Origin of the sequence: Chryseobacterium sp. Bi04 (genome assembly GCF_918698085.1) — a bacterium.
Classification (GTDB): domain Bacteria; phylum Bacteroidota; class Bacteroidia; order Flavobacteriales; family Weeksellaceae; genus Chryseobacterium.
Genome location: NZ_CAKKLP010000006.1, coordinates 57672 through 173014, shown reverse-complemented (window position 1 = coordinate 173014; position 115343 = coordinate 57672). Strand labels below are relative to the sequence as shown.

The window sequence follows — 115343 nt, the reverse complement described above, 5'->3', positions numbered from 1 at the left end:
GTCAACTATGCCATACTGGAAAAAGGAAAACAGACGATCACAGCTTCCATTTTACCGGTGGCGGGGCAAACCGAAATTGATAAACAGGCTGAACTGAAATTCAATATCAAGCTTTTTGATGTCACCAATAATTTTGTATTTGATAAACAGTTTGGTGACTATCAGTCAAAGCCTGTAGAAGATAAAAAATTACCTGTGATCAGGTATGAAAGCTCCTTTGATGCCGACGTTCCTTATAAGCTTACTGCCTGGCAGGACGGAATGAACCTTAAAGATGTTAAAGACTGCCGGGAAAAACTGGATATGGCCTATCATAAAATCATCAGGCTGATTGAGAATGCCAAATATGATGAGTATAAGAAGCTCATTCTGAGAAGAGAAGGGAACATGGCCCAGTCGATGTATCTATCTCCCCGGGAATCTGAAGGAAGATTCAAAGAATTACTTAATGAGTTCATGGGCGGTATGAAAGTTCAGCCAATACCTGATGATGCTGTTATGATGCTGTATGCAGACAGTAGAGCCGCCGTTTTAAAAAGGCCCAATGGCGATGCGGCATTATATTTAATAGATTCTAAAACACAGGAAGAACTGATGCTTGATATTACCTTCTATATACCGCAGGGAAAAAACGAATTTGAGATCATATAATCTTGCAAATAAAATGTACTTTTGAAGGCCGACCCTATTCCTGATGAATATTGCCGGCCTTTCAATATCCATATCATCTATGAAGAACGACAAGAAAACGTCATACACGGGATACATTGTTCTGGGAATAATAGGATTTTGTTTTCTCTATTTTATTCTGTGGACTATCTTTAAAGAGAAAATGCCACTGCATAAATATCTGTATGAAATATCCAGTAATTATGATGCGTATGCAGAAAAGGCACTGTTTATTTTTCCATTAGTATTTTTTGTTTTCATTTTTATTACCTTAATGAAGCCTACTTCTGCTAAACGTTTTTTACGGTTGCAGGCATCACTTCCAACCTCAAAAATAAAATCCTTAGCTAAAGGACTCGTGGAAGTGGAAGGAACATTGGTGATGAAGAATCCGCTGCTTTCTCCGGTGGATAATGAAGCCTGTATCGGATATTATTATACCATTGAAGATATTGATAAAGATTCTGACGGTAAAGAATCTTACAGAACAATACATAGAGAAACCCAGTGTAATCCTTTCCAGATAAAAGATGAAACAGGAATCATTGAGGTAGAACCCGAAGGAATAGAGCTGATCCTTCTCGGAGAAACAAATGTGAGCAGCAACAATAGCAAAAGGTACAAAGAAACCCTTCTGAAAGACGGTCAAAAAATGCTGCTGGTGGGCTATGCTGATGTTAAAAACGGACTGCCATTCATCAGAAAAGACGATCGTTATAAAGTGCTGGGAATTACCTCTGCATCAGGAATTACCGTATGGAATAAATATCAGCCATTGTTGAGGTCATTCCTGTTTACCTGCTCTGTTATCCTTTTAATAATCATATTTATATTTACACAATAATGAACCAAACTGTTGCAATTATATTACTGATCCTGCTGGGCGTTGCCGTTATAAGCTTCTTAATCAATTTGTATAATAAGCTGGTGATGCTTAAATTCAATGTAGAAAAAGCCTACGGAAATATTGATGTGGTTTTGAAACAAAGGGCAGATGAAATTCCTAACCTGGTGAACGTAGCCAAACATTTTATGAGCTATGAAGAAAAGCTGCTTGCACGTCTTACAGAATTGAGAACCTTTTATAACAGTACAACAGATGCTGATAAAAAAACCGAACTGGCCAATGAGACTTCAAAGGCTTTATCTTCATTCTTTGCCGTTTCTGAAAACTACCCGGAGCTTGCTTCCAACAACAACTTCCTGGAACTGCAGAAAAGAATTTCTGAACTTGAAAACAAAATAGCAGACAGAAGAGAATTTTTTAACGACAGCATTAACCTCTACAATATAGGAATTCATGAATTTCCCAATGTAATACTGGCAAAAATGCTGGGCTATAAAGACAAGACTTTACTGGAAGTAACAAACGCCGAAAAACAATATGACGGAATTCAGTTTTAATACCTTTTTCGGACTCGAAAGACATATGGCAGAATATCCTGAAGTCGCGATATTTGGAGCCCTGTTTTTACCTTTGTTTTTATTTATCCCTGTTGCTGTAATAGGCTGGATATTCAGAAAGCTGAAATTCAACATGTATAGTATTCATGTATTGCTGTATACGCTGATGTTTACCTTTGTAATAGGAGCGCTTACCATATTTATACTCTTCTTTATCACGGATAGAAACGGGGTGAAATTAGCGTATTGCTGGCTCACTGTATTGATAGGGATGTTCTTTTTCAGTATGATCAATGCCAATACCATTACCAAAATGTTTACGGATTGGTCAAAGATTATTAAAGAGAAGGATGGAAGGGAAGGGAATGAGTTAAGAGTTAAGAGTTAAGAGTTAAGAGTGTCTTTCACAGCTGCTCTGTCAGATCAGCTTACTGGTTTCTCTTAGTTTTCTTAAGTTTAAGCACCTAAAAATGAACCTTTGCGTTATAATAATTCGGTATTAAAGAACAAATTACTCCTTGTATTGGCAAATGCGAAAGGTATAAAATAAAAGGCTGGTCTCTGAAAATAGAAACCAGCCTTACTTATTATTATCAATTTAAGATTATTTTACCAAAAACTGCATCGTTGTATTATCCAGTTTTAAAATATAAATTCCCTGACCAAGATTTTGGGTCTTAATAGAATTTCCATTTTTAAAAGGCTGATTAACCGTTTGCATCACTTTCCCCTGTACATTATAAATCTCAGCTTTTTTGATATGCTGTACATCTCCGCTTACAAAGATTTCCTGATTAGTGACCGGGTTTGGAGAAATTTTAAAATTTTGAGCTTTTGTTTCCAAAGCAGCAGCTTGAGCTTGTCTGGCAGTTTCTCCAGAATAGCATGTCCATTGAAGATCGTCAATAGCAATTCTGTTACTTGCAGAACCGTTAACCAGACTTACCGTTACATTACCGGAAACATCAATATTATTAATCGTCGTAGTGGTTGCCGTTGCGCTATAAGGAACAGTTCCTACAGTAGTTCCGTTTACTTTTACATCAAGATTTCCATTACTTCCGGAAAACTTCAGTTGAGTAGTTACCGTTAAAGAGCCAATACCATTGCCTGAGCTGCCTGATGTTAAAGAACCGCTTCTTATGGTAATAGCTTTATTGTTGATCGTTTGGTCTGTTCTGGCATCAGTAGCGGTCCAGGAAATTCCGCTGTTGCTCCATGTTCTTGTAGTATAAGAGGCACTGGTGGCAGGGATGGTTTCAAAAGTTTCGTTTACACACCCTGTAGATGGATTTGTAGATCCGGCGTTGGTAGTTCCTGAAACAGTAGAGCTGTTTGCAGAAGAATTTCCGGCGGCATCCTTAGCTACCACATAGAAAGTATAGGTAGTGGAAGGGTTGAGACCTGAAATCGTAGCTGTAGTAGAATTTACTGTAGTATTCAGGCTTCCGTTCATATAAACAGCATAAGAAGAAACCCCTACGTTATCAGTAGAAGCATTCCATCCAAGAGAAATACTGTTAGCTGTTTTTCCGCTAACAGCTAAACCTGTAGCCGTTGTGGGAGCCTGGGTATCATTGCTTGGCTGCTGAGATCCCCAGATAAGATTTACATAGCTGGGATTATCAATAAATGGGTTTCTATTCCCCTGAAAAGTATAGGATGCATTATTTCTATTGATTTCAGCCTGAGAAACAGGATCCTGGTTGTTCCAGGCTAGAAGTACGTTAAGTTCCCATGTCTGTAAGCCCGGAAAAGCAGAACTTCCCAGCATATTCCCAGAAGAAAAAGAAGAAAGTTTACTTTGATAACGGGTTACGAAATAAAAGATCATACGGGCTACATCACCTTTAAACTCATCAATCGGTTCGAAAACAGTTCCTGAATATCCCGAAGAAGCAGAATTTCCAAGCTTTGATCCGTTTTTAGATGTAAAAGTAGCGCTTCCCACCTGTCCGAAAGGATAATTGCTTCTCATACCATTTACTTTTCCGTCAGTGGCTCTGATGAAATGAATATCAGAAACCATAGGTGAAGACTGGTTAAATAAACTCTGAGGAACAATATGTTCTCTGTTATAGCAATTTCCTTCCGTAGAATAAGTACCACACTGATTGGTACCCGGTGTATAGTTATAAGGATCAGCTCCTACAGGTTTTTCTGAATAAATATCAAGGATAGACCCGTCATTTTCATAATTCTTATCAATATCGGTGGTTTTATAACCGGTCCACAATCCGCTGTAGCCTTTATCCTGATGACCGTTGGTAATAATGGTGCTTAATGCCGTTTTCAAAGCAGCACCGCTCAGTCCGTTGGCAGAATTGTAATATCCTGCAGGAGCCTGAGCATTTACAAGTCCCGCAAAAACAGAAAATAAAATGATTTTTTTCATACTAATATTATTTCAAGCAAGAATACTACATTTTTATGAATAAAAAATTACATAATTATTAATTTTCAATAGTCAATATTGTGCTTTGCATAATAAGTAACGCGTCATCATTGTTCACTAAAAATAGGAGAAGGTGTCTATGAAATTTTCAGCTAATCTGTATGTAAAAACACAATAAGTAATAGAAGTATATCCTTATATCATATCACCATAAAAAATGCCGGCACAAAATGTACCGGCATCTATAATAATTGCTTTAATTTATTTTCTTTGTGGCGGATAGTTTTTCATAATCTCAGCCAGAATTTCCGGAATTTGTCTCTGTTTGGATTTTGGTGAATCCACAGAAATTCCACTTCCGATACCCTGCCAAACCAACTTATTTGTTTTTGAATCGATAAGGTCTACGATTAAGGCACCTTCATTATAATTGCTGGTCCATGTTCTGCTCATTCCGACACCCCATCCGAATGGGCCGCCCCAGCCCCACATTCCGTAAGGTGAAGAAGAATTAATATCAGTAACTTTCTTATGGTTAGCTTTTACGTTGACAATCAGATCAGGATTTTCTCCGGACTGAAGTCCTTTGCTTTGAAGCTGTCTTGATAATTCATTCAAAACCCTGTCTTTATCAATATCATTCAATTTCAAATCATCAATTCTTATTTTATAGGTTTTATAAGAATTGAAATTGGCTGTTTCAGCGTAGTCTGAACGTACCTGAAAAGGACTACATGAAGTAAGACCTAATGTAGCAGAAGCCAACAAGATAAAAATATATTTTTTCATTTTATTTATTTTTTTTATCGTTTTTAATGAATGTATCTGTCTTTTTATCGTATCCGTAAGGACAGTGTCTGCAGCCGCTTTTACAACAGTGTCCTCTTTTCAGATGAAACTTTTCCGTAAAAACCTTGTATCCCTGTTCATTATAATAAAAGTCCTCACCTTCTTTGATGTCAAAATGGGCCATAAGTTAAACGTTAGTCAAAAACTTTTTATATTTGTTGTTATGATAATTGTATGCCAAAAGCCATTAAAAAAACTAAAAATTAACGGCATTGCTCTCTTTCCCTTTATCTTCATTAGGAAACCCGAAGATAAGGAAAATAAAGTACTTATCAATCACGAAAAGATCCATTTAAGACAGCAGCTGGAGATGCTTATTATTTTCTTCTATATATTCTATGTGATCGAATATTATTACTGGTTTTTCAAACTAAAAGATGGCTATCTGGCCTATAAAAGAATTTCATTTGAAAGAGAAGCCTATGCAAGAGAAAAAGATTTGAATTATCTTAAAACAAGAAAACTGTGGGGTTTCTGGAAATATATAAGATCATAAAGTTCTATTTCTTATCCTTCCATTCATTATCAAAATCCTGCTGGGTTTTCTGGGGTTGAAAATATTTATCGTGATTTCTCTTGATATCATAGAGAATTGCTTTTCCGATTAAAATATCCAAATCTGGGATAATCCATTCCGGAGAACCTTTTTTTTCCTGACCGTTTGTAAATATTTTAGTGGCTTTACCCTCTTTCATTTCCACTTTCATCACTAAGCATGGAGACAGGTAACCGGAACATGAATGCCCTGTGTATACTTCTTTGGCAACAGTTCCATCGTTGAAAGTGATTTTCAGCTCAAGCTGATTTCTGGGCTGTGTAGATTGCACACCATAACGGGTTGAGCTTTCAATAGAACTGATCGTTTGTAAATATTCAATGGTATTTTGCCTGCTTTCCGGAATATATCCGGGATACGTTATACTTCGCGTATGATCTTCCACTTCCTGTTCGATCTGAGCATTAAACATACTGATTATTTTGTCGTTAGGCTTATCGGGGATATCCAGCTCTGATCGGGAAAACAGCTGATTTCCAAAAAAAATGTAAAACATTCCTGCCATAAAGATGATGACAACAAGTGCAGATATTATGGTGATCAATATTTTTTTCATATCCGGCTTTTTAGTTTTATCGTAACCAAGTTAGAAATTATTATTTAAAAACAGAGTTTTAAAGTAATGGTCTTTAAACTGCAGGAACCCACTTACAAATAAACATTTCATCGATTGGCTTAGCTAAAACCGATCATTAAAATATTCTTGATAATTGTTCGTAAAATATGGCTGCGATCCCTACGGGATGATAAAGATTGTGAATAGATACCATTTACATGGTCATATTTGAGCCATTATTCAAAAAATAGATTTGATAAAGTGTGTCATTTCATACGACTTACTAAATTACAATATAATCTGATTCTACCAGAGCTTATTCCATTCAATAGAAGTGGACTTTAGTCCACTTACAAATAAACATTTCATCGATTGGCTTAGCTTAAACCGATCATTAAAATATTCTTGATAATTGTTCGTAAAATATGGCTGAGATCCCTACGGGATGACAAAGATCGTGAATAGATGCCATTTACATGGTCATATTTGAGCCATTATTTCAAAAAACAGATTCCATAGAGCTGTCATTTTGTAAGACTTACTAAATTACAATATAATCTGATTCTACCAGAGCTTATTCCATATCAATAGGAGTGGACTTTAGTCCACTTACAAATAAGTATTCATTGATTGGCTTTAGCCGAAACCTAATTATTGAAATACATCTTTCAACGAAAATACCCATCAAAATTTGCACAACTGCTGAAATCTCAATGGAAATAAATCTTTTGTTATTTTTGTAATCAATAAACCTTGAGTAGTTCAAAAATAAACATGGTATTACAACTTCCCACAGAACCTGTTCCCATTCAGGAAATTTCCATTGATAAAAAGGTGAGACTTTTTATAAAAAGAGAAGATCTTATCCATCCTCAAATTTCAGGAAATAAATACTGGAAACTTTTCTATAATATCAATAAATATCTGGAAAAAAAACCTGAAAATCCTTATGTTATTACTTTTGGAGGAGCGTTCTCGAATCATATTTCTGCGGTTTCTGCAGCAGGGAACATGGCAGGTATTCCAACATTGGGAATTATAAGAGGGGAAGAACTGCAGAATAAATGGCGGGATAATCCTACTTTGGTTTTTGCCAAAAGAAATGGGATGAACCTGAAATTTGTCACCCGTGAAGAGTACAGACATAAAGAAAAATTTACCGAATTTCTGCAACAGGAGTTCCCTGATGCATTGATCGTTCCGGAAGGAGGAACCAATGAAGAGGCTGTGGAAGGGATAAAAATGATGCTCAATGAGCAAACAAAAGATTTTGACTATCTTTGCACCGCAGTTGGAACAGGAGGAACCATTGCTGGAATCTCGAAATTTTGTGAAGACAATCAGAAAGTTATAGGGTTTAAGGTGGTTGACGATACTTCGCTGGAGAAAAAAATAGCAGAATTAACTTCGAAACATAATTTTAATCTAATAGATTCAGATTTTGGAGGTTATGGTAAAATAAATGACGAAAACATTCGTTTTATCAATGATTTTAAAGAGAAATATAATATTCCTTTGGAACCTATTTATACAGGAAAGATGATGCAGAAGGTTTTTGAGCTGATTGAAGAAAACTATTTTCCTGAAAACACCAGTATATTATGCTTTCATACAGGAGGATTACAGGGAATTGAGGGAGCAAATCTACTGTTAGAAAAACAGAATAGAAATTTAATTATATAAAGTAACATTGAAAAACATGAAAAGACTTTTCGTACTAATAAGCCTTTTAGTTTTATCAAAATTTTCTGCCCAAAATTGGGCAACTGAAGATCAGTATATCCAAAAATTTGCTAAATATGCGGTAGAGGAAATGGAAAAATATAAAATTCCTGCTTCTATTACCCTTGCTCAGGGACTATTGGAAACCGGAGGAGGACAAAGCAGACTGGCACTGGAAGGTAAAAACCACTTCGGAATAAAATGTAAGGAAGACTGGACAGGTAAGACAATGAAACATACGGATGATGCACCTAATGAATGCTTCCGTGTGTATGAAGATCCAAGACAGTCTTATGAAGACCATTCCATATTTTTATCTACAAGGAAATACTACGCCAATCTTTTTAATCTGGATATGAAGGATTACAGAGCCTGGGCTTATGGTCTGAAAAAAGCAGGATACGCCACCAATCCACGTTATGCTTCCATCCTGATCACTAAAATTGAAAAATACAGATTATACGAATACGACAATACCAGTTCTAATGAGGTATTGTATGCCGTTCTTAAAATGTATCCGGACCTTAAGGATGACAGATCTTTCATGGCGCAGCTTGAACCTTCAAAAATGGGTAAAAAAGCTAAAGATCCGGTTACTGTGGAAGTTCCTTACAAGCAAACCTCTTATGCACAGCAGCAGAAAAGAGTGGAGAGAATCAAAACAAAAGCAGAGATCCTTAATGCTATTCTGATCAAAAGCCATCCAAATGATGGTTTGAAATATATTGTTATTCCTGAAGATACCAACGTACAGTTTATTGCCAATAAATTTAAAGTGAGCGAAAGCAGACTGATGAAATGGAATGAATTGGAGAACGATGTATTAAAGAAAAATGATATTGTTTTCCTTGAGTCTAAAAACTCTTCTGGAAATACGGCAACTTACAAGGCGGCATCAGGGGAAGATATGCATGATATCGCCCAGAAATTCGGAATCAAATTACATAAATTATATGCTAAAAACAGGATGGATGAAGGACAGCAGCCATCTGCAGGACAGTTAATTTATTTAATAGATAAAAAACCAAGAAATTAATCTTTGTTGATAGCTTCTCATTAACCGTTCATTATGAGCTGTTACTGAATTCTTGTCAACCCGTAACTAATATATGAAGTATCAAAGAAGTTCGGCTTTATTTGATGAAGCCTACAAATACATTCCGGGAGGAGTAAACTCTCCGGTTCGCGCATTCAAATCAGTGGGAGGGGTTCCTGTTTTCATGAAATCAGCAAAAGGTGCTTACCTTACCGATGCAGATGATAATACGTATATCGATTACATCAACTCATGGGGGCCTGCCATCTTGGGACATACCCATCCTAAAGTTTTGGAAGAACTGAAAATTCAGGCTGAGAAAGGTTTTTCTTTCGGTGCTCCTACAGAACTGGAAACAGAAATTGCAAAATTTATCATTGAAAATGTACCTAATATCGACCAGATCAGAATGGTTTCTTCAGGAACTGAGGCATGTATGAGTGCCATCAGACTGGCGAGAGGGTATACAGGAAGAGATAAAATTGTAAAATTTGAAGGTTGCTACCACGGACATTCAGATTCATTCCTGATTAAAGCAGGAAGTGGAGCTGCTACATTCGGAAATCCCAATTCTCCGGGAGTAACAGCAGGAACAGCTAAAGATACTTTATTAGCCCGTTACAACGATTTTGAACAGGTGGAAGATCTGTTCCGCCATAATCAGGGTGAAATTGCAGCAGTAATCATCGAACCTGTTGCCGGAAATATGGGTTGTGTCTTACCTGAAAATAATTTCCTTCAAAATTTAAGAAGAATCTGTGACGAGAATGGTGCTTTACTTATTTTTGATGAAGTAATGACCGGTTTCAGATTGTCTTTTGGTGGAGCTCAGGAGCTTTTCAATGTGAAAGCCGACCTGGTAACCTATGGAAAGGTAATCGGTGGAGGTCTGCCGGTAGGTGCTTTTGCCGGAAAAAATGAAATTATGGATCATTTGGCTCCAAAAGGAGGCGTATATCAGGCTGGAACATTAAGTGGAAATCCATTGGCTATGAGAGCAGGATTAAAAACTCTTCAGCTTATTAAAAATGATTCGGAATTCTTCAACAGACTGAATAAGACAACAGAAACTTTAGATTTTGAAATCGGAAAAATTTTAAATGAAAAAGGAATTGCCCATAAGATCAATAGAAAAGGGTCTATGATGTCTGTATTCTTCCATATCAACAGGGTTTCAAATTTTGATGAAGCTCAGGAAGCCAATCATTCGTTATTTAATAACTTCTTCCATCAGATGCTGCAAAATGGAGTGTATCTTCCACCAAGCGGATATGAAACGTATTTCATCAGCGATGCGATCAAGGATAAAGAAATTGATATGACGCTGGAAGCAGTAAGAAAATTTGAATATTCTAATAAATAATAGTGAAACCGGATTTTAGATCCGGTTTTTTTATGCAGAATGATTTGAATTAGGAAGTTTGCAGATCACTAAAAAACTCTACGCAATCAAAGTTATGCACAATCTTTTGTCACTCCGTAGGAGTCTCAACAGAGTAAGCAGCATAATTTAGATTCCTGCGGAATGACAAGGATGCTGGTAAACTTATGTATAAATCGTAAGTAATTTTTACATCTAAAAATAAGCACATAGTTTGTCACTCCGTAGGAGTCTCAGTAATCAAAGTGAATCAGCCGTTTAGATTCCTGCGGAATGACAAGGATGCTGGTAAACTTATGTATAAAACGTAAGTAATTTTTACGTCTAAAAATAAGCACATAGTTTGTCACTCCGTAGGAGTCTCAGTAATCAAAGTGAGTCAGCCGTTTAGATTCCTGCGGAATGACAAGGATGCTGGTAAACTTATGTATAAATCGTAAGTAATTTTTACATCTAAAAATAAGCACATAGTTTGTCACTCCGTAGGAGTCTCAGTAATCAAAGTGAGTCAGCCGTTTAGATTCCTGCGGAATGAAAAGGATGCTGGTAAACTTTTGTATAAGTCGTAAGTAATTTTTACGTCTAAAAATAACCATATAGTTTGTCACTCCGTAGGAGTCTCAGCAATCAAAGTGAATCAGCCGTTTAGATTCCTGAATGACAATTGTTGTGGGGTATCTTCTTTATTCTAGTGTAGAAAAGATAAAGGGGATGTTAATAAGGAATCAAAACAAAGCATAAATCATACAAGTTTTGTAATAAACCATACACTTTGGTCAGCAGACTTCTTTTTAATTTTGTCATAAATAGATTGGAAAGGATGACTTCAGACAATAATATATCCCGTAAGGATTTTATCAGAAATTCTGCATGGGCAATGGCCGGATTAACCTTAATACCTAATATCATGGCAGCATCACCGTTTTTTGATGAAAAGAATATATGGACTAAAGGGAAGTTAAGCCTTAAAAATGTCCGTTTAGAAACCGGTTTTGAATATCAGGAGGGGGAAGTTGCATCCACCAAAACAGATCTGTTTTATATAGAAGTTGAGCATGGAAAGATCACAAAGATCATCCCAAACCAGCCTAATGCTAAAGCAGTAGATGCAAAAGGATTGTTAATGCTCCCTGCGTTTAAAGACATGCATATTCATTTGGATAAAACATTGTATGGAGATCAATGGCAGGCTGTAAGAAAAAGAACCGGCGGAATCAAAGGAATGATTGAGCTGGAACAGAAAATACTTCCTGAGATGCTGAAAAATTCAACATTTAAAGCTGAAAAACTGATTGAGCTGCTTCAGTCAAAAGGAACTTCATATGCCAGAAGCCATGTAAATATTGAACCTACTTCGAAACTCCAATCATTAAAAAACCTTCAAAAGGCTTTAGAGAATAAAAAGAAAGGCTTTGGAGCCGAGCTGGTTGCTTTTCCGCAGCATGGTGTATTCTATACCGATTCAGCTCCTTATCTGAAAGAGGCTGCGAAGATGGATATTGATTTTATTGGGGGCGTAGACCCATTCAATATTGACGGAAATATTGAAAAAGTAATGGATTTTACCGTTCAGTTGGCATTGGATCATCAAAAAGGAATAGATATTCATCTGCATGAAACCGGAGATTCCGGATTGAAAACTGTAGAGTATCTTATTAAAAAATTGAATGAAAATCCTTCTTTAAAAGGGAAAACCTATTTAAGTCACTGTTTCATACTGGCCAAACTGGAGAGTACAAAGCAGGAAGAAATAGCTGAGAAATTAGCAGATGCCCAAATCGGAATTGTTTCCACGATTCCTTTTGGAAGAATGATTATGCCTATCCCAACATTATACAAACATAATGTAACGGTATTGACAGGTAATGACAGTATTGTAGACCACTGGAATACTTTCGGAACAGGGAGTGTGCTGGAGAAAGCCAACCTGATGGCCCAGCTATATGGTTATTCTACAGAATTTTTATTGTCAAGAAGTTTAAAGCTGGCGACAGGAAATATTCTTCCATTAGATGATAAAGGAGGTCAGCAGTGGCCTAAAACAGGTGATAAAGCAGATTTTGTATTGCTGAATGCAAGCTGTTCTGCAGAAGCCGTATCAAGGATTTCAACTGTTGAGTCATTGGTGCATCAGGGAAATGTAGTCTTTTAAGTTTTCGACCTAAAATAAACGATTATGAAAGTTTTAGTATTTCTTTTAACATTCGGAAGTATGAGTGCCTGCGGAGAGAAACCGGTTGCTTTCTCAAAAGAAGATACGAGACCTCAGGAAAATATTATAGAAAAGGTGAAAAACAATGATCTCACGGCCGTAAAATCTGCTTTAGAGAATGGTACAGATGTTAATACTCAGGATGAAAGAGGACGTTCTTTATTAATGATAGCAACAATAGAAAAGAACATAGAAATGGCAAAACTGCTTATTTCTTATAAAGCTGATGTGAACCTTCAGGATAACCAGAAAGACAGTCCGTTTTTATACGCAGGAGCAAGCGGGCAGACAGAATTGGTTACGCTGTTTTTGGACAACGGAGCCCGTTTTGATTTGTATAACCGATATAACGGTACCGCATTAATTCCGGCATGTGAACGGGGATATGTAGAAACTGTAAAAGTTTTAGTAAAGGCAAAGGGTTTTCCGATCAATCATGTGAACCGCTTAGGATGGACGGCATTAATGGAAGCCGTGATCCTTGGAAATGGTACCCGGAAATATCAGGAAATCGTGCAGATTTTAAAAGATAATGGCGCAGATATCAACATTCCTGACCATTCAGGGAAGACTCCTTTGGAACATGCAGAATCACTAGGTTTTAAAGAAATAGCTGAGATCTTAACATCATAGCACATACCGTAGGAGTAGGCGTAGAAGTGCAAAGAGTTAAGCTGTATTGAGTTTTATCATTTTGTCTTTGCGTTACTTAATGTCCTGTAATTGATAAATTTAGATATATTTTAGTTTGTGTTTGAACCACAAAGGATTCAGTATTTGTTTCTTTTGTGGTTATTTTAATTTTTCTCTCATAATTTTTATTAATTTTAGGAGAAATTCAGGTAGTGTGGGTTATCATACGGATCATTTTCCCATTTTAGGAATTCAGGAGTTTAGTGAGAATCAGCTTAAGGGCTGCAATCTGCTGTTTAACGAACTTTACGGGGCACGTTCTATTGATGATCCCCATAAACACGATTTTTTTATCATTAATCTTTTTGAAAAGGGAGTTGGTTCTCATACGATTGATTTCGTAGAATATCAGGTGAAAGATTTCCAGATCCATCTTGTTTTTCCGGATCAGGTGCATCAATGGGTGATTGAAAAAGAAACAATAGGATATCAGCTGATGATCAGCAGGGATTGGTTTGAGAGTTTCCTGCCTTCATTAAGATTTTCTGCTTCCTATTACCAGAACCATCCGGTGATCAATCTTTCCCAGGATATTTTTACAACTTTCAGATATGAATTTCAGGCAATCCAGAAAGAACTGAATGGAGAAAAGGTTTTTTGGGAACTGATCCAGAAGAGAAGTGAGCTGATAGGCCTGTTGGTAAGTAAGTCTGTGGAAGGAGCTTTCAAAGATTTTGAAGTTTATCATTCAAATCCTATCATTTCAAAATTCTTACCTCTGATCGATGAACATTTTAAAACCGAAAGATCTGTTTCTTTCTATGCAGATAAACTTAGTATTTCTGCCAATTATCTGAATATTGTCTGCAAAAAAAATCTCAATGCTTCAGCATCATCCCTTATTCAGGACAGAATTTTATTAGAAGCAAAACGTCTTCTGAAAGTTTCTGAAATGTCTGTAAAAGACATTGTCTATGATCTTGGCTTCTATGATCATGCCAGCTTTTCAAAATTCTTTAAGGCACAAACCGGAATGACGCCTTCTCAGTTCAAAGAATAATTTGTACAACATTTGACATAATTGATACACTGGTTTCGAGGAAGAGCTGATGTAATTTTGTATGGTTAAAATTTTACATCATGCAATTTCCATATCAATTAACTGCAAAAGGAAAATACTCACTGAAAAATGTCCGCCTGGAAACAGGTTTTGAATACGAAAATGAAGAGGTAACAGGTACAAAAACAGATCTTTTCAGTATTGACATTGAAGATGGGAAAATAAAAGCCGTAAGAATTAATGATCCGGCTTCTAATGCTATAGATGCTAAAGGATATCTGATGCTTCCGGCTTTCAGAGATATGCACATCCATTTGGATAAAACATTATACGGACTTCCATGGAAGGCACTTTCTCCGAAAAGAAGAACCGTAAAAGATATGATTGCGTATGAACAGGAAATTATTCCTGAATTACTAAAAACTTCTGTAGAAAGAGCCGAACAGCTGATCAGCTTACAGCAACGCTACGGAACTCATTTTGCAAGAGCCCATTTTAATATTGATCCTACCTCGGGATTACAGTCACTTGAACATCTGGAGCAGGCACTTGAAAATAAAAAAGACTCTTTCAGGGCTGAACTGGTTGCTTTCCCGCAACATGGAGTATACTACACGGAAACGCTTCCTTTAATGAAAGAAGCAGCTCAGCTGAAAAGTGTAGGTTTTATCGGGGGGCTTGATCCTTTAAGCATTGATGGAAGTATTGAAAAAGTAATGGATTTTACCGTTCAGCTGGCTTTAGATCATCATAAAGGAATTGATATTCACCTCCATGAAGTAGGAGAGTCGGGGATGAAAACCATCAATTACCTGATTGATAAAGCTATTGAAAACCCGGAACTCCAGGGGAAAACATTTGTGAGTCATGCTTTTGCTTTAGCCCATCTTTCTCCAAAAGAAACACAACAGATTGCTGAAAGGCTGGCTGAAGGTAAAGTGGGGATAGCCTCTTCTGTACCGTTCAAAGGAACTGTAATGCCCATACCAACCTTAAAGAAACATGGAGTGGATGTATTGATAGGAAACGATAATGTACAGGATTACTGGAGTACCTTCGGATCAGGAAATATGCTGCAGAAAGCAAATTTAATCGCCGAATTATATGGATATGCAACAGAGCTGGCCTTATCAAGAGCACTGCAGTTTGCTACCCAGGGTATTCTTCCACTGGATGAAAAAGGAAATCAGCAGTGGCCTAAAACAGGAGATAAAGCAGCTGTTGTTTTTACCGGTGCATCATGCTCTGCAGAAGCTGTTTCCAGAATGACCACAATAGAAGCCCTGATGAATGACGGAAATCTGTTTTGGAGAAATTAAAAAGAATATATATTTTTTATATACTTGTTTTTTGTAAATCAGCCATCGGATTTTCCGGTGGCTGATTGTTTATAGCTGAGGGCTTATTACTTTTGTATTCAACACAAAATGACAGTACTAAAAAAGCCTTCAGAAGATTCTGAAGGCTTTTTTAATAATTTGATATGATAGTAACTGTTAATAGATATACTATAAGTTATAGTTTGTCCAGCCTGCATACCAAGTGTCGCTAGCGTCTTTTACAGCTCCTCTGTACGTTACAGGAGTGAACCAAGATGCTAATTTAGTATGGGTGAATACCCCTCCTGTTAATAATGGTGACCCGGCAGCAGGAGAGAAGTTTGGTGTTGTTCCTGCAGGAGCCCATGCATTGGTAAGTTTTACGTCAGCTGTATAAGTAAGGCTGGTATTTCCTTTAGCATTGAAGAAAGTAGTAAGATCAGTGATAGAATATCCTGTTGGAGAAGAAGTGGAAGCTCCGTATTTTAAAGGAGTTACACTTCCTGCCAGAATATTATTCTCGAAAGCAAGACTTCCGCTGGTGATATTTTTATCTGTAGGAGTTCCTTTGGTAGCATCAACGAATAAACCAACCGGAAAACCTGTGAAAACAGAGTTAAATACTGAAATAGAAGAGTTTCTTCTGATCTGTAAACCATTTTGAAACAATGAGTTGATTGAACCTACATTGGTACTTGTGCTTGAAGAGTTGATTGGCCCGATAATCGTCATATTTGAGAATGTAGCGGAGCTCTGAGGAGTTAAAGCAGAACCGTTGGCATCATTATCAGATTCAAATCCGTTAGAACCTGAAACGTCAGCTACCTGAGCATCTCTTACTGCAATACCGAACTGTATTTTTCCTGAAAAACCGTTATCAGTATCAAAGTCATCATCAAGACCTTTATAAGAAATAAGGTGAGAGCAGTTTACTGTTCCTCCGAACCACTCAAAACTGTCGTCATTAGCATAAGCCACTTCTACATAATCTACAGTAGTTCCGTTACCTACCCCTCCGAATGTAATTCCGTTTACCTCTTTGTCTGGTAAGAATGCATATCCTGCATATTCAATTCTTACGTATTTTAAGATACCACTGTTGTCAGCAGCATTATTTCCTCCGTAAAGACCAAGACCTTCCGTGTTGTTGATACCCCCTTCAATTTCTCCAACTCCTTGTTGGTTGTTGAAAGAAGCATTGGTAGGAGCACTTCCTAAAATGACAATACCTGCCCAGTCTCCTCTTTTCGGACTTGGTTTTTCAGAAGTGAAGATAATAGGGTTGGCGGCAGTTCCTTCTGCCATAATTTTACTTCCTCTAGTGATAATCAAGGCTCCATTTTTATCAGCTTCACCTACAATTCTTGTTCCCGGCTCAATGGTTAAAGTTGCTCCGTTTGTTACATATACTAATCCTCTTAACTTATAAATTTTATTAGCTTTAAGCGTAACATTGGATGTGATCTTTCCTGAGAGAATAAGGTTGTCAGTGTTTCCATTTCCGGAACCATCCTGAATGATGGTTTGCCCGTCTTCTTCTATATTTCTACATGCAGTAGTTGTAGCAAGAGCGCCAAGCATTAAAGAATATAAAACGAATTTTTTCATGTTATAAAGAATTAAGTTATTTATTAAATATTGAATGTGTTAAAAATTGTATCCCAGTGTTAAACTGATATTGGTTCCTGTTACCCTTTCTATAGCAAGAGCATCAGAGTTGTCATATTTCTTATTTCCGTTCAGGTCATGGTAAAATTTCGCACGACGGTTAAGTATATCTGAAACATTTAATTTGATTTCTCCTTTATTTTGCCAGATCTTTTTAGCAATCTGGAAATCTAAAAGAGGTCTTGGAGCTTCCCAGATTGGTGGGATCTGATCATTACCTACATAAAGAATTCTTCTTCCGATCATATTGAAAAGTACCGTAGAAGACCATCCTGTTTTTTCAGCATCATACTGAAGGCTTAAATTGATGGTGTAAGGAGATTGTCCCTGCATTGGTCTGTCAATATTTGTAGCTTCATCCGTTACTTTGTTTTTAATGTAAGCAAAGTTTCCACCCAATGTGAAGTTTTTAAGAGCGCTTGCAAAATCAAGTTTTTTTCTGAATTCCAGCTCCACTCCATACGCATCTGCTTTATCTACATTAAGGTAGTTGAAAGTGTTACTGGTTCCTACCCCGGATTGATTGAAGTACAATTCGATTGGGTTTTTGAAGTTTTTATAGAAACCGGCTACGGAAAGGATTTCTCCGTTTCTTGGGTAATATTCCCAACGAAGGTCCACATTGGTGATTTTTGTTCTTTCAATAAATTTGTTACCAATAACAGTAGCTCCTAAATCGAAATCGTAATACGCTAAAGGAGAAACCTCTCTGAATTCAGGTCTTACCACAGTTTGAGAACCTGCAAGACGTACATTCATTTTAGGATTTACCTTGAATGTTAAATTAACAGCTGGTAAAAAGTCTGTTACACGAGTATTAACAAAACGGTCATCACTTCTTTTTGTACTTCCTACCAATTGGTCAAAGTTTTCAACTCTTAATCCCCAAACAGCTCTTAACCATGGTGCAAAGTTGTTGTCAAATTGTAAATATCCTGCATTAAGGATCGTATTGGCAATATACCTGTACTGGTTTCCGGAAATTTCATCAAATGTAAATTTACCGTCTGTTCCGAAATTCTCAGGATTGAAGATACTTTCAAAAGGCTGGGAAAGTAATCCCTGGTTATATTTTTCAAGCTTTACAGAGAATGGTCTTGAGTTGTAGATCCTGTCTTTTACCTGGAATAAATACCCCCCTTTAATAGTCTGCTTTTGTCCGAACATCGTAAAAGTCTTGGTAAGGTCTCCCCCTGCATTATACAGGTAATCGCTCAATGTAGAATAGAAAACACTTCCCGACTTTTGAGAAAGACCATTAGAAATTAAAGCTAAATAAGGACTTCCGTCAAGATTTGTATACTGATTGTATTGTAAACGCTGCAATAGAGGAATATACTGATCAAGGATTCCGAAACTTCCGTACCAGTTCAGGGTAAAACCGCCTAAAGCATCTATCTTATGAGTTCCGTTAAGGGTTGAATTATAGAATGTAGTTTGCTTAAATCCAGTCTCTCTCGCGATAATGTTCGTTCCGTTGATAGGATCAAACTCAAAATCCTTTCCTGTTCTGAAAGACATATGATTCACCGTGTTGTTAGTGATAATATTTTTCAGGGAAATTTTGTTGTTGCTGTTAAGTTTTAAAGTAAGGTTTAGTAACCCTCCTAAAATAACATCATTGCTGTATTTTTCTGTGTAGTAATCGAAGTTGGTATCAGCAAGCTGGTCATTAATGGTGAAGAAACGGTTTTTAGATTCTGTTCTTCTCTTATTGTTGCTGTAGTTAAGAACAGCAATTACCCCTAAATCTTTTCCGAAAATTTTGGTATTAAAACCTCCGTCAAGCTGTAAGCTTATATTTTCAGGATAACCAACGCTGTTGTATCCAAAGTTTTTTGTGAACCCCTTACCAATATCCGTTTTCTGAGCTTCACTCAGAATACTGAAAGCATTCTTGGCTGGCATATTGGTAGGAATCTTTCTGTATCCGTCATCAATACCCAGGAAATCCCATTTCCCTCCTTTCTGCATAAGAAATTCCTTATTCATCGTAATAGAATTTCCTCCTACACCTACCTGTACATTGAAGAAGTTTTTATTGGGAATATCTTTAGTATTTACCTGAATCAATCCTCCGGCCCATTCACCACTGTATTCAGGAATAAAAGTCTTATTGATCACCAGGGTTTCAATAACGCTGGCAGGAAAAAGGTCAAAAGAAAAAGTTTTTCGGTCAGGCTCAGTACTGGAAAGCTGAATTCCATTTAACATAGCCTGGTTGTAACGGTCAGATAAACCTCTTACAACAATATATTTTCCGTCAAATAAACTCACACCCGATACTCTTTTCAGAACCTCACCTGTATTTCTGTCCGGACTTCTTTTAATAGCTTCAACACCTATAACCTGCGAAACCACACCTGCATTCTTCTGCAAACCGATCGTAGAAGCTATCGTTTCTTTTCTTGCATTGGATCTGATAACAACTCCTTCAATCTCTTTTTCCTTAGCGGATGGCTTTTCCAACACAATATCAAGGTGTGTATTGGTGTCATTTTTTACAATAACTTCACTGATCTCTTTTTTGTTATATCCATTAGAACTTACCGTGATAATGTAGTTGGTTCCAGGAGAAAGATTAATAGAGTAGTATCCCGCAATATCGGTTACGACCTCCTGGTCATTTACCTTTACTTTTACCCCCTCAATAGGTGTGTTGTCTTTCTCATCCAGTACCCTACCTTCTAAGATCTGACTTTGTGCAAATGCGTAGCCGGCAGAAAACAAAGCAAGTAGCATAATGCTCTTGTGGAGTTGTTTTTTCATTTTACTTCTTTTTCAGGGGCAAAATAAGGGCTAAGTTTTCACTAAACGTTTAGGAGAATTTTAATTAATTGTGAAGTTTGTATTAATAAAATTGAGTTAACATACACTATGAATGTTTGTTTTTTATATTTATATTTTTTTGTTTTATTTCAATTATTCTTTTGTATATTTGTTTAATATATATTTATTTATCCATTTTGTTAATGATTTTCTAATTTGATTTGGGGTGTTTGTTTTTTAATAATTAGTTAACATTGCCTGGATAGATAAAATCAATGAAAATAATTAATTTTGTGGGAATTCTTAAACTAGAAGATGAGTAAAAAAATTCTTTTAATAGACGATGAACTGGACATTTTAGAGATTCTGTCTTACAACCTGGAAAAAGAAGGTTATAATATCTATACTGCTACTAACGGTAATGAAGGTATAGAAAAAGCAAAGGAAATTATTCCGGACCTTATTTTGCTGGACGTAATGATGCCTGAGAAAGATGGCATCGAAACCTGTCAGGAACTTCGTAAAGTGAAAGAACTACAAAAAACGCTTATCGTTTTCCTTTCAGCAAGAAGCGAAGAGTTTTCACAGTTGGCCGGGTTTCAGGCAGGAGCTAATGATTATATCGTAAAACTAATCAAACCGAAAATCCTTATTTCTAAAGTAAATGCACTGTTACAGCTGACTTCTCAGGTTTCAGATAATGCCAAACTTATCGAAATAGGAGACCTTATTATTGATAAAGATAACTTCAGGGTTTCCAAAAGCGGACAGCAGTTTTTGCTTCCTAAAAAAGAATTTGATCTGCTTTATCTGCTTGCCTCCAATACCGAGAAAGTTTTCAAAAGAGAAGAAATTCTGGAAAAAGTTTGGGGCAATGATGTAATTGTAGGAGAAAGAACCATTGATGTTCATATCCGGAGATTAAGAGAGAAACTGGGAATCAACACCATTCAGACATTAAAAGGAATAGGGTATAAACTGATCGTTTAATCACTTAAAAATCCTACCTTTACGTTCAAACCTAAAACTTTGTAAAATTGAAATTTTACAGACTTACCTTCGTTGCCTCCTGTCTGCTGACACTGGTAATGCTTTTCTTAGTAGTTGTTTTCGACTCACTAAAGGATATTTATTATGAAACCCCTTTATTCAAAGCGGGGGTTTTTGTCTGTGTTGTTATGATCTTTATTATCAACTATGTTGTATTAGAGCTTCTTTTCAGCTATTATGGAAGAAAACAGGTAAGAGGGCTTTCTCAGCTTCTTCCACAGGAAATTGTTCATGACCATGATGAAAATATTACCATTAAAGAATTAGGGGAACGTTTTTCGGACCTTAATCAGCGAAAGGTAACAGAAATTGACATGATGAAGGAAATGGAGAGTTACCGTAAAGAATACATCGGAAATGTTTCCCATGAGCTTAAAACCCCGCTGTTTTCTATTCAGGGCTATGTAGAAACCCTGAGAGATGGTGGCGTGGAAGATCTCATTATCCGCGATAAATACCTTGAAAGAATCGATAAATCTGTTGAAAGACTGATCGCTATTGTTACAGATCTTGATATGATCAACAGACTCGAGGCTGGTGAAATTAATCTTACCGTTTCAAAATTCGATGTTAACCTTCTGATCAAAGAAATTTTTGACCTCCTCGATCTTGAGGCTGAAAAAAGAAATACTACCCTACAAATCCAGACCCTCCATCCGCAAATTTTTGTGGATGCCGATAAACAAAAGATTTCACAGGTTTTTATTAATCTTATTTCGAATGCTATTCATTATGCAAACAGGCAGGAAGCAAAAGTAATTGTAAAAACAAGCGTCTTAAAAAATAAAGTGCTGATAGAAGTTATAGATAACGGAATGGGAATTAAATCTGAAATTCTTCCAAGAATATTTGAACGTTTCTACCGTGTAGAAACCAGCAGAAGCAGAAGAGAAGGCGGATCCGGATTAGGATTAGCCATCGTAAAACACATCCTTGAAGCTCATAACGAAAACATTACCGTAGAAAGTGTATACCTTGAAGGCACAAAGTTCAGTTTCATGCTGGAAAAAAGTAAATAACTTTGGCAAAATGTAAGAAAAAAAAATATTTTAAAAAATCTTGAAATATTTTTTTGTCACCTCTCATTTATTATATATTTGCACCAGAGATTTATCATAATTATAAAGGCAAAAAAGTAATTTAAGAAACTGATATGGTTTACAAAATCCGCGTAATATTAGATGCGAAAGAGGATATTTTCCGAGATGTTGAAGTTAAGGGAAAACAAACGTTATGGAACTTACATTTAGGTATTAAAAGTGCATTCAGTCTGCAGGGAGATGAGCTTTCTACTTTTAATCTGTTGGAAAATGACGGAACAATAGTAAAAAGTGTCCCATTAGAAGATATGAGTGACGATGGTGACGGTGAGATTATGTCAGACGTATACATTGATGAAGCTTTTGAAAATGTAGGTGACAAAGCTCAGTTCCAGTACGGACTTCTTGATCTGTGGGAATTTTTCTGCGAACTTATAGAAGTTATCGAAGAAACAAAAGGTGTTAATTATCCAATTACAGTATATAGATTTGGAAATGTTCCATTGAAGGCACCAAGTAAAAGCGGAAACACAGGATCCAAAAAGAAATCAGCAACCCCTTTAATGGATGATGATTTTGGATTTGAAGATGATTTCGGAACAGGGGGTAATTTTTCAGATGAAGATGACAGCTTTGATGATGAGGAAGAAGAGGACTACAATGATGACGCTTTCGATGATGAAGATGACGATGACAACGAAAGATAGGAGATAAACAATACAATATAGGCCCTGGATTTGATCCGGGGCTTTTTGATGGAAGAGAAGTGAAAAAATACGTAATATGCCACGTTTGAAATGTTAAGACTTATTCACATTCATTTGGCGCAAAACTGACCCATGAGTTCAATTGTCAATTTTTCCAATAACTTTTTCATGGTTTTGCCTCCTGTTCCTTTTACTTTGCAAAATCATTACTTTTGTTAAAAATAGATTAATGAAAAAATTAATTTTATTAACCTTAATTGGTCTGGGAATTGTTTCCTGTACCTCTCAGAAAAATACCCGGAAAATGACAGAGCTGCCAAAAAATTGGAAATATAACACCAATATCTACGAAGTAAACGTAAGACAATATACCAAAGAGGGAACTTTCAAAGCGTTTGCCAAAGAGATGCCCCGCCTGAAAGCAATGGGTATAAAAACACTTTGGATGATGCCTGTTACCCCAATTGCCCAGCAGAATAAGAAAGGAAGTTTGGGAAGCCCTTATGCCGCCGCCGACTATACTTCAGTGAATCCGGAATTCGGAACACTTGAGGATTTTAAAGATATGGTAAATGAAGCCCACAGGTTAGGGTTCAAGGTAATCATAGACTGGGTGGCTAACCATACGGGCTGGGACCATGTATGGACCAAAACGCACCCTGAATTCTATTTAAAAGACCCTGACGGAGAATTTCATAGGGCCTCCGGAATGGATGATATTATCGAACTGGATTACAAAAATCAGGAAATGCGCCAGGAGATGATTGAAGCCATGAAATTTTGGGTAAGAGAAACAAATATTGACGGGTTCAGATGTGATCTTGCTTCGTGGGTAGAAGTAGATTTTTGGGAACAGGCCCGCCCGGAAGTTGAAAAACTAAAGCCTCTTTTTTGGCTGGGAGAATTTGATGAACTGGAAAGCCCCGAATATGGGAAAGTTTTTGATGCCAGCTATTCATGGAAATGGATGCATAAGTCAGCCGATTATTATAAGAAAAATGAACCACTTCAGGAACTGAAAGATTTATTGATTCAATATTCCAATATAGGAGACCAGTCTATGAGGGCCTGGTTTACGACCAATCATGATGAAAATTCATGGAATGGAACGGAGTATGAAAAATATGGTGTCATTACAAAACCTATGGCTGTATTTTCAGCCACATGGAATGGTATACCCTTATTATACTCAGGTCAGGAACTTCCCAATATGAAAAGGCTTGAGTTTTTTGAAAAAGATGCTATCAAATGGACCAATACTTACCAGGCTGCAGATTTTTATAAAACATTATTGGATTTAAAATCTTCCAATCCTGCTTTAAGAGGAGGAGATGCGAATGTGACCACTTATTTTCTGAATACAACAGCAAATGATAAGATTCTTGCGTATATAAGAAAAAATGGAAAAGATGAGGTGCTGGTAGTACTGAATATGTCAAAAGAACCTGTAGATTTTACCGTTGAAGACGATCATTTATCGGGAATCTTCAAAAACGTTTTTGATAAGACAAAAAGAGATTTCAGTAACGGCAAAGATTTCATTTTCAAAGTTTCAGATTATGCTGTTTTTGAAAAATAAATACTGAAGCCATTACAATTCTGGCTGAGATTGTGAAACCTTGAACATTAGTTTTCAAAGATACCGAGTCCCCTTCCGCTGGAGGTGTCAAAATCTTTGATTTTAGACGGGATGGCTTACTCATCCATCATAAAAATAACCTGAATTACAATAATGAACAAACAGGAAATAATAAATACAATCAATACAAAAATTGCAGGAAAAATCCGGAATTTTGAAACCTTGATTGCTGAAACCCGGGCTTCCAATAATGATACAAAAAGCTCAATGGGTGATAAATATGAAACCGGACGTGAAATGCTTCAGCAGGAAATCAATAACCTTCAGAGACAGCTTAACGAAACCTTAAATCAACAGGCTGTTCTGCAGAAAATAACTTCCGATCCCTCTGAAAAAGTTCAGAACGGAGCTTTGGTAAAAACCGACAAAGGGCTTTTTTATATTGCAGCTTCGATAGGGGAAATTACCGTTGAAAATCAGAAAGTAATGACGGTTTCAGCAGAATCACCATTGGTAAAAGCCATGTTTGGCAAGAAAATGGGTGATGTATTTGCAATCAATACAATGAATCAGGTCATTGAAAATATCTGGTAAACAACTTATGAAATTAAAATATTTATTTTTCTTTACTTTTTTATGGAGCAGTATGGCTCTGGAAGCCCAAATCCGTGCTAACATCTCAGGAAAAACCTATGATCTGGAATCTGTAAACCTTAAAGTGGACGGTTTTATTATTACAATTGATGCTCAGGGAGAGATTACTGATTTTCATAATTCTGATTTGAATGGAGAACTTACCTATTATGATGATCAATATTTTGACCAGTACAAATATGGCAAGCTTAAAAGCATGGGTGATGTCAAAATAGACTACTGGGATGATTTAAATGAAGACAGTGCCCGGTATGGTAAACTGAAAAACATTGGAAATATTGATGTAGACTACTGGGACGACTCCATTTTTAATAAAGAAAAATGGGGCAAAATAAAGAAAATAGGAAACTTTACCATCGACTACTGGCCCAATGATGTCATTGATAACAGCAGAATGGGAAAATTGAAATCGGTAGGAGATATCTCTGTTGATTATGGAATAAAAGATATTATTGACGAAAGTAAATACCGGAAACTTATAAAATTTGGGCCGGTAAGCCTGGAATACTGGAATGACAAATTCATTGAAAAAAATAAATACGGTCAGCTGAAATCAATGAAAGGAAACAGCGATGATGTCAGTGTTTTTATTCTGTAGTTAATTAAAATAATTAATTTACAGAGATCAGATATACAGTTCTTTAATAGAAAGCAAGTATCTGTCTTATAAAAAGCATTCATAAAAAGGGATGTTTTTTTTGATCATTTTTAGTAAATTTGAACCATAAAATTCCTTTTAAAATGCAAAACTACCTAGATCTTTTACAACATATTTTAGATAACGGAACAGATAAAACCGATCGAACAGGTACCGGAACAAGAAGCGTATTCGGGTATCAGCTAAGATATGACCTGTCGAAAGGTTTTCCTTTGGTAACCACTAAAAAGGTGCATTTGAAATCAATAATTTACGAATTACTCTGGTTTTTGAAAGGAGATACGAATGTGAAGTACCTTAATGATAACGGAGTGAGCATCTGGGACGAGTGGGCCGATGAAAATGGTGACCTTGGGCCGGTGTATGGTGCACAATGGAGAAGCTGGAACGGCGCCGACGGAAAAATTGTAGACCAGATCACAGAAGTAATTGATCAGATTAAAAAAAATCCGGACTCCAGAAGACTGATTGTCTCCGCATGGAATGTTGCGGAAATCCCTAATATGGCATTGGCGCCTTGCCATGCTTTATTCCAGTTTTATGTAGCGGATGGAAAATTATCCCTGCAACTTTACCAGAGAAGCGCTGATGTATTTCTTGGAGTGCCGTTCAATATTGCCAGCTATGCTCTTTTATTAATGATGGTAGCGCAGGTTTGTGATTTGGAAGTAGGAGATTATGTGCACAGTTTCGGTGATGTTCACATTTATAACAATCATTTCGAACAGGTAAACAGACAGCTTTCAAGAGAAACAAGATCTCTTCCTACCATGAGGCTAAACCCGGAAATCAAAGATATTTTCGATTTTAATTTTGAAGATTTTACGCTTGAAAATTATGATCCGCATCCGGGAATCAAAGCTCCTGTAGCGGTATAATGCTATTCTCCCGTGTTTTTGTCATTGCCTTTACGTTTGTTATTATCTTCAGCTGTACTCAGAAAGAGAATAAAGAAGTGATAGCTGATATTCTTGTCGAAGACCTGAACTTTTCTAAAGAGGCAGTCTTTGATTCTGTACAGGTACCTCATCATTTGAGAAAGATCGTAAGGTATATTTCAACTTTAAACACCTATGAAACAGAAGCCTTAGCAAAAGGGGGTACTGAAAACCTTAATTTTGAAAATGCCAAAAAGCTATATGATCAGGCTTCAGAAGAAGAGCTGCTAAATCTTACCGACAATAAAAATAATGCAGTTGCTATGTATGCAGCCGTAGGACTTTTAGAAATAAACCCTCAGTATGTTACAGCAGTTTTTCAAAAATTCCTCAATAGGAAAGGGAAGGTTCATACCCAGAACGGATGTATCATCGACTATGAATACCTTGCCGAACCTTTATATCAAAAATATTTCAATACGCTGAAACCTGAAGAGGTAAGATCAGATATTAAGATGCAAAAACTGGACAGTATGCTTTTGTTTGCTGAGAATGCTTCTGAGCTCATTCTTACGACAGCATTCAGGAATAGGACCTATTCAGATCATCTGAAAAAGCAGATTGAGAAACTGGCATTTCAGGAACATAGAGGCTCGGCGGTTCTTTATCTCAGTAATTGGCATAAGAAAGAATACGCTCAGCAGCTACAGCGGGAGTATCTTCATTTTCTTACAAATGATACTATTCATGAAATTCAGAGCAGGAATTATCTGTATCACCTGATGTCATTTAATAATCCCGATAATAAAAAAGCAATTCTTGAGTACATAAAAAAAGATAGTGCTTCAATAGATGACAGTGGAATCAGACTTCAGCTGGAAAATAACGGGATCTATCCTACAGCGTATTAACTATCTTCTGTTCTATCTTTAAAGAGGTACTCAATTCACTTTTTTAGAATCCTTCATTTCATTCTTAGATTTTCTTCAAATGCAATAATAAATCCAGGTATCATTGTAACAAATTCCTGTTCCCATGAACTTATCATGCGGTGTCCGTAGGCTGCCCCAAAAGAAATTTGTAATTTTAAAGGAAATTATCTCTCATGAAATATTTAAAAGTAGATCTTGAAAAAACTGCTGATATAGAAGTACTTAAAAATGCATTACTTCAATTGAAAGGAGTGGCTTCCGTAGATATCATCGATGATGAAAATCCGGAGAGTGAGCTGAAAAAAGCTTTTGCCAAAACAAAAGAACAGTTGAAAACAGGTGACTACGAAACGCTTGTTAATGATATTTTTGATATAATAATAAAAAAATAATTCTAAAAATAATAATAAAATAGAAGAATGAAAAAGGCCATTTTATCCATTGCAATACTTGGGATTTTATTTTCCGCTAATGTATCGGCACAAACTGAGGCTTCAGGAAGAGAAAAGGTGTACAGAGCCACTCATACTAAAGTAACAGAGCTTAAACATACTAAGCTGAAAGTAAACTTTGATTATCAGAAAGAACAGATGAACGGGGAAGAATGGCTTACTGCTTCACCCTATTTTTATCCTACCAATGAATTGTCTCTGGATGCTAAAGGAATGTTGATTCATGAAGTTGCCCTTGAGGCTAATGGCAAGAAATCTCCTTTGAAATACGAATACAAAGACGAAACACTAAAGGTTACGCTGGACAAAATGTATCAGAAGAACCAGGATTATACCATTTATATCAAATATACAGCCCGTCCGAATGAAGTAAAACAAAAAGGAAGCATGGCTATTAATGATGCAAAAGGACTTTACTTCATTAATGCACAGGGAACAGAACCTGATATGCCTACACAGATCTGGACACAGGGAGAAACCGAATCATCTTCTGCATGGTTCCCAACAATAGATAAACCGAATCAAAAGACTACCCAGGAAATCTATATGACGGTTCCGGATAAATATGTAACCCTTTCAAATGGTATTCTAAAAGATTCTCAGAAAGAATCCAACAACCTGAGAACAGATCACTGGGTAATGGATAAAAGACATTCTACCTACCTTTTCTTTATGGGAGTAGGAGAATATGCTGTTGTAAAAGACAAATGGAAAAATATTCCGGTTGATTATTATATCGAGAAAGAATATGAGCCTTACGTAAAGCAGATCTACGGAAATACTCCAGAGATGATCGAGTTTTTCTCCAAAAAGATGAACTATGATTATCCATGGGCAAAATATGCACAGATTTCCGGAAGAAAATATGTAAGTGGGGCTATGGAGAATACTACGGCAACCCTTCACGGAAGTGATATCCTTCAAAAACCGGGGCAGCTGATTGATGAAAATAAATGGGAAGATACTATTGCCCACGAATTATTCCATCATTGGTTTGGTGACCTTGTAACTGCAGAAAGCTGGAGTAACCTTACCGTGAATGAATCCTTCGCCAATTATTCCGAATATCTCTGGAATGAATACAAGTATGGAAAAGATCAGGCAGATTATCACCAGATGAAGGATGTAAATATGTACATTCATAACCCTGCGGACTTTAAGAAAAACCTGGTAAGATTTAATTATGAATCCCGTGAAGATGTTTTTGACCTGGTAACCTACCAGAAAGGAGGTGGAATCCTTCATATGCTAAGAAATTATCTTGGGGATGATGCTTTTTTTGCCGGTATGAATGATTACCTGAAAACCAATGAATATCAGAATGCTGAGGCCCATCAACTGAGGCTTTCTTTTGAAAAGGTTTCAGGGAAAGACCTGAACTGGTTCTTTAACCAATGGTACTTTGGAAGCGGAAACCCAAAATTGAATTATTCATTTACTTTTGAACCTGTAAAAAAACAGATTGCTGTAACAGTTAATCAAACTCAGGATCAATTATTCGAGTTTCCTTTGGCTATTGATGTGTATGATAATGGTAAACCCAAAAGATACAATGTTTGGGTTAATGCTGAAAACAGGAATACATTTAATTTTGACGTATCCAAAACACCGGATCTTGTCAATATCAATGCAGACGGAATACTGGTAGCTGATATCACGGATACCAAAACACCGGAGCAGAACCTGCTGCAGTTTACCAATTCTAAAGAATTCAAAAGCAGATATACAGCGTTAGCCGGAATTAAAGATCAGACAGGAAAAAGTCCTGCAGCTATAAAATTATTGGCTGCTGCATTAAAAGATCCATTTTTTAGAATAAGAATTAAAGCGTTGGAATTAATGGATCTTACCAATTCCGATCAGATGAAAGCCCTGGGAGCAGAAGTTGAAAAAATCGCTTCAAATGATCCTAAAACATTGGCTCAGGCTGCGGCTATTGGTGCGTTGGCTAAAACAAAAGATAAAAAATACCTGCCGATATTTGAAAAAGGGGTGAATGCAGTTTCCAATGCAGTTAAAGGAAACTCTTTAAGTGCTGTTCTTACCATTGATCCGTCACGGGCCAATGCTTTAGCTGATAAAATTGAGCTGGATGGTGCTTCAGATGAGTTGCTGGCCCTTTTGCTTCCGGTTATTGTGAAGAATAAGATAAGCTCTCAAATGGAACATATCGCTCCACTTGCTGCATTTTATCCGTTTGTAAAATTCCAGAATCCGGAGTTGGGTAAAACAGCAGAAGAAGGATATAACTGGATCATGGGCTCTGACAACCTAAAAGCAGTGGAAAACATTACAAAAATGTTGGATTATGCAAAGAGCGATATGGGAAATAACCCACAGGCTAAGATGATGATTGTTCAAATGCTGAAAGACGGACTAAGCAAAAAAATGGAATTGCTGAAACAAAATCCGCAAAAATCCGCAAGTATCAATAAACAGATCGACGCTCTGAATAAAGCTATTGAAAATTTTAGATAGACTCAGTAGATCTGATTGAAAAAGCAGCATTACATTTTTGTGATGCTGCTTTTTTATAATTGATCGTCAGAAATAAAAAGTTAAATTATAAATAATTAGTAAAAAGTCATGATATATTGACAGGTTATTCAGGTTACATTTTCTAAATTCGTATAAAAATTAGAATAAAATGACTTTTGGAATTGAAGCGGCGAGCTACTATATACCCGGTTTATATTTAGAAATTAAGGATTTAGCTGAAAAAAGAGGGATTGAACCTGCAAAGCTGGAAAAAGGATTGGGACTTCATAAAATGGGGCTTCCCGATGTTCACGAAGATGCAGCAACATTTGCGGCAGAAGCATTATTCAAACTTATTAATGATTATACCATTGATCCCAGAGAGATCTCAAGAGTTTACTTGGGTACGGAAAGTGCTCTGGATGCAGCAAAGCCTACTGCGTCATATGCAGTACAGATGGTAGAAAAAGTGCTGGAGGAGAAATTCGGAACAAGAGCCTTCAAAAATTGTGATATTGTAGATATGACCTTTGCATGTGTGGGAGGGGTAGACGCCCTGCATAATGCCCTTGATTTTGTAAGGGTGAATCCCAATAAAAAAGCAGTGGTTATTGCCAGCGATTATGCGAAATATGAATTGGCTTCTTCAGGAGAATATACCCAGGGAGGGGGAGCCGTTGCTTTACTGATTTCTTCAAAGCCAGATCTGCTTGAAATAGAGAATCACTGGGGAGTAGCATCAGAAAGTGTTTTTGACTTTTTCAAACCGAGAAGACAGTATAAAAAAGAAGACTTACATAATGCACCTGAAATGTTCCCGGATACTATTGAAATATTCACGGATGAACCTGTTTTTGACGGTCAGTATTCCAATCAGTGCTATCAGGACAGAATAAGAGAAGCTTATCAGCATTATAAAGAAGTTGCAGGACAGGAAAAGCCTTATGAAAACTGGAAATATATTATTTTTCATCTTCCTTATGCTTTTCATGGTAAAAGGGTATTTACAGAAATCTATAGTCTTGAAAACGGACTTCCTTATACCAATCCTGAGGAGCAAAAAGCAGTGGCAAAATCTGAAAATTATCTGAATTTAATCAGTGATAAAATAGAGAAAACACAGCGGGCTTCTTCCGAGATCGGGAATATGTATACCGCTTCTGTTTTCATGGCGTTCCTTTCTGCTTTACAGACTTCCTTTGATGAAAATGAAGAATTGTCAGGAACAGAGATCGGTTTCTTTGGCTATGGAAGCGGGTCAAAATCAAAAGTTTTTGCAGGTAAAGTTTCTGAAAACTGGAAAAAAGTGGTGGAAAAATGGAACGTATTTGAAAACCTGAACAACAGAGCTCCTATTGATTTTGAAACCTATGAGAAACTGCATAGAAAACAATTACATCAATCTATACGCTCTGATTATAAGGGATTTGGACTTATCTCAATCGAATCAGAGAATCCTGTTCTTATGGGAGCAAGATATTATATGTATCAGAAATAAGATTATTTTCTTAAAATTATATAAAGCATTTCAATTATTTGGAATGCTTTGCTTTTTTATAAGTTTTTGGCAATTCTTTTTATTTATTTTGTGCAGTTTTGTTGATTTTAATAAGAATATGTAATAATTGTTTTTTGGATTTTTTATGTTGAAACCTGTATTTATATTAATTTTTTTTACTGTTTTTTATAATTAAGTGTAAGCTGGCAATATATTTAATGGTTGTTAAAATTCTGTTAATGTACTCTTGTACTGAATTTTTTTTATCATTTTTTATAATTCACTATTTTTTTTAATGCTATCATTTATTTATAGTGAAATAAATATATAATAACACATTGTTTTTCAGTGTTTTATAAGTTGATACTGTTAATGTTTATTGGGATATTTGTTTTCTGAAAAATATTAAAATGTGTTAAATATGAATGTTAAACTAAGCGTATTGAGTGCAGGAGTTTTGTTCTTCTTGGGACAAACGGCTTTTGCGCAGACAACGAAAAAAGATACAGCGAATACTAAAGCAATTGAAGAAGTTGTTCTTGTTGGGGTACAAAAGAAGAAAAGAGAAGAAATTACCCAGGCTGTTTCGGTAGTGGGAGGTGATGAGCTTACAAGAATGTCCGCCTCAAGTACCGGTATTACAAACATGCTTCAGGGTAAGATGTCTGGTTTGCAGGTATCTACCAACTCTGGCAAGCCGGGTGAACAAGGGTCCATCAGAATTAGAGGAGCTGTCAATGTTTCTACTACAATAGGAGCTTCAGATCCATTGTTTGTTGTAGATGGTGTTTATATGACTCAACGTCAGTTCAACTCCATTCCGGCATCAGATATTGAAAGTGTTACGGAATTAAAAGATGCGGCTTCAACTGCTGTATATGGAGCTAGAGCTGCTAACGGAGTTGTCGTAATTACGACAAAAAGAGGAAAATCAGGAAAACCAGCAATCACTTATGATACAAGATTTGGTTATGCCTATAAGCCGAAAGACAAGAACTTCACAATGATGAATACTGCCCAGAAGATTCAGTTTGAGAACGAGATGTCAGGATTAGGAGTGAATCCAAATTCAGTTTACACACCAACAAAAGCTGCGGTATTAATGGCGCAGGATCATGACTGGTCTAAGGATATCTTAAGAAATTCAACAATACAGTATCATAATCTATCGGTAAGAGGAGGGAGTGATAAGAATTCATATTACGCCTCTTTAGGATATGATTCAGATTCTGGTATCTTACAGGAATTAGATGGATTTAAAAGGTATAGTGGCCGATTTAATTTCGATCAGCAGGTTAGTGATAAAATGAAATTAGCTTTTGATTTTGGCATCACTAATGTTAGAACACAGGATCAGAGATTTTCTTATAATGCATTAAGCCCATTTTATTCAATTTATACATTGAATCCATATGAGACTGTCTATAATGCAGACGGTTCTTTTAATCCTACAACCAACTCTATTAACCCAATTGATCTTAGGAGAAATGAGGTGACTACAGACTGGAGAACGAGACTTTCAGGACAAATATCCGGTACTTATGAATTCTTTAAAGGGCTTACATTTAAATCTACCTTCGGAAATATCTATGATCTTAGAAAAAATAAATATGTAGTAAGAAAAGGTTCTGATATTGCTGTAACGTATGGCACTCCTGATGGAACTATCAGAGATACAAGATCCGATTTCTGGAGTTATGTATTTAATAACAGATTCGATTTTACGAGGTCATTTGGGCAGCATAAACTTTCTGCTGTTGCAATGTTTGAGTTTACAAAGGACGACTTCGGAAGTTTATCAGGAACAAAAAGAGTGATGTTAGGGCCTGATATTACTGATGTGGGTTCCGCGTCTACTCCTTTTGCTGTTACCGGTAATACAACTTCGACAAGATATGTAAGTTTATTAGGAATTATTGACTACAATTATGCTGGTAGATACCTATTATCAGGATCCATCAGAAGAGATGGGAACTCAAGACTAGGTGAAGGTAAAAAATATGGTAACTTCTGGTCTGCTTCAGCAGCATGGAACTTAGCAAAAGAATCTTTCTTTGATGTACCTTTTATCAATGATGTTAAATTCAGATATAGTATTGGTACAACAGGTAATGTAGCTGCTCTCTTAGACTATCAAAATCTTATTGCTGTCGTATCAGGTGATTATGGTACAGATCCTACAGCGGGTCCATCTAATTTTGTGGGAAATAAAGATCTTAAGTGGGAGAAAAAAGAATCTCAGAACTTAGGGGTAGATGTGGTGATGTGGAACAACAGAATCAAATTAACTGCCGAAGTATTTAAAGATAACAGAAAAGATTTCTTGTATGCAATTGCTAATACTCCGTTTGAAGGAGGAGGATATTTGTTCTCGAGTGTAACCAACGCTGGAAATATTGAAATTAAAGGGTTGGAATCCGAATTAAATGTTGATATCATCAGAAGTAAAGATATTGACTGGTCTGTGAGAGGGAATATCTCTATGCTTAAATATAATGTAAAAAGTTTATATGGAAATAATACTCAGCTTAGTTTAGATGGTACTACATTTATGCGTGTTGGTGATGAGCCTACCGTATTCAAAATGGTTAAAAGTGCTGGTGTAGATCCTACCAATGGAGATGCGCTGTATTATAAAGCAGATGGTTCGGTTACCAATGTATACAATTCAGGTGATGCGCAATTTTTGCCAGGTAAATCTACTTTACCAAGTGCGTATGGTGGTTTTGGAACGACATTCAGATACAAAGGATTTGATTTAAATGCAGATTTCTCTTTCCAGACCGGAGGGTATAGTTATAATGTTATGGCACAGAATCTTGTTGACTTCTCTGCTTATAGTCAAAACTTGAGTACGGATGCATTTAATTACTGGAAGAATCCGGGAGATACCAATGTAATAGCTAAACCTAATGTTAATGGTATTCAATCTACAGATGCATTTTTACAGAAAACAGATTTTGTAAGATTGAGATCAGTGGAAATAGGATATACTTTTGATAAGAAATTCTTAGGTGAGTCCCTTCCTGTAAATAGTATCAGAGTATATGGTTCCGGACAGAACTTAGCTCTTTGGACTAACTATACAGGAGATCCTGAAGTTGCTTTAGCTTCTGAAACTCAAACCAATCCGGGGGGAGCATTTATTCCGGGATCTATCAGTTTATATAATTATCCAAATACAAGAACATTCCTAATGGGAGTACAAGTTAACTTCTAATTCAATTTTATCATGAAAAAAAATATAGTAAGAGTAGTATTATTTGCATCGTTGGCTTTTACCGTTGCATCTTGTACAGATGATTTGACAGTATTGCCAAATGATAGATTGGTTTTAGATAATTATTATCAATCTGAAAGTGACTTTAGAAAAGGTGTAGATTATGCTTATGATGGTTTTAAGATTTCTGGGTATTATCAGCAGGATTATACACAATTAATTGTTCCTGATGTTATTTCAGATAATTTAATTCAGAATCCTCTGGGAAGAAGATCAAACAACGATGCATACAATTTCAATTTTGCAGGAGATGTTAATGCGGTTGTTGCTGCATATGGAGCAGGGTACGCTGTGGCGGCAAGAGCCAATGCAGTACTTGATAAGATTGGTAATTTAGCGCCGGGTGCATTCAGAAGTAATATTGAAGCAGAAGCAAGAGGTATTCGTGCTATAGCTCACTTTGATATTGTAAGAAGATATTGTAAAATACCTACACAATCTGCTGATGCAGGTACTTCATTAGGTATTGCTTATGTAGAAAAGTTTGACCCATTTCAGTTAGTTACAAGAAACCTGAATGTAAACCAGGTATATGACAGAATTATTGATGACTTGCTTTTTGCAGAGCAAAATATTACTCAGAATGACAATGTAGGTAAGCTTAAAAAACCTGCTATCCAAGGGATGTTATCAAGAGTATATTTATACAAAGGTGATTATGATAATGCCATTCTTTGGGGACAGAAAGCTTTAGCTTTGAGTCCAAATGTAGGAACTATCGGTACATTTAAAAATATCTGGAATGACACATCAAGTGATGGAGTATTGTTTAAAATACTTAACTCAAGTATTGAGAATATCAAAACAGGTTCCGCTTATAATCAGACTTTAGGAGGAGGTCAGATTAAATCAGAATATGTAGTAGACTTCGATTTCTATACTAAATTTGGTACTACGGACATTAGAAAAAGTTCTTATATTACAACTTCTCCTTTTACAGATAAAACTTATAATAATATTATTAAATACAAGCAGGCTACTAATAAGCCAATTGAAGCGGTAGATGTAAAGTATTTAAGAACTGCTGAAGTTCTTTTAAATGTTGCAGAAGCAATGTTTAAGAAAGGAGATGAAGCAGGAGCTCTGGGATTATTAAATACTTTAAGAGCGCAGAGATATACTGAATTTGTACCTGGTACAGAAGCTGGGCAAACTCTTTGGAATGCAATTATGCTGGAAAGAAGATTGGAATTAGCATTTGAAACAGACAGATTCTTTACATTGAAGAGACTTGGTCTTCCAATTCAAAGGTCTAACTTTGGTCCGGAATCAACTGGTGCAGGGAATCCAGCACCTGTGTTGAGTCTTCCTGTTTCCAGCCATAAGTGGCAGTGGCCAATTCCTCAAGATGCAATCAATAATAATCCACAGATTCAACAGAATTTTGGGTATTAAATAAATTTTAATTTGAAGAGGTTGCTTTATGGCAGCCTCTTTTATTTTTCAGATAGATAGTTTTAATCAAAGGAAAATAATTGATACCAAATCCTATCTCGAAAATGTAATCTTATTCTGATAATTCTTGGGAGTAATGCCTTCGAGTTGTTTGAATACTCTTGTAAAGTAATTGGTGTCTGAAAATCCTGTCTGATAGGCGGTTTCTTTAATGCTGTTCTGATCTGCCAGTAATTCTTTGGCCCTGTTGATTCTCTCTTGCAAAATAAATTCATTGGGAGAAGTTCCCAGTTCGTCTTTGAACATTCTAAAGAAATTGGATTTGCTTACATAAGCCAATCTTGCAATACTGTCAATAGAAAGCTTCTGGTGGAGGTTTTTCTTAATATAATCTACCACGAAGCCTATCCTTGATTTATTTTTTACCATGTTTTTTTCCACCATGCTTCTTGCCTGGGTTTGCATAAGCCTGATCAGCAGTTCTTTCAGGGCAAAATCAGCCATGATGTCTTTTTGAGAATTATCATCCATAGCAATTCTCATAATATTATTGGTTGCTGAGGCCAGGGCCTGATTATTAAAAAGGAAATACTCATCCAGCTGAATGTTCCATTGTGAGGTTTCATCCACTTTGGGGAGACTATAGTTCAGGTAATTGAGAGAGTCCTCTATAAATTCGGGATTTAAGCTTAAAGAAATACATTGGGTAGGCGTTTCATCAGCTTCAGGAAAATCAATGACCATAGTTTCTCCCGGAGCAACCAGGATGCTTTCACCGGGGAAATAATCAAAATAGTTGGTCTTATTATCCAGTTTCATATGTTTTTTGCCTCTCAGCATTGCTGTAAATGCTATATTATCGAAGTGAAGTTTTACATCAAAAGCCGCTTTATGCGTTTCGTAGATACTGAATTCACAATTGTTTAGATTGAATTTTGTCTGGTTTTCAACAATGTTCAATAGCTTATTTTCCTTGATTAACTCAGGAGTGTCTAATAAATATTTATTATTGTTATTCATTTCTAAACATTTTAAAGGCGCAGGTAACTCAAATATAGAGAATTTGCCTGTACGTTGCTGTTAATAAAATGATAAAATTGAACATCTGCACTATTCTGCACTTTTTTTATACGATTGTGCTATATGTTTTTATGGTTGTACATGTAATTTGGCATTACAGAAAAATGTAAAATATACTAATATGAGCACTATTACAGAAACAAGATCAGCGACTCTTTTACAGCGTCCTGAATTTAAAAACAGATATGATAATTATATTGACGGAAAATTTACACCCCCTGTTAACGGGCAGTATTTTGATGTAGTTTCTCCTGTAGATGGTAAAAATTTCACTCAGGTGGCCCATTCCTCTAAAGAAGATCTGGAACTGGCAGTGAATGCTGCAGATAAGGCATTTCAGTCCTGGAAAAACACCTCATCTACAGAGAGAAGTGTCATCTTGAATAAGATTGCAGACAGAATAGAGCAAAACCTGGAATACCTTGCTATTGTAGAGACTATTGATAATGGAAAAGCAGTAAGGGAAACGTTGGCAGCAGATTTACCCCTGGCAATAGATCACTTCAGATATTTTGCTTCTGTGATCCGTGCAGAAGAAGGCTCTCATAACGAATTGGATAAAGATACCGTATCCCTTATCGTACATGAACCTCTTGGTGTTATTGCCCAGATTATTCCATGGAATTTTCCTATACTGATGGCGGTATGGAAGCTGGCTCCGGCATTGGCTGCCGGAAACTGCGTGGTTTTAAAACCTGCAGAAAGCACCCCGGTTTCTATTATGGTCATGATGGAGCTTATCGGTGATCTTTTGCCTGCAGGAGTAATCAATATTGTGAATGGATTCGGAGCAGAATTGGGAAGAGCTTTAGTAACCAATCCTAAGGTTTCTAAGGCAGCCTTTACAGGTTCTACGGCTACAGGACGTCTGGTGATGCAGTACGCTACAGAGAACATTATTCCTGTCACGTTGGAGCTGGGAGGAAAATCACCGAATGTTTTCTTCAGTTCAGTAATGGATGCAGATGATGCATTTTTGGATAAAGCTATTGAAGGAGCTGTTCTTTTTGCCCTTAACCAGGGAGAAATCTGTACATGCCCTTCAAGACTGCTGGTTCAGGAAGGTATTGCAGATGCTTTCATCGAAAAGGTGATCGAGAGGGTAAAAGCAATCAAAGTGGGAAATCCATTGGATAAAACCGTGATGATGGGGGCTCAGGCTTCGCAGATTCAAAAAGATAAAATACTTTCCTATATACAGCTAGGAAAAGAGGAGGGAGCAGAAGTACTGGTAGGAGGTCAAGTCAATGATTTGGGAGAAGATCTTGAAAACGGATTTTATATTCAGCCAACCATTTTCAAAGGAAACAACAGGATGAGAATATTTCAGGAAGAGATTTTTGGCCCGGTACTGGCGTTTACAACGTTCAAGGATGAAGAGGAAGCAGTGAAAATTGCTAATGATACCATTTACGGCCTTGGAGCCGGAGTTTGGACCAGAGATGCACACCAGCTGTACAATATTCCACGTCAGATTGAAGCAGGAAGAGTTTGGGTAAACCAATACCACTCCTATCCGGCAGGAGCACCTTTTGGAGGATATAAGCAGTCGGGAATAGGAAGAGAGAACCATAAAATGATGCTTGATCACTATCGTCAGACTAAAAACATGCTTATTTCTTATAACAAAAATAAGTTAGGCTTCTTTTAATATTTAAATTTAGGACGTGCCCGATTGCCTTGGCTTTTCCAGGGCAAAACGGTCGGGCTATTCAGGGCTTCACTTCGTTTCGGTGCTTCATTACATTCCGCACCGGCTCGTACCTCGCCGCCCTTACTATCCCTCACGCGGAGAAATAGGGTGTGTACCGGACTAGCAGTCTATTTATTCAGAAAATATAATAACCTCAAAGAAAACAATTCAAAACATAAAATATGATCCCAAAAACAATGAAAGCCGCCGTAGTTCAAGGCTACGGACAGCCACTGAAAATTGAAGAAGTGCCCGTAAGAGAACCCGGCAGATATGAAGTTCTGGTAAAGGTGATAGCCTGTGGAGTCTGTCATACAGATTTACATGCTGTAGATGGTGATTGGCCGGCAAAGCCTAAGATGCCGCTTATTCCGGGACATGAAGGAGTAGGAATTGTAGTAGCCTGCGGACCGGAAGCCTTTGTAAAAGAAGGAGATGCGGTAGGAGTTCCCTGGCTGTATAGTGCCTGTGGCTGCTGCGATTATTGTATAACGGGATGGGAAACACTTTGTGAAGCCCAGAAAAACGGAGGATACAGTGTAGATGGAGGCTTTGCAGAATATGTAATTGCAGATTCCAGGTATGTAGGACATTTAAAATCCAATGTTAACTTTCTGGAAATAGCGCCAATTTTATGTGCAGGAGTAACAGTTTATAAAGGATTAAAAGAAACAGAAACAAAACCCGGAGAATGGGTAGCCATCTCAGGAATCGGAGGATTGGGACATGTAGCGGTTCAGTATGCTAAAGCAATGGGAATGCACGTTGCCGCAATAGATGTAGCAGATGATAAACTCAACCTGGCAAAAAAATTAGGGGCAGATCTGGTAGTCAATGCCAAGAATACAGACCCTGGAGAATATTTGCATAAAGAAGTTGGCGGGATGCACGGTACATTGATTACAGCAGTATCTCCAATTGCCTTCAAACAGGGAATAGATGTTTTACGGAGAAAAGGGACTATTGCGCTTAACGGACTTCCTCCCGGATCTTTTGAACTTCCGATTTTTGAAACTGTTTTAAAGAGAATAACCGTGAGAGGCTCTATCGTGGGAACCAGAAAGGATATGCAGGAGGCACTGGATTTTGCCAATGAGGGACTTGTAAAAGCTACAGTAACCCCCGCAAAGCTCGAAGATATTAATGATGTTTTTGATAAAATGAAGAAAGGGCAGATTGATGGCAGAATCGTATTAGACATTGCCGGCTCAAATTAAAACATGATGAGTATTTTATGTCCGGCAGACTAATCTGCCGGACTTTTTTCAATATAAAAATAAAAAAATGGAAGGAAAAATAGCAAGACTTTCAGCAACGGAAAAGGCACTTGACGTCATTCGGGAGCTTGAAAATAAGTATGGTGCCCTGATGTTTTATCAGGCTGGAGGATGCTGTGAAGGAACGCAGCCCCAATGTTTTGAGAAAGGAGGGTTTTTCCCCAGAATGAACGATGCTATGATTGGAACCATCAATGGATATGAATTCTGGATAGACCGGGATTTATTCGAATATTGGAAATATTCGCACTTTACCCTCGATGTGGCAGAGGGCTTTGGACCGGGAGGTTTCTCTCTCGAAACACCTTTGGGGAAAACATTTAAAGTTCAGTACAGGCTTTTTACTCCCGAAGAATATGAAAACCTGGAGCCGGTAAAACGCAGTGAATAGAATCCTGACAGATATAGATTCATACAGGATATAATGCTCTCAGTGCACTACAGAAGAATATTCTTGACTTATAGAGCTCAGCTCTCTTTCAAAATCGTGTTTTCCTTTTATGATCTCTCTTTTTAATACGAAATATTGAGTTCCCGTCATGAGTGAAGAAACTGCAATAAAAGGAAGGTGCTGACCTCCATTTTTTACATTGACAGCAACTGCAGCTATGAAGAAACATAACAAAAGTATAAAGGTGAAAATCTGAAAAGGGGAAGGAATATATGTTAAAGAAACAGTGGTTATAGTATTCTGATCATACAGGCTTCCTTTAATCACCGGATAATTCAGGTTGATATCAAATAAATGTCTTCTCCTCTTAATAGTAAAGTTTTTTTCATTAACTATTCCCCGGTATTCAAATCTTGTGGGAATTGCTGAATCTGAAATCAGGGATATAAAAGTAGTATTGGTTGTATAAGTAATTTTCCTTAGTCCTTTATTAAGTTCAGCTATATTGACGTTAATTTCAATGTTTTTACTGGTGTATAAACCGATACTTTGAAAAAATGAATTCATGGAAAATAAAGCTTAAGCGGTTATTATAGAAGTTTTTATGTGGAAATTGATCGAAGGTCATTCTACAATCAGGTCTTCACAAACCGGTTTACAAACATTGCTGCAACTATATCACCTACAGCGTTCAGAACAGTGGCTAACGGGTCTACCAATGTTCCGATAATCATCACAGCAGGAATGGCTTCCTGGGGTAATTTATACACCGAAATCATCAGCATTTCACCGATATATCCACCATTGGGAATACCTCCGGCTACAATACTTACAAAAACAGTAATTCCCAGTGCCAGCAACAGATTCGCCGGATCAAAAAAATCTTTTCCAATAATTAAAAAAGCAACATAGATTTTTATAATGGAAGACATGGAAGATCCGTTTTTATGGAGTGTTGTCCCAATAGGAATAACCAGGTTGGCAATAGAGTTAGGTATTCCAATTTTAGAGGCTGCCTGTAAGTTGGCAGGCATGGTAGCAAAACTGCTGCAGGTACTTATGGCAGTAAGGCTGGGATAAATGGCGTTGGTCCAGAAATTTCTAACTCCTTTTTGCCCATTGGCCATAAAAGCATACAGTGAAAAAAAGACAAAGAAATAAATAATTCCGGCAATATAGTACAAGCCTAAAGGCTTAGCATAAAATCCAAAGAGCTGAGGCCCTAAAGTGGCTACCTGAAACGCAAAATAAGCTCCAAGACCGATAGGAGCCAGGTTCATGATCAATAGAAGAAGCTCTTTCATGACTTCATATCCTGAAGCAATAAAAACTCTGAAAGGCGCTCCCTTTTCTCCTGCTTTCCGGGCAGCAAAACCCGTCATAAAAGCAAATATAAGAAGGGCCAGCATATTCTGCCTTGAAAAAAGAGCTGTAAATTCCCCTACGGTAAAAAATCCAACAATCCTATCACCCCATGTATCATTATTAGCGGCCTCTGTAATAGCTTCAGAGCTTCCCGAAACCCCGGAAACAGGGAAGAGATAGACTGCACAGATGGTAAAAACGGCAGCCGTCAGGATGAAGAATAAAAAGGTAAGAGCCATAATAAGAATAATCTTTCCAAATTTTGACTGCTGCTCCAAAGAAGCAATAGAATTGGAAACGGCAAAGAATACCAGAGGTACTACACTTACAAAAAGAAGGTTAAGGAAAATATCTCCCAAAGGTTTTATATACCCTACAATACCGGGAGCAGCTATTCCTATAATGCTTCCAACACTAATTCCTAAGAGTAATAATATAATTCCTGAGTAGTTTTTCAATACTTCTTTCATATGGGCTTTTTATCAAAGATAGCTTTATTTTTAACATTTTGTTATATAACTTTCAGAGGTAAATTTCATAAATTTGAGTAAACATCATTTCTATGGCTTATATAGATTACTATAAAATTTTAGGCGTAGATAAAAACGCAACACAGGATGATATCAAGAAAGCTTATCGAAAGCTGGCCAGAAAACTACATCCTGATCTTAATCCCGACGATAAAGAGGCCGAAAAAAAATTCAAAGAACTGAATGAAGCCAATGAAGTGCTCAGTAATGCTGAAAACCGTGCTAAGTATGATAAATACGGAGAGCATTGGAAACATGGTGAAGAATACGAAAAAGCCCAGCAACAGCAAAAGCAATATCAACAGCAGCAGAATTATAGCAGAGGATATTCCGGAGCCGATTTTGGTGAAGAGGAAGATTTTTCAGATTTCTTCCAAAGTATGTTTGGCGGAGCTGGCGGCTTTAGCAAAAGCTCACGGGGAAGTGCCTCCGGAAAATTTAAAGGAAAGGATATTCAGGCAGAGCTGAATCTGAATTTAAGAGATGCTGCTACCACTCATCCGCAAACTTTTGAAATCAATGGTAAAAAAGTAAGAATTACTATTCCTGCAGGGGTTTACGACGGACAGCAGATTAAGTTGAAAGGACATGGAAATCCCGGTTTTAACGGTGGCCCTCACGGAGATCTTTATATTACATTTAATATCCCTGCTGATCCGGATTTTGAAAGAATAGGAGATGATCTGAAAACTAAGGTCGTTATCGATATGTATACTGCTGTTTTGGGTGGAGGCATACAAGTAAATACCCTGGATAGCAGCGTCAATCTTAAAGTAAAACCGGAAACTCAAAACGGAATGACGGTAAGACTTAAAGGAAAAGGTTTTCCTGTTTACAAAAAAGAAGGGCAGTATGGTGATCTTTTTGTAACCTATGAAGTGAGATTGCCGGTAAACCTTACAGAAAAGCAGAAAGAACTTTTTGAACAACTAAAAAATTCCTAGGCTATGAGTGAAAGAATATCACGGGAGGAACTCGTAAAAATCTATAATATAGAAATCACTTTTTTTGATGATCTTGTAGAATATGGTTTGTTAAACATTCATATTGAAAATGATATCCATTATCTGATGTATGAAGACCTGCCGGAACTTGAAAAATTTTCCAACTGGCATTATGATCTTGAAATCAATCTTCCCGGTCTGGAAGTGATCCATAATATGCTGAAGAAACTGAATGCCTTAAAAAACAGAAACCGGGAACTGATGAACAAACTTAATGCTATAAGTGATCAATATGAAGATATTTAGCTAGCTTTACAGCTTTATAAAGCAAACTATATATTTATATTATGAGTGAAGAAAAGGTGATCGTACTAAGGCCTGACAGAAAGACGTTTGAAGACATTTATTTTAGCGGAAACCAGGGAAATTTACTTTTCTCACCTACTACCAGAAGTAAGACCATCACAACAATTGTAGCTGCTGCTATTCTATTTATTGCATTTCTTTTGAAAGACAGCTTGAGTAAGGATAGCCGGGGAGTCTTATATTTTTTAAGTTTTATATTTCTCCTTTGTACGGTTTTTCTGTCTGTAAGCATTAATAAAGTGTCCAGATGGAAGAAACAGGTGAATCATTATCTGGGAGTACTTGAAAAATGTAAGCTTTACGAAATAAGATTTGATTCTCTTTTTTTTACGGTAAATATAGATGGAGAGAAAGAAACCAGCGAATGGAAAGACTTTGAATATTTTGATGCTAATAATGAATTTATTGCTCTGGAAGGTAAGTACAGTTATATGTTTCCAAAGAAGTCAATGACTGAAAGGGAGTATAATCTACTCAAAAAAATACTTAAAGAAAATATTAATAAAGAATAAAAAATCAGAGCAATTGCTCTGATTTTTGTTTTATCGTGAAGTGATCGTTTATTAATCAAGCCAGCCCATTTCCTTCATCCATTCGTCATTGTAAATTTTTCCTACATATCTTGAACCGTGGTCATGAAGTAAAACAACAATGATATCATCTTTCGTGAACTGATCTTTCATCTGAATCAGGGAGGCAATAGCACTTCCTGCAGAATATCCACAGAAAATACCTTCTTCTTTAGCCAGCTTTCTAGCATAGATGGCCCCGTCTTTATCGGTTACTTTTTCAAAATGATCAATGACAGACATATCATAGTTCTCAGGAATGATATCTTCTCCAATTCCTTCTGTAATATAAGTATAGGCATGGTCATAATGAAGCTCTCCGGTTTCATGGAATTCTTTCAGGATAGAACCATACGTGTCTACTCCGATTATTTTAATGTCCTGGTTTTTTTCTTTGAAGAATGTTCCACATCCTGTAATCGTACCTCCTGTTCCTGCACCCGCTACAAAGTGAGTCAGCTTTCCTTCTGTCTGCTCCCAGATTTCAGGCGCTGTAGACTCATAATGAGCTGTTCTGTTAGATAAATTGTCATATTGGTTCACATACCATCCGTTCTCCGTTTCTTTAGCCAGTCTTTTGGAAACTGAATAATAAGAACGCGGGTCAGTAGGCTTTACATCAGTAGGACATACAATAACCTCAGCACCTACAGCACGAAGAATGTCACATTTTTCTTTGGATTGTTTGGAATTCGTTACGAAGATACATTTGTACCCTTTGATGATCGCTGCAAGCGCTAATCCCATTCCTGTATTTCCTGAAGTTCCCTCAATGATGGTTCCTCCAGGTTTTAATCTGCCGTCTTTTTCAGCATCTTCTATCATTTTAAGAGCCATTCTGTCCTTTACTGAATTTCCGGGATTGAAAGTCTCTACTTTTGCTAAAACTAATGCCGGAAAGTCTTCTCCTAATACATTGTTAAGTTTTACCAGCGGTGTATTACCTATAGTTTCAAGAATATTTTTTGCGTATTTCATAAATGTTTTATATGCGGGACAAAGATAAGGCTTTTAAAATTATTTTTATTGTGGATAACATGTGGATAACGTGTTGGCAACATCGATATTCACATCCAAAAATGGTATCAGCTGCTTATTGCTCCTTCCCGTTACTAATTATATTTAATTGCTTTTACCGGTGAAATTTTACTGATCAGATAACTTGGGATAATCAAAGCAAGCCCTGAGATGATTAGAATCCCCACTGAAATAGAAATAATAGCAATAGGGTTAAGATCTACCGGAACGGTGCTTACGTAATAATTTTCAGGATTAAGTTTAATAATTCCGAAGAATTTCTGAATCAGAATAAGACCTAATCCAATGGCATTTCCATATAAAAGCCCGGGAATCATAATAATAAGTGTATAGTTGATAAAAGTGGCCCGGATCTGAGAATTGCTGGCTCCTAATGTTTTAAGAAGACCTATGGAATTGGTTCTTTCGATGATAAGGATCAGAAGAACCATAATAATATTAATAACCACTACAATGAGCATAATAATGATGATTAAAGCAATATTCGTATCGAAAATGCTTATCCAGTCATTGATTTGCGGAAACTTTTCTGTCGCTTTTTCTGCGTAATTTTTATATCCTATCAGTTTCTCAATATCGGGAAAATCTTTATCTATATCGTTGACATTTTTAAGGAAAATATCCAGTCCTCCGGCTTCATCGGGCTTCATATCCAGAATTCTTCTTACATGATTGATCCCTCCAAGAACGAATTGATCATCAATCATCTTAATATCGGTTCTATAAATTCCAAGTACACGGAACTTACGATAAATTGGCTTTTGATCTGCCTTTAAAAAAACAGTGACAATACTATCGTTGAGCTTTAGGTGAAGATCGTTAGCCACTTTCTGTGAAATGGCTACATCGTTGTTGAAGCCTACTTCTGTGACGTTGGGAGTAGTACCGGCAATTAAGAATTTCTTAAACCTGAGACTGTCAAAATCTTTTCCAACTCCCTTAAATGTAATGCCTGCAAAGCTATGCTCATTCCGCATAATACCGGTAACTGTGGCATATTTCTGGATACTTTCCACATCTGGAAGTTCTTTGATCTTAGGAATATTGAGCCCCTGGTTATCAAGTACTGAAGTATTATAGGAAGAATTGGAACGTGTAGACCTTACGGTAATATGTCCGCTGAAATCTGCCAGTCTTTCTTTAATAGCTTTTTTAGAACCAAAGCCTGTGGCCACGGTAATTAAGGAAACAATGATTCCCAAAGCTACAGAAAGTCTGCCAATGAAGATGATAACTCTTGAAAGGTTATTTTTGTTATCTTTGGAAAATGCTATTTTTCTAGAGAAATATAAAGGAAATTTCAAGCTTATGAATTTAGATTTCAAAATTAAAAATTTACTTCTTATTTGCCTAATTTTTTTAGGAGTATTCAACCAATATTATTCTCAGGCTCAAGTTCAACCGGATTTTAAAACCGGAGCCGATCAGCCTGAATTGTATTTACCCCTGTTAAAAAACAAAACGATTGGCATTGTGACCAATCAAACCGGGCTGATGAGTGATAAGAATCATCTGGTAGATTTTTTAGTAAAAAATAAGATTAACATTAAAGCTATTTTTGCTCCGGAACATGGGTTCAGGGGAGATGCTGATGCCGGTGCGAAAGTGAAAAATGGAGTAGATGTAAAAACAGGATTGCCCATTGTTTCATTATATGGCAATAATAAAAAACCAAAACCTGAACAGTTAAAAGGTATTGACATTGTTCTTTTTGATATCCAGGATGTAGGTGTAAGGTTTTATACCTATATCTCTACATTAACTTATTTAATGGAAGCCGGTGCTGAAAATAATGTTGAAATCATGGTTCTGGATCGCCCGAATCCACATGACGGTTATACTGACGGCCCTGTTTTAAGAAAAAAATGGGCAAGCTTTGTAGGCATGCATGAAGTTCCTGTAGTATATGGGCTGACAATTGGAGAATATGGAAAAATGGTAAACGGAGAAAAGTGGCTGAAAAATGGTGTTCAGGCTAAATATACCCTTATTCCAATGAAAAATTACCATAAAAAACAACGGTATCCAATTTTAGATAAACCTTCTCCCAACTTACCGAATGATAAAGCCATTAATCTTTATCCTAGCTTATGCTTTTTTGAAGGAACTCAGGTTTCTGTAGGAAGAGGAACAGATATCCCTTTCCAGGTTTATGGTTCTCCGTGGACAGAAAAACTGCCATATGAGTTTACTCCCAAACCAAGCTATGGGGCTAAAGATCCTTTTCTGAACGGAAAGCTCTGCCATGGTGAAAACCTTTCGAAATACCCAAAAGATTTAAGAGAACTTAACCTTGAATGGGTTATAAAAGCATATCAGAATTATAAAAACCCCCAGCTGGATTTCTTCCTGAAAAATCTATGGTTTGATACATTATCCGGAACCGATGAATTCAGAAAGCAGATCATTGCCGGCAAAACAATTCCGGAAATTAAAGCTTCGTGGAAAAAAGACCTGGCCGATTTTGAAAAGATCAGAACCAGGTATGTGGTGTACGAAAATTAATTGGGGGGCTAGAAAGGAGGTTTGAAGCTGGAAGTCGGAAGTTATGAAAGCCATAAAAATGGCTTTTATTTTTTTTAAGACCAGTTGGTAGTAATATGACTGAAAATAACTTCCAGCCTCGTGCTTCTAACTTCCAGCTTTTAACTAATCAAAATGCTGAGGTGGGTTTTTGTCATTTTTACCTTTGTTTAAGATAAATAAACCCACAGTTAACCCAACAACTCCTGCAAAAGCAGTGAGCAAAGCTCTTTGTAATTTATCAGGAAGATCATTCCCAAGGTAGTTCATTAAAAAAAGGATCACAAAAGTGATCACTGAAATGATAATATGATTTCTTCCGAATGGTTTCATTGTATTATTTAAATTTGTAAGAGATCATGACCCCTCCTCTGTATGGGATAAATTCGCCACTTTTATTAAGACCGCTTGCCTGGTCATATCTTTTTCCTGTTGTTTTATCATACCCTTTATAAAAACTCTGGGATGTTCCAACAGTACCATAGATGTCAAGATTCCAACGGTCAGATAACTGAAACTGATAGCCGGCAGTTAGCCCCAGCATAATAGAAAATCCTTTTTGGTAAAGATTGGAGTTGATATAAGTGTCACCATTTTCCCTGACAATAACCCTATCATTCCAATAGTTCCATTTTTGAACATTATAGGCTGCAAAAGCAAGATTCGCTCCCAGATACCAGTGTTTAAAAGCCTCTTTGAAATAATACCTGCCTTCTACAGAAGCAGAATAATATTGAAGCTTATGTCCGGCAAAAGATTTCCATGGGGAAATAAAAACATCTCCCTGAATGGTATATTTAGGGCTTATCTGCTTTTCTACACCGGCGTTGATGATTCCTATGGGTAGAAAAAGAGCGTTCCCCTTTATGTATAAACTTTTATCCTGTCCTTGTTCCTGTTCCTGAGCGTTTAGAGTACCTATTGCTAGGAAAGCTAAAGCGCCTGTCAATAATTTATAATTCATCGGTGTGTTATTGTATTTGATTTAATAGCTCTTCGGCCAGTTTTGAATCTTTATGGGTTTGAGTGGCTATATTTTTAGACATTTCTGCATAATTCTTTGCCATTTCTTTATTGCCTGTCAGAAAATACAGCTTGGCGAGAATATAAGTGTTTTCAGAGGTTTCACTTCTCATTACAGACTTTTCTGCCCATTCTGTGGCCTTCTTTAATGAGGCTGGTGTTTTGATATGATCACTGAATACCCATGCAGCCCTTAATAGTTCATTGGGTTCAAAAGCATCAGCATTTTTATAATAGTCTAACGCAGCTTTCTCAAATTCCGGAAAATTAGCGTTCTGCTCGTAATAGCTAAGTTTGGTCTGATTAAGCTTTGTGATGGCTGCCTCTTTGCCTACCAAAGGCTCGGCTGCTTTCATAAAGGTATCGTCATTGATTCTTTTGTTTTTATCATCAATGGACTGTTCTACTATTTTGGATAATTTCAGCTGAGCATCAAATTCTTTATAGGTATCTTCAGGTAAAAACTTAATAATTTCAGCTTTTCTTGAAGTGAAAACAGTATAATTACGGTCTTCTGTTGACTTTACGAAATAGAGCAGGAGGCCGATTTCTTCTTTTGAAAGCTCTTCAGTCTTTTTTTTATTTTCAAAATATCTTTCCGAAGCTTTTTTAGCGAAATCAAAATTACTGCTGGAGTTCAGTTTCATGACATTGATCAGAAATTCGGGATCTTTTTCACCATTGGCAAAACGTTCTTTCAAAGAACCTTTTTTATTGCCCGGAGAATTGATGTCCTGAGCCATAGTCACAAACATACCTGCCTCCATATATCCGGAGTTTTGAGAAACAAGTTCTCCTTCACCATTTAAAAAAAGATAGGTAGGATAAGACCGTACTCCATATTTAGCTGCAATTTCACGTCCTTCACCTTTTTCCATATCGAATCTTGCATTAATGAAGCTGGTATTGAAATAATCTCCAACGGATTTTTGAGTGAAAACATTTTTTTCCATCATCTTACATGGGCCACACCAGGAAGCATAGGCATCTAGAAAAACCAATTTCTTTTCCTTTTTTGCCTTTGCGATAATATCCTTGAATGGTAATTCCTGGAACTGGATAGACTCTTGAGCTGAGATAATGATAGAACAAAAAATAGATATCCCGGAGATGATCTTCTTCATTTTCAAATTAGATTTGTAGGCGAAGATAATTAATTTTCAAAACATAAAGAGCTGATTCCACTTCCTGATAGAGTATATTAACTAATTTTAAGATTTATGACTGCTTTGGTTAACAGATCATATGAAAATAACAACCGGAATTTAAACTTACAGATTTTGAAAGCTAACTTTAATGTCACTAGGATGATTCATTATTATTTTGTTTATCATTTTTATGCTCCTTACCCCAGATTTCCAATTCATTCAGTATGGGAATTAATCTTTTACCAATCTCGGATAATTCATATTCTACTCTCGGAGGAACTTCTGCATAAATATTTTTGATAATCAAATTTTCATGTTCCATTTTTTTCAGCTGAAGGGTAAGCATTCTTTCGGAAATATTGGGAATATTGTTCTTTAATTCATAGAACCTCAGCTTTCCTTGTCTAAGATGATAACAAATAGAGAGGATCCAGCGCCCGCTGATCAGATTAACGGCATATATTTCTGAACAGCTGTGTTCCAGTGTTTTTTTATTTTCATTATTGGTGGATGATTCTTTAATACTCATACTTACATTTTTGTTCGTTTCATACAATCTAATACATACTTGGACAGCATATTACATGTAAGTTAAATTTACAAATAAAAAACAGCAAATATCTTCTTTGCAGATTTCATTTGTATTAAAAATATAACAGCATGGACTTTAACAGAATTGATGAAGATTTAAGAATAAGTATAGAGAATACTCCCTATTCATTAGAAATTGATGAAGATGTATTTTTAAATAATCCTGAGCTAATCCAGAAGGAAAGAAAAGAATTTATAAAAGCGCATCCTTTTAAGCATTCCGATTATATCCTTATAAAAGATATTTTTATAGAAAGTTCAGTGGATAGATATGAAATCAGGTTACATATTTATCAGCCTGAAAAATATAACATGGATAAAACGCTCTTATATTTTCATGGAGGAGGATATGTTTTCGGTTTACCCGAACAGGTGGACAATCAGATGTTCGAAATTGCAGATAAGCTCAATGCAACTATTGTGTCGGTAGATTACCGATTATCTCCTCAGTATCGGTTTCCAGTTCCAATTCTGGATGGTTTTGATGCTTTACAATGGGTGATTAGTGAAGGGGAAGCTCAGTTGGGAATTAATCCTGCTCATATCACGGTTTTAGGAGCCAGCGCTGGAGGTCACCTGGCAGCAGCAGTTACCCAGATGGCTGTAGATCATCATATTGAAAATATAAAGCATCAGTTTTTATTGTATCCGGTAATTCATAACCGGTTAGACACTTCTTCAATGGAAGAGTTTACAGATGCTCTTTTATGGAACAGGATATATGCTCAAACGGCATGGCTTCATTTTTTGGGGGAAGAGAATGTAAATAAACGTATCAGATATGCAGATTTAACTCATTACGATAATTTTACTAAGCTGCCTCCAACAACCATTGTTGCCTGTGAACTGGATCCTTTAAGGGATGAAGATATAGAATTTGCACAGTTGCTGTATAAGGCTGGTGTCAAGACTGAACTATGGGTTATTCCAGGTGCCTTACATGTTTTTGATCTGTTTGATTCTCCCATGAACAATCAATATAAAAAGTTTATGATGGGCAGGCTTTTTTGTAAAACAAATAAAAGGAAAAAATAATATTCAAAAACGTCTTCATGAAGATGGTTTTGAATATTATGAGATGATTTTTCTACGTATTCTGATTATATATATAATTCACTTTTTGGTCCTGAAATCTTTGTTATAATTTTGCAAACGAATAATTTACCTGTAGGAGGAAACAAGAATTTAGAATACATTGAATATTAACTTTAAACGTGCACTGTCTCAGAAATCTGTTTTTATAGCTGCTTTATCTGTTTCTTTAATTGCAGTTGTAGCACTCGCTATTTTGAGCTTTTTAATTACCCGTGACAGCCAGAAAAATACCGAAGATTTCGCAAGGAAAACTTTTGTCCGTAAATATGAATCCGTTGAAAAGGAATTTAGAAATATTGAGGATTATCAATATCTGCTTCGTGCCCTGATCCAAAAAGACGGGTTGAAAAACTATAAAGATTATTCTTCCGTTTTAAATGACCTGAACAAAAAACGCAATCTTTTAGCTTACAGCTGGTATTACTATTATAATGACGTCTCCGGAAAAACCGAGAGTAATACCCCATTGTCTGATGTTTTCAAAAAAACAGGAAACATAGAAAAGTCTGTCACTTTAAAAAATAATGCAGCCGGGCATTTCAAAGACCTTCTAATTACCCGTAAAGACAGCTTGTATTGGGTGAGCTATGATTCTTTGCTGTTGCCGGATAAAAATAAACTGTATTATGGTTCTGCTGTAAGTCTGGATGACCTTCATCAATATTTTATCAATGTAGATAAAAGCTCTAATACCTACGCCTATGTTTTTACCAAAGAAGGTATTTGTATTACCCATCCTGAAAAGAAATACCTTGGTAAAAATATTTTTGATTTTACAGATATTAAGTCTAAAGATACATTGAGCAGTGAAACAAAATCAGGATATACCGAAGGCATTGCAATCTCTGAGTATCTGGGAGTTGAAGTCACCCGGTTTATAAAACCCTTAAAAACGGATAATTTTGAAGGATATACCGTGGTTAACCACGTCAATTTTATTATCGATGAAAATGTATACAAAGTAAAAACGTATACCACCTATATTTTTCTGGCAGCATTATTTCTTATTGTAACGGTCTTTATATTGTTTCAGAGATCTGCTCATATTGCCTATAGGGAAAAAGAAAAAATACAGTCTGAAAAGAACTTATTGTTGGTAGAGAACGAAAAGATGCACAAAGCAGAAGTCATCAACCAGCTTCAGCAGCTTAAAAATAATATCAATCCGCATTTTCTGTTCAATTCTCTGAATTCCCTATATATGCTGATCGGGATTAATAAAGACAATGCGCAAAAGTTTACCATGAATCTTTCAAAGATCTACCGCTATCTTATTGTACCTCCCAAGGAAAATATTGTTTCCGTTGCCCAGGAGATTAATTTTATACAGCAGTATATGGAACTTTTGAAAAGCAGGTTTGATGAAGAGCTGAAGTTTAAATTAGTGATTAATAATCAGGAGAGTTTGGAAAATAAGATTCCTTATCTGTCTCTTCAAATCGTAACGGAAAATGCGATAAAACATAATATAGCAACCATAGATCAGCCTCTGGAAATTATCATTACCATTGAAAAAGAAGGGATCATTGTAAAAAATACCTGGCAGCTCAAAACAGAACCCGTTCAGGGAGAGAAATTCGGAATTGATTATTTGAATCAAGTTTATGGATATTTTAAACATAATTTTGTTAATATTTCTGTAGATGGTGAATATTTCATATGTTTTTTGCCATTAATGAAGTGAAAATAAAAATCCATTCACTCCCGAAATATCCCCTCTCACTCCCTAACACTATATATATGATTCTCTTTACCTATAGCTTTGCCCGCTGAAACTAAGATATTTACTATTTGGAATGAATCGGACTATTTTAATGAAGAATTACAGGCTGGCACTGTATTTAGGACTTGCTGTGGCTTCGCCGGCAGTGCTGGCACAGAAAAAAGATTCTGTAAAAACGACTAAAGAAAAAACTGAAAAAGCTGACGTTTCTTCGAAGAAAACAAAAAAAATTGAAGACCTGATCAAAAAAGGAACTTATAAAAAAGGACTTTTTAATACGATCCAGGTAAAAACGGATGTTTATTTTGAAATTCCTGACAGCCTGATGGGGCGTCAGTTTTTGGTGGTTAATAAACTGTCTCAGGTACCTATGCAGGTAAATGAAGCTGGTTTAAACAAAGGAATGAACTATGAAAATAAAATCATTTCATTTCACCGCGATACCGTAGCTAAAAAAGTTTGGGTCAGAACTTCAGAGGCGAAAGTTTCTTCCCCTAAAAATGATGCTATTACAAAATCTGTAAAAGATAATTTCTCAGAATCTATTATTGAAGTTTTTGATATTGAAGCTCAAAATTCAGATTCTACGGCGGTAGCCATTAAGGTAAACAAAGTTTTTGATGGAAATCAGAAAAGCTTTAATGATGTTTTGGCTAATGTAGGATTGGGGGGATCAGTGAAATCAAGCCTTTCTTACATTGAAGGCGTGAAGACATTTCCTCAGAACCTTGTGGTGAAATCCCAGTTGTCAACATCCGTGAATGAAGGAGGTGTTGATTTGCCGGTAACACTTGGTGTAACCACTAATCTTGTACTGCTTTCTAAAACTCCTATGAAACCGAGAGTTTCTGATCCAAGAGTGGGGTTTTTTACAGAAAAACACTGGGCATTTAATGATGGCCAACAGAAAATGGATGAGAAATTCTTTATTACCAAATGGAATTTGGAACCTAAAGATGAAGATAAAGAAAGGTATTTGAAAGGAGAATTGGTAGAACCTAAAAAACCGATTGTATATTATATTGATCCATCCACCCCAAAGCAGTGGCGTGAGAAAATTATTGCAGGAGTTCATGACTGGCAAGTGGCTTTTGAGCAGGCTGGTTTCAAAAATGCGGTCATTGCAAAGATGCCGGATGAGAAAGATGAGGATTTTGATATTGATGATGTAAGATATTCGGTGATTACCTATGCGGCTTCCCCTAAATCTAATGCTATGGGGCCTTCGGTAGTGGATCCTAGAAGTGGTGAGATTATAGAGGCGGATATCATCTGGTGGCATAATGTAATGACTTCGCTTCAGGAATGGATGAGAATTCAGATAGGGCCTATAGATCCTAAAGCCAGAGGAAATAAATTCAGTGATGAATATATGGGAGAAGCTATCCGGTTCGTTTCGTCCCATGAAGTAGGACATACTTTCGGATTGAAACATAATATGGGATCTTCCTTCGCCTTTCCTGTAGAATCACTCCGTTCCAAAGAGTTTACCGATAAGATGGGCGGTACAGCACCTTCTATCATGGATTATGCCCGTTACAATTATGTAGCTCAGCCGCAAGATGGTGTTACTGCTATTACTCCAAAAATTGGAATTTACGATAAATATGCTATCGAATGGGGCTACCGTTGGTATCCTGAAGAATTTTCTGAGAAAAAAGCATTGAGAAATTTAATAGAGAAACATGAGGACGACCCTCTGTATTTTTATGGAGAACAGCAAAGTTATCTGGAAACTATAGATCCGCGTTCACAATCTGAAGATTTGGGTGATGATGCTATGAAGGCCAGTGAATACGGGATGAAAAACCTGAAAATTGTTGTAGATAATCTTTTAAAATGGAGCTATGCAGATGGTAAAGATTATACGGATGCAGGGAAATTGTATTTAGGGGCTATTGGGCAATGGGATCTGTATACCGGTCATGTCATGGCGAATGTAGGAGGAATTTATCTGAACCATACGAATTTCGGAAATAAGAAAAAAGCTTACGAAGCAGTACCTGCAGAAACCCAGAGAAGAGCTGTTGATTATCTTGTTAAGAATGCCATCAACCTTCCGGAATGGTTATTTTTCAATCCGATCTCAGAGAAAACATATCCTGTTAAAAATTCTCCAATGGGACCGTTTGAACAGACTCCTTATACGCTGGCAAGAGGAATGCAGTATGCAAATATTTATTCCCTGTTGATGGATGACAGACTGTTGAGATTATTGGAAAATGAGCTAAAACATGAGGTTTCGGGGTCAAAAGGGGAAATATATACTGTTGAGAATTTATTTGATCAGATAAGAACTGCTATTTTCAATAAAAGAGGAAGTCTGACGATCCTTGAAAAGATGACGCAGAAGAACTATGTGGACGCTTTAATTGTTTCTGTGAATAAATTATTTGAAAAGACTGCGGTAAAGGCACTGAAGGTAGACAATACCCTGAAAATGCCAATGATCTGTACTTTCCATGAAGATGATAAGGAGCTTAGAAACATTAATTATTCCTCAATGAAAAGAGTATCTGAAGTAACTACCTATAAAAGGGCAGAACTGCACAAGGTGCTGGATTTACTGAACAGAACCAGATATAAAGGAGATGATGCTTCAAGAGCTCATTACACAGACTTAATTATTCGAATTGAAGAGGCTTTAAATAAATAATCGGCTATGAAAAAAACTCTAATACTTTTACCTCTTTTAGCAGCTAATATCGCGTTAGCGCAACAAAAGAAAACCATCACCGGAAAGATAGAAGATGGAAACACATCTCAAATAATTAGCGGTGCATCTATAAAAATAGAAACACAATCTGTTTCTACAAAAACCGAGCTGGAAGGAGTTATTGAAAGTGTATCTGTAGGTACAGTAACCGATAAGGACGGAAAATTCATATTAGAAATCCCGGCAGACACTAAGTCTGTATCCGTAAGTTATCCTGGCTATGAATCCAGGATTATTCAGATCAATGAAGGACAGACTCATTATACAATAAGATTGGTCCCTGAGCTTTCTGACAAGAATAAAATACAGGAAGTCATCATTACAGGATATCAGAAAATTGAAAAACGCAAACAGACCTCAGCGGTTTCAACGGTTAAGATGGATAATATTAACCAGGCTGGTGTGGCAAGTATAGATCAGATGTTATCAGGACAAATTGCCGGAGTAGCTGTTACTCCGGAAACAGGAGCTCCGGGAAGTCCGGCAAAGATCAGAATCCGTGGAACAGCTTCACTTTCTGGTCCGCAGGATCCGCTATGGGTGATTGATGGTCTTCCATTGGAAGGAAATGATGTGCCTAACTTCACCGATAAGGATAATATCGATCAGCTCCAGAACTTCTCTATTGCAGGGTTGAACCCGAATGATATTGAAGATATTACCATTTTAAAAGATGCTGCGGCTACTGCTATTTATGGAGCAAGAGCAGCTAACGGGGTAATTTCCATTACTACGAAAAAAGGAAAAAAAGGAACCATGAGAGTGAATTTTTCAGCGGATACCTTTATTACATCCCGTCCGGACTTTGGTAAACTTAATCTTTTAAATGCCTCTGAGAAAGTTGACCTTGAACTGATGCTTGCTCAGCGTGCCGACCTAACATATCGTGCTGATAAAGGAGAGGTAATGAGGATTTTAACCAAAAACGGGCAGCTTGATGCTTTCAGAAATGGTGGTTTAGATGCGTTGAATGCACTGACGATTCAGCAGATTAACGGCTTAAGGAACAGCAATACCGATTGGGGAAAATTACTATATAGAAATGCGATCAACAGACAGTATGGAGTAAGTATTTCCGGAGGTAGTGACCGTTCAGATTATTATTTTTCCCTGGGATATTATGACGAGCAGGGAACAACTATTGGTACAGGCTTTAAACGTTATAACCTGACGTTAAAAAACAACTATAAATTAAGTGACAAATTAAATGCAGGAATCTCTATTTTCGGTACACAGAGTGAGCGTGAATCATTCATTACAGATGCTGATGCCAATATCAGCCCTGTCAACTATTCAAGAAATGCCAATCCTTATCTGACACCTTACAACGCAGATGGAAGCTACAGGTATGACAGGGATATCGATGGTTTTGATGACAGGTATATTCCTTTCAACTTCCTTGAAGAAAGAGAAAATACAAGTTACAACCTAAAAAACCATTCCCTAAAAGCGATATTGGATTTAGAGTATAAAGTAACCAAAAGCCTGAAATTTACTTCGCAGTTGGGAATTCAGTACGATACCAATGAAACGGAAAAATATGCGGCTCAGAATACTTACTTTACCAGAAAGATGAAAGAAGGAACCCGTTATTATAAAGATGGGGCATACCGTTATTTCTTGCCCGACGGAGCAGTAAAGCAAAACTGGGATAATGACTTTTTCCAATACAACTGGAAACTGCAGGGATCTTACAGCACGAAAATTAATTCCGTACATGAAATTGACTTGATGGCCGGAACGGAACTTCGTAAAACAGAAGATAATACAACCATTACAAGAGCATTTGGTTATGATCCTACCACAAGAAGAGCAACGGCAATTGTATTTCCAAGCTCCAGTTTCGCGGCAGAGAGAAAGTACGAAACCTATCGTGAAATGCCACCTGTAGAGAATGCTTATGCTTCAATGTTTGCTACAGCTTCATATACCTATGACCAGAAATATACTTTCTTTGGAAGTGTAAGATACGACGGTACCAACTTATTCGGGGTTAATAAAAAGTATAAATACCTTCCGATATGGGCTGTTTCAGGTTCATGGTTGGTATCAAAGGAGAACTTCATGAAGAATGTTAATGCTATCTCTAACTTTAGACTGAGAGCTTCCTATGGTCTGCAAGGAAATATTGACCGTAACACATCACCATTCTTTATTGGAGAATACAGTGATGCAACAATTCTTCCCGGATCAAAAGAAAATATCATAAATGTAATCAGTCCTCCGAATGATAAGCTTCGTTGGGAAAAAACAACCAATGTTAACTTCGGGCTTGATTTGGGCTTGTTCAAAAACCGTATCAACCTTACTGCTGATGTTTACAGCAGAAAAGGAACAGATATGATCAGTATGAAAGAAACACCGCTGGAAACCGGGTTCGAATATACGATGATGAACTGGGGAAGTCTGACGAATAAAGGTTTTGAATTGGCGCTATCTACCAGAAATATCGACAAAGAAAATTTCAAATGGAGTACCACGATTAACTTTGCCCACAACAAGAGCAGGGTACTGAGTGAGCAGCCTCGTGATAACGCTTTGCTTCCTTCAAGAGAAGGTCTTCCGGTGAATGCCGTTTTTGCTTTGAAAACAGCAGGAATGGATGAACAAGGAAACCCAATGTTCTGGAAAGGCAATGAAAAAATATCAGCTGCAGACTTCTTTAAATTATACGATGTCTATGCGGATTTCCTTCCGGGTCAGCTTGTAGATACCAAACTTTCCAATGCAGAATTAAGAAGTATGTTTACTTATATCGGAGACAGGGATCCGAAATTTACAGGAGGTATTATCAACACATTTAAAGTACATAATTTTGATCTTACTGTTTCTGCAACATTTAACCTGAAACAGACCGTAATGAGAACGCCTTCTTACCGTGGATCTGAGTTTGACAGAGGTAGAAATTATACCAGAGATATCTATGAAGTAGGAGGTTCACTTCCGGGAATTACAAGCCCTGATATGGAGGCTAATCCGAATGGATGGATGGCAAATAAATGGTTTACCGGTAACCGTTCCAATGCGTACAGCTTATTGGATGTATGGGCAAAAGAAATCAGCTATATAAGAATCAGCAGCATCCGTTTGGGATATACACTTCCTAAAGAGTTTACAGCTCCTATGGGAATCAGTGCATTGAGGCTGAGTGTTGAAGGGCGTAATTTATTTGTATTCAGTAACGGATATAAGGGATATTTTGATCCGGAAACCTATGGGAATATTTATGCACAGCCTATTACAAAGTCAGTTACAGTAGGATTTAATGTTTCTTTTTAAAACTTGAAAAAAATGAGAAAAATAACAACATTTATAGCACTGGCGGTAATCAGTTTTACCAGTATCGGGTGTGATAGATTTTTAGATATTCAGCCGGAAGGAAAAGTAATTCCAACCACAGTTGATGATTACAGGAAAGTACTTACGTCAGCCTATTCAAAATACCCTTCTCACAGAGCTCTTACAGCACTCCGCACCGATGAGGTGAATATTGATGAGAATACCAGCGATTTCATCTCTTACCGTGAGATTGCTATGTGGAAGGACTCCAATACAGATCAGGCAACTACTGAGTTTCCATGGGTGAGTTTTTATTCCGTGGTATTTTACCTGAATCAGATCATCAATGAAGGAAGCAAGACTGTGGCGGAGTCTCCTGAAAAACAGCAGATTTTAGCTGAAGCCTATGCATTGCGTGCCTATACCTATTTCGATATGGTTAATTTGTATGCTAAACCTTACAACAGTGCCACTGCTTCTACAGACAGAGGAATTCCTATCACCCTTGATATTGATCTTGAACAAGTATTGAAACCTTCTACTGTACAGGAAGTTTACAGTCAGGTTCATGCAGATATGGCAAAAGCTGAAGGCCTTATGGTAGAGCAGAAGCAGGCTACAGGCATCAATTACAGATTTTCTAAGGCTGCATTACTGGCACTTGAGGCAAGAACAGCTCTTTATGAAGGAGAATGGAATAAGGCTCTAAGTTATTCAGAGCAGGCATTGGCTATTAAAGGTGATATTAGCAATCTGAATACGGTAAATACGGCACCTAACCATTATGCTTCGCCGGAATCTATTCTGGCTCTGGATAACGCATTCAACAGCTCTGTGCAGAATTTATCCTTTGCATCTGCAGAACTTCTTTCAAAATATAACAGTACTACAGATAAAAGATTCGGACTATATTTTGAAAAGAGCGGAAATAAATATAAAGTGATCAAAGGAGGAAGCTCTGATTTCAGAGTATCTTTCAGAACATCCGAACTGTATTTTATAAAATCTGAAGCTTTGGTAAAGCTGAATAAACCTGATGAAGCCAAGCAGGAACTTCTTAAGGTTTTAAAAAACAGATACACCCCGGATGGATATGTTTCTGTTCAGAATCAGGTAGCACCAATGAACACTGCGGAATTCATGAATTTTATTCTGGATGAAAGATTCAGAGAATTTGCAGCAGAAGGACAGCGTTGGTTCGATTTAAGAAGAGCAAATCAGAAAAAAATAACCCATACAGTAAATGGGCAGGAATATATTCTTCAGCAGAATGATGTGAGATATACCATAGAATATCCGATGAGTGCGAAGAAAAATAATCCTAATTTATAATACATTCATATTAACACCCCTGAAACCGCCAGAGCTTAACCGTTCTAGCGGTTTTTTTGTACTTTTGTACCGTTATGAAAATTGCCATTATAGAAGATGAATTGCTGGCTGTTAATTATCTGAAAGACCTTTTGGATAAGCAGACTATAGTTCCTGTCACTGAGATAGTTATTCTTCGTTCCAAAAAACAGGCAATAGATTTCTTCGAACATAATGCTGCAGATCTTGTTTTTATGGATATTCATCTTGGTGACGGAATGAGCCTGGAAATCTTTGAACAGGTGGAGCTTTTTACCCCGATTATCTTCATAACGGCATTTGATGAGTATGCGATAAGAGTATTCAGACATTTCACCATTGATTATCTTTTAAAGCCTTTTGAAGAAGATGACCTACACAAAGCATTACAGAAATTTATCTCCATCAGGAATAATTTTGACCCGGAATCTACTTTAAAATCCATTTCTACCTTACATCAGGGAGGCTCCGAAATGATGAAACGTTTTATGGTAAGAGAAGGGAATAAGCTTAAATCCATAGATGAGCATCATACGGCCTATTTTTTTGCGTCGGGGAAATATCTTTTTTTAACGACAAAGGACCATCAAACCTATATTTACGATGATACTATTAAAGATATTATTCAAAAATTAAATCCCAATGTTTTCTTTAAAGTAAACCGTAAATTTATCATCAATAAAGAAGCAGTCACTGAAATTATCAAACATTCAAGCCAGAAAGTAGAGCTTAAGCTTTCCCCCGAACCTGAAGTGAATACTGAGGTTTTTATCAGCAAAATGCAGATCGCTGAATGCCTGAGCTGGCTGAACAGCTGACCTGCCTTATAAAGTATCTTCATCCATCCTAGATCCTTTCCATGATAAGGTGTCTTATTTTTTTGTATTTTCATCCTTCAATTAATTATTAACTATTGAATTATGAAAATATATCTATTAGCTACTCTATTATGTTCTTCTTTAGTACTCTCTCAAAAGATACAGCTGAAGAAAGACAAAATTCTGGTCAATGAAAAAGAAGCCGGAATTCTGAAGTCTCCTTACCGGGATCACTTTGAGTTTTATACCTTAGCTAATGAAAAAGTTTTTGATGCCGATCTCAAAGGGGTTACCCTGGCAAAGGACCAGTTTCTGTATTACCTGGATATGAAATCGGCAGACGGAAAGACCACCCAGATTCCGTATGAAGTATTAATCACCTCTTTTAAACCGGATAGAATTGTTGCCCATCAATTGGCTGTAAAATACCATCTCTTCGGTGAGAACGGTTTTGATAAAAATGAAGTGGAGAAATTCTTTGCTACACCGAGAGAAAATTTGGCGGATAAATACCTTACAGCAAAAACCAACAGCATTGCAGAAGATAATGAAAGAAAGAGCAGGCTTGACAATATCAGAAGTCTTTATAACCCAAGATTGGGATCAAAAGGTGAAATACTGATTAATAACGGAAATTATCCCGCTAAAATAATAGGCTATGCAAAAGGGTACAACTGTGCTGGATTTAATACTGCAGGCCCATGCCTGGAGGTAAGCGATCTGGATGGGATTAAGGTAGCTTCTATGTACCAGACACAGGGCATCAAAACATATACAGTAAGAACCTTTGATCATAATGAGTTTACTTTTACTGCCACAAGACCTTACGCTCAGTCGGATTATGCTTTTGTCAATGAGTTTATAGCCAATCTTTTTATCCAGGGCTATACACTGGAACATCAGGCGTATTATAAAAACCAGGAGCTTCAGCATGCAAAAGTGACAGATGCCGTCAACCGCAGTATCAATTTATATGATGTTCCGGGATACCTGGTGGAAAAATCAGGGAAGAAAACAGAAGGAGCGATCACCATCTGGTTTGAAATGCTGGATACCGAAAGAACCGGTCAAAAGCTTCCTGAAGGTGGTGCTGATCTCTTTGGGCAGCGGGTTACTTTAAAGAAACAACTGCCGGGAATGAGGAGTATGGCGACCAAAATCTATGATGCAGACTCCGGTGTACATTTTTGTGTGGCTGCCAATGGAAATGAAGAATGCTATTACGGACTGGATGTAAAAGGGGAGTTTATGAAGAAAATGCAGAACTACGGAAGCCTGCATGGTAATAATTCCTATTTCTACAGGCTGATAGCGAAGGAGAATAAAATCATGCTGCTTCAGGATCCTGTTGAAAGGCAGAAATATGTAATCAAAACAGACCTTCAGCCCAAAGGGCAGATGCTTGATAACAGATCAAACGATAAACTTTCAGAAAAGCTGGCTGATTATCTTAAAGATTGTAAAACAGTTTCTGATCAGTTGAAAAAAGAAAGCTTTGATCTTAAAAACGAACAAAACCTGATGCAGATTATTTCTGACTACAGTAAATGTAAGAAGTAACTGCATACCGATACCAAACAATTAAATCCGGCAATAGAATGAGAGCTCTATTGCCGGATTATTATTTATAGGGAAAACCATAAGATTTTAATTTTCTTTCAGAAAAAATTTAATGCGTCAAGTTTTGACGTTGAGGGGCTATACTTTTGTTTCAGAAATAAACAACAAGCTATAATGATGATACCACTTTTTATGAAAATGATTCACATGTCCGAAAATCAAAGATCATAACAAAATTTTCACATTTTTTTACCACAAAATATAACACGTCAGGTTTTGGCGTCAGCCTGAAATAGCTTTGCTTAAGAATCAAACACCAAATCACAAAATAATAATCATCCATGGATAAACCAAGTGAAAACAGAATAAGAAATCTCCATCCATTGGTAAGGAAAGAAGTCACAGAAATTGTAAAAGAATGTGATGAAGCCCTTACCGGGAGAGCAAGAGTGAGGATTACCCAGGGGTTAAGATCCTTTAAAGACCAAGATGCATTATATGCGCAGGGAAGAACAAAAGCCGGAAAAAAAGTCACCAATGCCAAAGCCGGACAAAGTATTCACAATTACGGATTAGCGGTAGATATCTGCCTGATTATCGACGGAAAAGTAGCAAGCTGGGACACTGCGAAAGACTGGGATAACGATGGCGTAGCCGACTGGTACGAATGTGTAAAGATCTTTGCAAAACACGGCTGGAGCTGGGGCGGAAACTGGAAAACCTTTAAAGACCTGCCACATTTTGAACGAAGCTCCATCTGGAAAGGCGGGCGAAAGATCAAAGCATCCTGGAGAAACTTACAAAATTTACCAAAAGATAAAGACGGATATGTAATTTTCACCCAATAATCCCGGGATTATTTTACAGTGAAAATCAATATTACAATCAACCGGAATGATTGTACGGGAAGAGGTTTGTCTTTACCGGAAAAAAATAAACCTCTTCTTATTGAACAGTAGAAAAAATCTGAAAAAAATCTGAATAATAGAACTATTGAAGCAGCTAAGATACATGAAGAAAAATCATATTGCCTTTTTAAGGAAACACTCCTTAAAAAGTAACCAGGCTTAGTATTCTTAAAGCCTAATTGACCCTAATGGTTCAGAATGCTTTTCAGTTTTTATGAGGCTGATCATTACCACCGTCTTATCTTTTATTAACACCAAAAATCACAAAAATGCCACAAAATATTCCATCGGGAAGCTTATCAACAGCTCCCGACAGCAAAGGGCTTAACGTACGGCCAGATCTGTTGCCGGAGTCTTTCTTCTTCCTGGAGAAAGGAAAGATTTTCTCGCAAGACCCGGCCGGAAAATTTGGAGCTAATGGGACTGTATTCAGGACCACCTCCAAAGTAAGCGTTACCGGCAAAGTATATACAATTTGTCAGGGACAGGTATTTTTACAACCTTGTGGAACAGATGCCACTAAAGTAAATGCGATCCTGAAGCCTTTTAATCAGCCGATTAAGGGACTTGCGATCAAATATATCGTGTACAGAGGCCTGAACAGATCAGATTTCTTTGGCTCTAACTTCGTTATTAATGACGGAACAGGAGTAACAGGCTTTGTAGACGTCATCAGAAAAGAATTTAAAGACCTGTATGCTATGCTGGGAATTACCCAGCCTGCGTTTACTGCTCAGCATATCGGGTATCCATCAGGAACTTCCCAGTCAGCAGATGACCTTATTGATGATTATTTCCTTAAGATTTCTAAAGTTCAAACTACCGGAACTACCACCACTGAAGTAGAGCCCAAAAAAGCTTTTGAACTGCCCATGATCCCAAGAGGAACCCATCTTGGAACTGCCACAGGAAGCATAGGAATTGATATCGTATTGAACGAAGGAGATTATACCGTAGCCAATGACCCCAATCCTTTTAAACTGAATCTGGCTTTTGCTCGAAGTGCTGACCATGTTTTAGATCAGGCAGCAGGTGCTACAGTTTTTAAAAAGAAACTCATCAGGGAAACAGCCACTCAGTTCCTTGATATTGCAGCCTTTTATGGTTTGCATACCCAGGGAAAAGGAAAGATTCATATGAGTGACAACTCTGTCCTGCAAACGGTAGAACAGATTGCCAGTCAGATTTCAGGCTTTAAAACAGCTGAGACTACCTATCTGTACATCCAGGGAAGCAGACAGAGATCCTATAATTTCTATGGAAATCAGAACCTGGAAGGAAGTGCCAACAATATTAAAATCGGACCAACAGCTGGCAACCTTTCCTTAGAGCAGTTTGAAGCAGGCTGGCCAGTAAAAGAGCTGGTTGCACAGCCATCATTGGTACTGCAGCTTACAACTGATAATAATGATGCCGCTGCCATGTACGTAAAACAAGGTGTTTTACACGCAGATACTCCCAATGAGGATTATTTTATCAGAGGTAAAAACTTATTGCAGGAAGAGGGAAATGGAGTCGATACCAATTTCACGAAGCCCATTACTTTCAGTTTAAATAAAACAAGTGCCAATAAAACAGTTGCTTCATTTGTACAGTTGATTTATGAAGGGAAAACAGTGAAAGTCACTTCTGAAACCCCTGGTCCAAATCCGGGAGATCCTGCTGTAAGCACAAGTTACGATTTGAAAGACATTGATGACATCTTTGGATTGATTAATGTGACTCCGAAAATTCAGTCTAAAGACGGAAATGAGCTTGCTTATGTTATTGATCAGAATTTATTGTTGATTGATTTTGAAAATAAAGCAGGAGGAAAAGACATTGCAACGGTGACCACCAAGAAAGTAGAGGATCTCATTATGAAAAATGATACGGAAAGTGTGAAAAGAGTTACTTATGAGACGTTGTTGAATAATATCCGCCAGAATGTAGGTGGCTTTTTTGAAAGTAGATCTGCTTATCAAGATAATAGTAATGGAGGAACAATTAATTATAGTGATAAAAGGAATAATTTCTATCAACCGGAAACCCCTTATTATTTGAAATCACGAGTATTTATGGATTTAGAAGGGCAGACTATAACAGGATTATCAATTGATTCTGAAAAGGGATATTTACCAAGTAAAAAAATATTAGGAATAACTAAAATAGAGAATGATTCATGTTTTAACATTATTAACAGTCAGAATCTTAATAATCCTAAATTTTATTTTACAAACCTCAGAGAAGATGAAAACAGTTATTATAACTCTCAGGAAGGGCTAAAATATAAAAAATATTTTCTACTTATCATAGGTGAGACCAATCTTGGAGAACTTAAAATAGTGTCTCCAGCAGAAAAAATATTTATAACAACTATAGATAATATGGTCTTTACTTCTGATGAATATGCAAAATGGACTCCAAAATCATTTAATACACAAAAATTAATACCTAGTACATATTTATAATGAAAGCATCAATTTTATATGGAAGTTATGATATATTGGGGAATGCCCTTGTTGTCAGAATAAATAATTTAGAGAGCACGGTTTATACTCTAGGAGGTTATTTAGTAGGTTTTACAAAAAATAATATTGATTATTATCATTTTCTTAAAGCGGATTTTAAAGCAGATGATAATAATAAAGCAAGTGCCGGATATTATTCTTTGCAAGATTGGTTGAAGTACTGGGCTGATGAGTTGGAACTAAATAAAATAAGGAAATTTGAAGATAAAACCAGTTTTGAATATGTTCAAGAAGGAGATACAATTATCGTTGAAAAGCAAAAGATTGATAGCTCCATGGCTAATTATAATATTACTGAGACTTATTCATATACCTGGAATTCTAAAGAACGTTTAATCCCTTTTACGAATGAGATTTATATTCCTAAGAATACTATTCCTTCAACTCAAATATATACATCAGAATCTCTTGCTACAAATTTTTTTAATAATTCAAAATCCCTTATTAATTTAGTCACAGGTGCTGAAAACAAGAAAAAGGTAACACAGTTTTTAGTTTATTCAGCGTTTTGTCTTAATCATATTAGTAAATCAATTTTACCATTGTTTTCGGATGCCACTTACCAATCTTATATTAATGAACAAAGAAATTATTGGACAAACCCTTTTGTAAATGCATCAAATCAAAGTGAGGTAGAAATTATTAATTTGGTTGATAGTTTTTATCAAGAAGTTGTCAATTTTTATGCAGTAGGTTTTAGATGTAAAGTTAAAATTGAAAAGGCGCAAGGAAATAAAAAGTTTTTTTACTTAACATTGTTCATGGGGGTTAAGGCTCTTACAACCTTAACTTCACCTTTAAAGATACAGGTATTGCTTTCCGCAAAAGAAGAGCTAGAAGTTTTCTTTGAACAGGAAGCTGTAGAAAATTTAATTGTTCGAATCACAAAATCATTTGATATAAATACTGTTGATCGGATTGACGCTTTTTTTGAAGGTTTATTAAGTTCAAATAATCAATCAGTAGATAGTGGGAAAACAAAAACACTCTATCAGTATATTTATGATAAGATGAGTACAAGCTTACTATTCACAAAAGGAGTGATTACTCTTTCTAATTGGGTAATGTCGACAAATTTCACTCCTACTGATACTAAAGGACAATTTGTACAGACCATATATTTATTATGGCAGTTTAGTAAATATTGTCCATATAATGAAGATGGCAGTATCAAACCAAATGTATTAGGTTTTAATAGAGTTGCGACAGAGGTGGTGACATTTGATAATAATATTCAGGGAATTTTTAAATACACACACAACTGTGCATACACTGCAAAAATAGATGTTGAAAATTCTAATAGCGAAAGGACTTTTTATAAATATTCAATATTGAATGAAAATTCTGCTCCTATTGTTATGCCTTATACCTCTGAAAAATATGTCAATGTTTTTTTTGATAATTTTAAGTTTGAATTCCAGAAAGATAAAATATTAGCAAAAGAATTATTAATAACATACGGAAAACAAGTCACATCAATGATTGGAACTTCATCAGGTCCTATTGGAACTGAGGTTCTATATGGTAAGTATGATATACTTCAACCAGTTACACTTTTAAATTCTGATGTAGATTCGGCAGTACCTGTATATTCTACTCAGGGACAAATCTTTGATGTAAGTGGTAAGAAAATTAATTCTTTTATTCCGCTTTTTGTTTTACTTTATATTGCAGAAACTAATGAGAGAAATAATTCTGAAACATTGATTGGCTATGCCTTAGATGTTCCTTTAACTATAACTGGAGTTGGTGGTCTAACAAAACTAAGACACTTACGATGGGCAGCAGCAGGTGCAGATACCATTGGATTAGTGAGCTTACAGGGATTAAGTTTAGTAATTGATGGACTTACCTTTACATCACAAGTACTTACCTATATTAGCCTTATTGTTGGAGACTGTAATAATCAAGATGAATTCTGTAAAACATTTAAGATTTTTTCAGATAGGCTTAATATTGTGTGTTTATCACTTAATGGAGGTAGAATGGCAGGAATTGGTATGACAAGCCTTACAAGGCAGGCATCAAGAGTAATTTCGAAGGTTGCTGCAGGAGCTACAGACGAAACGATTATCAGGGCAAATTTACGAGCCAAACTGATTTTAATGAACGCTACTGCTACTGCAGAAACAGTTGATAAAACAGTTGATAATATTTATAATTTATATGTAAGAAGTAATAATCTGTATACGAATCCTCTAGGGCCTGCATTATCTCTTACTTTTGTTACATATAAATTTGCTAAACTGATATTTGATAAAATTGTAAATGTTCTGATAAAACAACAAAACAATTTATATAATATATCTGATACTATTCCTGTAGGAGGGGTTGTGAAATATCCACCTAGATTTTCAATATATAAATATGAAGAATTAGCAACTGGCGGATGGAAGAAACTATCGCAAACAGTTCATACAGAGGCAGAAATTTGTGAAATAATTCGTATAGGAAAACAGTATGGATTTAGTGATGAATTAACCACCCATTTTTTATTAAAAAGTTTAAGGGTTCAGAAAAATAAGACCTGGGTGCAAGTTACTGGATTTATGGAGAGATATGAGAATTTTAGAACAACCAGAAATTTTGTACCTTATTCATTTACTTCTGCAATTCATCTTGAAAGTTTTAATAATCATCTTCGTAGTATATTAACAAAATATGGGCTAGAAAAATATCTAGATGAATATCAAATATCAGGTTCCTCATTATATCAGAATCAAGTTCCAGATTTAGATTTGTGTTCTTATATTAAAAAGTCTAAGTTTTGGGATGCCTATGCAGAAAGTGCAGAGTTATTTTATAAAAATATGGGTAGAGCCAATGGTCCTAATGCCTTGAAAAAACAAGATATACTGTATGCATATTTTAAAAAGTATGTTGAAGCAAGAAAAGAATTTGCAAAAACAAACCCAAATATAACTCCAAGACAAATTGTTGAAAATTTAGAAAATCTAGATCAACTGTCAGCAAAGGGTATTATAAGAATTGAAAATGGTAAAATAATTTCTTTAGCTGATGAGTTATATGATATGAAATTCTTATCTGAAGACATAAAACCTAAACTATATAAACCAGACAAAGTTGATAATTGGGGTGGAATAGATTTTAATATATTTATAAATGCAAATAATGGAAGAAGATTAAATCCGGATTTAACAATTAAAATAAATTGATTATGAGTATAGAATATAAGAATGATAATTTCAAAATTATAACAGAACAACAATTTAAGCAGAATTTTTCTGGATATAAAGATAATATTGTTAACAATATTATTAAAACCAGAGAGAGATATTTAGATGGTAATATTTTTGCCTTGCATTATTACAAAAATATAAATGAAATTGATAGTCAAATTGTAGAGCAACATAAAAACCTTCCTAATTTAGAAGTGCTAAGTATTCGAGAAAGAGAAGCATATGGTGAATTTTGGATTGATAAAATAAAATATTTTGATTTAGAAGCAAATCAATTTTCGCAATTAATAGTTAGAGAGTTATATAATAATAATGGACAAATTATTGCTTGGGAATGTACAGATCCTTCTTTGCCATCAAGTAATGAACACCATTATGAACTGACAAAATCATACTATAAAACAACTGATGGATTTTATGGAGAATATTTTGATTCTCATTATAAATCAGGTGTTTTTTCAGATATTGAATATTTTTCTAATGGTATAAATACTGATGACCAAGATGTTGAAAGAGGAATTTATGGTGTTTATGCCGAACAATTGATGATTAGAATGAATATCCCACAGAAGATGAGAGCTTGGTATGTAAATAATCAATTCTTACCAGAACTATAATTATTTAGGAAAAACAGTTTCGTCATACTATAAACTACTTTATGCCAATATTTAATTGACATAAAGTATTACGGAGCCTATCCTTCTTATTTTATAGGGATAAAAAATAAATAATTATAGTGTTCTGATAAGTTGGCAGATCGTCAATACACATGAAACATTACACCACCACGGGAATTAAGTAAACCCTACTTAATAAGGCTTTTGTTTGCCTAAACGGAAGCCTTCCACTCACCCAAACACAAAATTATTTTTATGTCAAATCAAACACCGGTAACACACAGGTATTACCCGAGGTTATCCTCTGTGATTACAAAAGACGACATCCCGGATATTCTGGGATTCATAAAAGATGGGGTGACCAACCTCCTCGACAAAATCTACTATAAAGATTTACAGTATAGTAAAGGGCCGAAAGGAGATTCGGCTTTTTACAGCTTATCTATCGTTTCGAAAAGAATCGATATCGAAATTCCCGGAACAGGAATCGCTTTGGTTCTGAATCCGGATCTTGAAAACAATGATTCCAAAATTTCTGCATTTCCTATCACGGTTGAATACCAATGGAAGATCCTGGCGTATTTACGCTATTTCAGCTTAGGAAACTTTTCCTTTGAACCTCAACAGATCTTCGAGGTAGCGCTTAGAGTGCTCAACGTAACGGAAGAACAGGCGATTGCCCATTTCGTCAATACCTTTGTAAGTCCTACGGATCAGAATATTACTCCCCTGATGCAGTTTGTGAAGGATATTAATGCTTCGCAGAATTTGGGGCTTACATTACCATCGGATGCTACGACGGTTACAGAAGTCGTACAGGATATTTTTAATAAATCGGCCGGAAAATATGCCTCATTAGTTGGTTTTGCAACGTATCTTTTAACCAATGACCTTCAGGAAACAGGAAATAAAGTAAAAATATTCTTTAAATCCCTGCTTCCGCAAGATATTGATGAGTTCATTAAAGAAGTAGTGCTTCCGAAATTTAAAGCAACACTGATGTTGTCTGCAGCAATTGAATTTCCAAGAAATATTTTAACACCCGTTTATCCACGTGGTCATGCCAATGAATTAGATCCTATTCCGGAAAATACCCCCGGATATGCGAACAAAGTAACCTTGAAATTCGGGGAAGCTGTATTTTATGCGGATACGGAAAGAGGTTTCGGATATAATATGGATCTGGCATTGAGTACCAGTACGCCTGCACAGATTGGAAATACAGGTTTTGCCATCGATATTCACAACCTGAAAATCGACCTTAGTAAAAAGGAAAATATTGCAGAAGCAGATGCTGACGGAAGACCGAAAGAATTCATGGGAGTTTACATGGAGTATACGGAAATTTTTCTTCCTAAAAAATGGTTTGAAAAACAGCAGACCGGACAGACCATCGGGATCTCTGCCAACCATTTACTGATTGGAACAGGAGGATTATCCGGAAATATTGCCATCCGTCCTACGTACAGTACAAAGACTGTAGGAAATACCACTGAAGTAGTTGATTATTTCGGAGATTTCTTCTCTTTGGATTATAATGGTCTATCCGTAAAATCCATGGATGGAACCTCAACCCAGCAGATTAGTGGTAAGCCTCAGTTGCTTGCTTATATTAATGGACTAAGTTCTCCTTCAGAGCTGAAATTTATGTATCCTCTCAAATTGACGACTATCACCGGAGAATACAGAACTTTTAATAAAGAAGAGGAATATTATCAGTTTATCAGCACCCTGAAAATCCAGGATCTTGCTGATATTAAAAAACAGACATTATGGTTTAAATTAGGGAAAGATCCCGAAAAAGCATGGGAATTAGGATTCAGTAACTTTGATATTGACTTCCATCAGGGACAGGTAGTACATTCCTCCTTGAAGGCCGCCTTAAAGATCAAAAAGTTTAAAGGTTATGATGGAGAGTCTGACTTAATCATTGCAGTAGACGGAGAATGGGAAAGTAAAGAAAACTTTAAGCTTTCTGCAGCATTCCTTCCAAGTGGCCTGAAAATGAACCTGTTTAAGCTGCTTATCTTTAATCTGCAAAGAATAGAAATTGGTAAGAAAGATGATAACTTCTATATTGAAGCGGATACTAAGATTACTTTCCCTCAAGGTTCATTTGGAGAAAAGCTGTTAGGAGAAGAAGGAATTGATCTGCCGGCTATCCGTTATTACGCCAATGGTAAATTTGAAATTGCCGGCGGAAGTTCTATTATTCCAATCAATATCCATCTGAATTTAGGACCGGTACGTATGGCCGTTACAGCCATCCATATGGGGACCATACAGCGAATGTATAAGGACAAAATGCGTACCTATAATTATATTGGATTTGATGGAGGTATCAATATCAACCCATTAGGCCTTGATGTAAGAGGAAATGGTGTTAAATATTATTATACTGCCGATAATGATGAAATGGTTGAAAAATACGGAGGAACAGAAGAATCATATAAAGATTCTTATTTCCATATTTCAACCCTTGAAGTAGACCTTGTAATTCCGGGATCGGCAAGTGCAAGTGCTGCAGTAGCTATTATCAAGGGGGCGCTTACCATTCCTGAGCCGGGTGTTTCTACAGAATACAGAGGAAAGGTTTCTCTTCAGCTGCCGAAAATGAATATTTCCGGTTCTGCAGAAATGGCTTTCGACCCCAAATATCCGGGATTCCTGGTAGACGCAAGCGTTGAACTTCCGTTTGTCATTCCATTAGGTTCATTTGGTATTTTCGGATTCAGAGGATTAATAGGATACCGATATATTGCCCATAAGGAGGCGATTGGAATGACAGAAAATGATACCTGGTACGATTATTATGTACATCCGCAGCGAGGAATCAACACGGATAAATTTATCGGACCACAGCATACTCAGCAATATACTGCTCCATTCTCCTTTGGTGCAGGGGCTTCCCTGGCTACCTTAGACGGACGTCTTGCCTCGCTACGTGCAATGGTATTGCTTTCAGTACCAAGTATGTTCGCTATTGATGCCGGATTAACGATCATCAGTGAACGTCTCGGTCTTACCGAAGATGACCCTAAAGTTCCGCCATTCTATGCATTCGTTATCGTAGGGGACAATTCACTGGAAATTGGAGCAGGAGGTAACTTCCAGCTTAACAAAAATAACGGATCATTTATTGATATTAAGGCCGAAGTTCAGATGGGCTTCTTCTTTAAGAATCAAAGACCATGGTATGTCAATTTCGGAACAAGGGATAAACCGATCAGAGCCAGCCTGTTTAAAGATTCAGTGAATATCAAGGCAGAATCTTATCTGATGATTGCAGCCAAAGGAATTGAAGCCGGCGCAAGGGTAGATTTTAACCTGAACCTGATCATTGTAAAAGTTTTTGCGGCTATTGAAGTAGGAGCTCATATCAGTTTCGAAAGACCTCAGGTAGGAGGATATATTTATGTGGAAGGTGGAGCAGAGATCAACCTTTACATTATAAGTGTTGCCCTATTTATTTCGATCTATTTCAGAGTAGAACTTATACTTCCATTCCTGATCCTGGCCGAACTTAAATTCGAACTCAAGATCAAGCTGGCGATCTTTAAAATTAAACTTAAAGTTCATTTAAGCATCAAATGGGAGAAAGATAAAAATGTAGATACCAGCGCAGTACCCCCTCTTACTTACAAATCAGATAATCCGGAAATTGATTATCCGAAAGAAGAGCGATTGAAAAATGCTGTGAAAGGGGTTCATATGTTGACCAACGAGACATTTGACCTTCCTGTCGTTCAGATTTTCAATGCACCGGAACCATCCATTAAAGATGATGATAAGCTGCCAACAATCCCATTGGATACCTATATTGATATTAAAATTGAAAAAGGGCTTATTCCAACGCCGGTTGCAGGTGAGAAAATTGGAGGCCACACCAGCGGAGCAACTGAATTTACAGATCTTATTCCCCCTCAGAAAACCCAGCCGGGAGGGCATGTACTGCGCCAGGTGAAACACCAGTATTCCATTGAAGATGTAGAGATTAAGATTCTAAATACACAAGGGAATGGATGGAATAAATATAATCCTTACAGAGCAGTGCTTACTGATGCTGAAGCAAACAGCATCGCTAATATTGATAAATTCAAATTAGGATTCTGGCAGAAAACCAATGATAAGTATGACACGATCAGAATTTTGGCGTCTACACCATTCTCATTCTTAGATTCTGCACAACCGGGATGGTTTATTCCTGAACAGTACGGAATTACGGCTTCTTCATTATTCTGTACACAAACTGAAGATGTATGGCATGAGTCTAATGTATTGGATAAAACAGTAGGAACGGTGTATTACCAGCCGGCAGGATCGCCGTATAACTTCATTAATGGAGCTTATTATAATCTCTTAGGAACCGTATCAGACGCTACGGATTATATGATGGTTTCTAATGCTTCCAATCCTCATAATCATCCGAAGTCATTGAAGATCACCAATGGAAATACAATGGTTGTTCTTCTTCCGGAAGCCTCTGCTAAAGTAAAATTACTACTTTCTACAATGGCAAGTACGGTTACGATCAGGTATTATAAAGACGTATTCTCTAATGCCATTTACCAGAACTATGCTATAATTGATGAGGTAACGAAGACAAAAGCAGAATTAGGAGCAGAGCTGATGTACGATGCAGTTAATTTCGGGGGACAGTATGTAAGCAAGATTGAAATTATTCCATACAACGCCAATCAGCAGGAAATTGATGATATCAATGCACAAATAGATCTTATTTGGGCTAATGCCACAGCAAATACTACAGGTGAAGTATCCACAGTAGTTCTTTCTCCAACGCAACAGGCTGAATATGATGAGCTTATTGAGATACTGAAAGAATTGAAAGCCGGAGGATGTACCACTGGTCAATGCAATGAGCTTGACTTTGATGTGATGCATGTAGAAGATGGCTATAATGGTGCTTTCGGGAATGGACTTGTGAATTTTAGCATGTCCAATATATCAAATGGCTGGGCAGATTATGATACCCAGTATAGAACGATAACATCAGGAAATACTCCACCATTTGTTGACTTCAATACCCATTCTGTGATCTTCCTGTATTTACCGGATAGCCCTGTTGCTCAATTTATCAAACATAATAGTGTTGTCTCAAAAATTACAGACAAGGCCGATGGCATTGATGTCTGCTATTCAAGTGAGTATCCGAAAGAAAAAATCAATAAAGCGGTCATTATCAAGGTTAATAAGACCACTCAGAAGCCTCTTAATCTGAAGTTTACTCCTGATTGCGGATGTGATGAAAAACCGGAGCCTTGTACAAAAGATGTGAAACTTTGTGATTTCCTTACCGGGCTTATGTATAATCTTAACCAATGTATTGTTTATTATGGGGTTGATGATGTTACTCAATTGAGATATAACCTGAAGTGTTTTCAAATATATATGGAAGCCATCTACAGCTTTGATAAAGAGTTCCCACAATATAACCTGGTTCAGGGTATTGGATATGTAAGAGAACTTTTAAAGAAACTGGCCGACTATCTGAATACTGAAGGATCCACAATATTCGGAGCACTGCAGTTAACAAAAGAAATTAATGATGTCATCTTTAAACTTGGAAATTGCGGATGTAATGATGATAGTGATGGAAATGGAAATGCAGTTACCCAGTGCTATACTTTATTCCACAGAGTAAACTGGATGACCGTTACAGACTACGAATATCAGCAGACGATACCATCACAAGATGCTGTAACAGGTGACATGCAGCTGATGCAGGAAGCGATGAGTAAAGTGATACAGCCGGTTTGGAGACCCAACAGTGTTTACTATATCAATCTCAAACTGAAAGATAATGTGAATGGAGATACACCACACATCATTGATTATTATTTTGCCTTTAAAACGGCCGGGCCTATCGGGCACTTTGAAAAGAAAAATGAGAAATATATCGAATACCTTAAAGATGACAATGGAAATCTGACCGATAAGAAGAAAAATATAGATGAATATCCGATTACCTCTCTGAAGTCATATATCGATATGAAGAAATCATATCCGAATGCAGACGGAGATCTTTTAATGTCAAAACCATTATTCTATGGTAATGAGCAGTGTAAAATAGAATTCTTCTTTACCAAGCCTTATATCTATCATATGCTTAAGACATGGGAAGCTCATAATGTAATGGATGTTAAAAAGATCACAGGAAGTATTAATATTGCGATTAAAGATCCTGTAACTAATGTTAGTATTCCATATCCTTTACCTCAGGACTGGGTGTCTCAGGAAACAATACCGGTAACTCAGGAAAGCTGGGCTGAAGATGATCCAAATTTACCATTGGGAATTCAGCAGATGCTTAATTATGTGAATCATGTTAACCAAGGGAATACGGGCATGGCCTGTAGCATTGATCTTGGAGACCCTGTGGTGCCAAAATCATATAAATACTCGGTTGAGCTCACGAATCTGAATCCGGAAAAACTATATACCGCTATTGTATACAATGCCTTTGACGATGACGGAGATGGACATTATAAACCACAGATTACACCGGTTCCGGGAAAACCTGATAAAGTATATGAAGAAAACCAAAAGATCCATGAGTTTGTATTCAGAACTTCAAGATATAAAGACTTTAAAGAACAGGTAGAAAGCTACAAGCTGAAAGAATACGATGATAAAAATGTGGTGATAGCACAAAAAGAGGCGATATACGAAGTGAAAGCTGATCTTAAACAACAGCAGCTTAATGACCTCTATATTTTGGCTTCAGAAGGTATTGAAAATCCTTATTTAAAGGGACTTGCCAATACCTATTCAGAAGTATTTGACCGTGCATTTGAAGGTGTGATGGGATTAAAACCATTAAATCCACCTACCCATACAGAATTTGTTAAGATCATCAACACCAATAATGATGTGGCCGCCTTGCTGATTAGAAACCCGGAACCGTTCAATGATCCGAAAATTCCATTGGGTGATATGGCAGACTGCTTTAAGGTTCTTAATGCTGTAGGTGAACATAATAAAGATTTCCAAATCATATATGCTAAAGACTATTCTCAGATTTTAGTTATGCATAAGAGCAATAAGATCAAAGATTCAAAATTAAAACTGGAATTCACTTATAAATCTTGGGACGGATCAGCATATACTAAAAGATCTACAGTAACAATCAACGAATTACAACTAAACAACTAATTAAATCTAAAATGAGTTTTTTTAAATATCATAATTATTTCAATTCCAGTGCCGATTCAGGAATCAGTTCTTCTACAAAGAACCAGGGAAATGTAATGCAGGTGGGAGCAATGGAAACATCAGGATTGATTACAGTTCTGGACGAAAGCGGTAACCTGAAATGGAATAAAGTGTATCAATCTTCACAGGGAGGAAGCACCAAATTTATCAAGGTAATGCCATTCTCAAACGGTGAGTTTGCAGTTCTGGGAATGCAATCTTATAAAACTCCTTTTGTAATGAGAATCAGAGCAAACGGAGAAGTGGTATGGTGTAGAAGTTTTCCATCCATTGAAACCGATGAAAGACGTATTTATGCTGAAATATTTGTCGATTCAATGGTTTATATTACTTTTCATAATATAAACACAAAGACCAGCGGAACTCTTCTATTAAGTTGGGATGGAAAAGTAGAGTCAAGAACAGATATTATTAATAACGGAACTCCAGGGGCAACCCTGGAAGTTACCGGAATCAGTACCTACAGTGAAATAGTTTACATAAGCGCCAACGAAACCCTTAATGGAGTAAAACGTGGAGTATCTTTATATGGGCAGGTAAGTGCACCAGTACTTAGTGCTGACTATTTATCAGTAGATGGAACTCCTATTGTTTTGAATGGAGTGTATTGCCGCCCGGTTCAGCATGGGTACCAACTGTATCTGTCAGGTAAATTAAACACTATTCCTGTTTTGTTAGGAGAAGAATCAATTGCAAGGTTGTATAACGGATGGGACCGTCAGCTGGTGACATTTACCTATGGAAAAGACTTTTTCTATGGCCAAACAGGAGCAGGTCATAATTTTTGTTTTTCTCTCTATGATGACATTCCTCAATGGACCAGAGAAGCGAAAGGTAAAGAGTTTGTTATTGATCAGATTGTTGGGAGCGAAGTAACGGTTAGAGGACTGAATGATGCCTATTTTACCGGGCTTGTAGGACCTTCAATTAATACCTGTAACAATATTCCGGTTAATAATGTCCAAGTATCAGAGACATATTTTGAGATGGACCAAGCTCCTTACAATTATTCCAGAGTAAATGTGACGGAAGCGGATCTCAATTTTAATATTACAGATAAACCTTATACAAACACAAATGCGTGTGGTACAGATGGTGGCGATGGAACGACGATACCTTTTAATGAATTTTCAGGATTGCAAACCCCCAATTTATATCTTCAGGCTGCCGGATCCAAAGGAGACGACAGTACAAAAGGTATTCACCTGCGATGGGGATTCGGAGGTAAATTAGGAGAAAATCACCTTCCTAAAGGGAAACTGTCATCTACTAAAAACAATTTCAACAAACCTGATGATTTTGTAAAAGTATACAGAACCCTTTATACAAAAGAAATTTTCACCTTAGACTTTAAACAGGCTCCTCAGCTTATTGATGAAAGTAAGAAGATGTGGATGTATAAGTTTAATAATGACAATAGAATTTTTTATGTCTATTTCAAAAATAAAACAAAATACACACAGGTAAGACAGTCTGTCAATCCGATGGTTGATCCGCTTAAATTCATGCAGCTATATGGTAATGAGATTGTGGAAATTCTTTGTAAGACAGATATCTTCTTTGCAGCAGAACTGGATGTGATTGATCAGCAGTCAGATTCACTTGTGGAATTTGAAGCCCTTTCCCTTGCAGAACCCAATAACTTATCCCAACAGCAACTTGCTTACAGAACATACTGCTACGGTAATGAAGTTTCAGAAACATATTTTAATGCTGAGAACGGAAAAACATTACGTTTTAGAGCAGATAAATGTATTGTCGCCAGAGTTAAATTTGAATTCTACTCAGACTTTATTATCAGCAGAAACCAGGCAAATGCATGGAAGCTGATGGGAGAGTTTGCTCTTACCGATGAGAGAGACTTGGCTTTGGAGAGATTAGATCCTTTACCTAAGGATAATCCTGTTCATGGAGCTTGGTTAAGATACAATGATGAAGCCTATGTCAATGTTGAAAACTATCATAAAAAATGGGAACATCCATCTATTGGACCTTTAGACAGAGATATTCAGACGGTAGTCAAAAGATATGTAGAGCTGAGTAATGATCAGCCGAATCCAAAAGGGAACGAAACGATTTCAATTAATCTTTCGCCTACCGGTTCACAACAGGTGGTTGATATTAACACGAACCTTCCTCAGGAAGGGGATATGCAGGTTTCCAATCTGGATATTTTAAATATTGCAGCGCTGGATTATCACGTGGCAAGAATGCTGGGATTAGGGTATCTTGATATCAAAGATGAGGTTTTCGGAAACGAATATATTTATATCACAGAATATTATACCAATAACAATCTGGATATCAATTCGGATGATAAGACGTACCAGTTACTTTCAATGTCTCTTCCTGTTTCTACTGAAATTGAAAGACTTTCATTGCCGGTAAAGCTGATGAAGCTGAATAAAGGAATGGACTCCAACAATCCGCAGTCAGCTGGTCTATACGATGCAGAGGGATATTCTCATAATGGAAAATACCGCTATATCAGTGTTTATAATCTGCAGATTCCTGAGCTTGAAATCAATCCTTCATTTTTTGGATCATCTCAGAAATTCGATGCGTCCTCATTTACATTTCCTGTGTATGCAGGTCTGGAGTACCGTGTTGTAGAACCTGGAGAAGCAGATGATTATACCTGGGTCAAACCGGAATTGTGCCACGATACCAAATACCTGAATGTAGATGGTTCTGCAAATGCTGCTGATTCTTGGGAAACATTACCTCTTCAGATTCCGGATACTTATGCACCGTTGTATATGCATAAGCAGGATAAGAGCGGAACGTATTTTTATAAAGGATATGGGATCAACTGGTTCTCAAGAGCTCAGACCGGAGGGGATGAACTCTCAATTGATACAAAGATTAAACCTAACAACAGATTATTACCTCCTACAGCAACAAATGCTTTTCTTATCCAGAAAGAATATCCTGTAACACTTACTTCTCAGGAAGAACAGGATCGTAGAAAGGCAATCACAGATCCGGATAAAACATTGGTAAGATTAGGCTTTGATCATCATATTTATCAGGACGAAATTATATATCCTATTTCATTTGACTCTACGTTGCCAGATGACTACTATCTGGGTCCCGATACTATTTTTCCGGATGATAAAGAAGTAATGGCAGATGAAGTGGAAATCTTCTACAGAAATTATACCATGAAGGAGATTTCAGCAAAGGTTGTAAACATAGACCATCATCCTGTTAATCAGCTTTTAGCTGTTATTAAGACAGCGGATTATACTCTCCCAAGCTCAGGAGGAACTATTCTTCCGGGATCTGGAACCCCTGCTCAGCCTTCAATTCCAACCCATATTCTAAAATCGGAAATTCCGGCAGGAACTACCATTAATGATTTTATCGGAGGAATTTTCTTATTGGATTCCGAAAGTTATATCATTAACGGAATCGAAGTGGAGCCTTCAGGATTGAAATTTACAGTATTCAAAAAAACACCAAGTGCAGCTATTATTTCAGGTGCCACACCGGTAATTGACCAAAGCAGTCTGGTGCTTCCAACATTCAGTCCCGGGACTGAAGGATTATTCAGTGCTACTGAAAATATGCAGAATACACCAACATGGGGACCAAAAAATCCTAATTCGCTGAAAGTGAAAATTGGCACCAATGATTGGGGAATTCATAGAGAGATTATTCATACACAGCAATCGGATGGATCTGTTCAGAGATTCCTTGAAAAAAGCAGGGGATTCTGGAAAACAGCAACAGTGGAAAGACATTTTGAAAAAATTGAAAAATACCAGAATAGTAAGGGGGAAATTATCAAATTTCCATCTCCTTATCCTATGGTCCATCAGGGAGTTTATAAAATCACATTCCCAGGATTCAAGCTGGCTCAGCATTCTCAGTATTCACCTGGTTTGGATTCTGTAGAGTGGGTAAACGGAATTGTAAGATTATTTACAAATGAGCATTACAATAATAATCAGCCTATTGAATCCAGATCTATTTTTAAAGTTGTGCTTACAGAAAATATAGGAACCAATAATGATTTGGTAGTATATGTTTATGATGAAAACTTCAGAATAGAGGAAGATGCTAATAAGCAGCCAAAATTCATATATGATAATGTCACTTCGATAAAACCTTCTGAGCCGGTAATGGGAGCTAATCTTAAGGTAAATTACTATCCTTCTTACAGAGTATATCTGTATAAAAACGCAGCTAATAATCTCATTGAAGAAGCTGTGTTACCACCAGAAGGTGTTGATGTAAGATATTCAATCTTTGGATTTAAGAGTGTGGATAATGACAATGTGGATATGCAGGGTGCGAAGTACAAATCTAAGTTCAGTGTTCCTGCTGTGATGTTTGCCAACAGAATTGTTGAACCTAAACCGCCAAAACAGCCAAAAGGTTCTAAATATGCAACAAGACCGGATAAATTTGGAAAGGCTACCTATAGTTTTATTACCGAATATGACCATAAACCATATTCTGTACAGTTTTTCAGAGCTAATAATGCAGTATTACTTGCCTCATTATATGAGTCCGGAACAATTATATCCATCAAAAAAATGCTGGATAGTCTGGGAGGAAATGACGAAGTCTTTTTCAATAACAGATGGATGAATTTTGTGGATTTTGAAATGCTTACCGGTGGAGTAAAGGATGGATATGAAAACTTCTCAGATAGTATGGATGATGCATTACCGATGCCTGATAATATACTTTTCTTTGCTGCTATCAATGCGTTTATTAAAGAACATAATAAGCATTATAGTTTAAATCCTAGTAACCCACTGTATTCCCACCCGATTGATGATACGGCAATAGGAACCATATCAATTAATGAGCCTATTATTAAAGAGCTTCCAGGTGTTTCTTCAGTATTGTATTTAGGACATTTTATTAAAGAAGCGATCATCAACTGCTTTCTGCCACTTACGGAGGTGCCGATTATCTATCAGCAGATTCAGAATTTTGATTTCAATAGTCTCACAGGTCACAGGCCTAAAAATAAAAAACAGAATATCAGGGATGCTTCAGGCTATTTATTGCCTACTACACATCAGGATTTTGATATGGCTCCAATGGCTGCTGTATACAGCCAAGGCCAGGGAGGCACTCCTCATTCGACATTGTTTACCGATTTTACGCTTGATGGGGCTTCGGATAACTTCTACTTCTATGGAGTAAGAGAGTTAGGAAATCAAATGCAGATGAGCGAATTCAGTAAATTCCAGGGACCGATTAAATTGGTGAATACCAATCCTGCGGAACCACCAAAAATCTTGAGTTTACTCCCGGTGGTAGACAATGCAACATTAGGAATCTCTGCCAAAGTAAGAATTGAGATCAATTCTTATACCGATGTACACAAGATTAATGAGATTTCGGTGTACAGAGCAACCAATAAACTGGATGCAGACTCCATATTGAGCATGAAACACATTAAAACAGTGAATATTGCTAATGTAGAAGTGAATCCTGTAAACGGATCATGGACGGTGTATGATGAATTCGAAGATCTGGATGAAAAACCTTATGGTGATCCTCTTTTCTATCGTATCGTTGCTTCAAGAAAAGTAGAATACACAACCACAGATTATGCTGTTTCACCTCCGGCTACAAAAAATGTACAGGATCAGGCTCCGTCGTTACCTTCAAAAACTACGGTAACGATGCTGGTAGAAAATTATAATCCATCGGCACCAGTGTTGAGATATCATTCCGAGCCGGTAGACTCTGATGTGATCAATTGGGTGATTCTATCCTGGGATCAGGTTCGTTATAAAGGGAAATATCACCTTTATAAAATGAGCCCTCAGGGGAACTGGAAAGAGCTGGCCAGAATAGATACAGATGAAAAAGATACTTCAAAAGCAAAATTGTATCTGTATGGTAACAATCCGGCAACTAATAAAGATGAATGGTTCTTTAAGGAAGCATTTGATATGACAGGAAATGAATTTTTCCTTCCGGTTGAAAAATTAGGTCTGGATCCTATGAAGATTAAAGATGCAGAAGGAAGAGTACTTTATCATCACTTCAAAATGGTATCTCAGAATACTTCCAATATGTTCAGTACCGAAGAAAAAATCCTGACCATCTACAAAGAAGAAACCTGGACGGATATCGGTGGAATCTCTCATGACGGAACAGACGGAATGATCTTACAGGGAACTTTCATTGTAAGACCTACCTAAATCCTAATTATTAATAAAGATGAAAAAGTTCCTCCTTTCCCGCTCGGTGAGGAGGAGCTGATCATCAAAAAACAACAAATTATGGCAAAAAAAACAATAGCTGCCTTAAAGGAATATTTTAAAGCAGGAAAAAGACCAACTGAAAGTCAGTTTGGAGATTTTATAGACAGCTATGTACATATGGATGCTTTTAATCCTAATGCTTATCTGCCGCTCTCGGGAGGGAAAATGTCAGGCATTTTAAGTTTAGGTAATACCAGTACAACGTGGATTTCCAGGGATTTTTCAGATGTATCAGTTAATAGTAGCTTTTCCAGATATTTTACAAAGCTCACGGGGTCCAATGGAGATATTGATAGTTTTGGATACTATGGGGCAGTCACAAATACTGGTTCGGTAACTATGAATTGGGGATTTATTGGAGGAACTACCTATAATGGGAAAAATGCAATCAGATGGACCTCTGATCAGAGAGTTGCCATAGGTGGTAGTGCTGCAGTAGTCCCAACTACAGGATATGCATTAGATGTAATAGGAAACGCATATGTAAGAGGAGATGTAACCCTTGCCGGCAATCTGAATACCTATCAGGGTTCATTACAGGTTCAGCATCTAAATGTTAATAAGCTAAGGGCAGACAGCGTAAATACCATATTATCAGCAGCATCCAGTAGTGGTACAAGTGGGATATTTTTAAGACCTGCAGGAGATACAGTTACCACAAACCAAATTATCATTAATGCGAACGGAACTCAGTATGTAGATAATTATAACTTACTTTTTGGATCTCAAATAACTACAGGATCATCTGTTTTCCATACCAATATTCCAGGAGTTAATACACCAGGTTATGGTATATGGATGGCACACAATCTCCAGTTTAACGGAACAGATTTTATTCAGCCAAGAGGAACCTTGAATTCCTGGGCTTTTACAGTCAATAACCACAAAGGTTTTTCATTTAACAGGGCGAATAGCAGTACAACAAATGGCTCAGCGGTATCACTTATTGAATTGGTAAAGATATCAGGCACCGGTGTGATCAGTACATTAAACAATGGAAGCTCCGACCAATGGAATACAGCTTACGGTTGGGGAAGCCATGCAGGAAAATATTTACCCATAAATTATGCTGCTCCGGTCAGTGCATTACCTTATCAAAATGATATGCTGGCGGTACCGGTAGGAACTTATGTATCAGCAGTGAGCTCAGGAGCTGTTAATTTACCTTTCACACAGGCAGGAGGATTGATCTCTTTTGGTAGCACAGCTGTTTCAACAAGATTACTGGGAGCCAGGGATAACTCAGATAATCTGTGGTTTCAATCTGGTGATGGTAAAGGAGCCTGGCGACAGCTTGCAACAAGAGATTGGGTTACTGCTCAGCTGGCTTCGGCGTCCAGAGCTACAATGTCAACAGCTGAAGTTTCTTATGCTCAGATCAGAGAAAGTATACAACCCGTTAAAAAAGAATATGAAATTGATTCAGCTTTTTATTTAGAAGTAAACGATACAACAGACTTCATTACCGTTACAGGTAATCAGCCATCAGATATGATTTGTAATATAACGGGATTGTATTCTCAACAGGAAATTAAAATCATCAACCTGTCAACATCTTCTTTTATTGAGCTTCAGATAAAAGGGCGTTCAGCTGTTGTGGTAGAGCCAATGAAATATATGAAAATCTATATCACAAAAGATTTAAAGGTAATAAATATGGGCCAGTTTGCTTTAGAAGTTTTGGCTTAAAAAATTAAAATCTTTCCTGTTAAGTAAATAAAAGGAAAGAATAATCATCAAAAAACAACAAATCATGGCAAAAAAAACAATAGCTGCTTTAAAAGAATATTTTAAAGCAGGAAAAAGACCAACTGAAGGTCAGTTTGGAGATTTTATAGACAGCTATGTACATTTAGATGGATCTTCAGAATATTCCACTTTTGTAGAATTTCCTGCAGATTATAAAGTAGGAGACTACATGGAATTTTTAAATTTTGCACCTTCCAGTGCTAATGCAGGTGGATTCTATGAAATATCTCTGGCATATACCAGAGGAAATATTGCTTGTGGCGCAACTCATATTGCTGCAGTTTCACACTCTAATCCAGATATCTGGAGAGAGTGTGGAACCATCAATAAAAATAATTATATAGACAGTGAACCAAATTATAATTTTACGATTGATGTAAATGGTGGAAGATGTAAGTTCCGTATCAGAGCGATTCATACATATGGATCTCCAGATCACGTGCTAAAAGTTTTTATTAAAATAAGATCTGTTAATAAGAATGATGGATGGACGGCAATAGATAACAAAGGTAACAGCCTAGCCTCCGTTCCTCTTCAGCCAATGTCTAATGAATGGAACCTATGGGTAGGAAACCTTCTATCAACTGAAAGTGCTAAAATAGGATTGAAAGTCAATGCTAAAGGAAATGTTGGAATTGGAACTGCTACACCTGAAACAAAGCTGAATGTAGTACAGGAAAACTCGTTGAATCAAAATTCCACGACCGCGAAATTTACAACGAACGGCGCGACAGGAGGAAGTAATATAGTAAGTCTTTCTTATCATAATAAAGCCAATCTGGAATTAAACTCTGGGTTTTCAGGCTTAGGAAGAAGATATGGAGATTACTATGACTTTAATATAGAAAATGATAATTCTTATGATCCACGCTTTGGATCTATCAATTTCGTGACAAGCCAAAATATTCAGATGACTGTAAGACCCGGTGGAAATGTAGGAATTGGTACAGCCAACCCACAGCAGAAACTTGATGTACAGGGAGTAATCATGTCACAAATCAGTACTAATGAAGGAGGAGCTATCTATTTAGATAATCAATCTAAAACAACACCCGGTACAGCAAACAGATGGGCAATCTATAATATGACAGGGCAATACACGAATAGTTTACAATTCTGGAATTATCTTAACGATGGTGGAGGCGGTGCAAAACTCATATTATCTGATGCCGGCAATATGGCATTACACGGTAAACTTGAAGCAAAAGATGTAGTGATCACTACAACACCTACTGCCGATCATGTTTTCGCGGCAGATTATAACTTAAGAGAGATCGGTGAACTTGAAAAATTTATTTCAGAAAAAAGTCATCTTCCGGAAATTCCTTCTGCAAAAGAAATGACAGATAGTGGCTTGTCGGTAGGAGACTTTCAAATCAAATTACTTCAGAAAATTGAAGAATTAACATTATACATGATCTCGATGAAAAAAGAGATTGATGTTTTAAAATCAAACTAATTATGGCAAAAATAACAATCACACAATTAAAAAATTATTTTAAAGCAGGGAAAAGACCAACGGAAAGTCAGTTTGGGGATCTTTTAGATAGTTATGTACATCTGGATGATCCTACCGTATTTCCTAATAGTTTTAAGCATAAAGACTTATCCGTTAAGTTTCCCAATCTGGAAAGCAACTTGGCAGTAGACATATTGTTGGGAACGATCATTAATGGGAATATAGAAATACATGTTGTAGGTGCGTGGAATAGCGAAAATACCGTAGGGATCATTAAGAAGCAAATTATCGTTGGCGCAAATCCTAACGGAGGTATCTGGTCCGCACCTGTATCAAGAATTATAGAGGCTTCGGGACCTATCACAGATCATATTTATCTCAGTGATATCATATGGGATAGTACTATAGCACAATATAAACTCACGCTGTATCATACACGTCAGTCTGGAAATGTGTATGCAATCAGGCTGATACAGCATTGTAATTCAACCGCTGTCATTGATAAGGCAGTATTGTCTGACATTTATACCAATGTCCTTACCGGTCAGAATAAACATTATGTCAATTATAATGATAATGTGGGAATAGGTACCAAAAAGCCGCTTGCGCCATTAGATGTTCAGGGACGGATTTTATTGAATGCCGGTTCTAGTGTGGTAAGCGGCGTGGGAATTGTTGGGTATACTACCCAGTGGTCCAGAGGATATAATTTTGTATCACCTGATAATACGCAGCATTTGGGCGGTTTCGGAGCCTTGGGTACCAATAACCAGATTGATCATTATTTTGTAGGAAAATATGGCGGAAGTATCGCTAAATTTTTTGCGGGTGATGATCGTGTTTTCCTTAAGGGGAATGTAGGAATCGGGACCGAAGCTCCGGCAGCAAAACTGGATGTTGTAGGAGAGATATTGTCCGGAAGTAAATCGGCGACAGAAGGAGTTAATGCTTTCGCAATACGATATGAAAATGGATCTTTTAATAACTGGGGGGCTTTAAGAAGCGGTGCAGAAACCTATATGAGTTATGGGGTAAAGGCTTCACCCACCACAGCTTATGGATGGGTATCAAGCAACGGAAGCTTTTCCAATTATAAAAACGCGGTTACCCTGGGAAATGAAGGAATAAAGTTCCTGGGAAGTGCCAGTGCACAAAGCGCTATCAATTCACCCATTGTTATGAACGAATTGATGAGGATCGCCCCTAATGGAAATGTAGGAATAGGAACTAAAAACCCGGATCAGAAACTTACTGTAAAAGGAAAAATTCATGCTGAAGATGTTATGGTGGATATGAATGTTCCTGCAGATTATGTGTTTCAGAAATATTTTGACGGTGAATCTTCTATCAGACCGGATTATCAAATGCCAACCATCAGTGAACTGGAATCTTTTGTAAGAGAGAATAAGCATCTTCCGGAAATTCCTTCCGGAGAGTCTATCATGAAAGATGGCGTCAATTTAGGAGACTTCCAGATGAAATTACTTCAGAAGATTGAAGAACTGACACTCTACGTCATTTCTCAGAATAAAGAAATAGAAAATCTGAAAGCTGTTATTAAAAAATAGTACGATTCGAAGCCTATTTAATAAAAAAGGCCGTTTTCACGAGTTGTGAGACGGCCTCTTTATATGATATGAAACAAAAAAACCTCTAAGTGAATTAGAGGTTTTAAAGTGGTTTCTCCAGGAATCGAACCAGGGACACATGGATTTTCAATCCATTGCTCTACCAACTGAGCTAAGAAACCATTATATTTTTGTTTGATTTACTTCGTTGTTTTAAAGTGATGCAAAAGTATAATATTTTGTAATACCACACAAGTTTTTTCTGATTATTTTTTTCAAAAAAAAGGTTTATTATGAGATCTATTTTTTAATCAGTTGAGGCCCAGAGGATTTGTGTTTTTACGAAGCCGTAATACTTAATCTGTTTAAAGTTATTCAATTTGATAACAACCGTCAGATTAAGTATTAACTCATTCAAATAAGGATTATTCATAATACTCTTTCATAAGGCTTTTCCGTTCCTTGGTTTCCAGATTGATATATTCAAACTTTTTATATTGGCAGAATGATCCCATATCTTTATCACCATTAATAAAAATGCCTCCTACCAAAATGACATACTTGCAAGGGTAGTTGGTTTCTTTTACCAGTACTTCTATACGTTCGTCTATAGCTTCATACATGACTTCGGTAGCTTCAAAAATCTGATTCTCTGCATTCAGGATCCTATCTTTGCTGTGAAGAAATATTTGCTCAATGGTATTCATCTGAAAGTCCAATGAAGTGATATTCCCTTCTATAATTTGTCCTGCTGCCAGTTTTCCTAATGCTCCTTTTGCCGCACCACAGCAGGCAGAACTGTTACTTTGTCCTATTCTGCTTATTTCTCCAATTTGTCCACTTTTAGTAATCCCGATATGAGGTGCGTAAAAAATGACTACAGCCCCATCCTCAGGAACATGATGAGCAAAAGCTCCCATTCCTGTGAGACCTGCAAAAGGAAAGCCATCAAGTCCTCCCAGATGAAACGGACCAAGCATTTCATATGCCCTTGGTGGATACTGTATTGCGTTGACATCATCACAACACATACTGTCGGCATGCATCAGCTGATTAGGCTTTAATTCTAAATGCTTTTCAATGGTATCTAATAGCCGGTTGACCGTATCAATAGATGTTAAAGCTTTTGGATACCATTTTCTTACAGATTCTATACTCATATTTTTTGTTTTTTTTTGCACTAAATTTTACCAGCAATATAGTTGTAATTTTTACATTAAAATATTATTAACAGGCTGTATAGCGGCAGGTAATTCTTTTTCTCCAAACATTTCACGCAAATCAATTTCTATATTCCTGCTGATTTGTGTAATTGAAATATCATTTGCATTTCCTTCGAATGGGTTTTCCGTACTTTCGCCAATCTGTTCCAGAACCAAAAATACCCAGCCCAGCAATATACTAAAAGGAACAGTAAGCCAGATGATGTCTTCGCCAAATTTTTCCACCATTTTTGAGAATTCTCCTATAAACCCTAATGGTAATAAAAAGCACAGAGCATTTGTAAAATACAGATTAATACTGGAGAATTGCCGTGGATAGGGAAAATTTTTAATCCTTTCACATTTTCCCTGTTGATCATATAATTCTTTAAACTGATTTTCCAGAGCGGTATAATTATAATCTGAAATTTTACCCTCTTCATTCAATGTTCTCAAGTGAGTGGATTGCAAAGAAATGATTTGGGTAGCCCTGTTTTTTGTAGTAAGGATATGTTCCAGCTCATCTTTATTTAAAAAAGGTTTCAGCTCATCTTCAATAGCATTCTCCCATTCCGGAACTTTATAATATTTTAAATATTCCCTGTTGTAGCTTTTTGTTTTTACATGCTCCCAGCTCTTGGTTTCTCTGAGCTGAAATCTTAATGCAGTAAGCCAGGCAAAATGACGGTAGATGATCTGCTGATGTATGGCAGCTTCCAGGGTTTTATCATCAGCTCTTATAAAGTCCTTTACCAGTATGCCAAAACTGCGGCTGTTATTGATGATTGCTCCATAAATCTGCCGTGCTTCCCAGCTTCGGTTATAGGTTTGGGTATTTTTAAACCCAGAAATGAATGCTGTGGCTGTTCCCAGTAATGCTACAGGAACCCATGGAATGGCCAGCCATTTCCATCCGAGAAAATAAAATAAAGCGGTAGGAATAATACTTAAAATAAGCATCTTATAGATTTTCTTCCTTGTCCACGGAATAAACTGATAAAGCTTGTAATGTGAGCCTGTATTCATAACAAATTAATTTTTTGAAGAAAATTTACTGATCAGAATACCCACAAGCACTACAGTATAGAACTGTCCGGCTATACCCACAAAAGCGGTTATCAGCTTTGTAACATGTGTATTGGGAGTGATATCCCCAAAACCGATACTTGTAAATGTTATAGAGCAAAAATAAACCAGATCAATAAAAGTAAGAGCAGGAAAAGATATATCAACCCCCTTAAAAGACGCATGGTTGCGATATTGGAAAAACTGCAGTGAAAAAACTGCAATTTCAATCAGCAGCATATATCCACAGATTGAAGCAGAGATAATATCTGTATTGATATATCCCGGTTTTATAAGAAACCGCAGAACTTCCATAAAAAGAAAACAGAAAAAAACTACATAATTGATGTTCAAAAAAGTAAAATACCAGGAAATATCTTTAAAAAATGGAATACCAATGGGTAATAATAAAATAACAATGAAATGCAGATTTCTAAACCAGTGCTTCCAGCTATGCTTTCCTGTAAATAAGAAAACAGATCCCAACCCTAGAATTACCATATTTATAGGCCATATTACGCGGGTATAGAAGTCCATATCCGTAAGAAATACTCCCACAAATAAATGTTGTAGCAAGGCGAATAATAGAATCTCATATTTTCTTTCCTGTAACTTCCGGTTGGTTTTTCTTACAAAACCCAGGCTCTGCTTTGGATCTTCACCATGCATGGTAGTAATTGTATTTTTTTAACATCATTGAAATACAAAAATGAACTATTAAAATTAAAATAACATGGTGAATTTTTCTGAAATTTCAATTCCGAATTTTTTATTCCCTGTTTACGGATCCGATATGAAGAATGACAGATTGATTTAAAAGCGGCAAAAATTATTGCTCTATAAAAATGATAAAAACGGAAAAGGAAATAGGGTTTGGCTTTTCAGGAGGTCAATAGCTGAAGATAAAAAAAACAAAAAAACCTCTAAGTAAATTAGAGGTTTTAAAGTGGTTTCTCCAGGAATCGAACCAGGGACACATGGATTTTCAATCCATTGCTCTACCAACTGAGCTAAGAAACCATTATATTTTTGTGTGTCTTACTTCGTTGTTTTAAAGTGATGCAAAAGTAGTAAGTTTTGGTATACAAAGCAAGTATTCATCGTACTTTTTTTTACCAGACTTAAAAACTTACTGATTATCAGAAGGATTGTTTTCCTGTTCTTTTCTGATTTGCTCACTCATCTCTTCCAATACCGGTTTAATGGTGTTTTCCGGAAGATCACTAATCCTGATATACATCAATCCGTCAATGGCATCATTGAAGTTTGGGTCAACATTGAAAGCAATTACCTTAGCGTTTTGCTTAATATATTTTTTTATCAAAACAGGTAATCTTAGCTCAGGCTCCAGGTCATCAATAATCTTATCAAGCTTATTAAGATCAGACTCCATTTCTTCAAAGAAAATATTCTTATCCCTGTCACGAAGCTTTACCTTATATTCATTCCTTGGAGTGATATACTGAGCCACTGCCGAGTCAAAGTAATTGGAACGCATGAATTCTATCATCAGAGACTTGGAAAACTCTGAAAACTTATTCGAGATACTTACCCCACCCATCAGAAATTTATGGTCAGAATTTCTCAGACATACATGTACAATCCCTCTCCATAAAAGGAACAGAGGCAGTGGCTTTTGCTGATATTCCTGACAGATATAGGCACGGCCCATCTCAATCACCTTTTTAAAGAAAGGGTGAATATCCTGTTCAAACTCAAATAATGAACTGGTATAAAAACCTTTGATGCCGTATTTTTTCATTACCTCTCTACCCAGGGCCATTCTGTAAGCTCCTGCCAGTTTCTTTTCACCATTGTCCCAAAGGAAAAGATGGTGGTAGTGTTTATCATATTCATCAAGGTCAAACGGAAGATTACTCCCTTCACCTACAGCACGGAACGTAAGTTCTCGCTGACGTCCTATTTCCCTCATAATAGAAGGTATTTCTTCATAGGTGGTAAAGTAGATTTCGTAATTTCCATTACTGAACAGCATCTTATCAGTACCTCTCAATTTATCAACATCCTTGATGATATCCTCTTTAGGCGTTTCATCAATAATGTTCTGAACAATATTTTCTTCTTTTAATAAAGGAAACTTCACATACAGATTCTGAAGATTGATGCTTTGGGCCAAAGATTTTCTCTTTTCATAGTAAGATTTCATCATATAAACCTTACGTTTCAAAAACTCACCCAGTTCTTCAATCGTTTCCATATCGTCCATTGCCTTTAAGGTAATAGGCCGTCCGATCCGGATTCTGATAGGTCTTTCCCTGTCATTCATCATTTCAGCAGGCAGCATCAGGGTCTGTAAACTCGGATGAAGTTTGGCAACCTGATAAAAAAGACGGCTGTTTTTAGCATGGAAATACATAGGAACTACCGGCACTTTAGCCATTCTTATAAGCTTAAGTGCCGTTTTTTCCCAGTCTTTATCTAAGATTTCTCCGTAAGGATTATTTTTATTGGAAACTTCCCCTGCCGGAAAAATACCTACGCAGCCTCCATTTTGGATATGCTTAAGGGTTTCACGCATTCCTGAAGAACTGCTGTAGACTTCCTTTCTGTTTTCAAAAGGATTTACAGGGATTACGTACGGTTCCATAGGCTTTATTTTTTCCAAAAGGAAATTTCCCATGATTTTGAAATCCGGACGAACCTCCGTAAGGATCTTACACATTAAAATTCCGTCAATAGCACCCAGCGGATGATTGGAAACCAGAATAAAAGGTCCCGTTTTGGGGATTTTTGCAAGATCTTCTTCAAAAGCTACATAGCTTAAGTTTCTTTCTCTTACAAATGAGTCGAAAAAGTCTTTACCTTCCTTATCTTTTAATTTGTCGTATAATTTATTTACTTCATTTATTTTAGCAATGCTCATCACAGCAGATGCTACTGGATTCTTTAGAAATCCAATTTTACTTAAGCCGGAAGCTTTGATCAGATCGTTTTTCGAAATTAAACTCATGTGTGTTTAGTCGCAATTAAAATTATTGTGTTACCATTTGAAGCGTATTCTTGGAAATTTGCTCCAATAATACATTCTTTTCATGGTAAAATTTTTCAATATGATCCATCTTCGCATTTCTTACTGTGAATAAAGATACATTTTTAATCGCTTCGGTTTTAAAAATTTTATGAAGTTCTTCGTTAAGTTCTTCAATATGGTTAAATTTATCTTCCAGACATAAAGCCAATGAAATAGCAGAATTCTGCATCAGGGAAACTTTAATTTTGTACTTTGATAAATAGCCGAATATAAGGCTCATGTGATCCTCTGCGATGAAAGAAAAGTCTCTTGTTGATATTTTCAGCAGAGCCTGATTTTCTTTCAAAATATAAGTTTCTTCCTGTTGGTTTTTGTCTGAAGCTCCTACTTTAGTTCCTTCCTTCGTAGGATCTACGAAAGATTTTACATAAAAAGGAATACTTTTCTGTTGGAGTGGCTGTAATGTCTTTGGGTGTATTACACTCGCCCCGTAATAAGCCATCTCAATAGCTTCCTCATAAGATATATTGGAAAGAAGAGTTACATCGTTGAATTTTCTCGGATCTCCTGTCATTACACCCGGTACATCTTTCCAGATAGTCATTGCTTCAGCATCTAAGCAAAATGCAAAAATAGCAGCAGAATAGTCAGAACCTTCTCTTCCTAAAGTTACTGTGAAATTATTGTCGTCTGAACCAATGAACCCTTGGGTAACATAGCAGATTTCAGGATTTAAATTTGAGATAAAATCCTCAGTTTTTGTCCAATCTACATTACCTTCCCTGTAAGAATTATCTGTTTTAATGTAATCTCTGGCATCCAGCCACTGATTGGTAAACTGAATCTCGTTCAGGTATTCACTTACAATTTTAGTTGAAATCATTTCTCCGCAACTTACCACCTGATCATATACAAAGCTGTAATTAGGAGATTTGTTTCTTCTTAAAAAAGAATCTATATCATCAAAAAAGAGATTGATTTCAGCAAAAACTGCATGGTTTTCAGGAAAGAGACCCTCCGCTACCTCAATGTGTTTTCGTTTTATCTTTTCAATCTCAGTTTGATAGTTATCCTTTTTGAAATAAAGTTCTACAACCTTTTCCAACTCGTTCGTCGTTTTGCCCATTGCTGAAATTACCAGCAAACATTTGGCAAATCCCTGGCTTTTTAGAACCATAGACACGTTTTTTACACTTTCGGCATCTTTTACCGATGCCCCACCAAACTTGAAAATTTTCATTAAATTGTTAAAAATAAAATTGTTAGATAAAAAATGACATGAGTTTTTTACGGACGTCAAAATTATAAATTTACAACGAGATATGAAATAGGCGAGCGGAATGATAGAATTAAGATTTCCTTAAAATCAACAATTAATGAAATAATTTGAATTTTTCGTGTACCCCATATAACAAATCCGGAGGCATAATTTTCAATAATCGTTTGATGTTACGCTAGGTTTTATTTATATTGTGTTGAAATTCAGATGTTAACCTCTTTTGTAATTAAATTTTCTTAATGCAATAAATTTTCCGAAATTTGGAGAAAACGTAAAAAGAAAAATATGTCAAATCAACCATTACAGACTTTAGGAGAATTTCTTATAGATAAACAGGACGATTTTCAATATTCTACAGGTGAATTTTCTCGTCTTCTAAGCGCAATAAGATTGGCTTCGAAAGTGGTAAACAGAGAAGTAAATAAAGCCGGAATTGTAGATATAACAGGAGCTGCCGGTAACCAGAATATTCAGGGCGAGGAACAGCAGAAACTTGATGTGATCGCTAATGAAATTTTTATTACGGCTTTGTCTCAAAGAGAGGTTGTTTGTGGTATTGCGTCTGAGGAAAATGATGATTTTATTGATATTAAATGCGGAGAGAACGGTCACTTAAGTAAATATGTAGTGCTTATTGATCCTTTAGACGGATCTTCCAATATTGATGTAAATGTTTCCGTAGGAACTATTTTCTCTATCTACAGAAGAGTTACTGAACCTGGAACTCCTGTGCAGCTGGAAGACTTTTTACAGAAAGGAATTAATCAGATTGCTGCAGGATATGTTATTTACGGTTCCTCTACAATGATCGTTTATACTACCGGAAACGGAGTAAACGGATTTACCCTGGATCCTTCTTTGGGAACTTATTACCTTTCTCATCCCAATATGACTTTCCCAAAAACAGGTAAAATCTATTCTATCAACGAAGGAAACTATATTAAATTCCCTCAGGGAGTGAAAAACTACCTTAAATATTGTCAGATGGAAGAAGGGGACCGTCCTTATACTTCAAGGTATATCGGTTCTTTAGTTGCAGATTTCCATAGAAATATGCTGAAAGGCGGAATTTATATTTACCCGTCTTATTCTCAGGCTCCGAACGGTAAACTGAGATTATTATACGAATGTAATCCTATGGCTTTCCTGGCAGAACAGGCCGGTGGTAAGGCAACAGACGGATTTAGAAGAATTCTGGAAGTTGAGCCGACGGAACTTCACCAGAGAATTCCATTTTTCTGCGGAAGTGTAGACATGGTAGAAAAAGCAGAAGAGTTTATGCGTATCGATAGTGTGAAATAACATCATAGTATGGAAGCGTCTTATTTTAAATATCTATTACAATTCAAACGCCCGAGTGGAACATCTCGTGGCGTTTTGCTTGATAAGGAAACCTTTATTCTTGAGATTTCAGAAAATGGAAAAAAAGGAGTAGGAGAATGTGCCATTTTCAGAGGGCTGAGTTTTGATGACCGGCCGGATTATGAAGAAAAACTGAAATGGCTTTGTGAGAATATTGAAAAGAATTTTGCTGATCTAAAAGAAGAGCTGAAGGATTTTCCGTCAATATGGTTTGGTTATGAGCAGGCAGTTTTGAACCTGAAGTATGGTGGCCGTCTTTATTTTCCCAGTGAATTTACTGAAGGGAAATCTGCTATTACCATCAATGGTTTAATCTGGATGGGGGAGATCGGCTATATGGAAGAACAGATTGAGGAGAAACTGGAAAAAGGCTTTCATTGCATCAAACTGAAAATCGGTGTCCACTGGAAAGAAGAATATATTATTCTTCAAAAGCTTAGAGAAAAATTCTCCGGCGATCAGTTGGAACTGCGTGTAGATGCCAATGGAGGGTTTAATAAAGAAGAAGCGATGGGTGTTTTGCAGCAACTGGCAGATCTGGATATTCACTCTATTGAACAGCCCATTAAAGCCGGAAATTGGCACGATATGAAAGAATTATGTTCAAAAACACCTACACCAATTGCATTGGATGAAGAACTGATAGGAATAATTAATCCTGATAAAAAGAAACTTCTGTTAGAAACAATAAAGCCACAATACATTATTTTGAAACCTGCTTTAGTGGGAGGTTTCTCCGGTTCTGACGAGTGGATTTCCCTTGCTGAAGAACAAAATATAGGTTGGTGGATTACTTCTGCGCTGGAAAGTAATATCGGGCTGAATGCCATTGCCCAATATACAGTGACCAAAAAAAATCCAATGCCTCAAGGATTGGGCACCGGATCTTTATTTGTTAATAATTTTGAATCAAGCCTTGATCTCAGAAATGAGTTGCTGTGGTTCAAAAAATAATGAGAAAATTAATTAGGACAGGTAGGATTGTCCCAGTGATCATAATCCCATTCTCTGCAGCATCTGTTTTTTGGATCCCAATTGTTACATCCTATAGGGATTGGGGGAGGATTACCGCCATTCATGGCTTTTAACTCACTCTTACTCAATTTCTTCATGTTGCTTTGTTGGTTTTTCATAATTGATAGGTTATGGTTTGGTCAATAAATATCGAATTTTTTTTCCAGCTGGACAACATTATGAGTGTATGTTGTTGGTATTGTGTGAATTGTTAATGTGGTGAATAATGATTATTGTGGGTTTTCCAGAAGACAGAGATATGCGGAAGTGCTTACCTGAATAAAATATTCTTTTTCAATACGAACTATCTGAAGGAATATTTATCTTTCATAAAAATAAAGTCATGAAAATAACCCCCTACAGTATATTATAGGAGCCTGATATACTTTTAATTCTGTTTTAATGATAAAGTAATTTTAGGTTCGAATATTCTGTTTTTTTTCGAATTATTTTTTCTGTTAAATCACATCTTTTACGAAAATCGCTTTCTTAATATACTGAAATATATAAGAAAATTTACTTTTAATTCTTTTCATAATAAAAAAATTGTAATTCTCTAGAGTATGAATTGGCAATCTTTATGCCATTTTCTCAATTTTCAGTAACTTTAACTTATTGTCTTTTTTATAATATTTTTTTAATTTATTGTTAAGAAATAATTGTGAAAACATTTTCGTTATCCATTGTTCTGTTCGTGATGAGGGTTCTGTCTATTCCGTACAGATTTTGAAAAATATCTCTCTGAACCTGCGAACTGGAAAGGTATCCCCAATGTTTTCCCACCTCAAATTTGAAACTGTTTAAAAGATCATCTTTAACGAAAGTACAGTCGATGACAGACACAATATCTTTAAAGCGTTCAATATCACTGGGTCCATTTTTTCCAAGCCGTGGAGTAAGGATGTTTTTGGTAAATTGGGAAAGTCCCAAAATGACATCCTGTCTGTTTAAATAGATGGAAATGCGGTTTGCAAGAAGAGGAAGTTTATTGAAGGAATCCTCGGAGTCTTCAAATACTTTGTAAGTAACATCTGCGTTAAGTAAAATAACCTGGTCAATAACCCTTAAAATATTTTCTTTTTTCAAACTATACAGCATGCTTTGAAGAACCCGGTTTCCCAAAGAATGAGTCATCATATGGATTCTTTGGTTGCATGGGATAAGATCCCGATTGGAAAAAATATCTTTTAGAAACTGGGTGTAAAAGTAAAAGAGTCTTAATAATGAAGTTCCGGAGTTGATGCTTGCCGCCTTATCATCAAAATAAGTCAGGGGAACAATGCTGCTTGAGGCCGGCCAGCTTACAAATAAAATATGCTCAACAGGAGATTCAGGATGATCAATAAACAGCTTTTTAAGATCAAGTATAGCCTTTAATTCATCATCAAAATCATAGGCATATCCATGGATAAATATAAGGACATCGCTCCGGTCTTTGGTGGAAGACATGTTTTTGTATAGCTCATAGAACATTCTCTGAGTGCCACCAAGATTATTAGCTGTTAAAAAAGATTTTTTAATACCTTTTTCACTGAGCAAAACCTCTAAAACCTCTTCATATCCCTGTTTTTCGGGTTCCGAAAACAGTTTGTAGTTGATAATGTTTCTGTTCTTGTAATCTTTCTTCTTTTTGGCCGGTGCAGTAGGTTCTTTATAACCCTCAAAATCACATTTGGCAATTCTGAAATTGGGAATTGAATATTCTTCATTGGAAAAAGAGTCTACGCTTTCACCCTTATGACGCACAATTTTTCGATTGCTTAAGATATAAACAGCCATGATAATCAGGTTTGTAACTTTCTCTAAGATACAGAAAAATACTGAATTATCAGCCATTGTACTTTTTAATTATGACTTTCGTAAGCCCCAAATTTTCCGTAACTTTGTGCAACTTTTTTTGCTAAAAACAAAAGCTAATTTAATGGAAGAAGAAAAAAAATCACTCAATTTTATTGAGCAAATTATAGAAGATGATTTGGCAAACGGACTGAAAAGAGATCAGATTCGTTTCCGTTTTCCCCCTGAACCGAATGGATATCTGCATGTAGGCCACACAAAGGCGATCTGCATCAATTTTGGCTTGGGAGAAAAATACAATGCACCTGTAAACCTTCGTTTTGACGATACCAATCCTGAGAAAGAAGAGCAGGAATTCGTAGATTCAATCAAGAAAGATGTGGAATGGCTAGGTTTCAAATGGGACAAAGAATTGTATGCATCAGATTACTTCCAGCAGCTTTATGAATGGGCAGTACAACTGATTAAAGAAGGAAAGGCTTATGTAGATGAGCAGCCATCTGAAGTGATTACCGAACAGAGAAAAAATCCTACGGAACCAGGTGTGGAATCGCCATTCAGAAACCGTCCGGTTGAAGAATCATTGGATCTATTCGAAAGAATGAGAAACGGTGAGTTCGAGGAAGGAACAATGTCGCTTCGTGCAAAAATTGATATGCTTTCCCCCAATATGAATATGCGTGATCCTGTGATGTACAGAATTCTGAAAAGACCGCACCACAGAACAGGAACTGCCTGGAAGATCTATCCGATGTACGACTGGGCACATGGGGAATCGGATTATTTGGAACAAGTTTCACACTCTCTATGTTCATTGGAATTCGAAAACCACAGACCTCTTTACAACTGGTATCTGGAGCAGGTATCTGATGAAACTAAAGTAGCTCCTAAGCAGAGAGAATTTGCAAGGATGAATGTTTCCTATATGATCACTTCCAAAAGAAAGCTGCAAAGACTTGTAGCCGAAGGAGCGGTGACAGGATGGGATGATCCTAGAATGCCTACTATTTCAGGGATGAGAAGAAAAGGATACACGCCGGCGTCTATCAGAAACTTTATTGAAAAGGTGGGAGTTGCCAAAAGAGAAAACCTGATTGAAATCCAGTTACTTGACTTCTGTGTACGTGAAGATCTTAATAAAGTAGCCAAACGTGTAATGGCAGTAGTAGATCCTGTTAAATTAGTGATCGAAAACTATCCTGAAGACAAGGAAGAATGGTTGGAAACTGAAAATAATCCTGAACAGGAAAATGCAGGAACCAGAGAAGTTCCTTTTTCAAGAGAACTATACATCGAACGTGAGGATTTCAAGGAAGAAGCTAATAATAAATTCTTCAGACTGAAGTTAGGCGGAGAAGTTCGTTTAAAGTCTGCTTATATCATTAAAGCAGAAAGAGTGGAGAAGGATGAAAATGGAGAGATTACTACCATCTATGCTTCTTACGATGAAAAGAGTAAATCCGGAAGCGGAACGGAAGAAAGCTTAAGAAAAGTAAAGGGAACATTACACTGGGTATCTGCGAAACACGCGATCCCTGTAGAGGTAAGGGTTTACAACCAATTATTTACCGTGGAGCAGCCGGATGCTGAAAAAGATGTTGACTTCCTGAATTTCATTAACCCTGATTCGGTAAGTACTATTCAAGGTTTTGCTGAACCAAGCCTGAAAGAAGTTGCCGTAGGTGAACCCCTTCAGTTCCAGAGAATCGGGTACTTTACCAAAGACCAGGATTCTACGGACGCTGCGTTGGTTTTCAACCGTACAGTAACTCTAAAAGATTCTTATAAGCCTGAATAATTTCAGGATGATCATACATAAAAGCAGGACCTCACTGAAGTCCTGCTTTTCGTTTTTTATAACTGGAGCCTTAAGATAACATTACCCTTTTACTCCTTTGATCCAATCCTGGAATTTACCTACCTGTTCCATAAAGAAAGATTCATGTTCTTCTTTTTCTTCAGGACGGTTGACCAGAATATGTTCAAAATAGCTTCCTTTCAGTACTTTTCTTAAAATACCTTCTCCTAAGAATGGTTTATAATCATTAAGAGCCTGGGTAGCTTTCAGTAAATGTCTGATGTCATATTGTAATGGATTGATGTCCGGAACCTGTTTGTTGAGGTTCAGAAGTTTGTATACTGCTATTCTGGCTGTTCTTACTGAACTTTCCATCGTAAATACCACATCATTGTTGGTTTCCACAAACTGTCCTACCAAGCCTAGATTGGTACAGCCTTCGGGAACAACTCTCGGACGATCACCCTGAGCTCTTGGCATAAACATAGAGGTAATATAAGGCATAAATGCAGTACGAACAATGGTATTTTCTATAACATTATCAAGCTGGTCTGTCATTCCCAAGTGGTGACATAATTCTGCAAGGATTTCATTTCCGGTACATTGAGGCATTGTTTTTTTTATGTAATTACCTTCTTTATCCATCAGCAGGGCATATACCCATACAACGAGGATGTCATCCGGCTGAGTAGGGAAGTGTGGCTGTCTGTTGCAGGTAAAGCTCATTACCCAATTAGAGTCGGTGATAGTGATAATCCCTCCTGTAGCTGTTCTTCCGGAATAAGGATCATTCACACACAGTTCTTTCAGTTTCTCTGTGAAAGCAGAAGGCCGGCAGGTTAATGTAGCAGATTCCCACGAAGATTTTTCAATATGACTGCAGAATTTTTCAGGCTTACCAAATACTTCAGATTTGGCAGCGAGATTTTTCCACAGTTTCCATCCCGCACTTTGTCCTGCACTGCTGTTGTCTATAGTAACTTCCGGGACCGTATTATTATCTGCATAGAAGGTGCTTTCAGTCATTGAGCCTGTGGTAACAATCACATAATCCTCTTTACCAACGGGTATTTTTACTTCTTCGCCATTTTGCTCGGTGATAATCCCTTCCACTGTTTTTCCTTCCGTATTGATATGGATATCAAGGTCTTTTACTAATGTATTAAACTGAATCTGTACTCCTTTCTCAACAAGGAAATTTTTAAGAGGAGTTACATACGTGTCATATTGGTTGTATTTAGGGAATACAAGACATGAGAAGTCTTTCATTCCGTCAATGGCATGCAGGAATCTGTGCATATACAGTTTCAGTTCCAGTAAGCTGTGCCAGTTCTCAAAAGCAAACATAGAACGCCAGAAAAACCAGAAATTACTGTTAAGAAAAGATTCAGCGAAATAATCTTCAATAGTCAGATCATCAAGCTCTTCTTTTTTCTTCAATAAAAGTTTAACAATTGCCAGCTGGTCTTTTTTCTCAAGTCCGAATTTACTGAAATCCTGAATCTGTCCCTGGTTATGAATCAGTCTTGCTTTAGAATAATTAGGGTCATTGTCATTAATAAGACGGTATTCATCCAATACACTGTATGGATCGGGTAATTCCAATGCCGGAATATCCTGGAACATATCCCATAGATTTTCATAGGTCATATCCATTTCACGTCCTCCACGGATGATATAGCCGTCCTTTGCGTTTCCTGCTCCATCCAGAGAGCCTCCTTCAACGTTGAGTTGATCAAGGAAAATAATGTTTTTACCCGGAACACGGCCATCACGGATGAAATAATAAGCGGCAGACATTCCCGCAATTCCGCTTCCTACAATATAGATTTTAGTGTTTTCATAAGATTGTGAAGGAATTCCTTTATTACGTTGATAATTTCCGATCTGGTCAGAAAAAGGCATCGTTTTTTCAGGAGTGTTAATCTGAACTTCTTTACTTGAATCCGGTTCGTGGTTTACTTTTCCAAACTGCTCAGAAGCATTTAAAACTTTTTCGAATTTTGAATTGATCGTACTCATTTTTTGTTTGTTTTTAATTAACATGTTAAAGGTACTTCTATTCAAAAAGCAGCACATATCCCCAATGTCGGAATTGTCATCCCCAAATTCTTATGACTGGATATTTTCTTTTGTCCGATACTCTGAAGGAGAAAAAGAAGTGTGTTTTTTAAAAAAACGGCTGAAAGCTGATGCCGAATTAAACTGAAGCTCAAAAGCTATTTCTGAGATCGTGATATCGGGATTTCCCAGCATGACATAAGCCTCTTTCAGTAAAGTCTCATCAATGACTTCATGAGGGGTTTTTCCACTGGCTTTTTTAATAATCTCTATAAGGTGTTTATTAGAAATACAAAGCTTCTCGGCATAAAACTGAACGGTTCTCTGCTGTCTGATATTTTCCCGGATCAGTTTACTGAATTTCAGGAAAAGGTCTTTTTTTCCGTCCTCTTTCTGAGAAACTGTATTGATTTCTTTTTCTATGATTTCTGCAGTTTCAAGCAGTAAGTTAAAAATAATTGTCCTGATAATCTCTTCTGTGAATTTGCCTTGTTTTCTGGATTTCTTTTTAAGGTAATCCAGCAGATTTTGTAATTGCAGAGAATTTTTTTCTGTTGTTTTTATAATGCTGTAGGAACCCTTAGAGAAGAGATTCATTTTCTCAATAATGAAAGGGTTAGATATGTTTTTGATGAGAAAATTCTTATCAAAAAATAAGAGCTTCATCATAAAATCTTCACTGGTTTCCAGAAATCTTACAATGGTAGAAGGAGCGGCTATAAATAAACTGTGGGTGGTTACTTTATATTTTTTACTGTCTATTTCAATACTTATTTCTCCAGCCGTACAAATACATAGGGCATAATAATCCATCCTGAACGGTGCTTTTGGAAAATTGAAAATAGGATTTCCTGAAGATATATAATAAGACTGGCGGCAATCAATCCTGTAAAAAGAAAGGGTATCATGTAAATTTTCGTAGGCTACCATGTGACGGATTGCTTAGGTTTTCTATTGTTTTTCAGATATTCCGAATGGAATCTGATCTTACTGCAATTTACAAATTTATATAAATTTTTTACGCTTTGTATATCAAAAATATTCACTATTGATCATATTATAGAAGAAATCTTACTATAAGGAAACGCGATGTTGGCCTTTTAAAACTGAATAAATTCTTGAGTAAGACTAAAACTTCATGCTTCCATTTTTTTAACAGTAATAACATTAGTATTTTTGCAGCAAATTAGTCACATGCAAAATTATTTAGAATTCAATTTCAAAATTTCTCCATTGCAACCCTGGAATGAGATATTAATGGCAGAGCTTATTGAGATAGGTTTTGACAGCTTTACAGAAGAGATTCACGGAATTTTAGGATATATTCAGACAGATCTGTTTCATGAAGAGCAGCTTAAGGCCCTTCCTATTTTTGAAAATGAAAATGTAAAGATTGAGTACTCTTTTGAGGAAATGCCTAATATCAACTGGAATGAAGAATGGGAAAAGAATTTCTCTCCTATCAATATCGATGATAAAGTATTAATCAGAGCAGAATTTCATGAGTCTGTACCGGGAATGCATGAAATTATTATTCAGCCTAAAATGTCTTTCGGAACAGGGCATCACCCTACCACACACCTGATGATCCAGCAGATGATGGAGCTTGACCTTAGTGGAAAGAAAGTATTGGATATGGGATGTGGGACTTCTGTATTGGCTATCTATGCAAAACAACAGGGGGCCGGAGATACCAAAGCCATTGATATTGACGAATGGTCTGTAGAAAACTCAAAAGAAAACGCTGCAAGAAATGACGTTGAACTGGATATTGAACTGGGAACAGCCGAAAACTTAGGAAAAGAAAATTTTGATGTTATTTTAGCAAATATCAACAGAAATATTCTGATTTCAGATATTCCAACCTATGTTTCTGTGTTGAATGAAGGCGGAAAACTATTGCTTTCCGGGCTTTGCTTCTTTGATGTAGATGATATTCTTGAAGTATGTAAAGAAAGCGGTCTTGAGCTGAAAAAGCAAATACAACGCGAAGAGTGGGTAAGCTTGCTGTTAGAAAAATAAAAAAACAAATACAGATATGAAAACTTTATGGACCGCTTTATTATTACTGATACTGCCGTTTTTTTCAGCACAGGAAAATGAAGCGTATGCTGATGGGGTTTTTGGTTTTGAAGAGAATAAAAGCCAAAAGATATTTACGGATTGGACAAGGATCAGAAAAGAACCTAATGTTCAGGCACCGGTTGTAGACTCATTGCAGGCTAATCAACAGGTATTAATCCTTAAAAAAGAAGAAGCCATATTAAGATTAGGGGAAAGAGGTGCTAATTGGTACGAGATCTCTTATCAGAAGGGAGATATGACTTCTGAAGGATATGTTTGGGGAGGTAACCTTTGTATAGGATACCGTAATAAAAACGGATATGATTTCCTTTTCGGGCTTTCAAAAACCATAGACAAGAAAAGCAAAGAAGTTAATGCTATAGAGAAACAGAATATTGCCGGAATCAAAGTGATGGAGGGTAATATGCTTGTAGATGAGGTCTATTTTGATACAGGAAAAGGAGAGGAGCTGAGCTATGCTACCTTCAATATTGAAAGCAGTCATAAACTGCAGAATGTAGCGCTTACTTTAAAGGCATTGGTTTCTGGTGAAGCCTGTGGTATTGCTAGCTATGACCAATATGTTCTTGTTAAGGATAAAAAACTAATTGCCCTTCCGCAGCTAATGAATGTAGGAGATGCAGATGTTTTTTACCATAGTGAGCAATATATTTTCCCTAATGATAAAGGAGGAATTCCTGATGCTTTTATTTTTAAAATGGAAGAAATGGAAAAAGATGATAAAGATCGGGAGAAGAAAAAACGCTCTTCCAAAACTTATCTTTGGAATGGAAGTTCCTATCGATTGAAATAATCTTTTTTTTGATATCAGTCTAAAAAAATATAAGTCCTTGCTGTTTTAAGTGAGGACTTTTTCTATGGCTGGATAAAGAACTTTTGCACCTGATCCCTTTAAAATCCTTTGATTGAGTGGTATTTATAAGTAAAATGACACCATTAGGACAATTTAGGTCAAATGGTGTCATTAAGTGAGCGCGAAAGGATTCGAACCTTTGACCGTCTGCTTAGAAGGCAGATGCTCTATCCAGCTGAGCTACGCACCCTTGAGTTTAAAAAGTCGGGGCGGCAGGATTCGAACCTGCGACCTCCTGGTCCCAAACCAGGCGCGATGACCGGACTACGCTACGCCCCGATTGATGGTCATCATAAATTACCTTGTGATTGCAGTTGCAAAGATACAAAGCTTTTTTGTGAAATAAAAGAACCCGCCATTTTCTGTGAGTTCATTGTGAGCGCGAAAGGATTCGAACCTTTGACCGTCTGCTTAGAAGGCAGATGCTCTATCCAGCTGAGCTACGCACCCTTGAATTTAAAAAGTCGGGGCGGCAGGATTCGAACCTGCGACCTCCTGGTCCCAAACCAGGCGCGATGACCGGACTACGCTACGCCCCGATTGATAGTCATCTCTAACGAATTTTACTTCGTTTTTGCGGTTGCAAAGGTACAATACTTTATCAAATAAAAAAATAAAATGAAGGATAAATTTTTATTAATTTTCAGGTGTACTTTTTTATTTATTTTAGATTGCTAATAACCATTGAGTTATATGGACTGATAAAAATCTGCTTTTCTAATCTTTTTCTCTTTGCTGTACGTCTTAAACTACTTTTATCAATAGAAAAATGTCAATACAGTTAATAAGAAATTTTATAGAATATATAATCTTGTACTAGAAAAAGTAGGACTATCAATATTCCGAAATGTTCGTATTTCAGGACTAAATATCCAAACAGATACCTTACTATTCTAATCAATGCTTTTAATCTTCCTGATTCTTTGCATATTGTAAAAAAAGATAAGATTAGATAATGAAAAAAAATAAAAATACTCTTGAAGATACGATGAATTATAGGTTTTCAGAGCTCTTATTGCTATCTTTAACCCATGAAACGATTGATATTAGCATGCCTCTTTTTTCCACTGCTTGGCTTCTCCCAAAACAGTGGAAAAGTAATAAAAATTTCAGATGGAGATACCATTACTATTCTTTTAAAAGGAAACCTGCAAAAAAAACTTCGGCTTGCTGAAGTCGACTGTCCGGAGAAAGGACAGCCGTTTGGTAAAAATGCAAGACAATTCACCTCAGATCAGGTGTTTGGTAAGACTGTTAATTTTGTGGAAACCAATACCGACCGGTATGGACGTTCTATTGCAAAAGTATACTATGATAACGGTAAATACCTTTCAAAAGAGCTTATAAAGGCAGGTTTCGGATGGTGGTATTTCTCCTATTCAAAAGATACTGCTTTGGGAGAGCTGCAGGATACTGCACAGCGTAAAAAAGTTGGTCTTTGGCAGGATAACCGTGCTGTGGCTCCCTGGGAATATAGAAAAATGAAACGGGAAGAATCTAAAAATAGAAAATATGAAGCTTCCAAAACTAAAATAAAAATAAAAGAAGCTGCCTGATAGTAATAAAACAGCCTTAGAATCATGAATTCTAAGGCTGTTTTATGAAATGTAAATTTATGTTCAATGCAATATATCTAGACCATATGGAGCTTTATCCCGCTATCCACTCATACTCCTCACGCCTTCGCTGAAAAAGCCTGGCTTGTTGCGGGGTAACCGTTTCTATCGGGGCTAGGGTAGAGGTACGGATAGCAAAGGATCAATGATAAAATACCTGAAATATAATCCGGAATTAAAATCACATCACTCCATGTATTTTCTTGGTATCTCAATAGTCATGAGAAATTGTAGAGGCCTTTGTCTTAATAATATTCAAATTCTCTTTCTACTTTCTGTTGTAACGTTCCATGGTCATCAACTAATTCTTCATAAACAGAATTGGAGTATGGGTCGAGCTTTACATTTTTATAAATAATCTTAAACTTTTTATGATTATTTAAATCTTCAAAAAACATTTCATTTTTTACTGAATTGATATAAGTATAAGAAATGGTGTTATTAATAGGTCTGCCATTAAAATTCCCGGTTTCTTCTGTTTTTATAAGGCGGTTATTTTTGTCAAAATAAAATAGTTTGTTAAGCGATGTACTGTCAACATTAAAATTTGAAACTCTCTTATATAAAGAATCAGAAATTTTTTCAAAATAGCCCTTACCTTCTATCTTCTTATTTTCAGGATTGATAGTTTCGAAATAGCGTTTAGCTTTACCCTGTGATTTATATTGTGTAATATCACTTAGAAATCTTTTATCAGGGAATTCGCTTTTGGCTAAATTAAAAGATTCAATTTTTGTCAGAAAGCCATCTTTGTCAAAATAAGAAATGCTTTTATCAATATTTTGATTTGAAAAAGTGATGATCTCTGTAATTTTTTTTGGATGACCTGAATAGTTAGAAAATTTCAGATCATTGATGGTTGATTTTTCCTGACAGCTTACAAGGGTATATAATAAAATAAATAAATAGCTAAGTTGTATTTTCATATTCTAAGCGTTATAGTGTTCTCAAATTTTGCCAGCTCTCAAATATAAGCAAGTCTTCCTGATAAAAAGAAAAATGAGCTTTGAAATTACAGCAACATACTTTTGTTACTTCTGGACATGGTTAAGTTTGTAGTGAGTACAAAAAGGAATATTCTCAAGTGCTTTTATAGCTGACCCAAATGCAAACAGATTATAAAAAAGATAAAAGTAAAAGTGTTACGGATTAACGGTTAATTGAATAATTAATAAAGATGCCGTATAAAAATTCTAAATATTTATTGATTCAAAGAAAAAAAGTCAATTTTTTATGTTTCAACTTATAAATTGCTTTTTGTTTATAAATAATTTATTAAAAAATTATTTTAATTGAAAAATAAATAATAATTTATCATAAATCTTTGAAAATAGCATATATATTTATTCTCTAAAAATATTTATAGTATTATGAAAAATTTAAAACTTATTATTGCAGCAGTAGGGATATTTTCTATTTCCTCCTGTACCAATTCTTCTGAACAAAGTAATTTAGCTGATATCCCGGATCCCTCTAAGCAGTATGCATTAGGTGCAAAATTTGTTGATTCAAAAACATATGAGTCTTTTCAGAAAGTGGATGTTAATGCTTTGGCAATGAAATACCTTGGGAAAAGTGCCACTTCAGTACAAGCTGCTTTACCATCTAGTTTTACTATTGCGGGTTCTGCAATTGGTGATCAGGGTAATGAGGGATCATGTGTTGCCTGGGCAACAGCTTATGCAGCTGCAAGTGCTTTAGAATATAACTTTAAAGGTGTTACAGAACCTAGAAGTCCCGAATATGTGTATAATCAGATTAAAATAGGTGATTGTTCAGGTGGAACTTATGTTAGCTATGGATTAGACTTAATAAAAAATCAAGGGGTATGCAGTTGGTCAGAAATGCCTTATACAGATGTGGAATGTTCAACACAGCCTAATGCTACACAAAAACAGGCAGCAAGTGCACATAAATTCACGACTTGGGCTACTGTAAACAAAACTGATTTAACTAATATAAAAACATTACTAAGCATGAAGCTTCCGATAATCATAGGAATAACTGTGGATCAAAGTTTCTATAATATGTCTTCTACAGGATGGGTTTGGAAATCACATTCTGGGAAAGTGTATGGTGGACATGCAATTTGTGTGATAGGATATGATGATGCTAAACAAGCCTTTAAAGTACAGAATTCTTGGGGTTCATCTTGGGGAAGTAATGGTTATTTTTGGATTGACTATTCCTTTTTTGCAAAAACAACTAAAGGTGCTATTAATGAATCTTATATAGCATATGTACAATAATAAGAATAAATAATATGGCCTGAATTCGGGTCAGGTATTATTTAAAATGGATGACCGTCATTGCTTGTTAAGTTTAATGACGGTTTTTTTATAATGCACTTGACGGCTAAGCTTCCATAATGTTAATTATAAAGATATGACCTTCTGTGTCAGTCTGTTTTATCTGGCAATTACCTCTAGCTCGTTGTTTACTAAAAAAGGTTATATCGCAGCTTTTTTTGAATATATAATAATTGTTAGATTTGGATGTTGGATTTGGTATCTATCCACAGGCAGTTAAAAAAAGAAAATAAAAGGACGAAAGATTGCGAAATGACTGACATATTTGAAAATTATCTATCCTCAACAGGAGGACTGTCTGCCGGGGAAATCAACTTTTCTGCACAGTTCTTCAAACCGGTCCGCTTAAAAAAAGGTGATTTTTTTATTCGTGAGGATGAATCCTGCCGTCATATTGGATTTATCGCCAGTGGCGCTGTAAAAGCATATGCTGTCGACAAAGAAGGAAAGGAAAATATAACCTGCTTCAAGTTTGAAAATGAATTTGTCACCTCGTTTTCGGAGTTTGTGGCACAGGAAAAATCCAGAAGGAGTATCAGGACTATAGAAGACAGCATAATCTACAGGATAAACTACCCGGACTATCAGCATCTGCTTGGCCAGGTGACCGCTTGGAACGGAGTGATAAAGTCGGTGATGGAACAGGAGTATACCCAAAAGGAACATTATCTGCTGAATTACAATAATAAATCCGCTGTGGATAAATACCGTCATGTCCTGTCTAGCGAACCGATGCTTGTTCAGCGCATAGCGACACAGGATCTGGCATCATACCTGGGCATCACACAGCGATCGCTTACACGGGCAAAAGGACAAATACACAGACCTGATCTGTTATAGGACAAATGTCCTTATGTAATCCTGATCAGTGATGTAGATTTGCACGAAAAAATATGTTACATCAAATTGCTCCCGAAGTGTTTCAGATTTCACTGATGCCACGAAACAGTATCAACTGCTATATTATCGAAGGGGTCTTGGTAGACTCCGGAATACGGAGTTCGTATACTACTATCAAGAAAGCGCTCCAGAAAATTCCCGTTTATCAACATATACTGACGCATGCGCATGCAGACCATCAGGGCTGTAGCGATCAGATATGCGCTGAGTTCGTCATACCCTTACTCTGTCATCCCGACGAAGTTTTTAGGACCGAAACCGGTATGGTAACCAACGACTATCCAACTCCGCAGCATTGGGTAGCAAAGCTTCAACAAAAGTATTGGGCAGGTCAGGGGCATAAAGTCGAACAGACAATCGTGGAAAACGATAGCATCGGAAACTTTCGGGTAATAGAGACGCCCGGACATTCGGCAGGTCATATTTCTTTATTCCGTGAGCGAGATGGTGTGCTGATAATCGGCGATGTAGCGACAAATATGAACCTGCTCACGACAGCGGTTGGTCTGCGGCTTCCGCCCAATATATTCACCTCAGATCAGCAGCTCAACATCAAATCGCTTCAGAAGTTAGCAAAACTGAACCCTGCTATTATCTGCTTCGGTCACGGACCGGTCATGCGAAATACAGATCGGAAGTTTGAGCAGTTTGTCGCCAAATGCAGCGCAGCTATTTAAAAATAGTCGTGCTGTAATTACGGGTTAGTATGTAATAATTTGTAGGAAAACGCGAGACGCATAATAATGATCAGCCAGATGCTATAAAGCGCAAAGATTTTATCTATCCTTCGTCTTGAAGGCATTTATTTTTTTCGAGTAAAAAATGAATAAGTAATGTAGTAAACCAACGAACTTGTTAAGATTATTTTCGAATGCTTTTATATCATATTTAATTAAATTGTATTCAATACGCATAGATAAATACTATTTTTTTAACTGTCTTTACGACATTTTTCTTGATTTCTTTTCCAGTTGAAATAGACTAGTGATCACTGTTAACAGTGAATTTTGCTTCGTAGAATGAAGATTTTAAAAAGTAAATACTGGATACCTGGTATTCGTATATTAAGTATTATCATCATTCCTTTTTTGATTTTAAGCTTCTATTATCACATACTTCCTTGAATTCTAAAAATACCTAATTTCTACTCTGTTTATGGTCTCGCCTTTTCCATTAGGAGGTACTGCAAATCCACCAGGTTCATACCGCTTCGTACCACTTTTATAATACCAGTTATTTAAGCCGCTGATCATTTGTTTTATGTAATAAATAAATTCCTCTGTCTCCTTTTGATACGGACTGAAATCCGGAAGATGATCTGACAAGATTACAAATTCATTTACCAGCTCATCATGAATCTTCATTCCTTCTTTGCAGGCTTCATCAAAAGATACTTTATGATGATGCTGTAATAATTTGATGATATTGAAAATTTCTGACTCTATGGCAAGTTCTTTACCAATAGTTGCAAAATCGTTCTGAAGAGCAACAATGATTGACTGCAGCATAATAATACGCTGTATAACGGTATGATTGTAAATGTAATCAGGTAAAGCAAAACCGGTTGAGGGGCAAATCAGATCAACAAATGGAATCATCCCTATGGAATTGGCACGTATTAAATGAAAGAGGGGAATAGGTGGAATGTCATTACTGATTTTATAGGGTGATTCTTCCATAATACCATAAGTAACAAAACGATATTTATAATTCTTAGCTATTCGTTCAATCCAGAAGTCTGGCATCCCAAGTGTAATCCATTCTTTTCTATTGGTTTGCATTTGGCGAAATATCCCTATTTCCCCTGGTTTAGGATCGTCTCCCATCATTACTTCAAAAATCCGGTCTCTGAAAGCTGCAATTTCCTTTATTGGCAAAAGTTCTGCATAATCATCAGTGACTGTCATGTAAATAGCAAAACGTGTTGCATGGAGGACTCTTTCTTTTTCGGTGACTGCGGGTATCATAAAGGGACCTACATCAACTAACCGCATTTTTCTATATCTTGCCATCGCCTCTTTTGATAAGAATTGATAGTCCTGGTCATACCAGTTGTTTTCTTCTTCATAGAAGGTTCCGGCAAAAGGGCTTTGAAGGGTTTCCCAAGGATATACCGGCTTGGGTACATTAAATTGCTCGTTCATAATATATGGTTTTAGTTTAAAATGATCAAGTATATTGTGTTCAATAAGATAAGGGGAGAGGATCTGGATTTGACCTAGAAATTTTTATTTCATTAATAGATGGCATTGTCTCTATAAATGCAGTTCAATCTATAATTTATACTTTTGATGTATTGTATAATCAGTCATTTGGTAGTGAATTCTCGGAGATTATTTAATCTCAAGCTGATTATCATTAGTAACCAGATAAATGTTTGGTTTAACGAGCTGATTATGTTACTTTCTGATTCCTGAGGGAAACAAAATTTTCATAAATTGTAATTGGAGTATTTAAAGTTTTTATATTAGTTTTTGCTCTACTAAATTAAAAAAATATTTAATATGATCTAATTTATTTCATTTAAATTTATATTTTGTGTAATAATATTGAAATATGATTGTATTTATCAATGTTTTTAAAGGAAAGTACTTTATTGAATGAATGGCAATATTCAGAATGGCTCAGGTTATAAACTTGGGGACTAAGCAAATTGGGTTAAATCTAAAACCTCCTGTTTGGATGACATTCAAAATCTATGCTGCCTTAAATAGAATATGTGATTTTATATTTGACTTGAAAAATAGAATGGAAATAACATTTTATTTCACGCAAAGGAATGATAATTCGGATGTTCTATTTTTAAGAAAGCAAAGAAAGGCGACTTTGTCGCTGAATAAGCGATATAAAAAGTTTAGCTTCATCAAAATCGATTTCTAATCGATTCATTCTTGGCTCACTTAAAATCAATCATAATAAAAATAAAACTTTGCGTCAAAGAGAAGTTGTATTGATGTAAGTTTATGCTATCCCTCAACTTTTGCACCTGATCCTGTAACAGTAGCACATGAAGCTAATATAAAACAAAAAACTCACAATAAAAATTGTGAGTTCGTTGTGAGCGCGAAAGGATTCGAACCTTTGACCGTCTGCTTAGAAGGCAGATGCTCTATCCAGCTGAGCTACGCACCCTTAAAAGTTGTTTTTGCTTATCGAATAAGCTTCATTAAAAAGTCGGGGCGGCAGGATTCGAACCTGCGACCTCCTGGTCCCAAACCAGGCGCGATGACCGGACTACGCTACGCCCCGAGATATATAGAATGCGGAGGGTAAGGGATTCGAACCCTTGCGACACTTTCGCGTCGACAGTTTAGCAAACTGCTCCATTAACCACTCTGGCAACCCTCCTTTTTGTTTATTTTTTAATGATCGTTGTTCCGTTATTGCGAGTGCAAATATAGAATAGATTTCTTTATTTACCAAATAAAATTCAAGAAAAATTTATGTATTTTTGAGGTAATAAATCATTAAAAAACTGAACAAATGCGTAAGACATTATATATCATCGGATTAAGCACTTTTGTTTTTTCATGTACTTCTCAGCAAAATGTGAAAAAAAATACTTACAAACCGAAAACCCCCGTATCACAGCCTAAACCGGTCGTTAAAACAGCAAGT

Annotated in this window: 84 protein-coding genes and 9 tRNA genes (2 of these 93 cut by a window edge); 58 read left to right on the top strand and 35 right to left on the bottom strand. The window is 36.6% G+C overall.

Features of this window, described 5'->3' with window-relative positions; genetic code table 11:
* From LQV47_RS11900 to LQV47_RS11885, 4 genes are all read left to right on the top strand, one after another.
* Nucleotides 1–651 carry the 3' portion of a hypothetical protein gene (locus tag LQV47_RS11900; protein ID WP_230037119.1) on the top strand. 120 nt of this gene lie to the left of the window's left edge, so the window shows 651 of its 771 coding nt (coding positions 121–771); its start codon lies beyond the left edge, outside the window; the stop codon is at nt 649–651.
* A 79-nt stretch (nt 652–730) separates the two neighbouring features.
* Nucleotides 731–1513: a hypothetical protein gene (locus tag LQV47_RS11895; protein WP_230037117.1), complete on the top strand. Its 783-nt coding sequence runs from the start codon at nt 731–733 to the stop codon at nt 1511–1513.
* Entirely contained in the window at nt 1513–2073 is a 561-nt protein-coding gene (locus LQV47_RS11890) for a LemA family protein (protein WP_230037115.1), read from the top strand. Before LQV47_RS11895 ends, LQV47_RS11890 begins: the two co-directional genes overlap by 1 nt.
* Nucleotides 2054–2461 carry a hypothetical protein gene (locus LQV47_RS11885; RefSeq protein WP_230037113.1) on the top strand — a complete coding sequence of 136 codons (408 nt, stop codon included), beginning with the start codon at nt 2054–2056 and terminating at the stop codon, nt 2459–2461. The genes LQV47_RS11890 and LQV47_RS11885 overlap by 20 nt, the downstream gene beginning before the upstream one ends.
* A gap of 216 nt (nt 2462–2677) precedes the next feature.
* On the opposite strand, the gene LQV47_RS11880 is transcribed toward LQV47_RS11885, so the two are convergent.
* From LQV47_RS11880 to LQV47_RS11870, 3 genes are all read right to left on the bottom strand, one after another.
* Complete coding sequence (locus LQV47_RS11880) at nt 2678–4468, bottom strand: endonuclease (protein WP_230037111.1); 1791 nt, start codon at nt 4466–4468, stop codon at nt 2678–2680.
* 261 nt (nt 4469–4729) lie between these two features.
* A complete protein-coding gene (locus tag LQV47_RS11875) occupies nt 4730–5257 on the bottom strand; it encodes a DUF4136 domain-containing protein (RefSeq protein ID WP_047492272.1) in 528 nt (175 codons plus the stop codon).
* Nucleotide 5258: 1 nt separating this feature from the next.
* Nucleotides 5259–5441 (bottom strand): DUF5522 domain-containing protein, encoded by a 183-nt coding sequence (locus LQV47_RS11870; RefSeq protein WP_047492275.1) that lies wholly within the window; start codon nt 5439–5441, stop codon nt 5259–5261.
* 39 nt (nt 5442–5480) lie between these two features.
* On the opposite strand from LQV47_RS11870, the gene LQV47_RS11865 reads away from it, so the two are divergent.
* Nucleotides 5481–5813, top strand: coding sequence for a hypothetical protein (locus LQV47_RS11865; protein ID WP_230037109.1), 333 nt, complete (start codon nt 5481–5483; stop codon nt 5811–5813).
* A 4-nt stretch (nt 5814–5817) separates the two neighbouring features.
* On the opposite strand, the gene LQV47_RS11860 is transcribed toward LQV47_RS11865, so the two are convergent.
* Nucleotides 5818–6429 carry a hypothetical protein gene (locus LQV47_RS11860; protein WP_230037108.1) on the bottom strand — a complete coding sequence of 204 codons (612 nt, stop codon included), beginning with the start codon at nt 6427–6429 and terminating at the stop codon, nt 5818–5820.
* Nucleotides 6430–7203: 774 nt separating this feature from the next.
* Between LQV47_RS11860 and LQV47_RS11855 the strand changes: the two genes are divergently transcribed.
* The 7 genes from LQV47_RS11855 (at nt 7204) to LQV47_RS11825 (ending at nt 15792) form a co-directional block, all read left to right on the top strand.
* Nucleotides 7204–8112: a pyridoxal-phosphate dependent enzyme gene (locus LQV47_RS11855; RefSeq protein ID WP_230037106.1), complete on the top strand. Its 909-nt coding sequence runs from the start codon at nt 7204–7206 to the stop codon at nt 8110–8112.
* Between the two features lie 16 nt (nt 8113–8128).
* The gene (locus LQV47_RS11850; protein WP_230037104.1) at nt 8129–9187 is read left to right on the top strand and encodes a glucosaminidase domain-containing protein; all 1059 of its coding nucleotides are present in this window, start codon (nt 8129–8131) and stop codon (nt 9185–9187) included.
* A 73-nt stretch (nt 9188–9260) separates the two neighbouring features.
* Complete coding sequence (hemL, locus tag LQV47_RS11845) at nt 9261–10550, top strand: glutamate-1-semialdehyde 2,1-aminomutase (protein WP_230037102.1); 1290 nt, start codon at nt 9261–9263, stop codon at nt 10548–10550.
* 838 nt (nt 10551–11388) lie between these two features.
* Nucleotides 11389–12720 (top strand): amidohydrolase, encoded by a 1332-nt coding sequence (locus LQV47_RS11840; protein ID WP_230037100.1) that lies wholly within the window; start codon nt 11389–11391, stop codon nt 12718–12720.
* Between the two features lie 24 nt (nt 12721–12744).
* Entirely contained in the window at nt 12745–13413 is a 669-nt protein-coding gene (locus tag LQV47_RS11835; RefSeq protein ID WP_230037098.1) for an ankyrin repeat domain-containing protein, read from the top strand.
* Nucleotides 13414–13627: 214 nt separating this feature from the next.
* Nucleotides 13628–14473, top strand: a complete 846-nt coding sequence (locus tag LQV47_RS11830; RefSeq protein WP_230037095.1) for a helix-turn-helix transcriptional regulator — start codon at nt 13628–13630, stop codon at nt 14471–14473.
* Between the two features lie 80 nt (nt 14474–14553).
* On the top strand, nt 14554–15792 hold the full coding sequence (locus LQV47_RS11825; RefSeq protein ID WP_230037093.1) for an amidohydrolase: 1239 nt from the start codon (nt 14554–14556) through the stop codon (nt 15790–15792).
* A 189-nt stretch (nt 15793–15981) separates the two neighbouring features.
* On the opposite strand, the gene LQV47_RS11820 is transcribed toward LQV47_RS11825, so the two are convergent.
* Both LQV47_RS11820 and LQV47_RS11815 read right to left on the bottom strand, forming a co-directional pair.
* Nucleotides 15982–17400 (bottom strand): hypothetical protein, encoded by a 1419-nt coding sequence (locus LQV47_RS11820; RefSeq protein ID WP_230037091.1) that lies wholly within the window; start codon nt 17398–17400, stop codon nt 15982–15984.
* Between the two features lie 39 nt (nt 17401–17439).
* Nucleotides 17440–20229 carry a TonB-dependent receptor gene (locus LQV47_RS11815; protein WP_230037089.1) on the bottom strand — a complete coding sequence of 930 codons (2790 nt, stop codon included), beginning with the start codon at nt 20227–20229 and terminating at the stop codon, nt 17440–17442.
* A 315-nt stretch (nt 20230–20544) separates the two neighbouring features.
* Between LQV47_RS11815 and LQV47_RS11810 the strand changes: the two genes are divergently transcribed.
* From LQV47_RS11810 to LQV47_RS11750, 13 genes are all read left to right on the top strand, one after another.
* Nucleotides 20545–21219 carry a response regulator transcription factor gene (locus LQV47_RS11810; RefSeq protein WP_230037087.1) on the top strand — a complete coding sequence of 225 codons (675 nt, stop codon included), beginning with the start codon at nt 20545–20547 and terminating at the stop codon, nt 21217–21219.
* A gap of 47 nt (nt 21220–21266) precedes the next feature.
* The gene (locus LQV47_RS11805; RefSeq protein WP_230037085.1) at nt 21267–22298 is read left to right on the top strand and encodes an ATP-binding protein; all 1032 of its coding nucleotides are present in this window, start codon (nt 21267–21269) and stop codon (nt 22296–22298) included.
* Between the two features lie 134 nt (nt 22299–22432).
* Nucleotides 22433–23026: a plasmid pRiA4b ORF-3 family protein gene (locus tag LQV47_RS11800; RefSeq protein ID WP_230037082.1), complete on the top strand. Its 594-nt coding sequence runs from the start codon at nt 22433–22435 to the stop codon at nt 23024–23026.
* Between the two features lie 229 nt (nt 23027–23255).
* Nucleotides 23256–24605 carry an alpha-amylase family glycosyl hydrolase gene (locus LQV47_RS11795; RefSeq protein WP_230037080.1) on the top strand — a complete coding sequence of 450 codons (1350 nt, stop codon included), beginning with the start codon at nt 23256–23258 and terminating at the stop codon, nt 24603–24605.
* 153 nt (nt 24606–24758) lie between these two features.
* Nucleotides 24759–25199, top strand: coding sequence for a GreA/GreB family elongation factor (locus tag LQV47_RS11790; RefSeq protein WP_230037078.1), 441 nt, complete (start codon nt 24759–24761; stop codon nt 25197–25199).
* Between the two features lie 7 nt (nt 25200–25206).
* A complete protein-coding gene (locus LQV47_RS11785; protein WP_230037076.1) occupies nt 25207–25857 on the top strand; it encodes a hypothetical protein in 651 nt (216 codons plus the stop codon).
* Nucleotides 25858–26000: 143 nt separating this feature from the next.
* Entirely contained in the window at nt 26001–26795 is a 795-nt protein-coding gene (locus LQV47_RS11780) for a thymidylate synthase (protein ID WP_230037074.1), read from the top strand.
* Nucleotides 26795–27706 (top strand): hypothetical protein, encoded by a 912-nt coding sequence (locus LQV47_RS11775; protein ID WP_230037073.1) that lies wholly within the window; start codon nt 26795–26797, stop codon nt 27704–27706. The genes LQV47_RS11780 and LQV47_RS11775 overlap by 1 nt, the downstream gene beginning before the upstream one ends.
* A 194-nt stretch (nt 27707–27900) precedes the next feature.
* Nucleotides 27901–28119: a hypothetical protein gene (locus LQV47_RS11770; RefSeq protein ID WP_230037071.1), complete on the top strand. Its 219-nt coding sequence runs from the start codon at nt 27901–27903 to the stop codon at nt 28117–28119.
* 27 nt (nt 28120–28146) lie between these two features.
* Nucleotides 28147–30657, top strand: coding sequence for a M1 family metallopeptidase (locus tag LQV47_RS11765; protein WP_230037069.1), 2511 nt, complete (start codon nt 28147–28149; stop codon nt 30655–30657).
* A 169-nt stretch (nt 30658–30826) separates the two neighbouring features.
* A complete protein-coding gene (locus tag LQV47_RS11760; protein WP_230037067.1) occupies nt 30827–32155 on the top strand; it encodes a hydroxymethylglutaryl-CoA synthase in 1329 nt (442 codons plus the stop codon).
* A gap of 421 nt (nt 32156–32576) precedes the next feature.
* The gene (locus tag LQV47_RS11755; RefSeq protein WP_230037065.1) at nt 32577–35375 is read left to right on the top strand and encodes a SusC/RagA family TonB-linked outer membrane protein; all 2799 of its coding nucleotides are present in this window, start codon (nt 32577–32579) and stop codon (nt 35373–35375) included.
* Nucleotides 35376–35387: 12 nt separating this feature from the next.
* A complete protein-coding gene (locus LQV47_RS11750; RefSeq protein WP_230037063.1) occupies nt 35388–36830 on the top strand; it encodes a RagB/SusD family nutrient uptake outer membrane protein in 1443 nt (480 codons plus the stop codon).
* 93 nt (nt 36831–36923) lie between these two features.
* Here the strand turns inward: LQV47_RS11750 and LQV47_RS11745 are convergent, their stop codons facing one another.
* On the bottom strand, nt 36924–37850 hold the full coding sequence (locus LQV47_RS11745; protein WP_230037061.1) for an AraC family transcriptional regulator: 927 nt from the start codon (nt 37848–37850) through the stop codon (nt 36924–36926).
* Between the two features lie 181 nt (nt 37851–38031).
* Here LQV47_RS11745 and LQV47_RS11740 point away from each other — a divergent pair, with 181 nt between their 5' ends.
* The 3 genes from LQV47_RS11740 to LQV47_RS11730 all read left to right on the top strand — a co-directional run bounded on the left by LQV47_RS11740 (nt 38032) and on the right by LQV47_RS11730 (nt 41271).
* Nucleotides 38032–39561, top strand: a complete 1530-nt coding sequence (locus LQV47_RS11740; RefSeq protein ID WP_230037059.1) for an aldehyde dehydrogenase family protein — start codon at nt 38032–38034, stop codon at nt 39559–39561.
* 224 nt (nt 39562–39785) lie between these two features.
* Complete coding sequence (gene adhP, locus LQV47_RS11735; RefSeq protein WP_230037057.1) at nt 39786–40820, top strand: alcohol dehydrogenase AdhP; 1035 nt, start codon at nt 39786–39788, stop codon at nt 40818–40820.
* A 67-nt stretch (nt 40821–40887) separates the two neighbouring features.
* Entirely contained in the window at nt 40888–41271 is a 384-nt protein-coding gene (locus LQV47_RS11730; RefSeq protein WP_230037055.1) for a DUF779 domain-containing protein, read from the top strand.
* Nucleotides 41272–41310: 39 nt separating this feature from the next.
* Here the strand turns inward: LQV47_RS11730 and LQV47_RS11725 are convergent, their stop codons facing one another.
* Both LQV47_RS11725 and LQV47_RS11720 read right to left on the bottom strand, forming a co-directional pair.
* Complete coding sequence (locus LQV47_RS11725) at nt 41311–41838, bottom strand: hypothetical protein (RefSeq protein ID WP_230037053.1); 528 nt, start codon at nt 41836–41838, stop codon at nt 41311–41313.
* Between the two features lie 68 nt (nt 41839–41906).
* Nucleotides 41907–43106 carry a dicarboxylate/amino acid:cation symporter gene (locus LQV47_RS11720; protein ID WP_230037051.1) on the bottom strand — a complete coding sequence of 400 codons (1200 nt, stop codon included), beginning with the start codon at nt 43104–43106 and terminating at the stop codon, nt 41907–41909.
* Between the two features lie 92 nt (nt 43107–43198).
* Between LQV47_RS11720 and LQV47_RS11715 the strand changes: the two genes are divergently transcribed.
* From LQV47_RS11715 to LQV47_RS11705, 3 genes are read left to right on the top strand one after another with little or no spacing between them, the layout of a single operon-like run.
* Nucleotides 43199–44110 (top strand): J domain-containing protein, encoded by a 912-nt coding sequence (locus LQV47_RS11715; RefSeq protein ID WP_230037050.1) that lies wholly within the window; start codon nt 43199–43201, stop codon nt 44108–44110.
* A gap of 3 nt (nt 44111–44113) precedes the next feature.
* Complete coding sequence (locus tag LQV47_RS11710; protein WP_230037048.1) at nt 44114–44416, top strand: chaperone modulator CbpM; 303 nt, start codon at nt 44114–44116, stop codon at nt 44414–44416.
* A 41-nt stretch (nt 44417–44457) separates the two neighbouring features.
* The gene (locus tag LQV47_RS11705) at nt 44458–44988 is read left to right on the top strand and encodes a hypothetical protein (protein WP_230037046.1); all 531 of its coding nucleotides are present in this window, start codon (nt 44458–44460) and stop codon (nt 44986–44988) included.
* A gap of 51 nt (nt 44989–45039) precedes the next feature.
* Here LQV47_RS11705 and LQV47_RS11700 read toward each other — a convergent pair whose 3' ends face one another.
* Nucleotides 45040–46023 (bottom strand): pyridoxal-phosphate dependent enzyme, encoded by a 984-nt coding sequence (locus LQV47_RS11700; RefSeq protein ID WP_047495013.1) that lies wholly within the window; start codon nt 46021–46023, stop codon nt 45040–45042.
* Nucleotides 46024–46157: 134 nt separating this feature from the next.
* Nucleotides 46158–47387, bottom strand: a complete 1230-nt coding sequence (locus tag LQV47_RS11695) for an FtsX-like permease family protein (protein WP_230037044.1) — start codon at nt 47385–47387, stop codon at nt 46158–46160.
* A gap of 4 nt (nt 47388–47391) precedes the next feature.
* On the opposite strand from LQV47_RS11695, the gene LQV47_RS11690 reads away from it, so the two are divergent.
* Nucleotides 47392–48588: a DUF1343 domain-containing protein gene (locus LQV47_RS11690; protein WP_230037042.1), complete on the top strand. Its 1197-nt coding sequence runs from the start codon at nt 47392–47394 to the stop codon at nt 48586–48588.
* A 144-nt stretch (nt 48589–48732) separates the two neighbouring features.
* Here the strand turns inward: LQV47_RS11690 and LQV47_RS11685 are convergent, their stop codons facing one another.
* The 4 genes from LQV47_RS11685 to LQV47_RS11670 all read right to left on the bottom strand — a co-directional run bounded on the left by LQV47_RS11685 (nt 48733) and on the right by LQV47_RS11670 (nt 51306).
* Nucleotides 48733–48939: a hypothetical protein gene (locus tag LQV47_RS11685; protein WP_047495019.1), complete on the bottom strand. Its 207-nt coding sequence runs from the start codon at nt 48937–48939 to the stop codon at nt 48733–48735.
* Nucleotides 48940–48943: 4 nt separating this feature from the next.
* Nucleotides 48944–49570, bottom strand: coding sequence for a DUF3575 domain-containing protein (locus tag LQV47_RS11680; protein WP_230037040.1), 627 nt, complete (start codon nt 49568–49570; stop codon nt 48944–48946).
* Between the two features lie 7 nt (nt 49571–49577).
* Complete coding sequence (locus tag LQV47_RS11675; protein WP_230037038.1) at nt 49578–50753, bottom strand: thioredoxin fold domain-containing protein; 1176 nt, start codon at nt 50751–50753, stop codon at nt 49578–49580.
* Between the two features lie 178 nt (nt 50754–50931).
* Nucleotides 50932–51306, bottom strand: coding sequence for a helix-turn-helix domain-containing protein (locus LQV47_RS11670; protein WP_230037036.1), 375 nt, complete (start codon nt 51304–51306; stop codon nt 50932–50934).
* 131 nt (nt 51307–51437) lie between these two features.
* On the opposite strand from LQV47_RS11670, the gene LQV47_RS11665 reads away from it, so the two are divergent.
* The 16 genes from LQV47_RS11665 to LQV47_RS11590 all read left to right on the top strand — a co-directional run bounded on the left by LQV47_RS11665 (nt 51438) and on the right by LQV47_RS11590 (nt 89392).
* The gene (locus LQV47_RS11665) at nt 51438–52403 is read left to right on the top strand and encodes an alpha/beta hydrolase (protein ID WP_230037035.1); all 966 of its coding nucleotides are present in this window, start codon (nt 51438–51440) and stop codon (nt 52401–52403) included.
* Nucleotides 52404–52563: 160 nt separating this feature from the next.
* On the top strand, nt 52564–54147 hold the full coding sequence (locus LQV47_RS11660) for a histidine kinase (protein ID WP_230037033.1): 1584 nt from the start codon (nt 52564–52566) through the stop codon (nt 54145–54147).
* Nucleotides 54148–54277: 130 nt separating this feature from the next.
* Nucleotides 54278–56842, top strand: coding sequence for a zinc-dependent metalloprotease (locus LQV47_RS11655; protein ID WP_230037308.1), 2565 nt, complete (start codon nt 54278–54280; stop codon nt 56840–56842).
* 6 nt (nt 56843–56848) lie between these two features.
* Nucleotides 56849–60181 carry a SusC/RagA family TonB-linked outer membrane protein gene (locus tag LQV47_RS11650; protein WP_230037031.1) on the top strand — a complete coding sequence of 1111 codons (3333 nt, stop codon included), beginning with the start codon at nt 56849–56851 and terminating at the stop codon, nt 60179–60181.
* 12 nt (nt 60182–60193) lie between these two features.
* Nucleotides 60194–61513 (top strand): RagB/SusD family nutrient uptake outer membrane protein, encoded by a 1320-nt coding sequence (locus tag LQV47_RS11645; protein WP_230037029.1) that lies wholly within the window; start codon nt 60194–60196, stop codon nt 61511–61513.
* A 74-nt stretch (nt 61514–61587) separates the two neighbouring features.
* The gene (locus LQV47_RS11640) at nt 61588–62349 is read left to right on the top strand and encodes a LytTR family DNA-binding domain-containing protein (RefSeq protein ID WP_230037027.1); all 762 of its coding nucleotides are present in this window, start codon (nt 61588–61590) and stop codon (nt 62347–62349) included.
* Between the two features lie 102 nt (nt 62350–62451).
* Nucleotides 62452–63909 carry a hypothetical protein gene (locus LQV47_RS11635; protein WP_230037025.1) on the top strand — a complete coding sequence of 486 codons (1458 nt, stop codon included), beginning with the start codon at nt 62452–62454 and terminating at the stop codon, nt 63907–63909.
* A gap of 341 nt (nt 63910–64250) precedes the next feature.
* Nucleotides 64251–64757: a M15 family metallopeptidase gene (locus LQV47_RS11630; RefSeq protein WP_230037023.1), complete on the top strand. Its 507-nt coding sequence runs from the start codon at nt 64251–64253 to the stop codon at nt 64755–64757.
* 329 nt (nt 64758–65086) lie between these two features.
* Nucleotides 65087–67267, top strand: coding sequence for a hypothetical protein (locus tag LQV47_RS11625; RefSeq protein WP_230037021.1), 2181 nt, complete (start codon nt 65087–65089; stop codon nt 67265–67267).
* Nucleotides 67267–70503, top strand: coding sequence for a hypothetical protein (locus LQV47_RS11620; protein ID WP_230037019.1), 3237 nt, complete (start codon nt 67267–67269; stop codon nt 70501–70503). Before LQV47_RS11625 ends, LQV47_RS11620 begins: the two co-directional genes overlap by 1 nt.
* Nucleotides 70504–70505: 2 nt before the next feature.
* The gene (locus LQV47_RS11615; protein ID WP_230037017.1) at nt 70506–71144 is read left to right on the top strand and encodes a hypothetical protein; all 639 of its coding nucleotides are present in this window, start codon (nt 70506–70508) and stop codon (nt 71142–71144) included.
* Nucleotides 71145–71399: 255 nt separating this feature from the next.
* Nucleotides 71400–78317, top strand: coding sequence for a hypothetical protein (locus LQV47_RS11610; protein ID WP_230037015.1), 6918 nt, complete (start codon nt 71400–71402; stop codon nt 78315–78317).
* An 11-nt stretch (nt 78318–78328) separates the two neighbouring features.
* Entirely contained in the window at nt 78329–84553 is a 6225-nt protein-coding gene (locus tag LQV47_RS11605) for a hypothetical protein (protein ID WP_230037013.1), read from the top strand.
* Nucleotides 84554–84634: 81 nt separating this feature from the next.
* A complete protein-coding gene (locus tag LQV47_RS11600) occupies nt 84635–86305 on the top strand; it encodes a hypothetical protein (protein WP_230037011.1) in 1671 nt (556 codons plus the stop codon).
* A gap of 64 nt (nt 86306–86369) precedes the next feature.
* Nucleotides 86370–87824, top strand: coding sequence for a hypothetical protein (locus tag LQV47_RS11595; protein ID WP_230037009.1), 1455 nt, complete (start codon nt 86370–86372; stop codon nt 87822–87824).
* A gap of 2 nt (nt 87825–87826) precedes the next feature.
* On the top strand, nt 87827–89392 hold the full coding sequence (locus tag LQV47_RS11590) for a hypothetical protein (RefSeq protein WP_230037007.1): 1566 nt from the start codon (nt 87827–87829) through the stop codon (nt 89390–89392).
* A gap of 109 nt (nt 89393–89501) precedes the next feature.
* Here the strand turns inward: LQV47_RS11590 and LQV47_RS11585 are convergent.
* The 7 genes from LQV47_RS11585 to LQV47_RS11555 all read right to left on the bottom strand — a co-directional run bounded on the left by LQV47_RS11585 (nt 89502) and on the right by LQV47_RS11555 (nt 95891).
* Nucleotides 89502–89574, bottom strand: a tRNA-Phe gene (locus tag LQV47_RS11585).
* Nucleotides 89575–89817: 243 nt separating this feature from the next.
* A complete protein-coding gene (locus tag LQV47_RS11580; RefSeq protein ID WP_230037005.1) occupies nt 89818–90552 on the bottom strand; it encodes a hypothetical protein in 735 nt (244 codons plus the stop codon).
* Between the two features lie 51 nt (nt 90553–90603).
* Complete coding sequence (locus tag LQV47_RS11575) at nt 90604–91620, bottom strand: bestrophin family ion channel (protein WP_230037003.1); 1017 nt, start codon at nt 91618–91620, stop codon at nt 90604–90606.
* A gap of 6 nt (nt 91621–91626) precedes the next feature.
* Entirely contained in the window at nt 91627–92328 is a 702-nt protein-coding gene (locus tag LQV47_RS11570; RefSeq protein WP_230037001.1) for a potassium channel family protein, read from the bottom strand.
* A 278-nt stretch (nt 92329–92606) separates the two neighbouring features.
* Nucleotides 92607–92679, bottom strand: a tRNA-Phe gene (locus LQV47_RS11565).
* Nucleotides 92680–92788: 109 nt separating this feature from the next.
* The gene (locus LQV47_RS11560; protein ID WP_230036999.1) at nt 92789–94630 is read right to left on the bottom strand and encodes a lysophospholipid acyltransferase family protein; all 1842 of its coding nucleotides are present in this window, start codon (nt 94628–94630) and stop codon (nt 92789–92791) included.
* 22 nt (nt 94631–94652) lie between these two features.
* The gene (locus tag LQV47_RS11555; RefSeq protein ID WP_230036997.1) at nt 94653–95891 is read right to left on the bottom strand and encodes an aspartate kinase; all 1239 of its coding nucleotides are present in this window, start codon (nt 95889–95891) and stop codon (nt 94653–94655) included.
* Nucleotides 95892–96215: 324 nt separating this feature from the next.
* Between LQV47_RS11555 and fbp the strand changes: the two genes are divergently transcribed.
* Nucleotides 96216–97232: a class 1 fructose-bisphosphatase gene (fbp, locus tag LQV47_RS11550; RefSeq protein ID WP_047493402.1), complete on the top strand. Its 1017-nt coding sequence runs from the start codon at nt 96216–96218 to the stop codon at nt 97230–97232.
* 9 nt (nt 97233–97241) lie between these two features.
* Complete coding sequence (locus LQV47_RS11545; protein ID WP_230036995.1) at nt 97242–98246, top strand: o-succinylbenzoate synthase; 1005 nt, start codon at nt 97242–97244, stop codon at nt 98244–98246.
* 8 nt (nt 98247–98254) lie between these two features.
* Here LQV47_RS11545 and LQV47_RS11540 read toward each other — a convergent pair whose 3' ends face one another.
* Together LQV47_RS11540 and LQV47_RS11535 are read right to left on the bottom strand one after the other, a co-directional pair.
* Nucleotides 98255–98425, bottom strand: coding sequence for a hypothetical protein (locus tag LQV47_RS11540; RefSeq protein WP_230036993.1), 171 nt, complete (start codon nt 98423–98425; stop codon nt 98255–98257).
* Nucleotides 98426–98954: 529 nt separating this feature from the next.
* The gene (locus LQV47_RS11535; protein ID WP_230036991.1) at nt 98955–100142 is read right to left on the bottom strand and encodes an alpha/beta hydrolase; all 1188 of its coding nucleotides are present in this window, start codon (nt 100140–100142) and stop codon (nt 98955–98957) included.
* Between the two features lie 85 nt (nt 100143–100227).
* On the opposite strand from LQV47_RS11535, the gene LQV47_RS11530 reads away from it, so the two are divergent.
* Entirely contained in the window at nt 100228–101901 is a 1674-nt protein-coding gene (locus LQV47_RS11530) for a glutamine--tRNA ligase/YqeY domain fusion protein (RefSeq protein ID WP_230036990.1), read from the top strand.
* A gap of 81 nt (nt 101902–101982) precedes the next feature.
* Here LQV47_RS11530 and LQV47_RS11525 read toward each other — a convergent pair whose 3' ends face one another.
* Together LQV47_RS11525 and LQV47_RS11520 are read right to left on the bottom strand one after the other, a co-directional pair.
* On the bottom strand, nt 101983–103923 hold the full coding sequence (locus tag LQV47_RS11525) for an oleate hydratase (RefSeq protein ID WP_230036988.1): 1941 nt from the start codon (nt 103921–103923) through the stop codon (nt 101983–101985).
* A 90-nt stretch (nt 103924–104013) separates the two neighbouring features.
* Complete coding sequence (locus tag LQV47_RS11520) at nt 104014–104892, bottom strand: AraC family transcriptional regulator (protein WP_230036986.1); 879 nt, start codon at nt 104890–104892, stop codon at nt 104014–104016.
* Nucleotides 104893–105156: 264 nt separating this feature from the next.
* On the opposite strand from LQV47_RS11520, the gene prmA reads away from it, so the two are divergent.
* Both prmA and LQV47_RS11510 read left to right on the top strand, forming a co-directional pair.
* The gene (gene prmA, locus LQV47_RS11515) at nt 105157–105984 is read left to right on the top strand and encodes a 50S ribosomal protein L11 methyltransferase (protein ID WP_230036983.1); all 828 of its coding nucleotides are present in this window, start codon (nt 105157–105159) and stop codon (nt 105982–105984) included.
* A 16-nt stretch (nt 105985–106000) separates the two neighbouring features.
* On the top strand, nt 106001–106840 hold the full coding sequence (locus LQV47_RS11510; protein ID WP_230036981.1) for an SH3 domain-containing protein: 840 nt from the start codon (nt 106001–106003) through the stop codon (nt 106838–106840).
* A 176-nt stretch (nt 106841–107016) separates the two neighbouring features.
* Here LQV47_RS11510 and LQV47_RS11505 read toward each other — a convergent pair.
* The 4 genes from LQV47_RS11505 to LQV47_RS11490 form a co-directional block, all read right to left on the bottom strand.
* Nucleotides 107017–107090 (bottom strand) — tRNA-Arg (locus LQV47_RS11505).
* Between the two features lie 14 nt (nt 107091–107104).
* Nucleotides 107105–107179, bottom strand: a tRNA-Pro gene (locus LQV47_RS11500).
* Between the two features lie 97 nt (nt 107180–107276).
* Nucleotides 107277–107350: transfer RNA gene (locus tag LQV47_RS11495), tRNA-Arg, on the bottom strand.
* A 14-nt stretch (nt 107351–107364) separates the two neighbouring features.
* Nucleotides 107365–107439: transfer RNA gene (locus LQV47_RS11490), tRNA-Pro, on the bottom strand.
* 492 nt (nt 107440–107931) lie between these two features.
* Here LQV47_RS11490 and LQV47_RS11485 point away from each other — a divergent pair.
* Nucleotides 107932–108456: a thermonuclease family protein gene (locus LQV47_RS11485; protein ID WP_230036979.1), complete on the top strand. Its 525-nt coding sequence runs from the start codon at nt 107932–107934 to the stop codon at nt 108454–108456.
* 305 nt (nt 108457–108761) lie between these two features.
* On the opposite strand, the gene LQV47_RS11480 is transcribed toward LQV47_RS11485, so the two are convergent.
* A complete protein-coding gene (locus LQV47_RS11480) occupies nt 108762–109442 on the bottom strand; it encodes a hypothetical protein (RefSeq protein WP_230036977.1) in 681 nt (226 codons plus the stop codon).
* 444 nt (nt 109443–109886) lie between these two features.
* Between LQV47_RS11480 and LQV47_RS11475 the strand changes: the two genes are divergently transcribed.
* The 3 genes from LQV47_RS11475 to LQV47_RS11465 all read left to right on the top strand — a co-directional run bounded on the left by LQV47_RS11475 (nt 109887) and on the right by LQV47_RS11465 (nt 112402).
* Nucleotides 109887–110765, top strand: a complete 879-nt coding sequence (locus tag LQV47_RS11475) for a C1 family peptidase (protein ID WP_230036975.1) — start codon at nt 109887–109889, stop codon at nt 110763–110765.
* Nucleotides 110766–111077: 312 nt separating this feature from the next.
* Nucleotides 111078–111665, top strand: coding sequence for a Crp/Fnr family transcriptional regulator (locus LQV47_RS11470; protein ID WP_230036973.1), 588 nt, complete (start codon nt 111078–111080; stop codon nt 111663–111665).
* 53 nt (nt 111666–111718) lie between these two features.
* A complete protein-coding gene (locus tag LQV47_RS11465; RefSeq protein WP_230036971.1) occupies nt 111719–112402 on the top strand; it encodes an MBL fold metallo-hydrolase in 684 nt (227 codons plus the stop codon).
* 450 nt (nt 112403–112852) lie between these two features.
* Here the strand turns inward: LQV47_RS11465 and LQV47_RS11460 are convergent, their stop codons facing one another.
* From LQV47_RS11460 to LQV47_RS11445, 4 genes are all read right to left on the bottom strand, one after another.
* The gene (locus LQV47_RS11460) at nt 112853–113869 is read right to left on the bottom strand and encodes a hypothetical protein (protein ID WP_230036969.1); all 1017 of its coding nucleotides are present in this window, start codon (nt 113867–113869) and stop codon (nt 112853–112855) included.
* Nucleotides 113870–114783: 914 nt separating this feature from the next.
* Nucleotides 114784–114857, bottom strand: a tRNA-Arg gene (locus LQV47_RS11455).
* A gap of 42 nt (nt 114858–114899) precedes the next feature.
* A tRNA-Pro gene (locus LQV47_RS11450) sits at nt 114900–114974 on the bottom strand.
* 14 nt (nt 114975–114988) lie between these two features.
* Nucleotides 114989–115073 (bottom strand) — tRNA-Ser (locus LQV47_RS11445).
* Nucleotides 115074–115208: 135 nt separating this feature from the next.
* Between LQV47_RS11445 and LQV47_RS11440 the strand changes: the two genes are divergently transcribed.
* Nucleotides 115209–115343: the start of an N-acetylmuramoyl-L-alanine amidase gene (locus LQV47_RS11440; protein WP_230036967.1), read on the top strand. It continues 891 nt past the right edge of the window; only the first 135 of its 1026 coding nucleotides appear in the window; it begins with the start codon at nt 115209–115211; the stop codon falls past the right edge of the window.

Excerpts from the sequence above, each read along its gene's own strand:
- LQV47_RS11895 (WP_230037117.1), top strand. The coding sequence starts at position 731 with ATGAAGAACGACAAGAAAACGTCATACACGGGATACATTGTTCTGGGA.
- LQV47_RS11890 (WP_230037115.1), top strand. The coding sequence starts at position 1,513 with ATGAACCAAACTGTTGCAATTATATTACTGATCCTGCTGGGCGTTGCC.
- LQV47_RS11885 (WP_230037113.1), top strand. The coding sequence starts at position 2,054 with ATGACGGAATTCAGTTTTAATACCTTTTTCGGACTCGAAAGACATATG.
- LQV47_RS11880 (WP_230037111.1), bottom strand. The coding sequence starts at position 4,468 with ATGAAAAAAATCATTTTATTTTCTGTTTTTGCGGGACTTGTAAATGCT.
- LQV47_RS11875 (WP_047492272.1), bottom strand. The coding sequence starts at position 5,257 with ATGAAAAAATATATTTTTATCTTGTTGGCTTCTGCTACATTAGGTCTT.
- LQV47_RS11870 (WP_047492275.1), bottom strand. The coding sequence starts at position 5,441 with ATGGCCCATTTTGACATCAAAGAAGGTGAGGACTTTTATTATAATGAA.
- LQV47_RS11865 (WP_230037109.1), top strand. The coding sequence starts at position 5,481 with ATGATAATTGTATGCCAAAAGCCATTAAAAAAACTAAAAATTAACGGC.
- LQV47_RS11860 (WP_230037108.1), bottom strand. The coding sequence starts at position 6,429 with ATGAAAAAAATATTGATCACCATAATATCTGCACTTGTTGTCATCATC.
- LQV47_RS11855 (WP_230037106.1), top strand. The coding sequence starts at position 7,204 with ATGGTATTACAACTTCCCACAGAACCTGTTCCCATTCAGGAAATTTCC.
- LQV47_RS11850 (WP_230037104.1), top strand. The coding sequence starts at position 8,129 with ATGAAAAGACTTTTCGTACTAATAAGCCTTTTAGTTTTATCAAAATTT.
- hemL (WP_230037102.1), top strand. The coding sequence starts at position 9,261 with ATGAAGTATCAAAGAAGTTCGGCTTTATTTGATGAAGCCTACAAATAC.
- LQV47_RS11840 (WP_230037100.1), top strand. The coding sequence starts at position 11,389 with ATGACTTCAGACAATAATATATCCCGTAAGGATTTTATCAGAAATTCT.
- LQV47_RS11835 (WP_230037098.1), top strand. The coding sequence starts at position 12,745 with ATGAAAGTTTTAGTATTTCTTTTAACATTCGGAAGTATGAGTGCCTGC.
- LQV47_RS11825 (WP_230037093.1), top strand. The coding sequence starts at position 14,554 with ATGCAATTTCCATATCAATTAACTGCAAAAGGAAAATACTCACTGAAA.
- LQV47_RS11820 (WP_230037091.1), bottom strand. The coding sequence starts at position 17,400 with ATGAAAAAATTCGTTTTATATTCTTTAATGCTTGGCGCTCTTGCTACA.
- LQV47_RS11815 (WP_230037089.1), bottom strand. The coding sequence starts at position 20,229 with ATGAAAAAACAACTCCACAAGAGCATTATGCTACTTGCTTTGTTTTCT.
- LQV47_RS11810 (WP_230037087.1), top strand. The coding sequence starts at position 20,545 with ATGAGTAAAAAAATTCTTTTAATAGACGATGAACTGGACATTTTAGAG.
- LQV47_RS11800 (WP_230037082.1), top strand. The coding sequence starts at position 22,433 with ATGGTTTACAAAATCCGCGTAATATTAGATGCGAAAGAGGATATTTTC.
- LQV47_RS11795 (WP_230037080.1), top strand. The coding sequence starts at position 23,256 with ATGAAAAAATTAATTTTATTAACCTTAATTGGTCTGGGAATTGTTTCC.
- LQV47_RS11790 (WP_230037078.1), top strand. The coding sequence starts at position 24,759 with ATGAACAAACAGGAAATAATAAATACAATCAATACAAAAATTGCAGGA.
- LQV47_RS11785 (WP_230037076.1), top strand. The coding sequence starts at position 25,207 with ATGAAATTAAAATATTTATTTTTCTTTACTTTTTTATGGAGCAGTATG.
- LQV47_RS11780 (WP_230037074.1), top strand. The coding sequence starts at position 26,001 with ATGCAAAACTACCTAGATCTTTTACAACATATTTTAGATAACGGAACA.
- LQV47_RS11775 (WP_230037073.1), top strand. The coding sequence starts at position 26,795 with ATGCTATTCTCCCGTGTTTTTGTCATTGCCTTTACGTTTGTTATTATC.
- LQV47_RS11770 (WP_230037071.1), top strand. The coding sequence starts at position 27,901 with ATGAAATATTTAAAAGTAGATCTTGAAAAAACTGCTGATATAGAAGTA.
- LQV47_RS11765 (WP_230037069.1), top strand. The coding sequence starts at position 28,147 with ATGAAAAAGGCCATTTTATCCATTGCAATACTTGGGATTTTATTTTCC.
- LQV47_RS11760 (WP_230037067.1), top strand. The coding sequence starts at position 30,827 with ATGACTTTTGGAATTGAAGCGGCGAGCTACTATATACCCGGTTTATAT.
- LQV47_RS11755 (WP_230037065.1), top strand. The coding sequence starts at position 32,577 with ATGAATGTTAAACTAAGCGTATTGAGTGCAGGAGTTTTGTTCTTCTTG.
- LQV47_RS11750 (WP_230037063.1), top strand. The coding sequence starts at position 35,388 with ATGAAAAAAAATATAGTAAGAGTAGTATTATTTGCATCGTTGGCTTTT.
- LQV47_RS11745 (WP_230037061.1), bottom strand. The coding sequence starts at position 37,850 with ATGAATAACAATAATAAATATTTATTAGACACTCCTGAGTTAATCAAG.
- LQV47_RS11740 (WP_230037059.1), top strand. The coding sequence starts at position 38,032 with ATGAGCACTATTACAGAAACAAGATCAGCGACTCTTTTACAGCGTCCT.
- adhP (WP_230037057.1), top strand. The coding sequence starts at position 39,786 with ATGATCCCAAAAACAATGAAAGCCGCCGTAGTTCAAGGCTACGGACAG.
- LQV47_RS11730 (WP_230037055.1), top strand. The coding sequence starts at position 40,888 with ATGGAAGGAAAAATAGCAAGACTTTCAGCAACGGAAAAGGCACTTGAC.
- LQV47_RS11725 (WP_230037053.1), bottom strand. The coding sequence starts at position 41,838 with ATGAATTCATTTTTTCAAAGTATCGGTTTATACACCAGTAAAAACATT.
- LQV47_RS11720 (WP_230037051.1), bottom strand. The coding sequence starts at position 43,106 with ATGAAAGAAGTATTGAAAAACTACTCAGGAATTATATTATTACTCTTA.
- LQV47_RS11715 (WP_230037050.1), top strand. The coding sequence starts at position 43,199 with ATGGCTTATATAGATTACTATAAAATTTTAGGCGTAGATAAAAACGCA.
- LQV47_RS11710 (WP_230037048.1), top strand. The coding sequence starts at position 44,114 with ATGAGTGAAAGAATATCACGGGAGGAACTCGTAAAAATCTATAATATA.
- LQV47_RS11705 (WP_230037046.1), top strand. The coding sequence starts at position 44,458 with ATGAGTGAAGAAAAGGTGATCGTACTAAGGCCTGACAGAAAGACGTTT.
- LQV47_RS11700 (WP_047495013.1), bottom strand. The coding sequence starts at position 46,023 with ATGAAATACGCAAAAAATATTCTTGAAACTATAGGTAATACACCGCTG.
- LQV47_RS11690 (WP_230037042.1), top strand. The coding sequence starts at position 47,392 with ATGAATTTAGATTTCAAAATTAAAAATTTACTTCTTATTTGCCTAATT.
- LQV47_RS11685 (WP_047495019.1), bottom strand. The coding sequence starts at position 48,939 with ATGAAACCATTCGGAAGAAATCATATTATCATTTCAGTGATCACTTTT.
- LQV47_RS11680 (WP_230037040.1), bottom strand. The coding sequence starts at position 49,570 with ATGAATTATAAATTATTGACAGGCGCTTTAGCTTTCCTAGCAATAGGT.
- LQV47_RS11675 (WP_230037038.1), bottom strand. The coding sequence starts at position 50,753 with ATGAAGAAGATCATCTCCGGGATATCTATTTTTTGTTCTATCATTATC.
- LQV47_RS11670 (WP_230037036.1), bottom strand. The coding sequence starts at position 51,306 with ATGAGTATTAAAGAATCATCCACCAATAATGAAAATAAAAAAACACTG.
- LQV47_RS11665 (WP_230037035.1), top strand. The coding sequence starts at position 51,438 with ATGGACTTTAACAGAATTGATGAAGATTTAAGAATAAGTATAGAGAAT.
- LQV47_RS11655 (WP_230037308.1), top strand. The coding sequence starts at position 54,278 with ATGAAGAATTACAGGCTGGCACTGTATTTAGGACTTGCTGTGGCTTCG.
- LQV47_RS11650 (WP_230037031.1), top strand. The coding sequence starts at position 56,849 with ATGAAAAAAACTCTAATACTTTTACCTCTTTTAGCAGCTAATATCGCG.
- LQV47_RS11645 (WP_230037029.1), top strand. The coding sequence starts at position 60,194 with ATGAGAAAAATAACAACATTTATAGCACTGGCGGTAATCAGTTTTACC.
- LQV47_RS11640 (WP_230037027.1), top strand. The coding sequence starts at position 61,588 with ATGAAAATTGCCATTATAGAAGATGAATTGCTGGCTGTTAATTATCTG.
- LQV47_RS11635 (WP_230037025.1), top strand. The coding sequence starts at position 62,452 with ATGAAAATATATCTATTAGCTACTCTATTATGTTCTTCTTTAGTACTC.
- LQV47_RS11630 (WP_230037023.1), top strand. The coding sequence starts at position 64,251 with ATGGATAAACCAAGTGAAAACAGAATAAGAAATCTCCATCCATTGGTA.
- LQV47_RS11625 (WP_230037021.1), top strand. The coding sequence starts at position 65,087 with ATGCCACAAAATATTCCATCGGGAAGCTTATCAACAGCTCCCGACAGC.
- LQV47_RS11620 (WP_230037019.1), top strand. The coding sequence starts at position 67,267 with ATGAAAGCATCAATTTTATATGGAAGTTATGATATATTGGGGAATGCC.
- LQV47_RS11615 (WP_230037017.1), top strand. The coding sequence starts at position 70,506 with ATGAGTATAGAATATAAGAATGATAATTTCAAAATTATAACAGAACAA.
- LQV47_RS11610 (WP_230037015.1), top strand. The coding sequence starts at position 71,400 with ATGTCAAATCAAACACCGGTAACACACAGGTATTACCCGAGGTTATCC.
- LQV47_RS11605 (WP_230037013.1), top strand. The coding sequence starts at position 78,329 with ATGAGTTTTTTTAAATATCATAATTATTTCAATTCCAGTGCCGATTCA.
- LQV47_RS11600 (WP_230037011.1), top strand. The coding sequence starts at position 84,635 with ATGGCAAAAAAAACAATAGCTGCCTTAAAGGAATATTTTAAAGCAGGA.
- LQV47_RS11595 (WP_230037009.1), top strand. The coding sequence starts at position 86,370 with ATGGCAAAAAAAACAATAGCTGCTTTAAAAGAATATTTTAAAGCAGGA.
- LQV47_RS11590 (WP_230037007.1), top strand. The coding sequence starts at position 87,827 with ATGGCAAAAATAACAATCACACAATTAAAAAATTATTTTAAAGCAGGG.
- LQV47_RS11580 (WP_230037005.1), bottom strand. The coding sequence starts at position 90,552 with ATGAGTATAGAATCTGTAAGAAAATGGTATCCAAAAGCTTTAACATCT.
- LQV47_RS11575 (WP_230037003.1), bottom strand. The coding sequence starts at position 91,620 with ATGAATACAGGCTCACATTACAAGCTTTATCAGTTTATTCCGTGGACA.
- LQV47_RS11570 (WP_230037001.1), bottom strand. The coding sequence starts at position 92,328 with ATGCATGGTGAAGATCCAAAGCAGAGCCTGGGTTTTGTAAGAAAAACC.
- LQV47_RS11560 (WP_230036999.1), bottom strand. The coding sequence starts at position 94,630 with ATGAGTTTAATTTCGAAAAACGATCTGATCAAAGCTTCCGGCTTAAGT.
- LQV47_RS11555 (WP_230036997.1), bottom strand. The coding sequence starts at position 95,891 with ATGAAAATTTTCAAGTTTGGTGGGGCATCGGTAAAAGATGCCGAAAGT.
- fbp (WP_047493402.1), top strand. The coding sequence starts at position 96,216 with ATGTCAAATCAACCATTACAGACTTTAGGAGAATTTCTTATAGATAAA.
- LQV47_RS11545 (WP_230036995.1), top strand. The coding sequence starts at position 97,242 with ATGGAAGCGTCTTATTTTAAATATCTATTACAATTCAAACGCCCGAGT.
- LQV47_RS11540 (WP_230036993.1), bottom strand. The coding sequence starts at position 98,425 with ATGAAAAACCAACAAAGCAACATGAAGAAATTGAGTAAGAGTGAGTTA.
- LQV47_RS11535 (WP_230036991.1), bottom strand. The coding sequence starts at position 100,142 with ATGGCTGATAATTCAGTATTTTTCTGTATCTTAGAGAAAGTTACAAAC.
- LQV47_RS11530 (WP_230036990.1), top strand. The coding sequence starts at position 100,228 with ATGGAAGAAGAAAAAAAATCACTCAATTTTATTGAGCAAATTATAGAA.
- LQV47_RS11525 (WP_230036988.1), bottom strand. The coding sequence starts at position 103,923 with ATGAGTACGATCAATTCAAAATTCGAAAAAGTTTTAAATGCTTCTGAG.
- LQV47_RS11520 (WP_230036986.1), bottom strand. The coding sequence starts at position 104,892 with ATGGTAGCCTACGAAAATTTACATGATACCCTTTCTTTTTACAGGATT.
- prmA (WP_230036983.1), top strand. The coding sequence starts at position 105,157 with ATGCAAAATTATTTAGAATTCAATTTCAAAATTTCTCCATTGCAACCC.
- LQV47_RS11510 (WP_230036981.1), top strand. The coding sequence starts at position 106,001 with ATGAAAACTTTATGGACCGCTTTATTATTACTGATACTGCCGTTTTTT.
- LQV47_RS11485 (WP_230036979.1), top strand. The coding sequence starts at position 107,932 with ATGAAACGATTGATATTAGCATGCCTCTTTTTTCCACTGCTTGGCTTC.
- LQV47_RS11480 (WP_230036977.1), bottom strand. The coding sequence starts at position 109,442 with ATGAAAATACAACTTAGCTATTTATTTATTTTATTATATACCCTTGTA.
- LQV47_RS11475 (WP_230036975.1), top strand. The coding sequence starts at position 109,887 with ATGAAAAATTTAAAACTTATTATTGCAGCAGTAGGGATATTTTCTATT.
- LQV47_RS11470 (WP_230036973.1), top strand. The coding sequence starts at position 111,078 with ATGACTGACATATTTGAAAATTATCTATCCTCAACAGGAGGACTGTCT.
- LQV47_RS11465 (WP_230036971.1), top strand. The coding sequence starts at position 111,719 with ATGTTACATCAAATTGCTCCCGAAGTGTTTCAGATTTCACTGATGCCA.
- LQV47_RS11460 (WP_230036969.1), bottom strand. The coding sequence starts at position 113,869 with ATGAACGAGCAATTTAATGTACCCAAGCCGGTATATCCTTGGGAAACC.